The sequence below is a fragment of the Bacteroides sp. CACC 737 genome, from assembly GCF_013874375.1.
In the GTDB taxonomy this organism is placed as follows: Bacteria; Bacteroidota; Bacteroidia; order Bacteroidales; family Bacteroidaceae; genus Bacteroides; species Bacteroides uniformis.
Window position 1 is genome coordinate 576,503 of record NZ_CP059408.1, and the last position, 112,948, is coordinate 689,450.

120 protein-coding genes, 2 tRNA genes and 1 pseudogene (2 of these 123 cut by a window edge) are annotated in these 112,948 nt (G+C 46.5%); 70 read left to right on the forward strand and 53 right to left on the reverse strand.

All coding sequences use genetic code 11. The features are described from left to right. The 18 genes from H1A11_RS02400 to H1A11_RS19680 all read left to right on the forward strand — a co-directional run. A protein-coding gene (locus tag H1A11_RS02400) for a DUF3408 domain-containing protein (RefSeq protein WP_004291503.1) crosses the window boundary here: on the forward strand, positions 1-90 show its end. It extends 351 nt beyond the left edge of the window; 90 of the gene's 441 nt are visible here — the last part of the coding sequence; the start codon falls outside the window, past its left edge; its stop codon occupies positions 88-90. A gap of 2 nt (positions 91-92) precedes the next feature. After that, entirely contained in the window at positions 93-446 is a 354-nt protein-coding gene (locus tag H1A11_RS02405; protein ID WP_004291505.1) for a DUF3408 domain-containing protein, read from the forward strand. A 16-nt stretch (positions 447-462) separates the two neighbouring features. Next, a complete protein-coding gene (locus H1A11_RS02410) occupies positions 463-1,191 on the forward strand; it encodes a hypothetical protein (protein WP_004304280.1) in 729 nt (242 codons plus the stop codon). 201 nt (positions 1,192-1,392) lie between these two features. Beyond that, on the forward strand, positions 1,393-1,710 hold the full coding sequence (locus tag H1A11_RS02415) for a DUF4134 domain-containing protein (protein WP_002560983.1): 318 nt from the start codon (positions 1,393-1,395) through the stop codon (positions 1,708-1,710). A 10-nt stretch (positions 1,711-1,720) separates the two neighbouring features. Continuing rightward, positions 1,721-2,053: a DUF4133 domain-containing protein gene (locus tag H1A11_RS02420; protein WP_004291514.1), complete on the forward strand. Its 333-nt coding sequence runs from the start codon at positions 1,721-1,723 to the stop codon at positions 2,051-2,053. Continuing rightward, positions 2,050-4,554: a TraG family conjugative transposon ATPase gene (locus tag H1A11_RS02425; protein ID WP_004291515.1), complete on the forward strand. Its 2,505-nt coding sequence runs from the start codon at positions 2,050-2,052 to the stop codon at positions 4,552-4,554. Before H1A11_RS02420 ends, H1A11_RS02425 begins: the two co-directional genes overlap by 4 nt. A gap of 40 nt (positions 4,555-4,594) precedes the next feature. After that, complete coding sequence (locus H1A11_RS02430) at positions 4,595-4,975, forward strand: DUF3876 domain-containing protein (RefSeq protein WP_004291516.1); 381 nt, start codon at positions 4,595-4,597, stop codon at positions 4,973-4,975. 23 nt (positions 4,976-4,998) lie between these two features. Next, positions 4,999-5,628 carry a DUF4141 domain-containing protein gene (locus H1A11_RS02435; RefSeq protein WP_004304283.1) on the forward strand — a complete coding sequence of 210 codons (630 nt, stop codon included), beginning with the start codon at positions 4,999-5,001 and terminating at the stop codon, positions 5,626-5,628. Between the two features lie 3 nt (positions 5,629-5,631). After that, positions 5,632-6,636, forward strand: a complete 1,005-nt coding sequence (traJ, locus tag H1A11_RS02440; protein ID WP_004291518.1) for a conjugative transposon protein TraJ — start codon at positions 5,632-5,634, stop codon at positions 6,634-6,636. Between the two features lie 31 nt (positions 6,637-6,667). Next, positions 6,668-7,291 carry a conjugative transposon protein TraK gene (gene traK, locus H1A11_RS02445; RefSeq protein WP_004291519.1) on the forward strand — a complete coding sequence of 208 codons (624 nt, stop codon included), beginning with the start codon at positions 6,668-6,670 and terminating at the stop codon, positions 7,289-7,291. A gap of 6 nt (positions 7,292-7,297) precedes the next feature. Beyond that, positions 7,298-7,606, forward strand: a complete 309-nt coding sequence (locus tag H1A11_RS02450; RefSeq protein ID WP_004291520.1) for a TraL conjugative transposon family protein — start codon at positions 7,298-7,300, stop codon at positions 7,604-7,606. Next, positions 7,587-8,939, forward strand: coding sequence for a conjugative transposon protein TraM (traM, locus tag H1A11_RS02455; RefSeq protein WP_004291521.1), 1,353 nt, complete (start codon positions 7,587-7,589; stop codon positions 8,937-8,939). The genes H1A11_RS02450 and traM overlap by 20 nt, the downstream gene beginning before the upstream one ends. 34 nt (positions 8,940-8,973) lie before the next feature. Continuing rightward, positions 8,974-9,960 (forward strand): conjugative transposon protein TraN, encoded by a 987-nt coding sequence (gene traN, locus H1A11_RS02460; protein WP_004291522.1) that lies wholly within the window; start codon positions 8,974-8,976, stop codon positions 9,958-9,960. A 2-nt stretch (positions 9,961-9,962) separates the two neighbouring features. Further along, positions 9,963-10,538 (forward strand): conjugal transfer protein TraO, encoded by a 576-nt coding sequence (locus H1A11_RS02465; RefSeq protein WP_004291523.1) that lies wholly within the window; start codon positions 9,963-9,965, stop codon positions 10,536-10,538. Between the two features lie 7 nt (positions 10,539-10,545). Next, complete coding sequence (locus H1A11_RS02470; protein ID WP_004291524.1) at positions 10,546-11,448, forward strand: toprim domain-containing protein; 903 nt, start codon at positions 10,546-10,548, stop codon at positions 11,446-11,448. After that, positions 11,445-11,948, forward strand: a complete 504-nt coding sequence (locus H1A11_RS02475; RefSeq protein WP_004291525.1) for a DUF3872 domain-containing protein — start codon at positions 11,445-11,447, stop codon at positions 11,946-11,948. The genes H1A11_RS02470 and H1A11_RS02475 overlap by 4 nt, the downstream gene beginning before the upstream one ends. Beyond that, complete coding sequence (locus H1A11_RS02480; protein ID WP_004291526.1) at positions 11,945-12,472, forward strand: hypothetical protein; 528 nt, start codon at positions 11,945-11,947, stop codon at positions 12,470-12,472. Before H1A11_RS02475 ends, H1A11_RS02480 begins: the two co-directional genes overlap by 4 nt. A 64-nt stretch (positions 12,473-12,536) precedes the next feature. After that, on the forward strand, positions 12,537-12,926 hold the full coding sequence (locus tag H1A11_RS19680; RefSeq protein WP_004291527.1) for a hypothetical protein: 390 nt from the start codon (positions 12,537-12,539) through the stop codon (positions 12,924-12,926). A 33-nt stretch (positions 12,927-12,959) separates the two neighbouring features. On the opposite strand, the gene H1A11_RS02495 is transcribed toward H1A11_RS19680, so the two are convergent. From H1A11_RS02495 to H1A11_RS02535, 9 genes are all read right to left on the reverse strand, one after another. After that, entirely contained in the window at positions 12,960-13,268 is a 309-nt protein-coding gene (locus H1A11_RS02495; RefSeq protein WP_004304290.1) for a hypothetical protein, read from the reverse strand. A 53-nt stretch (positions 13,269-13,321) separates the two neighbouring features. Beyond that, entirely contained in the window at positions 13,322-13,624 is a 303-nt protein-coding gene (locus tag H1A11_RS02500; RefSeq protein ID WP_005783104.1) for a hypothetical protein, read from the reverse strand. After that, the gene (locus H1A11_RS02505) at positions 13,564-13,797 is read right to left on the reverse strand and encodes a DUF3873 domain-containing protein (protein ID WP_004304291.1); all 234 of its coding nucleotides are present in this window, start codon (positions 13,795-13,797) and stop codon (positions 13,564-13,566) included. The genes H1A11_RS02500 and H1A11_RS02505 overlap by 61 nt, the downstream gene beginning before the upstream one ends. A gap of 19 nt (positions 13,798-13,816) precedes the next feature. Further along, entirely contained in the window at positions 13,817-14,074 is a 258-nt protein-coding gene (locus tag H1A11_RS02510) for a hypothetical protein (protein WP_004291531.1), read from the reverse strand. A 24-nt stretch (positions 14,075-14,098) separates the two neighbouring features. Beyond that, positions 14,099-15,430, reverse strand: a complete 1,332-nt coding sequence (locus H1A11_RS02515; protein ID WP_004291532.1) for a PcfJ domain-containing protein — start codon at positions 15,428-15,430, stop codon at positions 14,099-14,101. Then, positions 15,427-15,843, reverse strand: a complete 417-nt coding sequence (locus tag H1A11_RS02520) for a PcfK-like family protein (RefSeq protein WP_004291533.1) — start codon at positions 15,841-15,843, stop codon at positions 15,427-15,429. Before H1A11_RS02520 ends, H1A11_RS02515 begins: the two co-directional genes overlap by 4 nt. 13 nt (positions 15,844-15,856) lie before the next feature. After that, entirely contained in the window at positions 15,857-16,078 is a 222-nt protein-coding gene (locus H1A11_RS02525; protein ID WP_004291534.1) for a hypothetical protein, read from the reverse strand. 11 nt (positions 16,079-16,089) lie between these two features. Next, the gene (locus tag H1A11_RS02530) at positions 16,090-16,305 is read right to left on the reverse strand and encodes a hypothetical protein (protein ID WP_181757666.1); all 216 of its coding nucleotides are present in this window, start codon (positions 16,303-16,305) and stop codon (positions 16,090-16,092) included. A gap of 161 nt (positions 16,306-16,466) precedes the next feature. Further along, positions 16,467-16,877, reverse strand: a complete 411-nt coding sequence (locus H1A11_RS02535; RefSeq protein ID WP_004291538.1) for a hypothetical protein — start codon at positions 16,875-16,877, stop codon at positions 16,467-16,469. A 106-nt stretch (positions 16,878-16,983) separates the two neighbouring features. Here H1A11_RS02535 and H1A11_RS19685 point away from each other — a divergent pair, with 106 nt between their 5' ends. Further along, positions 16,984-17,196 (forward strand): hypothetical protein, encoded by a 213-nt coding sequence (locus H1A11_RS19685; RefSeq protein ID WP_007567577.1) that lies wholly within the window; start codon positions 16,984-16,986, stop codon positions 17,194-17,196. Between the two features lie 367 nt (positions 17,197-17,563). Here the strand turns inward: H1A11_RS19685 and H1A11_RS02540 are convergent, their stop codons facing one another. Next, complete coding sequence (locus tag H1A11_RS02540; RefSeq protein WP_061411457.1) at positions 17,564-19,225, reverse strand: IS1182 family transposase; 1,662 nt, start codon at positions 19,223-19,225, stop codon at positions 17,564-17,566. A gap of 300 nt (positions 19,226-19,525) precedes the next feature. Here H1A11_RS02540 and H1A11_RS02545 point away from each other — a divergent pair, with 300 nt between their 5' ends. From H1A11_RS02545 to H1A11_RS02570, 6 genes are all read left to right on the forward strand, one after another. Next, the gene (locus tag H1A11_RS02545) at positions 19,526-20,788 is read left to right on the forward strand and encodes a DUF3575 domain-containing protein (RefSeq protein WP_119961611.1); all 1,263 of its coding nucleotides are present in this window, start codon (positions 19,526-19,528) and stop codon (positions 20,786-20,788) included. 14 nt (positions 20,789-20,802) lie between these two features. Next, positions 20,803-21,789, forward strand: a complete 987-nt coding sequence (locus tag H1A11_RS02550; RefSeq protein WP_255461508.1) for a DUF5119 domain-containing protein — start codon at positions 20,803-20,805, stop codon at positions 21,787-21,789. Positions 21,790-21,810: 21 nt separating this feature from the next. Further along, the gene (locus H1A11_RS02555) at positions 21,811-23,028 is read left to right on the forward strand and encodes a fimbrillin family protein (protein WP_119961609.1); all 1,218 of its coding nucleotides are present in this window, start codon (positions 21,811-21,813) and stop codon (positions 23,026-23,028) included. 119 nt (positions 23,029-23,147) lie between these two features. Then, positions 23,148-24,110, forward strand: a complete 963-nt coding sequence (locus H1A11_RS02560) for a fimbrillin family protein (RefSeq protein WP_119961608.1) — start codon at positions 23,148-23,150, stop codon at positions 24,108-24,110. Positions 24,111-24,135: 25 nt separating this feature from the next. Continuing rightward, on the forward strand, positions 24,136-25,407 hold the full coding sequence (locus tag H1A11_RS02565; protein ID WP_181757668.1) for a FimB/Mfa2 family fimbrial subunit: 1,272 nt from the start codon (positions 24,136-24,138) through the stop codon (positions 25,405-25,407). Positions 25,408-25,422: 15 nt separating this feature from the next. Next, positions 25,423-28,752 carry a DUF4906 domain-containing protein gene (locus tag H1A11_RS02570; RefSeq protein WP_255461509.1) on the forward strand — a complete coding sequence of 1,110 codons (3,330 nt, stop codon included), beginning with the start codon at positions 25,423-25,425 and terminating at the stop codon, positions 28,750-28,752. A gap of 582 nt (positions 28,753-29,334) precedes the next feature. Here H1A11_RS02570 and H1A11_RS02575 read toward each other — a convergent pair. Next, positions 29,335-29,408 (reverse strand) — tRNA-Ala (locus H1A11_RS02575). 103 nt (positions 29,409-29,511) lie between these two features. Between H1A11_RS02575 and H1A11_RS02580 the strand changes: the two genes are divergently transcribed. From H1A11_RS02580 to H1A11_RS02610, 7 genes are all read left to right on the forward strand, one after another. Beyond that, positions 29,512-29,817 carry a DUF4286 family protein gene (locus tag H1A11_RS02580; RefSeq protein ID WP_005826379.1) on the forward strand — a complete coding sequence of 102 codons (306 nt, stop codon included), beginning with the start codon at positions 29,512-29,514 and terminating at the stop codon, positions 29,815-29,817. Beyond that, the gene (gene ruvC / locus H1A11_RS02585; RefSeq protein ID WP_181757669.1) at positions 29,814-30,383 is read left to right on the forward strand and encodes a crossover junction endodeoxyribonuclease RuvC; all 570 of its coding nucleotides are present in this window, start codon (positions 29,814-29,816) and stop codon (positions 30,381-30,383) included. The genes H1A11_RS02580 and ruvC overlap by 4 nt, the downstream gene beginning before the upstream one ends. Before the next feature lie 34 nt (positions 30,384-30,417). After that, on the forward strand, positions 30,418-32,415 hold the full coding sequence (gene pulA / locus H1A11_RS02590) for a type I pullulanase (RefSeq protein WP_181757670.1): 1,998 nt from the start codon (positions 30,418-30,420) through the stop codon (positions 32,413-32,415). 10 nt (positions 32,416-32,425) lie between these two features. Continuing rightward, on the forward strand, positions 32,426-33,898 hold the full coding sequence (locus H1A11_RS02595) for an ATP-binding cassette domain-containing protein (RefSeq protein ID WP_181758069.1): 1,473 nt from the start codon (positions 32,426-32,428) through the stop codon (positions 33,896-33,898). 102 nt (positions 33,899-34,000) lie between these two features. Beyond that, the gene (fsa, locus tag H1A11_RS02600) at positions 34,001-34,657 is read left to right on the forward strand and encodes a fructose-6-phosphate aldolase (RefSeq protein WP_005826385.1); all 657 of its coding nucleotides are present in this window, start codon (positions 34,001-34,003) and stop codon (positions 34,655-34,657) included. A 115-nt stretch (positions 34,658-34,772) separates the two neighbouring features. Next, on the forward strand, positions 34,773-36,671 hold the full coding sequence (locus tag H1A11_RS02605; protein ID WP_181757671.1) for an LTA synthase family protein: 1,899 nt from the start codon (positions 34,773-34,775) through the stop codon (positions 36,669-36,671). Positions 36,672-36,718: 47 nt separating this feature from the next. Beyond that, positions 36,719-37,405 (forward strand): phosphatase PAP2 family protein, encoded by a 687-nt coding sequence (locus H1A11_RS02610; protein ID WP_117866962.1) that lies wholly within the window; start codon positions 36,719-36,721, stop codon positions 37,403-37,405. Here the strand turns inward: H1A11_RS02610 and H1A11_RS02615 are convergent. Both H1A11_RS02615 and H1A11_RS02620 read right to left on the reverse strand, forming a co-directional pair. Continuing rightward, a complete protein-coding gene (locus tag H1A11_RS02615) occupies positions 37,396-39,933 on the reverse strand; it encodes a carboxypeptidase-like regulatory domain-containing protein (protein ID WP_181757672.1) in 2,538 nt (845 codons plus the stop codon). The two genes, H1A11_RS02610 and H1A11_RS02615, sit on opposite strands and share 10 nt — an antisense overlap. Before the next feature lie 217 nt (positions 39,934-40,150). Further along, on the reverse strand, positions 40,151-41,014 hold the full coding sequence (locus tag H1A11_RS02620; RefSeq protein WP_181757673.1) for a GLPGLI family protein: 864 nt from the start codon (positions 41,012-41,014) through the stop codon (positions 40,151-40,153). A 215-nt stretch (positions 41,015-41,229) separates the two neighbouring features. Between H1A11_RS02620 and H1A11_RS02625 the strand changes: the two genes are divergently transcribed. From H1A11_RS02625 to H1A11_RS02635, 3 genes are read left to right on the forward strand one after another with little or no spacing between them, the layout of a single operon-like run. Then, a complete protein-coding gene (locus H1A11_RS02625) occupies positions 41,230-42,765 on the forward strand; it encodes a sensor histidine kinase KdpD (protein ID WP_016273208.1) in 1,536 nt (511 codons plus the stop codon). A 45-nt stretch (positions 42,766-42,810) separates the two neighbouring features. After that, complete coding sequence (locus H1A11_RS02630) at positions 42,811-43,494, forward strand: response regulator transcription factor (protein ID WP_181757674.1); 684 nt, start codon at positions 42,811-42,813, stop codon at positions 43,492-43,494. 58 nt (positions 43,495-43,552) lie between these two features. Further along, positions 43,553-44,722: a mechanosensitive ion channel family protein gene (locus tag H1A11_RS02635; protein ID WP_016273209.1), complete on the forward strand. Its 1,170-nt coding sequence runs from the start codon at positions 43,553-43,555 to the stop codon at positions 44,720-44,722. On the opposite strand, the gene H1A11_RS02640 is transcribed toward H1A11_RS02635, so the two are convergent. After that, positions 44,719-45,777 (reverse strand): endonuclease/exonuclease/phosphatase family protein, encoded by a 1,059-nt coding sequence (locus tag H1A11_RS02640; protein ID WP_181757675.1) that lies wholly within the window; start codon positions 45,775-45,777, stop codon positions 44,719-44,721. The two genes, H1A11_RS02635 and H1A11_RS02640, sit on opposite strands and share 4 nt — an antisense overlap. Before the next feature lie 39 nt (positions 45,778-45,816). Further along, positions 45,817-47,274 (reverse strand): aminoacyl-histidine dipeptidase, encoded by a 1,458-nt coding sequence (locus H1A11_RS02645; RefSeq protein WP_138344776.1) that lies wholly within the window; start codon positions 47,272-47,274, stop codon positions 45,817-45,819. Between the two features lie 238 nt (positions 47,275-47,512). Here H1A11_RS02645 and H1A11_RS02650 point away from each other — a divergent pair, with 238 nt between their 5' ends. Beyond that, the gene (locus H1A11_RS02650; RefSeq protein ID WP_005835814.1) at positions 47,513-47,746 is read left to right on the forward strand and encodes a hypothetical protein; all 234 of its coding nucleotides are present in this window, start codon (positions 47,513-47,515) and stop codon (positions 47,744-47,746) included. A 25-nt stretch (positions 47,747-47,771) separates the two neighbouring features. Next, on the forward strand, positions 47,772-48,374 hold the full coding sequence (locus H1A11_RS02655) for an OmpH family outer membrane protein (RefSeq protein ID WP_131225953.1): 603 nt from the start codon (positions 47,772-47,774) through the stop codon (positions 48,372-48,374). A 76-nt stretch (positions 48,375-48,450) separates the two neighbouring features. Here H1A11_RS02655 and H1A11_RS02660 read toward each other — a convergent pair whose 3' ends face one another. The 4 genes from H1A11_RS02660 to H1A11_RS02675 form a co-directional block, all read right to left on the reverse strand. Next, positions 48,451-49,221: a copper homeostasis protein CutC gene (locus H1A11_RS02660; protein WP_138344778.1), complete on the reverse strand. Its 771-nt coding sequence runs from the start codon at positions 49,219-49,221 to the stop codon at positions 48,451-48,453. 85 nt (positions 49,222-49,306) lie between these two features. Beyond that, positions 49,307-50,845, reverse strand: a complete 1,539-nt coding sequence (gene rny, locus H1A11_RS02665; protein ID WP_005835816.1) for a ribonuclease Y — start codon at positions 50,843-50,845, stop codon at positions 49,307-49,309. A gap of 125 nt (positions 50,846-50,970) precedes the next feature. After that, a complete protein-coding gene (locus H1A11_RS02670; RefSeq protein ID WP_117600675.1) occupies positions 50,971-51,261 on the reverse strand; it encodes a cell division protein ZapA in 291 nt (96 codons plus the stop codon). A 14-nt stretch (positions 51,262-51,275) separates the two neighbouring features. Next, positions 51,276-51,590 (reverse strand): hypothetical protein, encoded by a 315-nt coding sequence (locus tag H1A11_RS02675; protein ID WP_005835817.1) that lies wholly within the window; start codon positions 51,588-51,590, stop codon positions 51,276-51,278. A 529-nt stretch (positions 51,591-52,119) separates the two neighbouring features. Between H1A11_RS02675 and H1A11_RS02680 the strand changes: the two genes are divergently transcribed. The 4 genes from H1A11_RS02680 (at position 52,120) to H1A11_RS02695 (ending at position 54,135) form a co-directional block, all read left to right on the forward strand. After that, a complete protein-coding gene (locus H1A11_RS02680) occupies positions 52,120-52,494 on the forward strand; it encodes a DUF2141 domain-containing protein (RefSeq protein WP_034525507.1) in 375 nt (124 codons plus the stop codon). A gap of 12 nt (positions 52,495-52,506) precedes the next feature. Next, complete coding sequence (locus H1A11_RS02685) at positions 52,507-53,091, forward strand: hypothetical protein (RefSeq protein ID WP_005826414.1); 585 nt, start codon at positions 52,507-52,509, stop codon at positions 53,089-53,091. A gap of 16 nt (positions 53,092-53,107) precedes the next feature. Continuing rightward, entirely contained in the window at positions 53,108-53,398 is a 291-nt protein-coding gene (locus H1A11_RS02690; RefSeq protein WP_005826416.1) for a transcriptional regulator, read from the forward strand. A gap of 158 nt (positions 53,399-53,556) precedes the next feature. Further along, on the forward strand, positions 53,557-54,135 hold the full coding sequence (locus H1A11_RS02695) for a nucleosidase (RefSeq protein ID WP_119961603.1): 579 nt from the start codon (positions 53,557-53,559) through the stop codon (positions 54,133-54,135). A 109-nt stretch (positions 54,136-54,244) separates the two neighbouring features. Here the strand turns inward: H1A11_RS02695 and H1A11_RS02700 are convergent, their stop codons facing one another. Beyond that, positions 54,245-54,604 (reverse strand): YbaN family protein, encoded by a 360-nt coding sequence (locus H1A11_RS02700; protein WP_005835834.1) that lies wholly within the window; start codon positions 54,602-54,604, stop codon positions 54,245-54,247. Between the two features lie 35 nt (positions 54,605-54,639). Here H1A11_RS02700 and H1A11_RS02705 point away from each other — a divergent pair, with 35 nt between their 5' ends. The 4 genes from H1A11_RS02705 to H1A11_RS02720 all read left to right on the forward strand — a co-directional run bounded on the left by H1A11_RS02705 (position 54,640) and on the right by H1A11_RS02720 (position 57,331). Then, positions 54,640-55,512, forward strand: a complete 873-nt coding sequence (locus H1A11_RS02705) for a pyridoxamine kinase (RefSeq protein ID WP_005826422.1) — start codon at positions 54,640-54,642, stop codon at positions 55,510-55,512. A gap of 15 nt (positions 55,513-55,527) precedes the next feature. Then, positions 55,528-56,361, forward strand: coding sequence for a phosphodiester glycosidase family protein (locus H1A11_RS02710; RefSeq protein ID WP_119961602.1), 834 nt, complete (start codon positions 55,528-55,530; stop codon positions 56,359-56,361). A 105-nt stretch (positions 56,362-56,466) separates the two neighbouring features. Continuing rightward, positions 56,467-56,799: a 6-carboxytetrahydropterin synthase QueD gene (gene queD, locus H1A11_RS02715; RefSeq protein WP_005826426.1), complete on the forward strand. Its 333-nt coding sequence runs from the start codon at positions 56,467-56,469 to the stop codon at positions 56,797-56,799. Next, on the forward strand, positions 56,786-57,331 hold the full coding sequence (locus tag H1A11_RS02720) for a radical SAM protein (RefSeq protein WP_117600677.1): 546 nt from the start codon (positions 56,786-56,788) through the stop codon (positions 57,329-57,331). The genes queD and H1A11_RS02720 overlap by 14 nt, the downstream gene beginning before the upstream one ends. A gap of 57 nt (positions 57,332-57,388) precedes the next feature. Here the strand turns inward: H1A11_RS02720 and H1A11_RS02725 are convergent. The 6 genes and pseudogenes from H1A11_RS02725 to H1A11_RS02755 form a co-directional block, all read right to left on the reverse strand. Beyond that, a tRNA-Trp gene (locus tag H1A11_RS02725) sits at positions 57,389-57,461 on the reverse strand. A gap of 75 nt (positions 57,462-57,536) precedes the next feature. Further along, complete coding sequence (locus H1A11_RS02730; RefSeq protein WP_117600757.1) at positions 57,537-58,112, reverse strand: uracil-DNA glycosylase family protein; 576 nt, start codon at positions 58,110-58,112, stop codon at positions 57,537-57,539. 54 nt (positions 58,113-58,166) lie between these two features. Then, positions 58,167-60,263 carry a KamA family radical SAM protein gene (locus tag H1A11_RS02735; RefSeq protein WP_119961601.1) on the reverse strand — a complete coding sequence of 699 codons (2,097 nt, stop codon included), beginning with the start codon at positions 60,261-60,263 and terminating at the stop codon, positions 58,167-58,169. A gap of 163 nt (positions 60,264-60,426) precedes the next feature. Further along, positions 60,427-61,053 (reverse strand): hypothetical protein, encoded by a 627-nt coding sequence (locus H1A11_RS02740; RefSeq protein ID WP_005826441.1) that lies wholly within the window; start codon positions 61,051-61,053, stop codon positions 60,427-60,429. A gap of 86 nt (positions 61,054-61,139) precedes the next feature. Beyond that, a pseudogene (locus H1A11_RS02745) lies at positions 61,140-61,280 on the reverse strand (sodium:alanine symporter); the annotation flags it as partial. Positions 61,281-61,571: 291 nt separating this feature from the next. Further along, a complete protein-coding gene (locus tag H1A11_RS02755) occupies positions 61,572-62,213 on the reverse strand; it encodes a helix-turn-helix domain-containing protein (RefSeq protein ID WP_119961600.1) in 642 nt (213 codons plus the stop codon). 149 nt (positions 62,214-62,362) lie between these two features. Between H1A11_RS02755 and H1A11_RS02760 the strand changes: the two genes are divergently transcribed. The 3 genes from H1A11_RS02760 to H1A11_RS02770 all read left to right on the forward strand — a co-directional run bounded on the left by H1A11_RS02760 (position 62,363) and on the right by H1A11_RS02770 (position 64,669). Then, entirely contained in the window at positions 62,363-62,539 is a 177-nt protein-coding gene (locus H1A11_RS02760; protein WP_005826447.1) for a histone H1, read from the forward strand. 94 nt (positions 62,540-62,633) lie between these two features. Further along, a complete protein-coding gene (locus tag H1A11_RS02765; protein WP_119961643.1) occupies positions 62,634-63,899 on the forward strand; it encodes a putative DNA modification/repair radical SAM protein in 1,266 nt (421 codons plus the stop codon). After that, positions 63,896-64,669 (forward strand): TIGR03915 family putative DNA repair protein, encoded by a 774-nt coding sequence (locus H1A11_RS02770; protein WP_117966192.1) that lies wholly within the window; start codon positions 63,896-63,898, stop codon positions 64,667-64,669. Before H1A11_RS02765 ends, H1A11_RS02770 begins: the two co-directional genes overlap by 4 nt. An 83-nt stretch (positions 64,670-64,752) precedes the next feature. On the opposite strand, the gene H1A11_RS02775 is transcribed toward H1A11_RS02770, so the two are convergent. The 4 genes from H1A11_RS02775 to H1A11_RS02790 are packed head-to-tail and all read right to left on the reverse strand — an operon-like array spanning position 64,753 to position 68,820. Beyond that, positions 64,753-65,733, reverse strand: coding sequence for a lytic transglycosylase domain-containing protein (locus tag H1A11_RS02775; protein ID WP_119961599.1), 981 nt, complete (start codon positions 65,731-65,733; stop codon positions 64,753-64,755). Between the two features lie 42 nt (positions 65,734-65,775). Next, the gene (locus tag H1A11_RS02780; RefSeq protein ID WP_117966186.1) at positions 65,776-66,501 is read right to left on the reverse strand and encodes an SDR family oxidoreductase; all 726 of its coding nucleotides are present in this window, start codon (positions 66,499-66,501) and stop codon (positions 65,776-65,778) included. A 12-nt stretch (positions 66,502-66,513) separates the two neighbouring features. Further along, a complete protein-coding gene (locus H1A11_RS02785; protein ID WP_117966183.1) occupies positions 66,514-66,924 on the reverse strand; it encodes a secondary thiamine-phosphate synthase enzyme YjbQ in 411 nt (136 codons plus the stop codon). 3 nt (positions 66,925-66,927) lie between these two features. Further along, a complete protein-coding gene (locus tag H1A11_RS02790; RefSeq protein ID WP_119961598.1) occupies positions 66,928-68,820 on the reverse strand; it encodes a PAS domain-containing sensor histidine kinase in 1,893 nt (630 codons plus the stop codon). A gap of 212 nt (positions 68,821-69,032) precedes the next feature. Between H1A11_RS02790 and H1A11_RS02795 the strand changes: the two genes are divergently transcribed. From H1A11_RS02795 to H1A11_RS18985, 3 genes are read left to right on the forward strand one after another with little or no spacing between them, the layout of a single operon-like run. Next, positions 69,033-69,779, forward strand: a complete 747-nt coding sequence (locus H1A11_RS02795) for an SGNH/GDSL hydrolase family protein (RefSeq protein ID WP_117966178.1) — start codon at positions 69,033-69,035, stop codon at positions 69,777-69,779. Positions 69,780-69,801: 22 nt separating this feature from the next. After that, positions 69,802-70,266, forward strand: a complete 465-nt coding sequence (locus H1A11_RS02800) for a MaoC family dehydratase (RefSeq protein ID WP_005826461.1) — start codon at positions 69,802-69,804, stop codon at positions 70,264-70,266. A gap of 2 nt (positions 70,267-70,268) precedes the next feature. Next, positions 70,269-70,475 (forward strand): hypothetical protein, encoded by a 207-nt coding sequence (locus H1A11_RS18985; protein ID WP_009036627.1) that lies wholly within the window; start codon positions 70,269-70,271, stop codon positions 70,473-70,475. Here H1A11_RS18985 and H1A11_RS02805 read toward each other — a convergent pair. Genes H1A11_RS02805 through H1A11_RS02815 form a run of 3 tightly spaced genes read right to left on the reverse strand, consistent with a single transcriptional unit; the run spans position 70,421 to position 71,553 of the window. Next, the gene (locus H1A11_RS02805) at positions 70,421-70,777 is read right to left on the reverse strand and encodes a nitrous oxide-stimulated promoter family protein (RefSeq protein ID WP_117600686.1); all 357 of its coding nucleotides are present in this window, start codon (positions 70,775-70,777) and stop codon (positions 70,421-70,423) included. The genes H1A11_RS18985 and H1A11_RS02805 overlap by 55 nt on opposite strands. Before the next feature lie 2 nt (positions 70,778-70,779). Beyond that, on the reverse strand, positions 70,780-71,058 hold the full coding sequence (locus H1A11_RS02810; protein ID WP_117600687.1) for a zinc ribbon domain-containing protein: 279 nt from the start codon (positions 71,056-71,058) through the stop codon (positions 70,780-70,782). Positions 71,059-71,094: 36 nt separating this feature from the next. Next, a complete protein-coding gene (locus H1A11_RS02815) occupies positions 71,095-71,553 on the reverse strand; it encodes a GNAT family N-acetyltransferase (protein ID WP_005835863.1) in 459 nt (152 codons plus the stop codon). Positions 71,554-71,698: 145 nt separating this feature from the next. On the opposite strand from H1A11_RS02815, the gene H1A11_RS02820 reads away from it, so the two are divergent. The 3 genes from H1A11_RS02820 to nfo are packed head-to-tail and all read left to right on the forward strand — an operon-like array spanning position 71,699 to position 73,404. Next, complete coding sequence (locus H1A11_RS02820; protein WP_005835865.1) at positions 71,699-72,181, forward strand: PepSY-like domain-containing protein; 483 nt, start codon at positions 71,699-71,701, stop codon at positions 72,179-72,181. A gap of 58 nt (positions 72,182-72,239) precedes the next feature. Next, a complete protein-coding gene (locus H1A11_RS02825; protein WP_005826471.1) occupies positions 72,240-72,557 on the forward strand; it encodes an MGMT family protein in 318 nt (105 codons plus the stop codon). A 4-nt stretch (positions 72,558-72,561) separates the two neighbouring features. Then, entirely contained in the window at positions 72,562-73,404 is an 843-nt protein-coding gene (gene nfo / locus H1A11_RS02830) for a deoxyribonuclease IV (protein ID WP_005835868.1), read from the forward strand. A 4-nt stretch (positions 73,405-73,408) separates the two neighbouring features. On the opposite strand, the gene H1A11_RS02835 is transcribed toward nfo, so the two are convergent. The 10 genes from H1A11_RS02835 to H1A11_RS02880 all read right to left on the reverse strand — a co-directional run bounded on the left by H1A11_RS02835 (position 73,409) and on the right by H1A11_RS02880 (position 83,336). Next, the gene (locus H1A11_RS02835; protein WP_117600690.1) at positions 73,409-73,798 is read right to left on the reverse strand and encodes a VOC family protein; all 390 of its coding nucleotides are present in this window, start codon (positions 73,796-73,798) and stop codon (positions 73,409-73,411) included. Positions 73,799-73,869: 71 nt separating this feature from the next. Continuing rightward, entirely contained in the window at positions 73,870-75,498 is a 1,629-nt protein-coding gene (locus tag H1A11_RS02840; protein ID WP_181757676.1) for an RluA family pseudouridine synthase, read from the reverse strand. Positions 75,499-75,569: 71 nt separating this feature from the next. Beyond that, positions 75,570-76,220: a leucyl/phenylalanyl-tRNA--protein transferase gene (gene aat, locus H1A11_RS02845; RefSeq protein ID WP_181757677.1), complete on the reverse strand. Its 651-nt coding sequence runs from the start codon at positions 76,218-76,220 to the stop codon at positions 75,570-75,572. Positions 76,221-76,224: 4 nt separating this feature from the next. Next, positions 76,225-78,465: an AAA family ATPase gene (locus H1A11_RS02850; RefSeq protein ID WP_181757678.1), complete on the reverse strand. Its 2,241-nt coding sequence runs from the start codon at positions 78,463-78,465 to the stop codon at positions 76,225-76,227. A gap of 12 nt (positions 78,466-78,477) precedes the next feature. Beyond that, positions 78,478-78,789: an ATP-dependent Clp protease adaptor ClpS gene (locus H1A11_RS02855; protein WP_181757679.1), complete on the reverse strand. Its 312-nt coding sequence runs from the start codon at positions 78,787-78,789 to the stop codon at positions 78,478-78,480. Between the two features lie 32 nt (positions 78,790-78,821). Beyond that, positions 78,822-79,511, reverse strand: a complete 690-nt coding sequence (locus H1A11_RS02860) for a glycine zipper family protein (protein ID WP_120130300.1) — start codon at positions 79,509-79,511, stop codon at positions 78,822-78,824. 42 nt (positions 79,512-79,553) lie between these two features. Continuing rightward, on the reverse strand, positions 79,554-80,411 hold the full coding sequence (locus H1A11_RS02865) for an SDR family NAD(P)-dependent oxidoreductase (RefSeq protein ID WP_181757680.1): 858 nt from the start codon (positions 80,409-80,411) through the stop codon (positions 79,554-79,556). Between the two features lie 513 nt (positions 80,412-80,924). Beyond that, on the reverse strand, positions 80,925-81,359 hold the full coding sequence (locus tag H1A11_RS02870; RefSeq protein WP_181757681.1) for a DUF6078 family protein: 435 nt from the start codon (positions 81,357-81,359) through the stop codon (positions 80,925-80,927). Between the two features lie 160 nt (positions 81,360-81,519). After that, entirely contained in the window at positions 81,520-81,999 is a 480-nt protein-coding gene (locus H1A11_RS02875) for a copper resistance protein NlpE N-terminal domain-containing protein (protein WP_117600695.1), read from the reverse strand. Between the two features lie 44 nt (positions 82,000-82,043). Beyond that, positions 82,044-83,336, reverse strand: coding sequence for a hemolysin family protein (locus H1A11_RS02880; RefSeq protein WP_117966817.1), 1,293 nt, complete (start codon positions 83,334-83,336; stop codon positions 82,044-82,046). Positions 83,337-83,430: 94 nt separating this feature from the next. Between H1A11_RS02880 and H1A11_RS02885 the strand changes: the two genes are divergently transcribed. Next, positions 83,431-84,243: an alpha/beta hydrolase family protein gene (locus tag H1A11_RS02885; RefSeq protein ID WP_117600697.1), complete on the forward strand. Its 813-nt coding sequence runs from the start codon at positions 83,431-83,433 to the stop codon at positions 84,241-84,243. Between the two features lie 8 nt (positions 84,244-84,251). On the opposite strand, the gene H1A11_RS02890 is transcribed toward H1A11_RS02885, so the two are convergent. Both H1A11_RS02890 and H1A11_RS02895 read right to left on the reverse strand, forming a co-directional pair. After that, a complete protein-coding gene (locus H1A11_RS02890) occupies positions 84,252-85,157 on the reverse strand; it encodes a DUF4595 domain-containing protein (protein ID WP_181757682.1) in 906 nt (301 codons plus the stop codon). Positions 85,158-85,170: 13 nt separating this feature from the next. Further along, on the reverse strand, positions 85,171-86,592 hold the full coding sequence (locus H1A11_RS02895; protein WP_181757683.1) for a S41 family peptidase: 1,422 nt from the start codon (positions 86,590-86,592) through the stop codon (positions 85,171-85,173). Positions 86,593-86,776: 184 nt separating this feature from the next. Here H1A11_RS02895 and H1A11_RS02900 point away from each other — a divergent pair, with 184 nt between their 5' ends. Both H1A11_RS02900 and mnmA read left to right on the forward strand, forming a co-directional pair. Beyond that, entirely contained in the window at positions 86,777-88,063 is a 1,287-nt protein-coding gene (locus H1A11_RS02900) for an O-acetylhomoserine aminocarboxypropyltransferase/cysteine synthase family protein (RefSeq protein ID WP_181757684.1), read from the forward strand. A 14-nt stretch (positions 88,064-88,077) separates the two neighbouring features. Next, positions 88,078-89,142: a tRNA 2-thiouridine(34) synthase MnmA gene (gene mnmA, locus H1A11_RS02905; RefSeq protein ID WP_117966808.1), complete on the forward strand. Its 1,065-nt coding sequence runs from the start codon at positions 88,078-88,080 to the stop codon at positions 89,140-89,142. Here mnmA and H1A11_RS02910 read toward each other — a convergent pair. The 4 genes from H1A11_RS02910 to H1A11_RS02925 all read right to left on the reverse strand — a co-directional run bounded on the left by H1A11_RS02910 (position 89,133) and on the right by H1A11_RS02925 (position 93,323). After that, a complete protein-coding gene (locus H1A11_RS02910; protein ID WP_117600701.1) occupies positions 89,133-89,795 on the reverse strand; it encodes a response regulator transcription factor in 663 nt (220 codons plus the stop codon). The genes mnmA and H1A11_RS02910 overlap by 10 nt on opposite strands. 91 nt (positions 89,796-89,886) lie before the next feature. Beyond that, the gene (locus H1A11_RS02915; protein ID WP_117966805.1) at positions 89,887-90,477 is read right to left on the reverse strand and encodes a DUF4251 domain-containing protein; all 591 of its coding nucleotides are present in this window, start codon (positions 90,475-90,477) and stop codon (positions 89,887-89,889) included. Positions 90,478-90,542: 65 nt separating this feature from the next. Further along, on the reverse strand, positions 90,543-91,979 hold the full coding sequence (gene nhaC / locus H1A11_RS02920; protein ID WP_181757685.1) for a Na+/H+ antiporter NhaC: 1,437 nt from the start codon (positions 91,977-91,979) through the stop codon (positions 90,543-90,545). 168 nt (positions 91,980-92,147) lie between these two features. Further along, positions 92,148-93,323 carry an MFS transporter gene (locus H1A11_RS02925; protein WP_181757686.1) on the reverse strand — a complete coding sequence of 392 codons (1,176 nt, stop codon included), beginning with the start codon at positions 93,321-93,323 and terminating at the stop codon, positions 92,148-92,150. A gap of 823 nt (positions 93,324-94,146) precedes the next feature. On the opposite strand from H1A11_RS02925, the gene H1A11_RS18990 reads away from it, so the two are divergent. Both H1A11_RS18990 and H1A11_RS18995 read left to right on the forward strand, forming a co-directional pair. Next, positions 94,147-94,449 (forward strand): hypothetical protein, encoded by a 303-nt coding sequence (locus H1A11_RS18990; RefSeq protein WP_226791135.1) that lies wholly within the window; start codon positions 94,147-94,149, stop codon positions 94,447-94,449. A gap of 392 nt (positions 94,450-94,841) precedes the next feature. Then, positions 94,842-95,099, forward strand: coding sequence for a helix-turn-helix domain-containing protein (locus tag H1A11_RS18995; RefSeq protein WP_227201704.1), 258 nt, complete (start codon positions 94,842-94,844; stop codon positions 95,097-95,099). Between the two features lie 104 nt (positions 95,100-95,203). Here the strand turns inward: H1A11_RS18995 and H1A11_RS02935 are convergent, their stop codons facing one another. Both H1A11_RS02935 and H1A11_RS02940 read right to left on the reverse strand, forming a co-directional pair. Then, on the reverse strand, positions 95,204-96,865 hold the full coding sequence (locus H1A11_RS02935; RefSeq protein ID WP_061411457.1) for an IS1182 family transposase: 1,662 nt from the start codon (positions 96,863-96,865) through the stop codon (positions 95,204-95,206). 367 nt (positions 96,866-97,232) lie between these two features. Continuing rightward, positions 97,233-98,243 carry a kinase gene (locus H1A11_RS02940; protein ID WP_117966796.1) on the reverse strand — a complete coding sequence of 337 codons (1,011 nt, stop codon included), beginning with the start codon at positions 98,241-98,243 and terminating at the stop codon, positions 97,233-97,235. 943 nt (positions 98,244-99,186) lie between these two features. Between H1A11_RS02940 and H1A11_RS02945 the strand changes: the two genes are divergently transcribed. From H1A11_RS02945 to H1A11_RS02990, 10 genes are all read left to right on the forward strand, one after another. After that, positions 99,187-99,507, forward strand: coding sequence for a helix-turn-helix domain-containing protein (locus tag H1A11_RS02945; RefSeq protein ID WP_181757687.1), 321 nt, complete (start codon positions 99,187-99,189; stop codon positions 99,505-99,507). A 3-nt stretch (positions 99,508-99,510) separates the two neighbouring features. Further along, a complete protein-coding gene (locus tag H1A11_RS02950; protein ID WP_181757688.1) occupies positions 99,511-100,773 on the forward strand; it encodes a type II toxin-antitoxin system HipA family toxin in 1,263 nt (420 codons plus the stop codon). 35 nt (positions 100,774-100,808) lie between these two features. Beyond that, the gene (locus tag H1A11_RS02955) at positions 100,809-101,411 is read left to right on the forward strand and encodes a hypothetical protein (RefSeq protein ID WP_181757689.1); all 603 of its coding nucleotides are present in this window, start codon (positions 100,809-100,811) and stop codon (positions 101,409-101,411) included. A gap of 96 nt (positions 101,412-101,507) precedes the next feature. Next, positions 101,508-102,653: a hypothetical protein gene (locus H1A11_RS02960; protein WP_181757690.1), complete on the forward strand. Its 1,146-nt coding sequence runs from the start codon at positions 101,508-101,510 to the stop codon at positions 102,651-102,653. 341 nt (positions 102,654-102,994) lie between these two features. Further along, on the forward strand, positions 102,995-103,279 hold the full coding sequence (locus H1A11_RS02965) for a helix-turn-helix domain-containing protein (RefSeq protein WP_176934452.1): 285 nt from the start codon (positions 102,995-102,997) through the stop codon (positions 103,277-103,279). Positions 103,280-103,301: 22 nt separating this feature from the next. Then, complete coding sequence (locus tag H1A11_RS02970; RefSeq protein ID WP_181757691.1) at positions 103,302-106,130, forward strand: type I restriction endonuclease subunit R; 2,829 nt, start codon at positions 103,302-103,304, stop codon at positions 106,128-106,130. 2 nt (positions 106,131-106,132) lie between these two features. Then, positions 106,133-107,056, forward strand: a complete 924-nt coding sequence (locus H1A11_RS02975; protein WP_181757692.1) for a DUF5655 domain-containing protein — start codon at positions 106,133-106,135, stop codon at positions 107,054-107,056. A 6-nt stretch (positions 107,057-107,062) separates the two neighbouring features. Further along, positions 107,063-108,616 (forward strand): type I restriction-modification system subunit M, encoded by a 1,554-nt coding sequence (locus H1A11_RS02980; protein WP_181757693.1) that lies wholly within the window; start codon positions 107,063-107,065, stop codon positions 108,614-108,616. A gap of 17 nt (positions 108,617-108,633) precedes the next feature. Beyond that, on the forward strand, positions 108,634-110,049 hold the full coding sequence (rhuM, locus tag H1A11_RS02985; protein ID WP_032572761.1) for a RhuM family protein: 1,416 nt from the start codon (positions 108,634-108,636) through the stop codon (positions 110,047-110,049). Positions 110,050-110,054: 5 nt separating this feature from the next. Next, positions 110,055-111,263: a restriction endonuclease subunit S gene (locus tag H1A11_RS02990; RefSeq protein ID WP_181757694.1), complete on the forward strand. Its 1,209-nt coding sequence runs from the start codon at positions 110,055-110,057 to the stop codon at positions 111,261-111,263. Here the strand turns inward: H1A11_RS02990 and H1A11_RS02995 are convergent. Then, positions 111,256-111,729 (reverse strand): restriction endonuclease subunit S, encoded by a 474-nt coding sequence (locus H1A11_RS02995; RefSeq protein ID WP_249932098.1) that lies wholly within the window; start codon positions 111,727-111,729, stop codon positions 111,256-111,258. The genes H1A11_RS02990 and H1A11_RS02995 overlap by 8 nt on opposite strands. Before the next feature lie 253 nt (positions 111,730-111,982). Between H1A11_RS02995 and H1A11_RS03000 the strand changes: the two genes are divergently transcribed. Further along, positions 111,983-112,549 (forward strand): restriction endonuclease subunit S, encoded by a 567-nt coding sequence (locus H1A11_RS03000; protein WP_275952314.1) that lies wholly within the window; start codon positions 111,983-111,985, stop codon positions 112,547-112,549. Here H1A11_RS03000 and H1A11_RS03005 read toward each other — a convergent pair. Then, on the reverse strand, positions 112,542-112,948 hold the 3' portion of the coding sequence (locus tag H1A11_RS03005) for a restriction endonuclease subunit S (protein ID WP_181757695.1). 673 nt of this gene lie beyond the right edge of the window; the window shows 407 of its 1,080 coding nt (coding positions 674-1,080); the start codon falls outside the window, past its right edge; it ends in the stop codon at positions 112,542-112,544. The two genes, H1A11_RS03000 and H1A11_RS03005, sit on opposite strands and share 8 nt — an antisense overlap.

A 112,948-nucleotide genomic window follows, 5' to 3' on the forward strand; every position in this document is an offset into this window, starting at 1 on the left:
TATGTGGATACCGTGCTGCGCCAGCATCTGGAACAGCACAAGGAGAGAATCAACGAACTGTACAAGAAACAACGTGAAGATCTGATTTGAAAATGGAAAAAGAAATGACACCGAATGAAAAAAGACCACAGCAAGACTGCGGAGGTATGTTTACCCAAGTGCAGGCGAGTGTGGAAATACTGTCGCCTGTCCCGGTAAGCGGCAAATGCAGTGAGAAGGACTATGAACGCCTGTTCATCCGCGACCCGGAAGTAAAGGCACGTGAGGGGAAGATGGCGTATGTGCGCCCGGAGTACCACGAGCGTATCATGCGTATCACCCGTGTAATCGGGCATGACCGGCTTACGCTGTCCGCTTACATCGACCATGTGCTGACGCACCACTTCAACCAGTGCGAAGATGCGATAAAGAGCCTTTATGCCCGAAATTACAATTCAGTATTCTAACCAAAAACGGAAGGATATGAATTACACAATCAGCATGACAGACATTCTGCTGGCGGTATCGGTCGGCTGCAACCTCTGGTTCCTGTTCCTGCTCCTTTACGAGCGCATCATGGACACGCGGATTGTCCGCTTCTTCAAGGGCATTGTCGGATTATGGCGGTCACTGGACGGGAATGAGGCTAAACGCATAGCGGCACACGAGGAAGTCCCTGCGGAAAAGGCGGACATCATCGGCAAGAGCCGTTTCAGGATGGCATCCACCCGGACAACCGCTGCCATACCGACGCAAGAAGCCGCCACTATTGAAAAAGGCATTGAGCTGTCGGAGGAAGAGGCTACTTTTGACGACGGAAAAACGGGAAACGCATCCCGCCCGGCACAAGTCCCGGAGGAAAAACTCGATGAGACCTTCACGAGCATACCGCCGGAGGAACTGGGATACGGGGACGACGAACCGGAAGAGGACGCCTCGGACACGCCACGGGCTTCGGGCAGCAGCTTTGACGAGATTGACGACGCCTGCAAGACCGCCAAAAACCCGGACGCGACACAGGCGGAACGTGAAAAGGCGGCTAAGGTGTTCACCGACATGGAGGGCACGGAGTTGTACGAGAAAATGATGGAAGGCTCTTCGGAGATAGGCATCCGCATCAAGGGGCTTATCGAGATTCGGCTGAAGAAATCTGAAAAGGAGTTCGTCGTGCCGGACAACATCGAGGAGTTCGACATTCGCAACTATGTATGACAACAATAAAAGAAATGAACATGAAAGAATGACATCAACCCACGCGGCGAGGAAACGCAAGGCGCATCCCCATCCGCAACGGACACGCCCACGTCCGTGGAAACAAACGGGCATCCACTAAAACCAAAGTAAAGAAACAAAGTATCAACCGCCCGACAAAGGACCATCCACCCTTTTGACGGCAAAAAACAAGAACAGTTTATGAACAAGAACATCTTGAAAAACAGAAAAGCAATCCTCTCCGCGGCACTTGTCATCGCCGCAACCGCCTCCGCTTTCGCGCAGGGAAACGGCATCGCGGGCATCAACGAAGCCACCTCTATGGTGAGTTCTTATTTCGACCCCGGAACTAAACTGATATACGCCATCGGTGCAGTCGTCGGGCTTATCGGGGGCGTAAAAGTGTACGGCAAGTTTTCATCGGGCGACCCCGACACCAGCAAGACAGCCGCCTCGTGGTTCGGCGCGTGCATCTTCCTGATTGTTGCCGCCACCATCCTGCGCTCATTCTTCCTTTAATAAATAATGTATGGCTGAATACCCAATCAACAAGGGTATCGGCCGTCCGGTAGAGTTCAAGGGCTTGAAGGCACAGTACCTCTTCATCTTCTGCGGAGGTCTGCTGGCTCTCTTCGTCCTGTTCGTCATCCTCTACATGGTCGGTATCGACCAGTGGATATGTATCGGCTTCGGCGCGGCATCGTCCTCCCTCCTTGTATGGCAGACCTTCGCGCTGAACGCCCGGTACGGTGAACACGGGCTGATGAAATTAGGAGCGGCACGGAGCCATCCCCGATACCTTATCAACCGGCGGCGGATAACCCGTCTGTTCAAACGACAACGAAAGGAAGAAAGACAATGAGGAATACATCGAAAATGACAACACTGGAAAACAGGTTCCCACTTTTAGCGGTGGAGCATGGCTGCATCATCTCAAAGGACGCCGACATCACGGTGGCTTTCGAGGTGGAACTACCGGAACTTTACACCGTGACGGGTGCGGAGTACGAGGCGATACACAGTTGCTGGTGCAAGGCTATCAAGGTGCTGCCGGACTACTCCGTCGTCCACAAACAGGACTGGTTCATCAAGGAACGCTACAAACCGGAGCTTCAGAAGGACGACATGAGCTTTTTAAGCCGCTCTTTCGAGCGTCACTTCAACGAGCGTCCGTACCTGAAACACACCTGCTACCTCTACCTGACCAAGACAACAAAGGAGCGTAACCGGATGCAGAGCAATTTCAGCACGCTGTGCCGGGGACATATCATCCCGAAGGAGCTGGACAGGGAAACCACGACCAAGTTCTTGGAAGCCTGCGAACAGTTCGAGCGCATCATGAACGACAGCGGGCTTGTCAGGCTGCGCCGCCTCTCCACCGATGAGATTGTGGGTACTGAGGGAAAGACGGGACTTATTGAACGCTACTTCTCGCTCATGCCGGAAGGTGACACCACCTTGCAGGACATCGAGCTTTCGGCAAGGGAGATGCGCATCGGCGACAACCGCCTGTGTCTGCACACCCTCTCCGACGCGGAAGACCTGCCGGGCAAGGTGGCTACCGACACCCGTTACGAGAAGCTCTCCACCGACCGGAGTGACTGCCGACTGTCATTCGCCTCCCCGGTGGGGCTTCTGCTCTCCTGCAACCATATCTACAACCAGTATGTGCTGATAGACAACAGTGAGGAAACCTTGCAGAAGTTCGAGAAGTCCGCCCGTAACATGCAGTCGCTATCTCGCTATTCAAGGAGCAACAGCATCAACCGCGAGTGGATAGACCAATACCTGAACGAAGCCCATTCCTACGGACTGACCTCGGTACGGGCACACTTCAACGTCATGGCGTGGAGCGACGATGCGGAGGAACTGAAGCATATCAAGAACGACGTGGGCAGCCAGTTGGCAAGCATGGAATGCGTGCCGCGCCACAACACCATCGACTGCCCGACACTCTACTGGGCGGCGATACCCGGCAATGCGGCGGACTTCCCGGCGGAAGAGAGTTTCCACACCTTCATCGAACAGGCGGTGTGCCTGTTCACAGAGGAAACCAACTACCGCAGCTCGCTCTCGCCCTTCGGCATCAAGATGGTGGACAGGCTCACGGGAAAACCGCTGCACCTTGACATCTCCGACCTGCCCATGAAGCGAGGTATCACGACCAACCGCAACAAGTTCGTGCTGGGTCCTTCGGGCAGCGGCAAGTCTTTCTTCATGAACCACCTCGTGCGCCAATATTATGAGCAAGGCGCACATGTGGTATTGGTGGACACGGGAAACTCCTATCAGGGCTTGTGCGGCATGATCCGACGCAAGACAGGCGGAGCGGACGGTGTGTATTTCACCTACACGGAAGATAAGCCCATCAGCTTCAACCCGTTCTACACCGACGATTACATCTTCGACGTGGAGAAGAAGGACAGCATCAAGACCCTGTTGCTGACGCTCTGGAAGTCGGAGGACGACAAGGTGACAAAGACGGAGAGCGGCGAGCTGGGCAGTGCCGTGAGTGCCTATATTGAGCGCATCCAATCCGACCGTAGCATCGTGCCGTCGTTCAACACCTTCTACGAGTATATGCGTGACGACTACCGCAAGGAACTGGCACAGCGTGACATCAAGGTGGAGAAGTCCGACTTCAACATCGACAACATGCTCACCACCATGCGGCAGTATTACCGGGGCGGGCGTTACGATTTCCTGCTCAACTCCACGGAGAACATCGACCTGCTCGGCAAGCGGTTCATCGTCTTCGAGATAGATTCGATTAAAGAAAACCGCGAACTGTTCCCCGTCGTGACCATCATCATCATGGAAGCCTTCATCAACAAGATGCGGCGGCTGAAAGGCGTGCGGAAACAGCTTATCGTGGAAGAGGCTTGGAAGGCCCTCTCATCGGCGAACATGGCTGAATATCTGCGCTATATGTATAAGACGGTCAGAAAATATTACGGCGAGGCAATCGTGGTGACGCAGGAGGTGGACGACATTATCAGTTCTCCGGTGGTCAAAGAGAGCATTATCAACAACTCGGATTGTAAAATCCTGCTTGACCAAAGGAAATATATGAACAAGTTCGACCAGATACAGGCGTTGCTCGGACTGACGGAAAAGGAGAAGTCGCAGATACTCTCCATCAACATGGCGAACAACCCTTCACGGCTCTACAAGGAGGTGTGGATAGGCTTGGGCGGCACGCAGTCGGCGGTCTATGCCACGGAGGTCAGCGCGGAAGAGTATCTGGCGTACACCACCGAGGAAACGGAAAAAGTGGAGGTTTACCGTCTGGCGGAGAAGCTGGGCGACGACATCGAAGCCGCCATCCGGCAGCTTGCCGAAAGGCGGAGAAACAAGGAATAACTAAAAAACAGAATGTATCAACCAAAAAAGAAAAACGCGTATGAATTTACCAAAAGTGAAAATGCTGCAAGTCAGCAAGTGCCTTATCGGATTGGCGGTCATGATGCTGCAATCCTGCGACGTGGCCGACAACCGCCGCGACATGCTGTGCGGGAACTGGGAGAGCGTGGAGGGAAAACCTGACGTGCTTATCTACAAGGAGGGCGAAGCCTACAAAGTGACGGTGTTCCGTCGTAGCGGTCTGCGCCGCAAGCTCAAGCCGGAAACCTATCTCTTGCAGGAGGAGAACGGCAACCTGTTCATGAACACCGGCTTCCGCATCGACGTGTCCTACAACGAGGCCACGGATGTGCTGACTTTCTCGCCAAACGGGGACTATGTGCGGGTGAAGCCGCAGCCGGGACATCCGACCGAAGAATAACAACCACTAAAATCCAAAGTAACATGAGAACAAGAATAACAATGATTATCTGCCTGTGCCTGCTTTTCGCGGGCAGGGCAAGCGCACAGTGGGTCGTAAGCGATCCGGGCAATCTAGCGCAGGGCATCATCAATGCCTCCAAAAACATCATCCATACCTCCAAGACCGCCACGAACATGGTGAGCAACTTTCAGGAGACGGTGAAAATCTATCAGCAGGGCAAGAAGTATTACGATGCCCTCAAATCGGTGAACAATCTGGTCAAGGACGCCCGCAAGGTGCAGCAGACCATCCTGATGGTGGGCGACATCACAGACATCTATGTGAACAGTTTCCAACGGATGCTCCGTGACGGGAATTTCAGACCCGAAGAGCTTTCCGCAATCGCTTTCGGCTACACGAAACTGCTGGAGGAAAGCAACGAAGTGTTGACGGAACTCAGGAACGTGGTGAACATCACCACGCTCTCCATGACCGACAAGGAGCGCATGGACGTGGTGGAACGCTGCCACTCGAAGATGAAGCGTTACCGCAACCTCGTGAGCTACTACACGAACAAGAACATCTCCGTGAGTTACCTGCGTGCGAAAAAGAAGAACGACCTCGACCGCATCATGGGGCTGTACGGGAACATGAACGAAAGATACTGGTAGCCTATGAAGTTCGACAACCTTCATCAGATTTTACGTTCACTTTATGAGCAGATGATGCCGCTGTGTGGGGACATGGCTGGTGTGGCGAAAGGCATCGCCGGGCTGGGTGCGCTGTTCTACGTCGCCTACCGGGTATGGCAGTCGCTGGCGAGAGCTGAACCGATAGACGTATTCCCGATGCTCCGTCCTTTTGCCATCGGTCTGTGCATCATGTTCTTCCCGACTGTGGTGCTGGGCACGATAAACAGCATCCTCTCACCCGTCGTACAGGGCACGGCAAAGATGCTGGAGGCGGAAACGCTGGACATGAACCGATACCGGGAGCAGAAGGACAAACTGGAATACGAGGCGATGGTACGCAACCCCGAAACCGCCTACCTCGTGTCCAACGAGGAATTTGACAAGCAACTGGAGGAACTCGGCTGGTCGCCCTCCGACATGGTGACGATGGCGGGAATGTATATCGACCGGGGAATGTACAACATGAAGAAGAGCATCCGCGACTTCTTCCGCGAGATACTCGAACTGCTGTTCCAAGCCGCCGCCCTCGTGATAGACACCGTCCGCACCTTCTTTCTCGTGGTGCTGGCGATTCTCGGTCCGATAGCCTTCGCCCTGTCGGTATGGGACGGTTTCCAAAACACGCTCACGCAGTGGATATGCCGCTATATACAGGTCTATCTGTGGCTACCGGTATCGGACATGTTCAGCACCATACTGGCGAAGATACAGGTTCTGATGCTGCAAAACGACATCGAGCGGATGCAGGCAGACCCGAACTTCTCGCTGGATTCGAGCGACGGGGTGTATATCGTATTCCTCTGCATCGGCATCATCGGCTACTTTACCATTCCCACCGTTGCGGGCTGGATTATCCAAGCCGGAGGCATGGGCGGTTACGGTCGCAACGTGAACCAGATGGCGGGACGAGCCGGAAGCATGGCGGGCAGCGTGGCGGGTGCAGCCGCAGGAAACGCAGTCGGACGTGTCGGCAAATTGCTGAAATAATCAATGTGCAATCATAAATTGGAAAATATAAATGGAATTCAAATCACTTAGAAACATCGAATCGTCGTTCAGGCAGATACGCCTGTTCGGTATCGTCTTCCTCTCGCTGTGCGCCGTGGTGACGGTGTGGAGCGTGTGGAACTCCTACCGTTTCGCAGAGAAGCAACGGGAGAAAATCTATGTGCTGGACAACGGCAAGAGCCTGATGCTCGCCTTGTCTCAGGATTTGTCGCAGAACCGCCCGGCGGAGGCACGGGAACATGTGCGCCGTTTCCACGAGATGTTCTTCACGCTATCACCTGAAAAAAGCGCGATTGAACACAACGTGAAACGTGCCTTGCTGCTGGCGGACAAGAGCGTGTACCACTATTATTCGGACTTCGCGGAGAAGGGGTACTACAACCGCATCATCGCCGGGAACATCAACCAAGTGCTGAAGGTGGACAGCGTGGTGTGCGACTTCAACGCCTATCCCTACCGTGCCGTGACCTACGCCACACAGAAAATCATCCGGCAGAGCAACGTCACCGAGCGCAGCCTCGTGACCACCTGCCGCCTGCTGAACGCATCGCGGTCGGATGACAACCCGAACGGTTTTACCATCGAGGGTTTCACCATCATTGAGAACAAGGATTTACAGACTATCAAACGGTAACAGGACATGAAAAGTATCAGAAAATCAATGTGGGGCATGTATTGGAAACTCCACGACAAACGGAAACGCTTGGCGGCAAGTCTCAAAGGGTATCTGGACGGCTTGCCGCCGGAAACACGCCGCCGCATCGTGCTGGGGATGTTCGCCGCCTTCGCGGTGCTTGCCCTTTACACCTTCGGCAGAGCCGTCTATGACATCGGCAGGAACGACGGCTCACATATGGAAACGGGACACGCCGGACGGGTGGAACTGCCGACCCCGGCGGAAACAGGCAATCACTTAACACCTTATTTATATGGAACAGACAAAGAATGAACCGACGAAAGAGAACAAAGCTGCTCCCGAAACGGGGAAACCGAAAAAGGAGCGCGAACCGCTGACAGAGGCGCAACGGCTGAAACGGCAGAAGATGATCGTGCTGCCCGCTATGGTGTTGGTGTTCATCGGGGCGATGTGGCTGATATTCGCCCCGTCCTCCGGCAAGGAGCAACCGCCGGGAACGGACGGATACAACACCGAGATGCCCGACGCTGACAAGGCGAACCGGCAGATTATCGGCGACAAGCTGAAAGCCTACGAGCATGGGGAGATGGAAGAGCGTCAGGAGAGCCGCAACCGTGCCATCGGGCAGCTGGGCGACATGTTCGACCGCGAGATAGCGGGAACGGAGAACGGAGTGGACTTCGACCTCGCCAATCCGGGCGGCAAGGAAGAAAGGGCAAAGCCAGCCACGCCGCAGACCATCCAGTCCTCCGCAGCCGCCTACCGTGACCTGAACGCCACGCTCGGAAACTTCTACGACCAGCCGAAAAACGACAATGCGGAGATGGACGAATTGTTGGAGCGCATCGCATCGCTGGAGTCGGAACTGGAAAGCGAGAGGGGCAAGGCTTCCTCTATGGACGAGCAGGTGGCTCTTATGGAGAAGTCCTACGAGCTGGCGGCAAAGTACATGGGCGGTCAGAACGGAGGACAGCCATCGGCGGAACAGAGGGCAGAGCCAACTACCGTGCAGAAAGGGAAGAAGAACAAGGCAATGCCTATCAGACAGGTGGAGCATCAAGTAGTTTCTTCACTCTCACAGCCTATGAGTAACGCGGAGTTTGTCGCCGCCTTATCGCAGGAACGCAACCGGGGTTTCAACACGGCTGTCGGCACGGCGGAGGTATTGGACAGGAACACCATACCGGCGTGCGTGCATGGGGCGCAGAGCGTGACGGACGGGCAGACGGTAAGGCTGCGCCTGCTGGAGCCTATGGCGGTGGCAGGCAGGACAATACCCCGGGGTGCGGTGGTGGTCGGCACGGGCAAGATACAGGGTGAGCGGCTCGACATCGAGATTACCTCGCTGGAATACGACGGCACGATTATCCCCGTGGAGCTTGCGGTCTATGACACGGACGGACAGCCCGGCATCTTCATCCCAAACTCGATGGAGATGAACGCCGTCCGGGAGGTCGCCGCCAACATGGGCGGCTCGCTGGGAAGCAGCATCAACATCTCCACCAATGCCGGGGCGCAGCTCGCCTCCGACTTGGGCAAGGGGCTGATACAAGGCACGAGCCAGTACATCGCCAAAAAGATGCGAACCGTCAAGGTGCATCTGAAAGCCGGGTACAGGGTCATGCTTTACCAAGAAAAATATTGAAAACAATAAAAATTACCACTAAAATCCAAAAGTAATGAGAAAAGTAATCATCATGTTTGCCCTCGCTATGGGCATCATAACTGCCAACGCGCAGGAGAATGTAACCGTTGAAACGACCAACGGAAGTGAACAACCGACCTTGACGAAGGAGGTCTATCCGCAGAAGGAGGCGGACGGCGACCTATATCACGGGCTGTCACGCAAGCTGACCTTCGACCGCATGATACCGCCGCACGGTCTGGAAGTGACCTACGACAAGACCGTCCACGTCATTTTTCCGGCGGAGGTGCGCTATGTCGATTTAGGCTCGCCCGACCTGATTGCCGGGAAAGCCGACGGAGCGGAGAACATCATCCGTGTGAAGGCTACCGTAAGGAATTTTCCCAACGAAACGAATATGTCCGTCATCACGGAGGACGGCAGTTTCTACACCTTCAACGTGAAGTACGCCGCCGAACCGCTGTTGCTCAACGTGGAGATGTGCGACTTCATCCATGACGGCAGCACGGTGAACCGCCCGAACAACGCGCAGGAAATCTATCTGAAAGAGCTGGGCAGCGAAAGCCCGATGCTGGTGCGCCTTATCATGAAGTCCATCCACAAACAGAACAAGCGCGAGGTGAAGCATATCGGCTGCAAGCGTTTCGGCATCCAATACCTGTTGAAAGGCATCTACACGCACAACGGCTTGCTTTATTTCCACACGGAGATAAAGAACCAGAGCAACGTGCCTTTCGATGTGGACTACATCACTTGGAAAATCGTGGACAAGAAGGTTGCGAAGCGTACTGCCGTGCAGGAGCAGATTATTCTGCCGCTCCGCGCGCAGAACTACGCCACCCTCGTGCCGGGCAAAAAGAGCGAGCGCACGGTCTTCACGATGGCGAAGTTCACCATCCCCGATGACAAGTGCCTCGTGGTGGAATTGAACGAGAAGAACGGCGGCCGTCACCAGTCCTTCGTGATTGAGAACGAGGATTTGGTACGCGCGGGTACCATCAACGAACTTCAAGTACGCTGACCATGAGAAAGTACATCGCAATAATCATCGCGTCGCTTGCCCTTTTTACAGGGCAGGCGCACGCCCAGCGGTGTCTGCCGAAGATGCAGGGCATCGAGGTGAGGGCGGACATGGCGGACGGCTTCAATCTCGGCGGCAAGGACGGCGGGTACAGCTTCGGGGCGGCTCTCTCCACCTACACGAAGAAGGGGAACAAGTGGGTGTTCGGTGGCGAATACCTGTTGAAGAACAATCCCTACAAGGACACCAAGATACCCGTGGCGCAGTTCACGGCGGAGGGCGGCTATTACTTCAAGATACTGTCGGACGCCCGAAAGATTGTTTTCGTCTATGCCGGGGCTTCGGCTCTCGCCGGATATGAGGCGGTAAATTGGGGGAAGAAGGTGCTGCATGACGGCTCCACGCTGCACGACCGGGACGCCTTCATCTACGGCGGTGCGCTGACGCTCGATGTGGAGTGTTACGTGGCAGACCGTATCGCCCTGCTTGCCAACCTGCGGGAGCGTTGCCTTTGGGGTGGCGACACACGGAAGTTCCACACGCAGTTCGGGGTCGGTATCAAGTTCATCATCAACTGACACGGGCATGGAAAGGACGGAAATAGATGCTGTCAGAAGGATGCCGCTTGCGGATTTTCTCGCACGGCTGGGGCATGAGCCTGTCAGAAGGAGCGGTAACGAGCTGTGGTATCTTGCCCCGTACAGGGGCGAGCGCACATCCTCTTTCCGTGTGAACGTGGCGAAACAGCTCTGGTACGACTTCGGTTTGGGCAAGGGCGGCGACATCTTCACGCTTGCCGGGGAGTTTCTGCAAAGCGATGACTTCATGAAGCAAGCGAAGTTCATAGCGGAAGCCGCCAATATGACGGTTGCCGGATGGGAAAAGCCCGTCTATCTCTCGAAGCCGACCGAATCCGTTTTTGAGGATGTGGAGGTCGCTCCGCTGCTCCGCTCACTGCTGACGGAGTATTTAGAGGAACGGGGCATCCCTTACGCCATCGCATCCCGTCACTGCTGCCGCTTGAACTACGGTGTGCGTGGGAAACGGTATTTTGCCGTTGGCTTTCCGAACATGGCAGGTGGCTATGAAGTCAGAAGCCGATATTTCAAGGGTTGCATACCTCCGAAGTCTGTATCACTGGTAAAGGCGAATGACATCCCGGCTGACGAGTGCCTCGTGTTCGAGGGCTTCATGGACTTTCTCTCTGCCGTGACGCTTGGTGTAACCGGTAACGCTGACTGTCTTGTGCTGAACTCAGTCGCCAACGTGGAGAAGGCGGCGGGATTGCTGGACGGATACGGGCGCATCGGCTGCTTCCTCGACCGTGACGAAGCCGGACGGCGGACGCTTGCCGCACTTACCATGCGATACGGGGAACGTGTCACCGACCGTTCCTCCCTCTATGACGGTTGCAAGGACTTGAACGAGTACCTGCAACTGACAACGAAAAAACAGAAAAACAACCATCTAAAAATCGAAGAACAATGAACATACTGAACAACAGAAACAAGAGAACATCAATATTCAAGGCAGTGGCGTTATGCCTGATAGCCGCCATGTCATTCACCCTCGTGTCATGTGACGATGACATGGACATCCAGCAGTCCTATCCCTTCACGGTGGAGGTCATGCCCGTGCCGAACAAGGTAGTAAAGGGGCAGACAGTGGAAATCCGCTGTGAACTGAAAAAGGAGGGCGACTTTTCGGGTACGCTCTATACCATCCGCTATTTCCAGTTCGAGGGGGAAGGCTCGCTCAAAATGGATAACGGCATCACCTTCCTGCCTAACGACCGCTACCTGCTGGAGAACGAAAAATTCCGCCTGTACTACACGGCGGCGGGTGATGAGGCGCATAATTTCATCGTGGTGGTGGAGGATAACTTTAGCAACTCCTACGAACTGGAATTTGACTTCAACAACAGGAATGTAAAGGACGACGATCTTACCATCGTTCCCATCGGCAACTTCAGCCCCTTGTTGAAATGATGCGTGTATTCATGACAATGCTCTGTTCACTTCTGACGGTCTGTTCTGTGTCCGCGCAGATCAGCCGCCAAGAGGGAACGGACGGGCAGGCGGCAATCTACCGACTGCCGCTTATGGAACGTGCTTTTTTATGCTGCCGCTACTTTGAAGGCTGGCACTCAGAAAAACACTACCCATACGTCGGTTGGGGTCACAAACTTTTGCCAAACGAGAAGTATTCGGCACGAACCATGACAAAACGGGATGCGGATGAACTTTTGCGGAAAGACCTGCGCAAATTTGTCGCCATGTTCCGTAAATTCGGGGTTGATTCGATTTTGCTTGGCACGTTAGCTTACAATGTGGGACCGGCGAAGCTGTTAGGCAGCAAAACAATCCCCAAAAGCACCTTAATCAAGAAGCTGGAAGCTGGTGACAGGAACATCTACCGTGAGTATATAGCCTTCTGCAACTACAAAGGAAAACGCCACGCCATGCTGCTCAAACGGAGAAAGGCGGAGTTTGCGCTGTTGTATATCCCATAAAAGGACTGACAAAACTGGCAAAAGACGTGCCATATTTAACTTGGCACGTCTTTTGCTCTATCACTTGATAGATTATCGTAGGATTTTCTCGTTAATTGACATCGTTGAGCCATTTTTGCCTATCGGTTTCCAAATAACACTTCAAGTTGTAAGTGTTGTGAGAGCAATACAAAACATAGTTATTAACCATAAAAAGTATAGCGAAATTATGAAGAAAGTATTTAGGAAAATTCAGAAAGGAACAACAAAAATGATTGAACGTATCAAATCGTTGGGGGAAATGGAGACGAAGCAGAAATGTGTAGTTCAACGGTTCGAGATTATCATTCCCCTCCACCAAAAAATAACGACCCAATATATAGCCTCCGCAAGTTTTACTTGCGGATTTTTTAGTTATCGCAGATTGGACAAAGGTTTCTTTGCTACTTTCTTTGTCCGCCATCATGCTCACTGAAAGAAAGTAGGGCGGCTCTCGCCGCCCCGCCACTCAAAAGCGTGTGTAAAGTCCCGTCACCATCGTGAACATTTCCTCCAGCATATCAAAATAGATACCCTCGTGTACGGCAATGTCCTTTGTCTTGCACTCAAAGGTCTTTTTGCTGAACGTCCTGCGGTAGAAGCGCATATTGTAGAGGTCTGCCCCTTCGTCATAGATGATGTCAAGGCGGTTGGCACTTGTTTTGTTCCTTGCAAGGCTCATCCGTAAGCCGTTGCCCATATCTATGAAATCACGGCTACCTGTCATGGCGGTGAAGCGTTTTCCGCCTATCTGCTGTAATATCGTCTTGGCTATCATATCTTTTGTTTTTAGGGTTTTAAGTATTGGCGGTGCGGACACCGCCATCCCGTTCAAAATTCTCGCATTTCGGAAATGGGGGTCTGCCGTTGTAGCCACTCTTTCACACATTCCATATTGTACTCGCTCGTGATGACTGCCGTATGGCTGTCGGTGGCGGTGAAACGTGTGCTTTCGTAATCATCTATCCACCCCTTGAGGGTGTCCGTTCCCCACGCTCCGGTATCGTCAAAGATACCGTCCAATGCCGTGATAGGTTCGCTGAACTTGACTATCAGCGTTTGATAGGTCGTGTTCATAGTCTGTCCTCCTTTCCCTTCTTTGCGTTCAGCCACTTGTCCCGTGCGGCTCGGCACTCGTCCAACGTGGGTTTGACACAAGAGAACAATTCTCTGTCTATGGGGTGGCGGTAGTCGTACTGCACAAGTGTCCGCCTGCGTCTTCCGATACCCGATTGGAAACGCTCGTATTTCTCCGTACCTGCTTCCGCGCAGGTGCTTACTCCGTTGATGGTCATTCGTGTTGTCATAATGTTGCTTTTTAGATGGTTAAAAATGTACTGACAGAACTCTGTTCTTCATCACCATTTCGGGGTTGCTTGTGTAGCGTTGGTGCAGGTAGAAATGGTGTGAGCCGAAGCCGTAAAGGAAAAACTTGTCAAGTTCGTGCTTCTCGGCAAACTCCTTTACGCTCTTTCTCAATTCCCCCTCACTCGTTGTGAGAGTGAGGAGGTTCACAAATTCAAGGAACATCGTGGGGATTGCATCATCCCACACACAAATCATACTTTCAATTCTTACTTCCATATCAATGTTGTTTTAGGGGTTATGCTATGCCGCTTTCATCCGCTCACGGATAAGGTTGGCGTTCTTGTTCACAAGGTCTATGATGCGCTCGTGATATTCGGTGTCCTGGTTGTGCTTGCCGTGGCACTGCACCACTTCGAGGGTTCGCAAGTCCACCTCTACGGTTTCAATAATCTCATCGCCAATCCTTGCCGATAGTATGAGGGTGTCGGCTTTCTTGTAGTATCCACTGCCAAACACGCAGATGCCCTGCGTCTTGCCCTCGTTGTAATACTCGTCTATGCTTTCAAGCACCTTGACGATTATTTCCTCGTCCGTGATTACCAAGCCGAAGAATTTGGATTTGTTGGCGATGAAATCCTCCGCATCTTTCTTTCGTTGGAGTTGTCGCTGTTGCTCACGCTCACGCCTTTCAATCTCCCAACGGCGTTGCTCTGCGGCTCTTTCCTTCTCGTGTATGGCTTCAATTTTTCGGGTTGCGTTGTCGTGTGCCGCCATGAAATCTTCGGGACAGATGTTCTTCGGGTTACGGAGGTCTTGACCGAGTTTTTTGAGCATACGCAGATAGTCGCACCACATTGAGAGGTTGTCTATCTGATACTTGTGACGCTTGGCAATCAGATATGATGCCCAACATTCATCGGCAGTACGGGTATTGAAAAGAAAGTGTTTCATGACCTCAATCTCACCGCCTTTCATAAGGGTTTCAATTCTTGGGTCTGAAAGCAAGGCTTTGAAAAGACGCACGGGGGAGATGCCGTGGAAATCGCCCTTGAAGCCGTTACGTCTGAGTTGGGGCAATATCCTCATCTTTGGATATGCACAGCTTCTTGCCACCACATCATCGTATAGGCTGTTGTGCGGTCTTACCTCCATATCGCTGCCTAATGCCCACACATCGCAATAGCAGAAAAGGAAGCCACGGAGCAACGCCATGTCCGTAACCTTGCCGTCGGGTGAAATCCAACGCTGCACGACCTCGTGGCAGTAGAAACGCATCGGTTCGCCTTTCCTGCTCTCGCATCTGACCTGCGCCACGCGGATTACCTGATACCCTTTGCAGGTGGTTATCACGCTGAAATTCTGCGTTTCCTTGTAGATGCGTCTGCGTGTGTCCTGCACTTTGAGTTCGGCATGGCATTTGGGGCAGGTGCAGCCTTCAAGGGTGTCGCATAGTCCGCTGTCGCTGTGCCACTCGTGACCGCAGTCGGAACAGGTGATGTTCCCTTTCTTGGTGCGGTAGCCGATATGCTCAACGCAGTGGCGGTATGCCCAATCTATTTGTGTCGCTGATATGGGGCGAAGGTTGGCGGAAAGTCTTGCCACCTCTTTCTGTATCTTGGTCTTCGGTTTCATAAGCCTAAATCAAATAATGAGGGTTGGGGTTGGTTTTCTTTTCTCGCTGACGGTCTGTGGCGGTTCTGCAACTTGCGGAGTTCCTCCTCTTGGTATTTGCGGACAGCGTTCTGACGTGCCTCCGCCTTTTCCTCTGCCGTGAGTTTCACAACGTGGTTCACAACCACTTGGCAGTCCATCGGTTTGCCCACCTCTATCTCGTTTTCCTCATAGTAGTGGATGGCTTGCCCGAATATCTCTCCGTCCGTGAAACCGTTGCAACCGCTTTTCTGCACATAGTTCAGAATGTGGGTCACGCACTCGTCCATGTTCTTGGCAGGGTTGCGGTACTTCTTTGCAAATAGCGCATCTTCCTCCGCACGCTGTTCCAAGTACATATATATCGTTCTCTTGAAATGGTCTGTTCCTTTCATATCGCTGTCATTTTTAGATTATCTGTTTCAGTATCTCTCTCCAATAGGTCGGCTCTACCTCGCTGAGAAGGAAGTCCATGAAATCCCTCCGTGCGTCCTTGTTCAGTTCGTGGTACAATCTTCGGAAAGTTTCAAAATTGCCGTTGATGTACGTTTCCACCATATACACGAAGATGTTGTCCACCTCGTAATATCTGCACTGCTGCGCTGCCGTCTTGCTGTTTCTTTTTGCCATGTCGGTAAGGGTTAAAGGGTGAATAACCAAAGGATGAAGCCAAAGAAGGCAATGGTGGAAAGGATAGCCACGATTACACCTATCGCCACTCGGAACACTCCGTTTACAATCTCTCTGATGATGCCCCAAAGGATGCCGAACACCCCGAAGACGGTGCGCATCATCAAGCCGCATATCGCCAACCCGATGTGTTGCGCCATTTGTCTGAAATTTGCCGTTGCCGTCATATCTTCGCTGTTTTTGATTTTTTTGTTTTTAATGCGGATTCAAGAGCTGAGGGAGTTGAGTTTCAAACTATCTTATCTGCCTCTCGTTTATCCGACATTTTTTTTATGCGTCTTTCTGTCGCATCGGTCGTTTTCGTTTCGGGTGCTTGAAAAGGTAGGGATTAGGGAATGCAAGGTTTTTCGGTCAAAATACTACCCGCAGGGCTGGAGATTTTTACCGAAAACAGGAGGCTTGACCTTGCTTTCCCGTCCAATCCCGGAATTACCTTTGCGCCCAGAACGAAAATGACTGACTGATGCGGCTTACTGAAAGGCGCAAAATGGAGGTAAACGAAAACAGAGGCAGATTGTGTAGAAAAAAACTTCAGGGGAAAATCCGTAAAAAAAAGAATCACCAAAAGGAAAAAGACATCACCGGAAGCGTGAAAAGGGCAAACCACAACAAAGGAAGTATGATTGTTTCCGATCCGACGGAACTTGTTCAGCCGGGTGGCAACAATCATTCTTCCCGGTTTGTCCGGCTGTGTGTGGGCGCCTGTTTCATTCATGGGGCAGGCTGACACACTCTGCATTCACTTTCCGCTTCCGGCAAAAGAGACAGCGAAAAAAGAAAAATCATTTGAAAACCCGTAAAAGCACCTCTTGGCATAGGCGCAAAAGAAAGGGGCATTGCTTCATCTGTCTAAACATCGTTTAGGCGTGAGGCAATGCCCTTTTCTCCAGCTATGCGGTAGTCGGCACACGTTTGTTCCAAACTCGTTTTGGGCAATGGTGTGCCGACGGACAATACCGCTTTTACGGAAAATTCTTATGAATGAGGGGATAAAAAACGGGAGTTTATATCAAAATCTCGAATTAAATAGCTACTTTTGCATACGAAGAGTTCTTTGAAGGTTACGCAACGCGCAGAAGGATAATGCAGTAGATAACTAACTAAATCGTAACCTATTACTATCAAGAGCAATTAACCTACGCTCATTTCCAATAAATTACACTCTTTTCGTAACTTCGCAGTGCAAAGATACAAAAAAACTAAAAAATAAAGTAAAAAATAAACTTTTTTTGTAGCTTTCTTATGATTTGTTTCCCAAAATGTTCAACATAGTGTGTAAAATAAAAAACAATCACTCTAATATACACTCCTGAATGGTTTTAGTAATCAGTCAATTACTATTTATGTATTCGGAAGACGTGAGGTTGTGTCAAAACGTTGGCACAACCTCTTTTATATTTTAAGTTCTGCTATATTTTCTTTTGGCTATGCTACTTTTTCCTCATGCATTTGGCAGCAAGTTGCTATATTCCAATTATATCGGGTTATAAATAGTCCCATAAACAAATATTTGGCAACTGTAATGAGCCCCTTTCCTTCTTTTATCAGTTTAGCGCACATTTTTTTGATATTAAAGGCTATAGCAAAGAAAGCAAAGTCCATTGTAACCTTGTCTTCTCCCACATGCCGGAATCTTCTGTATGCCATGTTGTATTTCATTTGTCCAAACACAGCTTCTGGTTCTATACACCTCCTGCCTCTATGCTTGATACCTTCTTCTGAGAGCAACCTTTCCCGTGCCTGCCGTTTGTATTGATTTAATCGGTGGTTGACTTCTATAATACGGTTCCCCCGAGCTTTAAAACAACTGCCACGCAAAGGGCAACCTTCGCATCTTTTTGCTTTATACCGGGCACTTTCGGTGATGTATCCGCTCGCTGTCTTGTCACGTTTGGTTCCTATACGGTTCATGTGCTGTCCCATAGGACAAACGTAATAATCCTCTTGGGCATTGTAATGGAGACTTTCGGCATGGAACGGGTTGGGAGTATAACGGGGACGCTGTTCTTTATGGAAGTAATTGTACTTGATGAAGGCTTCTATCCCATTCTCCTGCATGAACCGGTAATTTTCTTCCGAACCGTAACCGGAGTCTGCCACGCAGATATTCGGTAAACGGTTATAGCGGTACTGGAAAGAGTGGAAAAAAGGTATGAGGGTCAGTGTATCGGTAGGGTTGGGAAACAGACGGAAGTCTGTGATAAATTGGTTTTCAGTACCTATTTGCAGATTATATCCGGGTTTGGTCTGCCCGTTCTTCATGGCATCTTCTTTCATGCGCATGAATGTGGCACCAGGATCGGTCTTGGAATAGGAGTTACGTTCTCCAAGGGTATCAAGGTGATTGTCATATTCTATCAGCTTGTCACGATACCCTTCAAGTTCCCTGACCTGCTTCTTCTTTTTGCGCAGGGCTTTCTTTTCTTCCTTATCCTTTGTTGCAGGCTGGCGTTCCAGGGCTTCTTTAAGTTCATCCACTATGTCAGAGAGCCTGCAGGAAGTAAACTCCACGGATGTGTCTTTTATAGAGTTCTCCTGTGCAATGGTTTCATCCACCTGCTCCAAGAGAATACGGATTTTATCCATTAGTCTCGTACGGTTCCGTTCGACTGTCTTGCGCCAGACAAAAGTATATTTGTTGGCTTTGGATTCAATCTTGGTGCCGTCAATATACTCCACATCAAGGCTGATGAAACCTTTATCGGCAAGGACAAAAATCAACTGGGTAAATACATTATTTATTTCCTCCTTTACACGGTTACGAAAACGGTTGATCGTGATAAAATCCGGATGCTCATTACCGGCAAGCCAAATATAATGAATGTCACGAAGGAGGTGCTTCTCTATTTTACGGCAAGAATAGATATTATTCATGTAGGCGTAGATTATCACCTTAAGCATCATTTTAGGATGATAAGGACAACGGCCCGTTTCCTTATAAAGCTTCTTGAAACTCTCAAGATTGAGGTTGTCAATAACAGCATTCACGATGCGGACCGGGTCGTTCGCAGCTATGTTTTCATCAATTCTTTGTGGAAAAAGAACGGTTTGGTTGGGAATGTAAGGACGAAAATGTAACTTTGCCATAACGAAAAACTTTATGCCTAAAGATACGAAAACTTTGGGTAATAACAAAGCCCGGGCTTGAGAAAGTCTGGGCTTTGCGCATAAAAAAAGGCTGTGTCAGCATTTTGACACAACCTCCTATTTACCATGGAGAATTGGTGGAGTAAATATGCCTAAGTCATGAGAAAACAGCTTGTAAAAAGCGAAGGTGTTTTGGTAAAATGTCATAAGCACTTCAAAGTATATGCCCTCCACAAAATAAACAGTGATGCTTTTCTCCTAGAGGTGTATTGGTAATGTGTACACAAATATGGAATCAATATGAAAGCGAATAAAATCTTACTTGTATTCCTGATATTTTATGTAGGCCATATCCAGGCACAAGAGATACAGGATTCGGTAAAAATCTATTTCAGACAAGGATATTCTGTATTGGAACCATCCCATAGAAACAACAGAGAAGCGTTGGACCGGATAGCAGACAGTCTGCGGACAAGCTATGCGGACTCTGTTTACCAACTGAAACGTATCCAGGTAGTGGGTGGAGCATCACCGGAAGGCAGCATTCTCCTAAACAGACGTTTATCTGTAAAGCGAGCCAATGTGCTGTTTGACTATCTTTCACGTTATGGAGAACTACCCGACTCCTTGAAAACGAACGTGTTCCTCGGGAGAGACTGGAACGGTCTAATCCGTTTGGTGAGTGATGACTGGGAACTACCCTACCGGAAAGAAACGCTACATTTATTGCATGAATTGGCAGAGGATGCGGCAAATGACAATCTTACAAAAGGTGACCATCTGCGACGGATACAGCAACTGCATGGTGGGGCACCCTATCGGTATATGTATAAAAAATATTTTCCGGAGTTGCGCGCCTCTCGGCTATATCTATGGTATGAGAAAGTATGGAATCCTATTGCCCCCATGCCAATGCCTCCCTTCAAACTGCCTATACCCGAACCAAAACCGACAGAACCTCTTCCCCTTGTCCCATACATACCTATGCAGCCACGTAAGCTGTATCTTGCCGTAAAGACAAATATGCTGTACGACGCATTGCTCGTACCGAATATCGGTGTGGAATTTTATCTTGGCAAAGACTGGAGTATGAGTGCTGACTGGATGTATGCCTGGTGGAAAACAGATCGGCGGCACTGGTACTGGAGAACTTATGGCGGCGACATAGCCATTCGGAAATGGTTCGGTAAGACCGCCAAGGAAAAGCCTCTTACGGGACATCATGTGGGACTCTACGGGCAGATTTTTACTTATGATTTTGAAACAGGGGGAAAAGGCTATATGGGTGGAAGACCCGGAGGAACACTCTGGGACAAAATGAATTATTCCACAGGTGTGGAATACGGCTACTCGTTGCCGGTGGCATACAGACTGAATATTGACTTCACTATCGCTGTCGGATATTGGGGAGGAACCTATTATGAATATACCCCCATAGACGACTGCTACGTATGGCAGGCTACCAAGGAACGGCACTGGTTCGGCCCTACTAAGGCGGAAATATCGCTGGTATGGCTGATTGGCAGGGGAAACTTCAACAAAGGGAAAGGAGGCGGACGATGAAAACCGGAATACGAATGACTGTTTACGCACTGCTGACCATGATTCTTTTCTCATGCGAGCACAAGGAGCTCTGTTTCCATCATCCGCATGTGGCTACGGTCAGAGTGGATTTTGACTGGAGGAACGCTCCGCAGGCCAATCCTGAGGGAATGTGTGTGTATTTCTATCCTGAAGAAGGCGGATATCCGGTCCGGTTCGATTTTGCAGGGAAAGACGGAGGACCGGTAGAGATTAAAGTAGGAAGGTACCGGACACTCTGTTACAATAATGACACGGAGTCTTTACTGTTCAGAGGAGTGGAAGGATTTGACACCCATGAGGGATATACGCGGAACGGTAACGTTTTTGAGAGTATTTACGGTAACGGTGCCCATTATGCGCCTCCGGCCAAAGGTTCGGAAGACGAGCGTGTCGTCATCTGCCCTGACATGATGTGGGGAAGTGCCGTCCAAAATGTGGAAATCACCGAATCAGGGCTAAGTTATGAATGTGTTCCCTTTACAGACAAGGACAAGGTCGAATGGATAGAAAGTAGCGAGCATGTCATCACGCTTTATCCTGCCGAACTGATATGTACCTACACCTATGAGGTTCGTAATGTCAAGAACATGGAGTATATGACGCAGGCTTGCGGGTCATTGTCGAGCATGGCTCCCTCCATGCTGTTTGCCAACGAGGAACTGGACAGGGAGTGTGTCACAGTCCCCTTCGAAACAGAACTCCACCCCGAGAGTTCGAAAATGACCGGTAAGTTTTATACGTTCGGTCATCATGAAGAGAATGCCCGTCCGCACAAAATGATGTTTTATGTATGGTATTCCAATAAGGAGAAATTCTATACAACCTTTGATGTGACTGACCAAGTACATAAAGCACCGGACAGGAAGCATGTGCACATCATCATTGATAATGCGGACTTTCCGGAACCGCTTCCGGACGAGGGTGGATTTGATGTGGAGGTTGATGATTGGGTGGAAGTCGAAAACGATATCATTATGTAGTTTTTTATATCTTTTAATGTTATGCAGACGAAATCAATTCTAATGGCACTATTGGCCATGGCATTGGTAACGGCATGTACCAATGATGAAACAATAGAAATGAACCAGGGTGAAGGCATCAGTTTGAGTGCGATAGCAGGAAAAGCTACCCGTGCAGGAAGTGAGGCTACTACAACAAACAATATTGATAACTTCCACGTGTACGCCTTTACCCAAGGAGTTAAATACATGGATCACGATGTCCAGAAACAAGGGAATGTATGGTCGTATGGCGATACCAAATTCTGGCCGGAAACAGATGTGGACTTCTATTCGTATAGTCCAACGGATACGAAGAATGGTAATGTTGACATTACAGTAGATGGCGACAAGAAAATTACCGGCTATGAGGTACCCGGCGATGAGGACCTGCTCTATGCCTTGAACCTGGCTGAAAAGAAAGCCGAACACGAGGGCAAACAACCGGTTTTGGTCAACTTCCGCCACGCCCTATCACAGATTGTATTCAGAATCAAGAACACCAGTTCCAACCTGACAGTGTTCGTAGACGCAGTGAAAGTGGAGGGAATAGAGAAACAGGGTACATTCTCCTGGCCGACTTTGAGCACTACTACCCAATGGCAGGGAACTGAAAAGGATACGGAAACTGACAAGTCATGGGGAACATGGGATATCGCATATAACAAAGAGAACGCAAAACATAACAGCTATGCCGCTGAGATTACTCCGATTATGGAATTAGGCTTTACAGGTTCCGAAGAAGCATCGATACGGGACTTGACTGTTAAAACAGGCAATGACTATAAGGGACTGCTCCTTTTACCGCAGATATTGAATCCCTGGATTACGAAGACCGGTGGAACGGATGAAAATCCGGAGTACAAAATCACGGGGACGGCACGTGTGCTTGTTAAATGCAAGCTGGTAGATACGGTATCTAATGTACAATTGTGGCCAGGCCAGGGTTCACAAACCGCATGGGTGGGCGTCTCCCTGGTAGGAGAACCCAAGGACATAAGTGGAAAAACCGAACAAGTCTGGAAGCAGGGCAAACGCTATGTTTATACTCTTATCTTTGGTGAGGGCGGCGGATTTAACCCTGATCCTGATCCTGATCCCGAAAATCCGGATCCGGAACCAGTATTGGTTCCTATCACATTCAACGTAACTGTGGATAATTTTGTTGAATATCCTCAGGACCTCGATGCCGGCGTTCCTGATTCAAACCCCGGAAAATAAACTGAACCACCGCAAACCAGTCTTTTCCATCCATCAGGTTGCGGAAATATAACAGACCGGGCGGGGTTGAATGTTCCCTTCCCAGTCGCTATTTATTCAAAATAAAAAAATAAATGCCTATGCGACTTAATTTTAAAAAGGATTTCCTTCTTGTCACGGCCATGCTGGTCGCTGCCGGCTGTTCCGATAGCATGACGGAAGCAAATAATCCGGAACAACAGGTGCCGATTGTTTTTGGCACACAAGTTGCCACCCGCGCCGTGGTGGAAAGTGACAAGGAGGGTATGGATAATTTCACACTGTGGGGATGGGTACGGGAAAGCGACGGGCCGAAATTGTTTTTCGATGCCGCTTCGGTTACTCCGTCGGGAAACTATGGCGAGAAACGTTTCTGGGCTGTAGGCAGGCCTTATGACTTTTATGCGGTGCATCCGGAAGAAATGAAAGAGATTGGTGCCGCTACCGAAGTTTCCTGCAACGACAAGGGCGAACTTAGGGTTACGGGTTTTGATTCTTCCGGAATGGGGAAGGATGCCGTGGATTTAATGACGGCAACAAAAACAGATGTGACTTATGAGGGCGGCGGAACGATGCCATCCGTGCTTCTGGCATTCGAACATGAACTGGCACAGGTGAAATTAACTGTCCGTACCGGGGAGAAGCAGGCAGAAGTGTCGGACATCAGACTTTTCGGTGTGGACTATAGGGGTGACTTGCTGTGGACGCCGGAAAACTCGACATGGCAAAGCCGGGTGAACTGTACGGAAGAGGGAACTCCTTTCGTACACAGCGGGAGCGTGCGGATAGAAGCCGGAAGTAACGCTACTGTGCTGGATGGCGTATTGCTGTTGCCACAGCCGGTGACGGATGATGTGGCGGTAACCTTTAAGTATGTCTATGCCGGCAAACCGCTGTCGGAGGCAAAAGAAGCGATGATATATCTGGATGCAGCTCAGACAACGGAATGGATAAAGTCGAACACTTACCATTATAAAATAACACTGCCTGCCGGCGATGCCGACATTACTGTCAAAGTGAGTGTGGACCATTGGGACAGCAAGGATATTTCGGCAGATTGGTAATCTTATAAATAGGAAGGAGCAAGATATGAAAATCCTGAAATACTCATATATATGGATATTTGCCGCAATGGCGGGGATAATGACGGCTTGTGCATCGGACGAACAAGAAGGGATGTTCCCCGAAAAAGGAGAACCGGTGACGGTGAAATTTTCAATCGATACAAGGGCGGCAGAAACGGATGATTTCGACTCGCAGGTGAAGACGCTCAGGGTGTATGCTTTCCAGGATGGCAGCCCGGTGGGGTATTATTATGGCGGGGAGGATGTGCCTGCTCATACTTTTGAATGGAAGTTGCCGAAGGGAGAAGTCTGGTTTTATGCAGTGGCCAACGAGCAGGAGGCCGGAGAACTGCTTTGCGAAAACAAAGGAGACATTTTTGTACTGCCCGGTGAGACAGCTGGGGGAGTACATCCGGTCGAAGGCTTGGAAGTAGTGCCGGATAGACTGGAGTCTTTGACTTTCAGCCGGTTGCCGGAAGCGGAATATGTGTCGGGTGGAACGGAGATAGACAAGGATGAAACGGAAAAAAAATACCGTTCTGCCATTGTGCCGATGACTTGTAAGTATCGTGGAACAGTTACGCACGACAATCAGGAGATAAACCTGGAACTGAAACGTAGCATAGCGAAATTACAACTTTATTTTGCCAAAGCCGACGTGGCGGACGCCGGAGAAGGGCAGCTCTATATGGGGCGCGGGTTGTATCTCTACAATATGCCGAAATACGGGTATTTGTTTCCGAAAGAGAAGTACGAATATACGGGAGATTTCAATTGTCTGGAGGGAGCCGGTGAAAGTTTCGACTCGAAGAATCAGAAGAACGGCAAGGTAATTCTGGGTGCGGGATGGCCGGAGGAACCGGAAACCGCTCCGCAAGAAGGGACGCCGGAATATGAGGAGTATGAAAGGAACTTGAAGGAGAAGAGCCATATCAACGAGATTAAGGCTTTGGCACATGCCGGGAACACAGACACGAAAAAATTTCAGTGGCTGCCAGCCAAACCGGTTTATCTGTTTGCCAATCCCAATGAAATTACAGACCGTTATCCTAAGAATCCGTCAGCAGAGAGTTCAAGGGGATATTATCTGAAAATACTGTCGCATGAGCATAAAATGGGAAGTGACGGTATGGAAGGACATGAGGCTGATATGCAATATGTGGCTTTGCCCGAAGTGGAAGCCAACATGAACCTGCGGTTGTTTTCCGTCATATCCATGCATGCCCACGTCGGAGTTTCCGCCCATTGGATGATTGTCCCCTGGGAGACAGGTGGAGGTGATGTCGAATTTGAGTAGTAAAGATATATAAATATGAACAAGATAATGAAAAGTTCAACCAATCATGTTATTATGGCAGGAATGCTTGCGCTCTTGTCATTCATGTCATGTACGGATGACGTGATCGAGACTCCAGGAACTTTGCAGGGAGTAGACCGGAACAGGCAGGTTGAGGTTACACTGCCTTTCGGTGTAGGACGTGGTATCAGTACCACCATCACTACTCGTGCGGCAGACAAAGGAGAGGTCAATTATGACTCGCAACTTTCCGGTGTGATGGCTTTCGTATACGAAGCGAAAAGTGAGAATCCGGAAGAAAACGAATTGCTCGCCTACCATTTGTTCTCCAATCCGTCCGACAAGCTTTTGGATGGAGCTACCGGCGGATGGATGGAAGACAACGACGACCCAACTTGTGGCGCCATCAAGTTCTATATCCCGGTGGGCGATGTGTACATCTACCTGCTGGGTAATGCGCAAAGTTCGTTCCTCAATTTCTTCCCGGGTGTAAGCGATGGTGACCGGTTGGCTACCCAAGCGGAGTTTTTCAAACAAGCCACCCCGAAATGGAACAAGAACATACACAGCGTGGACGGTTATCTGCCTTTGGTGGGCATGGTGGCCAACCGTACAGGCTTGTGCCACGTGGACGAAAATGGGGCAATCCATTACACGGACAATGACGGAACGAACCATGTCATCACCGGCACACCGCATGATGGGCCTCACGACCCTTACCAATCGTTTATCCTGAAACGCCTGATGAGCAAGGTTACGATGAACATTAAATCGGGCGAGGGAGTGAAGTTCGTGCCGAGAGACTACACCGTGCGTCACATCCCCCATTACGTGTCGCCTACAGCACAGGCGTGGACGGAGGAGGAACGGGCACGGATTCTGGTGGAGGATGCCAAACCGGTGAAGTTCGGCTTGGGAGACTCACTTACGTTTACCGTGTACTTGCCGGAGAACATACGGAAGGTGAAGCTCGGTGTGACCATCGACGACTACAAACAGCGCGACAAGGTAGTGAAGCTCAATGACAAGAATGTAGAAGAAACCGCTCCCGATGATTTCCATGCCGAGAACGCACACAACCACAAGGGACATTACAAGTTTCAGTATGCTCCTCCGGCATCCACATACATCGAGCTGACCGGATGGTTTGAAAACGAAGACAAGTCGGTGGCTGCCGATGTCCGTTATTACATCCATTTGGGCAACTTCGGAAAAGACCTCAGTGACTTCAGTGTGGAGCGCGACCATTACTATACGTACAATGTAACCGTAAAGGGAGTGGATGACATCGTGGTGGAAGTGGAAGATGAAAAAGAAAAGACTCCGGGAGCGGAAGGAGTGGTGTTTAAGCACGAGGCGTTCGTGCATCTTGACTCTCACTTCGACCAGGTGGAGATGAAATTCCGGCGGAGCGATGTCGAGAAGGGGGTGTACCTGTACACCGACACGCCATTTGGCATCATGGGAGTGATGTATTATCCCAAAGGCACTCCCGACGGAGGAACCGACGGACTCTGTATGGGCGTGAGCAACCCCGCCATTACCAAAGAGGTGGCACAGGACTATCTGGCATGGCTGGAGTTTACAAAAGAAACGACAGTCTGCGATTACACATCGGCGGACAAGGAAAGTCCCTACCTTATGGCATTCTATCGTCCCGACGAGGTGAAAAATGTGTTCGATGCGCTCGATGAGTTCTATGCAAGCAGGGAAGACTCTGCCTACTACACCTGCTTTGTGGACGAGAATTTTTATGAACGGCATCCCGACCCACGCATTACCGACCCGGTGCAGCTGAAGGACTTCATCAACTGCAAAGATCGCATCTTCTCACTTGCCACCGACCTCAAGTTCAGCAAGGATGACAAGAGTGCAGTGTCGCAGTCGGTCTACACGTTGAAACAGCGCTCCATAGCTTGCTTCTACGACATGAACGACCCTACGCTCAATAAATTCGGCGTGGAATCGGTGGAGGAAATGGATGCTTTGGTATTCCCTGTGGGTAAAGATGGTGGCGGGGACTGTTGGGACGGACGAAAGAATACATGGGACATTGCGGAAGACGCTCTTGGTCAGGATGATATCCATGTTTCGAATGGTAATGAGCGCATTTTCCAATCCGGTTTTATACTGACGAAAGATGGACGTTTGAAGGAGACCCGTCCTATGTCCGGAATAGAAAACGAATCGAAAATTCTGTTTGTACGTAATCGCGACTTGAATGGAGACGGCTATCTGAACGAGGATGAACTACGCTGGTATGTACCCGCCATAGGCCAGTTGCTTGGTATGTGGTTGGGAGAGCCTGCCATGGAAAAAGAGGCTGCTTTGTGGAAACTTTCTTTCGAAAAGTATATGAATCAACCGGGTAAAACAATGAATGATGAGGGTCTCCATACTTTTTCGGCGAGCACCGGGGGGAGCTATTCTGCACTTTTACCGGAAGCCGGAGGTTATGTTTCTATTGCAGATGACAAACACGTAGTAGCCGTGAGAAGCCTGGGGGCAGGAGAAGTGAAGGGGCGGATGGATAACGAAGTTTCGGAGCCTTATTATAAATACAATAAAGCCGACCGTACGCTGGAAGTATTTTTGGCAGACGAAGCCATGCGCTCATTCAGCCATCGCGAGCTTCAACCCCACAGTGAACGCGAACCGCAGAACCGCCTGTACAGGAAATTCCAGCTGGCACAGCAACCCATGCTGATAGATACAACCATAACCGTTACTTGTAACAACAAAAGACACGGTGCTGCAAATAAAACAGAAACATGGAACGGCAAGGTATTGAAACTGATGGAGATAGACCATGCCAAGCGCGACAAGTTTACCGTGGCACAGGACTATCACGAAGCAGGCGACAAGGTAGTATCTGCCGGAGCGTGGCGTTTGCCCAACGAACGCGAACTGACGCTGATAATGCTGGCATTCGATTTCTTTCAAGATGACAGCAACCTGCCTTTCGCACCTCCGATAACGCCGGGCAGTGCCGATGCCGCAGGCGATGGCTATGGCTGGTATAACCCGTTCAGCCTGAAATGTACCGCAAGCCAGAATGCCAGAAAGCATGAATGGACGCACAAGCTTTGCGCCATGTTCCATTGTCGCACGGCTTATGCTTACAGCCGCTATTATCCGCCCAAGAACGAGTTTACGCCCACCGGCTACATACTGAACTACTGGAAATCCGATTCGGAACTCGGATTAAATAAAGCCCGACGGGTGGATTTGCACATGCTGAATCCGGGAAAAGGCATGGTGGAAGATGAAAAGGAAGAGAATGGTAATGCTCGAGAAAAATACGGAAAAGCCGGTGTGTTCTGTGTGCGTGATGTGAGAGAATAATCCATAGTGGCAACCGGATAGTTTTTCCTCAAAGAATCTATTCGAAAATGCCAGAGATTGTCAATTGCATATTTGATAAAAGACTGTGAGTTTAAGTATGTCGGTGATGAAACATTCCATCACCGGCATGCTTGTTTTTTAAAAGCATACAGATATATTTAAACATGCTAAAACGCTCCTTTATTTCTTCTATTTTTGGTTTACTATCGAATTGTTTAAGTTATCTGCATTAGTCAGAATAGGACTAATATATGCCTTTTGCAATGATTGATTCCATTGCTGGGGATATACTTTGGTGTGAGTAGCAAATTTATATTGTTTGCTTTTGAATCTAATAATAAAAGTTATAACAGACGGGCGCTTGCTTTTAGGTGTTTTCAGATAGAATCTGCCATACAATTCTAGGGGAAAATCAGCTGTTTCATCAGTGTCGAAACTTACCTTGATTTTCAACGACTTAATAAAAACTGGGGTAACAAAAAAGGTAATACACTCTCTAAAATACTATTTTGGAGGTTGTTGCACGCCAAGTTACCTAAAAAAAGAAAGTTGTTAACTATCAAATAGTTAACGACTTGTATGTGGAGCGTATCGGACTCGAACCGATCACCTCGACACTGCCAGTGTCGCGCTCTAGCCAGATGAGCTAACGCCCCGTTGCCAACGTTTGCAGGCTTGCTTTCATTTTTGATGGTGCAAATATAATGCATTATTCTGAAATAATTGCTATGTTTGCGAAAGAATTTGAAAAAATAAGTTATGCTGATATATAATACCACTTATCATGTAGAGGAAGGAGAAGACAAAAACTTCCTGATATGGATGCAGGAACACTATCTTCCTGAGGTAGAGAAGAACGGAACATTGTATGCTCCACGTATAGCCCGTATCTTGAGTCATATTGAGGAAGGAAGCATCTGTTATTCTGTTCAGTTTGAGGTAGAAAACTCTGCCAAACTGCATCGTTGGCATCAAGAGCAAGGAGTGAAACTGAACGAGGAATTACTGAATATCTTTAAGGATAAAGTGATTGGCTTTCCTACATTGATGGAGGTAATAGTGTGATACAACCGGTCAAAGAGAAAATAATATTGGGTATAGATCCTGGTACCACCATTATGGGGTATGGAGTATTGCGTGTGGCAGGTGTCAAGCCGGAAATGATAGCCATGGGAATTATCGACCTCCGCAAATTTGGAGACCACTATCTGAAGTTACGCCATATTCATGAACGGGTACTAAGTATCATAGAGAGTTATTTGCCTGACGAGTTCGCTATTGAGGCCCCTTTCTTCGGAAAGAATGTACAGTCCATGTTGAAGTTGGGGCGTGCGCAAGGCGTAGCAATGGCAGCTGCTTTGAGCAGGGATATTCCCATTACGGAATATGCTCCTTTAAAAATAAAGATGGCCATCACCGGAAACGGACAGGCATCCAAGGAACAGGTGGCGGACATGTTGCAGCGTATGCTGCATTTTCCTAAAGAGGATATGCCTACTTTTATGGATGCAACGGACGGGCTTGCTGCTGCCTATTGTCACTTTCTGCAGATGGGGCGTCCCACAGTGGGGAAAGGTTATCATGGCTGGAAAGACTTTATTGCCAAAAATCCGGATAAGGTGAAGAAGTGATAAGAATTGAAATGTAGAATCTAAAAATAATATCATGAAATTGAATGAACTTGCTATCATTGGAGTAGCTGCAACAACGGTTGTAAGCTGCACTCCCACGAAGACGGAGTATGCTTCGTACGAGCTTTATCCTGTCCGTTCGGGTAGTCTGACAGAGATGGAATATACACCTGCTGCCACGCAATTCACATTGTGGGCACCTACGGCGGATGAAGTTCGCCTGATGTTGTTCGAAGCAGGAGACGGAGGGCATGCCTATGAAACTATTTCAATGGAATCATCTGAAGAAGGGACTTGGAAAGCTAAAGTTGAAAAGGACTTGATAGGTAAATTCTATACATTCAATGTGAAAATCAATGATAAGTGGTTGGGGGACACTCCGGGTATCAATGCCAAAGCTGTAGGGGTGAATGGAAAGCGTGCCGCCATCATCGACATGAAATCCACGGACCCCGAAGGATGGGCAGATGATAAACGTCCGGCATTGGCCTCTCCTGCCGATGTGATTCTTTATGAAATGCACCATCGTGATATGTCCATTGATCCGTCGTCGGGTATTAAGCATAAAGGAAAGTTCCTGGCATTGACAGAACAGGGAACGGTAAGTCCTGATGGGCTGGCAACCGGCATTGGCCATCTGAAAGAATTGGGAGTGACACATGTACATCTCCTTCCGTCTTATGACTATGCCTCCGTTGATGAGACAAAGCTGGACGAGAACAAGTATAATTGGGGATATGATCCGCAGAATTACAATGTGCCTGATGGCTCTTATTCTACCGACCCCTACAAACCGGATGTGCGTATCCGGGAATTCAAGCAGATGGTGCAGGCTTTGCACAAAGCAGGTATCCGTGTTGTTTTGGATGTGGTGTATAACCATACTTTCAATACATCCGACAGTAATTTTGAACGTACAGTGCCGGGATACTTTTACCGTCAGCGACCGGACGGAACGTATGCAGACGGTTCGGCTTGTGGCAATGAAACAGCCAGCAACCGTCCGATGATGCGTAAATACATGATAGAGTCTGTATTACATTGGATTAATGAATATCACATTGACGGATTCCGTTTTGACTTGATGGGTATCCATGACATCGAGACAATGAACGAAATCCGTAAGGCGGCAACGTCTGTAGATCCGACTATATTTATATATGGTGAAGGATGGGCGGCATCGGCTCCACAGATGGCGGAAGATTCTCTGGCAATGAAAGCCAATACTTATAAGATGCCGGGTGTTGCTGCTTTCTCTGACGAAATGCGTGATGCTTTGCGCGGTCCGTTTAATGACAATCATCAAGGTGCTTTCCTTGCCGGATTGCCGGGAGGAGAGGAGAGCATAAAGTTTGGTATTGTAGGAGCCATCAGGCATCCGCAAGTAAATAATGACTCTGTGAATTATAGTAAGGCTCCGTGGGCGGAACAACCTACACAGATGATCAGCTATGTTTCCTGCCATGATGATATGTGCTTGGTGGATAGGCTGAAAGCAAGTATTCCGGGTATTACTCCCGTAGAATTGGCAAAGCTTGACAAACTGGCGCAAACAGCCGTATTCACTTCCCAAGGTGTACCGTTTATTTATGCCGGTGAGGAAGTGATGCGTGACAAGAAGGGAGTACACAATAGTTTTGAGAGTCCCGATTCCATCAATGCGATTGATTGGAGACGAAAGGCGGAGCATGCAGATGTATTTGCTTATTATAAAGGTTTGATACAGCTTCGTAAGAAGCATCCGGCTTTCCGTATGGGTGATGCGGATTTGGTGCGTAAGCATTTGGAATTTCTACCGGTTAACGGCAGCAATGTGGTGGTTTACCGTCTGAAAGAAAATGCCAACGGTGATGCATGGGGAGATATTATAGTAGTCTTGAATGCCCGTAAGGAGCCTGCCAAACTTACCGTACCTGAAGGTAAATATACAGTGGTCTGCAAGGATGGCTTTATCAATGAACAAGGTTTGGGCACACTGTACGGCCCCGAAGTTGTTGTTCCGGCCCAATCGGCACTGATTATGTATAAATGATGATTGGATGATGCAGCAACATACAATACACATAGCGGGGGGCGTAGTACGCAACCCGCTTGTTCGTTTGACAGAGCCTGTCACTCTTGATTTCCTGGCAGGAGAACACATTGCCATTGTAGGACCGAACGGAGCCGGAAAGAGCCTCCTGGTGGATATGCTGACGGGAAAGTATCCTTTGCGTGATGGTGAGCTTACCTATGATTTCTCTCCCTCCCTCACGAAAACTGCCTATGACAATATCAAATACATTGCCTTCCGTGATACTTACGGTTCTGCCGATGCCAATTATTACTATCAACAGCGTTGGAATGCCCACGACCAAGAGGATGCTCCGCTAGTACGCGAAGTGCTGGGAGAGGTAAAAGACGATGCCTTGAGACGGCAGCTATTTGAACTTTTCAGCATAGAGCCGATGCTTGACAAGAAAATCATTCTTCTCAGCAGTGGGGAGCTGCGCAAGTTTCAGTTGACTAAAGCTTTGCTGACTGCTCCCCGAATTCTTATCATGGACAATCCTTTCATAGGGCTGGATGCGCCTACCCGTGAACTGCTTTTTAATTTGCTGGAGCGGCTTACTCGGTTAGGCAAGTTGCAAATTGTTCTTGTGCTTTCTATGTTGGATGACATACCTTCATTTGTTACACACGTTGTGCCGGTAGAGGACATGAAGGTGGGCGAGAAGATGGAACGTGAGGAGTATGTGCAGGCATTCCGTGTGGGCAATCAGATGCGTATTCAAGAAGAGGCCGGATCGTTGGAGGAATTGCAGCGGCGTATTCTCGATTTGCCCTACGAACATGCGAATTTCACTTCGGACGAAGTGGTGAAATTGAACGGGGTTAGCATCCGTTACGATGACCGTACAATTCTGAAGGAGCTGGATTGGGCAGTGATGCGTGGTGAGAAGTGGGCGCTGAGTGGCGAGAACGGTGCCGGCAAGTCTACCTTGCTTAGTTTGGTTTGTGCGGATAATCCGCAGTCATACGCCTGCGATATCAGTCTTTTCGGACGGAAGCGCGGAACGGGGGAGAGTATTTGGGAAATCAAGAAACACATCGGTTATGTCAGTCCGGAAATGCATCGTGCTTATCTGAAGAATCTGCCTGCTATAGAGATTGTCGCTTCCGGTCTGCACGACAGCATCGGATTGTATAAGCGTCCTCATACCGAACAGATGTCGGTATGCGAGTGGTGGATGGATATTTTCGGTATTGCAGCCTTGAAAGACAAGCCTTTTCTGCAACTCTCCAGTGGAGAACAGCGTCTGGCATTATTGGCTCGTGCTTTTGTCAAGGACCCGGAACTGCTGATATTGGATGAACCGCTTCATGGACTCGATACATACAACCGCCGTCGGGTCAAGAAGATTATAGAGGCATTCTGCCATCGTCGGGATAAAACGATGATTATGGTAACCCACTATGAGAATGAATTGCCGCAAACAATTACAAACCGTTTATTCTTGAAGCGAAACCGCTGACCGGATAATATTGCGTCAGGGAAAGATAATAAAGGACTGGCGGGAACCATTTATGGTGTAAATTCGTATATTTGTAATATCAACCATCTAAACATTTATATCATGAAGTTTTTTATTGATACGGCAAATTTGGAACAGATTCGGGAGGCCTATGACTTGGGCGTACTCGACGGAGTTACCACTAATCCTTCGCTTATGGCAAAAGAAGGTATCAAAGGAGTGGAGAACCAGCGTAAGCACTATGTGGACATCTGTAATATTGTGCAAGGCGATGTGAGTGCCGAGGTGATAGCCACCGACTATGAAGGTATGATTAAAGAGGGTGAAGAACTGGCAGCCTTGAATCCGCATATCGTAGTGAAAGTGCCTTGCATTGCAGAAGGTATCAAGGCCGTTAAATACTTCTCGGGCAAAGGTATCCGTACAAATTGTACTCTGGTATTTTCTGTAGGTCAGGCATTGCTGGCAGCCAAAGCAGGTGCAACGTATGTTTCCCCGTTTGTAGGGCGTCTCGATGACATCTGTGAGGATGGCATTGCATTGGTTGCCAAGATTGTAGAGATGTACCGTTATTATGGATATACCACCCAGGTACTTGCCGCCTCTATCCGTCATACGGCACATATCATGCAGTGTATAGAGGTGGGTGCTGATGTGGCTACTTGTCCGCTTTCAGCCATCAAGGGCTTGCTCAATCATCCGTTGACCGATTCCGGTCTGAAGAAGTTCCTTGAAGATTACAAACGCGTGAACGGATAAACTTAAAATATCCTATAAGCCTATCTTTCAATGTAATTATTGACTAATATTGGTGAGAAATCGAATAAAAAGATTTATTTTTGCGCCTTATATTTAGATATACAATAAGGCACCGATGAAAGATAGGCTCATAGGATTTATTAAGACATACTGCTTGTTTGTCTGCATTTTTGTGTTGCAGAAACCACTATTTATGCTGTTTTACGAATCGCTGTACCCGGATGCCTCGTGTGCGGACTGGTTCAGTGTCATGTGGCATGGGTTACCTTTAGACCTATCTCTGGCTGGTTATCTGACAGCTATTCCCGGTTTCCTTTTCATTGCTTCGGTATGGACACTTTCCAAATCCCTTCATCGCATCTGGTGCGGCTACTTCCTCTTCATTTCTGTTCTTCTATCCATTATTTTTACTGTAGATTTAGGATTATACGAGTATTGGGGATTTCGTTTGGATGCCACACCGTTGTTCTATTTCTTTTCTTCTCCTAAAGATGCAGTGGCCAGCGTCAGTATCTGGATGGTGCTGGGGGGAATTGTTGCAATGGCTGTTTATGCTGTCGTGCTGTATGTTGTTTTCTACAGCATCTTGTTGCAGAAGAAACTGTTGCTGCAGATGAAACTGCCTTATCGTCGCCTGAAGGTGTCAGGTATATTGTTGCTGATGACGGGGCTGCTGTTTATTCCTATCCGTGGAGGCTTTACAGTATCTACCATGAATGTGGGGAAAGTCTATTTCAGTGCCGAGCAGCGTCTGAATCATGCAGCTATCAACCCTGCATTCAGTCTGATGGAATCTCTTGCCAAGCAGAAGGACTTTAGCAAGCAATACCGTTTTATGGAAGCTGCGGAGGCCGACCGGCTTTTTAAAGACATGCTTGAACCCGCAGTTGCCGGTGGTCAAACGGAAGAGACGGATTCTGTGCGGCAATCTGCCGATTCGCTGCATACTTTATTCAATACTCAGCGTCCCGATGTACTCTTTGTGATTCTTGAGAGTTTTTCCTCTAGGTTGATGACAGCTTTGGGAGGTGAGCCGAATATTGCCATTCATCTGGATAGCTTGAGTAAGGAAGGGGTGCTCTTTACGAACTTCTACGCCAACAGTTTTCGTACGGACCGTGGACTGGTGGCTATCTTGAGTGGCTATCCTGCCCAGCCCACTACGAGTATTATGAAGTATCCCCGTAAAACGCAGTCCATTCCTGCCATTGCAGGCAGCTTGCGGAAGGCGGGTTATGGTACCAAGTATTATTATGGCGGTGATGCCGACTTTACCAATATGCGTTCCTACCTGATGTCATCGGGCTTTGAAGATATTGTTTCCGACCAGGACTTTCCCGTAACGGAACGTTTAAGTAAGTGGGGGGCGCACGACCATCTCGTATTCAACCGTCTGCTGGAAGACTTGAAAACCGAAGCTGCCGAAGGAACTGCAGAAGAGAAAACTCCTCATTTCCGTGTCTTGCAGACCTCCAGCAGCCACGAGCCTTTTGAAGTACCTTTCCGTCGTCTGGAGAATGACCGGCTGAACGCCTTTGCCTATACGGATAGTTGTGCAGGCGATTTTGTAAGACAGTTCCGTGAGCTCCCCCAGTGGAAGAATACGGTGATTGTGTTTGTTCCAGACCATTTGGGAGCTTATCCCGAACATATCGACAATTTGTCGGTAGAACGCTACCGGATACCTCTGTTGATGGTGGGCGGTGCCGTCCGAGAGCCGAGGCGCATTGACGTCTATGGCTCGCAACATGACATTGCAGCCACGTTGCTGGCCCAATTGGCGCTGCCCCATGAAGAGTTTGTCTTCAGTAAAGATATGCTTAATCCCGCTTCCCCTCATTTCGCGTTCTTTACCGTACCCGATGCTTTCGGTATGGTGACAGCAGACAACCAGGTGATATTCAATTGCCAGGCAGGTGCTGTGGTAGTGGATGAGGGCACGGCAAAGGGAAAGAACTTGCCGTTGGGCAAAGCCTATCTGCAGAAATTGTATGACGATATAGCAAAAAGATAAAGGAAGATAATTAAAGTATAAGAGTATAAAGTATAAGAGTATAAAGTATGACAGCACTTATGGATGTCTTGCAAGGGGCGATAGATATAGACACAAACATATTCCTTTTCATCAATGGGATGCACAACACCTTTTTCGATTACTTTATGAGTGCCTACAGCGGTAAGTGGGTCTGGGTGCCGATGTATGCTGCCATTTGGTATGTGATGCTGCGCAACTTCCATTGGAAAGTGACTTTGTTCTGCATGGTCGGTCTGGCACTCGTAATTACCATTGCCGACCAGACGGGGGCAACATTGATACGCCCGTATGTGGAACGCCTTCGTCCCGCCAATCTGGAAAATCCCATATCCGATATGGTGCATATCGTAAACGGACATCGAGGAGGGCGTTATGGATTCCCCTCCTGTCATGCTGCCAATACTTTTGGCCTGGCATTCTTTGTCTGGTTTCTTTTCCGTAAACGATGGCTCACTGTGTTTATGATGGGATGGGCGTTGCTGACCTGCTATTCACGTATCTACTTGGGAGTGCATTATCCGGGCGATCTCATCGCGGGAACATTGGTTGGATTGATTGCCGCATACATTGTATATCGCCTTTTCTTGAAAGTCAGCGGGTATAAGACCATGAAGAAAGTCCCCCATATTTATGCTCCCATATTGGTGGGCGGATTGACGATAGTTGGGATATTGATATATTCCACGGTGATGATATTGCAGGCTCAGAACTGATGATTTATCGTCACCATTGCTTCCCTCGGACGTATATTTAGTCGTGAAGTGTAGCTTTGCGTGGTGGAATACGTTGTGTAAGCATACTCTTTTTTGTTGAACAGGTTGTTGAGGCTTGCTTCCAATCTCCATTTTTTTCTTTTATAGATAAGGGATGCATCTGCGAACACGGTGTTGAGATGTGCGTCCCCTCCTAAGTCATTCCGGTAATGCTCGCCGGATAGCCGTAGGTCTACCTGCCCGATACTGAATGTGAGATGTAGCCGTTGTACGAAGTCCAGTAACGGGGTGAGACGGGTATCACTTCCTATCTTACTGCCGCCATAGCCTAATGTGGCATGATATTCCGCTTCAAAAACATCTGCGGGAGACCAGATTATTTTAGGCTCTGCTTTCAGATAATCATAACGATAGGTCTGCAGAAGACTTTGCCGGTTACCCTCGCTGTCAGCCAGGCGGGTAAGCTGTTCGCCACTGCTGCGACTGAGTAGTAGGGTGAGTGAGGTTTTCAAATGCCAGTCGTATATACCTTTGGACAAAGTACTGCTGAGATTCCAGCTATCGTTATGGTTCGGTAGTTCACGACGAGTGTAGACAATGGCATTTTCGGAAACACTCTGTTCGAAAAGAGTATTCCGGTTGCTGCGGCTGTAGGTTAGTGCGGCAGTGATGAAAAATTCCTGTACAGTGTTTTTGTACTCTCCGTAGAGATTGTAGGTTTGCGTGAGGCTGGTAGGGAAAAGTCCGTTGCCGTCTCGCCAGGTGCGGTAATCAGTTTGGTAGAGTCCCGGATACAAGTCGGAGAAGTCTCCTGCCGAGCGTTTCAGACTGCCATAAAGGGAGAACGTCCAATGATAATCCAGTTTATAGCGCAAATACATGGACGGATTGAAGAACAGGAACGAACGCTGTTGTGAGAAATACCGATCTGCTTTCAGAGGAAGCGAAAGTGTAGCCAGCCATTTTCCACGTTCCAGCTGGAAGTAGGGGGTAATATACAATGACAGATGCGAAGCATTGAAATCATTGGGCTGTCTTGTCGGAGTATATTTCAGGGTAGCCCGTTCTCCTTGTATTCCTGCCTTATATTGTTGGGTAAATCCATCATACTTTCGTAGATATGCGGCACTGTTATCTGTGTAGAAGTTGTGCTGGTTGAATTTACTTTTTCCTTCTTCGAGTAGTAAGGATGCAGGCTGGTAAGCATACTGTGTCGTCGAACGAAATTCCCAGGTTCCGCTTTCCCGGTTTCGGATAAGATTGAAGTAGTTTCCGGCACTTAGCTGTGACGTTTGCAGAGTTTGTCCCAGTTCCTCCGAACGTCCGCGATTTATTTCTCCGTCTACGGTGAAGCGGTTGGATATATAATTCCGGCTGCTGTTATCTTCATAACGCAGTTCCAGATTAGCGATGTCACTTCTCAGACGATAATGGTAGGTTTCGTCTATTTGTATGGTATCTGTCGGTTGATAATAGATTTGGGTATTTCCCCGTTGCTGTCGGATTAGCTCATGAGTATATCCGGCTTGCAGGCGTAAGCTGCAGTCATCATTCCATTTGTACATACGGTTGCCGTTCAGGGTGTGGGTTTCATTGAATAATAAGCGATTCTTGTCTAATGGTGCGCTGATGCCCGGCTGGGAGAGAAAACCGGAAAGCGGAACTTGTTGCTGGCCATTTCCGGTCAGTTTGGTTTGCTCGTTGCTGAGGTCCTTGCCATTGTTATTCGTCTTGTAATTATAGACACTCTGTTTTCCTTTACCCAGTTGAAGGGCATTCAGTCTGCCTTCCCACAGGATTTTGTTGTTCTCACTCCATCCGGTTCCCAGAGTACCGTTTGCTATCCATTGATCGCGTGCTTTCGGGTCGAGTTTCAGGTTCAATGCCACCTCATCGGAATTGATTTTTCCTTTCAAGGCCTTTACTGACTGATAGTTCTCCATGATTTCCGCACTCTTTACGGCTTTGGCGCTCAGATTGTTGTTGATTTGGTTATAACGTCCGCCTGTCACGTCCATTCCTTCCACAAAGTAGTGGTCGATGGCTTTCCCTTTATACTTAACCTGTCCGTTTTCATCTACATCCACGCCCGGAAGTTTCTTCAATACATCCTTTATGTGCACATCTTTAGATGAAGCAAACTGTGCCAAGTCATATCTCACCGTATCTTTTCGGGTATTGATACGTCCGGGACGTATTTGTACTTCTTTTAATACGATGGCTTCCGGTTGTAGGCTGAGATTCAGGATTCCTGCCGCATTGATATTCCGCATTTCTCTCTTATAGCCTAACAAAGAAATATTGAGTTGCAGCATTCCGCTATGCTTCCACGGCAAAGAAAATTGTCCTTTGGCATCGGTCAATGCATAGTCTATCGTTGTGTGTCCGCGTAATACACTAATCATTACAGCTTCCAGCGGTTGATTGGTTTCTGCATCTGTTATCTTGCCGCTCAACGTCTGGGCGTAGGTAGGTGACAAGAAACTAAAGAGAAACAGGAAAAATAGAATGATAGTTTTTTTATTCATACACTGCAATAATTGATTGTTTGGCAATTGAAGTTTGTTGAAATTTTTATACGATTATGGTGATTTCGTAATTTATTGATTATCAATGCGTAAAAAGAGGATGTTTAAGTATACGACTGAATGGCATTCACTATACGACTGAATAGGGTTCAGTATACGACTGAAATGCATTCAGTATGCGATAGATTTCACGAATGCTTACGGGTGTGGAGAAATATTATCGTTCCAGTGGATTATAAGGAATGTTTTTCGGGTTCTTGGTTGCATTGCCGTGTTCATCACTAACCTTAACGGTGACGTTCGGCATGCTTCCGGTGATAAATCCTACCGGATCGGCATAATAACGTTCGTGCACTTTGTTGTATGCTTTGCGGTTCATCGGTTCGTGCTTCTTTCCGTCGAAAAGTATCGGCCGATATGTGTGGCATTGCTCTACACCTGTGGCAGTGAATGAATAATGCCCTTCACTGTCTTCAGCTTTCAGTATCAGTCCGGGCAGTCCGCAAAGCTTCCATGGACCTTCGCTTATGGGTATTTCTGCAGTAAACCATGCCGTCCATGTACGGCCTTTTAATTGACATTCGGCTTTGCTGCAAAGGTAGGAGAGGACACTATCGTTTTCTGCCAGTATCTTCCACTGCGGACGTTCATCCGTTTCTTCGCAACGCAGGCGGGATATGCCTGCCACTTCATCGAGAGTCGTTACTTTTCCGGCAGGATAACCTCTGAAGGTTCGTTCGCTCAGTTTGCTTGTTCCGTATTGTTTCAGATGTTCATTAATCGTTTCCTGCGAGGCTTTATTGGCGAAGTCTACTGCCAGTACAGAGTCGCAAACATACTTGGTGTAACTGTAGAACTTAGAGAGATTTTTACCGACTTCCAGCATCATGGTTTCTTCCGTAACATTTTCCGGCTTTTCCGTATTACTGATACAGCGCGTTTCATATTGCACAAGGATTTGTGCTTCACCGATGGTATCATTCTGTATTTTCGTTCCATCAGAAACGATGATTTGTGCCTTCGCTTGTGATGCGAACAATATAGCGAGACACAGATTGAGGAAAATAATTCTTGCACTCATAGTTTTTACATTTTTAGAGGTTTTACATATTGCTTCCAGCGATTATTGTACTGCAAAACTATGCGGATTTTGCTTCAGAAGAGGCTGAAAGTTATTACTGAAATATTACTTAATGCATAATATCTGCCTCGCACGTACCTATATTTGCAAGCTAACTTCTACCTTTGTCGGTACTAAATGAAAGTCTTTCTAAGTGAGACTAAAAAAGAACAATTATGGAACAACGGATTAAGATCGTTTGGATATTCTCCATCGCATCGATACTGCTTATTACCTGCGGACAGGTCTACTGGTTGCGTAATCAGTATCAGTATATGAATGATGAACAAATCAATGGTATTTATGATTGCATCTTGCAGACCACCCAACAGTATGACTCTATCCGTACTCCCCAACCCAAAAAGGTGCTTAGCAATACCAATATGTTCTTCTATCACTTGAGCAAATCCATTGATTTGGAAAAGCGGACCACTATCGACGAATTAATTTTGGGTGTTCTGAAAGGGCGGGACTTGGAGAGCTTGGGCCAAAAGAATATAGAAACTCTCAAAATAGAGCAGCAGGACTCTGCCAGTACAGATGATAAAGAGAGAGAAGCAAAGCGTAGGAAATGGGCATTGGCGTTAGACACCCTTTTGCCGGAAGAGCGGCTCATTGCGAAGGATTCATTCAAAATCAATATGTCCGATAAAGATGCTCCTAATTTGAACTCTATTATTAATCTTTATCGTTTGGAGTTGGATGTGCCTTTTGCGTTGCAGCAATTTGATTCCTTGCTTGCCATACGTTTGGACGAACAAACGTTTACTACGCATCTGGTGGTTTCCGAAGATTCCATTTACCAGTGGAATGCGGAACTGAAACGGCAAGGTACATTGTTCAATCCATATATAGAAGTAATGTATCCTTATAATCCCCTGAAACGCCAGTTTGTGCTTGTTTCCGTGAAGGTTTCACCTCATGTGGTACTTGTGCGTATGGGTTGGCAGTTAGTGGGCAGTACATGTCTGATATTTCTGCTGGGGCTTTGTCTGCTGTTTCAGATAAAAACCATCTTGAAGCAACGGCGGATAGACGAACTGCGAAAAAGCTTTGTAAACACTATGATACATGAACTGAAACGTCCCGTCCAGGCTCTGAAAATGTGTATAGCCTTTCTCAATGACAAGTCTATGCGAACAGATGAGAAAGCGATGGATGAAGTGATTCACGATTCCATGTCCGAGCTGGATAACTTGTCGGCCTATCTTTCAAAACTACGTGATATGACGCGTGCCGATGATGAACACACGCAGCTTTCCGTCCGTACATTTGATATAAAGACGAGTTTGGAAAAGCTTGTCCGGCTTTACCATGTTCCTGAGGGTAAGGATGTTGCTATTGAAACCCATTTCAGTTCGGAGACTCTGGTAACGGCAGACCCGGTGCATGTTTCTAATATTATCAGTAATTTGATAGAGAACGCCGTAAAGTATTCGGGCAAGTCTGTGCATATTGTTGTAGATTGCCTTTTGCAGGATCACCAATTGACGATACGGGTGTCTGATGATGGCATCGGCATTCCGGTTTCCGAACAGAACCGTGTATTCGATAAGTTCTATCGGGGCAGTAATCTTCCAGACCGTTCATTGCCCGGCATTGGTCTGGGGTTGAGCTATGTAAAGTTGCTGGTAGAGGCGCATCATGGAAGCATTTCTTTAAATAGTCAGGCAGGCAAGGGAACAATGATTGAAATTAATATTCCCCAATAAGTCCGTGCTAACCCGCATAATCCCTACTCTAAAATAACCAATGATATGAAAGCCTTGAAAATACTTTTTGCCGATGATGATTTGAAATATTCAATGCTGCTGAAGCGCTTTCTTGAGAAGGAAGGCTATGAAGTGACTTATGCCGGAAACGGGAAAATTGCTCTGGAACAATTTCCGCTCATAAAGCCTGATTTGGTATTGCTCGATATCAATATGCCCGGTTACAATGGCTTTGAAGTGGCTGAACGCATCCGCGAGACGGATAAACACGTCCTGATCTTTTTCCTTTCCGACCGTAGCGATAAGGCCGACCGCCTGCAAGGATTCCAACTGAAGGCGAACGATTATCTTGCCAAACCTTTCTATCCGGAAGAGCTGACAGCGCGTATCCGCGAGCGTTTCACTTCGCAGTTGTCCGGCGTGGCGGAGGATGAGATGTATGCTTTCGGCCATTCCGTGTTCAATTACAGTACGAACGAGATTCGTACGGGAAATAGTAAGGTGCTGATTACTTCCCGTCAAGCCGATATCCTTCGCTTGCTGGCGCTGAATGTGAATAAGACTGTCAGTCGCGATACGTTGCTGGATGCTGTGTGGGGCACTGCCTCGTATGCCAACTCCCTTGCCTTGAATGTACAGATGTCCTATCTGCGGCGGTCGCTAAAAAACGACCCGAGCGTGAAGATTGAGTCGTTGATGAAAAAAGGGTATATGCTTGCCGTTCTCTGAAAACATCTTTATCTTTGGATTGTTATACAAACAAGACACTTCAAAAAAAAGAGAGCTTATGATGAGTTTAGGAGGATGGATGAATAAAGTCCTGATAGGTTGGGGGATAGACCCGAAGTTTGCCGATATGTTTGACGAGACGATTATTGCACTGCTGATGGTGGGGCTTTCGATAGGGCTGGACTATTTGTGCCAGGCAATCTTCGTTGGCGGTATGAAGCATTATACCCGGCGCTCTCCCCATCAATGGAATACGTTGCTGATGAAACGCAGGGTGATACACCATTTGATACATATTCTGCCCGGAATCCTCATTTACTACCTGCTGCCCATGGCCTTTGTGCGTGGAAAGGAGATGCTTGAGTTCTCACAAAAGGTGTGTGCTGTCTATATCATTGTGGCGGTGCTGCTTACTATCAATGGCTTGTTGCTGGTGATGCTCGATGTTTATAACATGAAGGACAAGCAGAAGAACCGTCCGCTGAAAGGCTTTGTGCAGGTATTGCAAGTGCTACTGTTTTTTATCGGAGGTATCATAGTGGTTTCAGTGCTGATAGGCAAGTCTCCTATGACCTTGTTTGCCGGTCTGGGCGCATCTGCGGCTGTACTGATGCTGGTATTTAAGGACAGCATTCTGGGGTTTGTGGCCGGCGTGCAGCTCTCTGCCAACGACATGTTGCGGATAGGGGACTGGATAGCGCTGCCGGGTGGCGTTGCCAATGGAGTTGTAGAGGAGATTACGCTGAACACGGTCAAGATACGCAACTGGGATGAAACCATCTCGACCGTACCGCCGTATACCCTGGTGAACAACTCCTTCCAGAACTGGCGCGGCATGCAGGAAAGTGGCGGGCGACGGGTAAACAAGAATATCTTTCTGGATATGACTACCCTGAAGTTCTGCACTCCGGAAATGCTGGATAATATCCGCAAGGAAGTCCCCTTGATGGCCGACTATCAGCCAGCAGAAGGAGAGGTGCCAACCAATGCGCAGCTCTATCGTATCTACATCGAACGCTATTTGTGCAGCCTGCCGGTGGTGAACCAGGAGATGGACTTGATTATCAGCCAGAAGGAACCCACGACGTATGGGGTACCCATCCAGGTATATTTCTTCTCTCGCAACAAGGTATGGAAAGAGTACGAGCGCATTCAGTCCGACATCTTCGACCACTTGCTAGTGATGGTACAGAAGTTTGACTTGAAACTGTATCAGTATTCCGACTAATATATCAACCGGAACTCCGCATATACAGGCAAGTGGTCGCTGTATCCTCCTTGATACTTCATCCCGTAGTAGGTGCGGAAGGGTTGCTGCCCTCCGTATTTCTTGTCTCTTGTCAGTAGGAAGGGCAGGCAGAATACGTCTGTCTTCGCTTCCTCTGTATATAGCGGTGCGTGTTCTTGCAGCAACGTACCTGATACGATGATGTGGTCTAGTAATCCCCATTCTCCTTGATACTTGTAGCTGCCGAAGTGCTTGCGTGTTTTGGCTTTTCCTGCCAGTAGATGGTAAAGTTTTTGTGGACGCAGAGAGTCTTGCAATGTTGACGGTGCTGCTGCCTCCAACACCTCCTTTACCGATTTATTCTCCGGATAATCGTTGAAATCCCCTAAAAGGACAATTTGCGGATGCCGGCGTATCGCGTATAGGCTGTCTATGGCATGCTTCACCTTTCGGGCAGCCAGTAGCCGGTAAGGTTCAGACTCTCTTGCCCCTCCCGAACGGGATGGGAAGTGAGCTACCAGTACATCAAGCGTATCCCGGTTCAGCAACAATCCGCTGACGTGAAGAATGTCCCGTGTGGGACGGCTATTCTTCCGGGGCTTGTCTACGGGGAGGCTCTGATAGGAAAGCAGTTTGAAAAGATTACGTTGATACAACAGCGCTACGTCGATGCCGCGTTCGTCGGGAGATTGTGTCATCACATACCGGTAGTCTGCTTCGCGCAAGGCAGAGTAGCGGGTAAGGTCGCGCATCACACTGTCATTCTCCACCTCACACAAGGCAACAAGGGCGGGCGGCGTCCATCCTCCGGTGGCGATGATGACGCGGGCTATATTATCCAGTTTCTTTCTGTATTTAGAGTAATTCCAATGCCGGGTGGCATCCGGCAGGAACTCGTAGTCATTCTTTAGTGTGTCATGTCGGGAGTCGAATAGGTTTTCTACATTGTAGCTTACTATCCGAAACGTGAGGGTATCTCTTCCTTCTTGCCCGTACAGACTGATGTACGGGCAGAGAAGGAAGAGTATAACTCCTATCTTATGGATAACGTTCATACAAACGATTCCCGTTCCCCTTTAAGGAACGCGGGATATTTATTTCACCGGAATGTGCTTCAGTATATCCAGCAGATGGTCCCAGAACTTCTGTACGGTAGGAATCAGCATCCGTTCGTCGGGAGAGTGCACACCCTGCAGGGTAGGTCCGAAGGAAATCATGTCCAATGCCGGGTATTTGTCAAGGAACAGTCCGCATTCCAGACCTGCATGGATAGCTTTTACCTTGGCATCTACACCGAACAAACGTTTGTAGGACTCAACAGCCACTTCCAGGATTTCTGAATGCGGGTTGGGCTTCCAGCCCGGATATCCGTCGCCGAACGATACGGCTGCTCCACCCATTTCGAATACAGTACGCACCATATTGGCAATGTCTTGTTTGGAGGAGGCGGTAGAGCTGCGCTGGCTGGTCTCGATGCGGATGATATGACCGGGCTTCATCTTTACGGAGGCCAGATTGGTGGAGGTTTCCACCAGCCCCGGAATGTCTTGGCTCATGGCATACACACCGTGGGGTGCGGCATAGATGGTTTGCAGCAAGCGCTTGGCGGTATCTTTGTCAATGGCTTTGGGACGGGCTGCTTCCGATTCGAGTACGAATTGGAGGTCCGGGTCAACGACGGCATATTCTGCCTCCACTTCGGCGGCAAAGACATTCAAGTCTGTGCGCAGGGCATGCTTGTCGGCATCGGGTATGGCAATTACCGCGTGTGCTTCGCGGGCAATGGCGTTGCGCAGGTTACCACCGTCTATTTCGCAAAGGTACATGTCGTACTTCTGGGATGCCTGGCTCAGGAAGCGGTTCAGCAGTTTGTTGGCATTGCCGCGCCCCAGGTGTATGTCGCCGCCGGAGTGTCCGCCTTTCAGCCCCTTTACCTGCACTTTGCAGCAGAAATACCCTGTCGGTACGTCCACTTCCCGGTAGGTGAATTCGGCAACGGAATCTATACCTCCTGCACAGCCGATGAAGAGCTCGCCTTCATCCTCGGAATCGAGGTTCAACAGAATGTCTCCGTTCATGAAGCCTTCTTTCAGGGCGAAGGCACCGGTCAGTCCGGTCTCCTCGTCTACGGTGAAGAGGCATTCGATAGGACCGTGCTCGATGCTGTCGTCGGCAAGGATAGCCAGTTCGGTGGCTACACCGATGCCGTTGTCGGCTCCCAAGGTTGTACCTTTGGCTTTCAGCCATTCACCGTCAATTTCGGTTTCGATAGGGTCGGTCAGGAAGTCGTGCTTCACGTCGTTGTTCTTTTCACATACCATGTCGATGTGCGATTGAAGTACGACAGTCTTGCGGTTTTCCATACCCGGAGTAGCGGGTTTCTTTATCAGAACGTTTCCGGCTTCGTCCACCTTCGTTTCCAACTTATGTTTTTCTCCGAATGCTTTTAAGTAAGCAATGATTTTCTCTTCCTTCTTCGAAGGGCGCGGCACTTGGCAGATTTCCTCAAAATAGTGAAATACACCAGCCGGTTTCAAGTCTTTTTTTTCCATAATTATCTGAATTAGCGGCTGCCTTACATGTGTTTATGCAGCCTTCATTATCAATTGTCAAATATCAATTCTCCATTAAATTAACCACTTATTGCTAAATATGGTTAAATTGATTGACTATTTTATTCCCCTTTCTCTTTTTTTAGAGTAAAAAAGGCGAGTTAGTCCAACCAAAGCCCTATATTTGCACCCACAAAAATAGTAAAAACACTATTTTCATGTAACAAAATTAATGGAAATGCTTGATACAATATTGATAACTCTGTTAATAGTTGCTATTTGCATTGTTTTATTGGGTGTGAAGGTCTTTTTTGTGAAAGGCGGGAGATTCCCTAACGGGCATGTCAGTGGCAATAAGGCAATGCGCGATAGAGGTATCGGTTGCGTGCAGTCGCAGGATAGGGAAGCGCAACGCAAGTCCCGTTTTTCCATTGATGAATTGGAAAAAGCCTTAAACGATAGTATGAACTAATTTTAAAAAACAATATTTATCAATTATGAAGAGATTAAACTACCTCATGAACGGTCTGGCAGCTCTCGCACTGATCGTTTTATTTGCTCAATGTGCCGGCAATACTGATAAACAGACAACAAACGCTCCTGCACAAACCGGCGGATTATCGGAAATGAAAATTGCTTATGTTGAAATAGATACGCTTTTGGCAAAATACAACTATTGCATAGACTTGAATGAGGCTATGGTGAAGAAGGGCGAGAATGTCCGTCTGACATTGAACCAGAAAGCCAGCGAACTGGAGAAGCAGAAGCAGGAATTCCAGACAAAGTATCAGAACAACGCTTATCTTTCTCAGGAGAGAGCGCAGCAGGAATACAACCGCATTGCAAAGTTGGAGCAGGATTTGCAGAACCTGAGCAACAAGCTGCAGTCTGAGCTGATGAGTGAGAATGAAAAGAACAGCCTGCAACTGCGTGATTCTATCAATGCTTTCCTGAAGGAGTACAATAAGACAAAAGGTTACAGCATGATTATCAGCAATACGGGTTTTGACAACCTGCTCTATGCAGACAGTGTCTACAACATCACCCGTGAGATTCTGGATGGTCTGAATGCAAGATACTCTTCTCCGGTGAAGAAATAATATTTATCCTATGATATAAAAAAGGATGTGCTGAAAAGTACATCCTTTTTTTATAGGCCTCTCTCCCGACCCCTCTCTACGGGGGAGGGGCTAGGGGAGAGGCTTTTAATGCTCCGATTGTACGCTTTACCCGCTCCGCAGTAGTGATGGTGTGTGTGTATTCATCAATATGCACCGTTCCTCCCATAGAGACGGCGGAATTATGATAGAGCATGGAACTTTCGATATTTTCCCTGGCGGAGAAATGAAACTCGCGGATACCGGTTTCTCGGGCAATGTGGGCTATGTTGGTTTCATTCACCCCACAGCCTGCCAATAGGATGATTCGGTCTGATGCTTGTTGTTGGAGTTCTTTCAGAAGGGGAATGCCTCGCTCTGCTGTAGGTTGCTGTCCGGAAGTTAGGATGCGGTTGCATCCTAATTCGATAATATCTTCTATCGCTTTTCGTGGATTTCTGCATACATCGAAAGCACGGTGGAAGGTGACGGACATCCCTTGTGAGGCTTCCATAAGCTGCTCCATCAATGGAATGTCTACATCTCCCTCTGCCGTCAAGCAACCGAACACGACTCCGTCAGCGCCTAGACGGCGGGCATTCTCTATGTCTTTCAGCATGATGCGCTGTTCGGTGGAGGAATAAAGAAAATCTCCTCCGCGGGGACGGACAATGATATGCAATTTGGTCTGTTGCAATGCTTCCCGTGCGATGAGGATATCACCGTATGAGGGGGTTGTCCCCCCCTCGGGGATGCCTACGCACAGTTCCACCCGGTCTGCTCCGCCGGCTTGTGCGGCAATACAACTCTCTACGGAGTTGGCGCAAACTTCAAACTGATAATCTTTCATTTTGTAAAGTCATGGTTGTGGTGCAAAAATAAGAAAAGGGTGAATACGAATTCACCCTTTTCTGCATTTATTTTCTTTTCTGATGTTACTTTGCGTAGCTCACTGCACGTGTCTCACGGATAACGGTAATCTTCACCTGACCCGGATAAGTCATTTCGTCCTGAATCTTCTTGGCGATTTCACCGGAAAGGTTCTCCGTCTGCTTGTCGTCAATCTTGTCTGCACCGACAATGACACGCAGCTCACGGCCTGCCTGGATGGCATATGTCTTTGTCACTCCCGGATAGGACATTGCCAGTTGCTCAAGGTCATTCAAGCGCTTGATGTATGCTTCTACAATTTCGCGGCGTGCTCCCGGGCGTGCTCCTGAAATGGCATCGCATACTTGTACGATGGGGGCCAGCAGGCTGGTCATTTCCACTTCGTCGTGGTGGGCACCGATGGCGTTGCAGATGTCTGGCTTTTCCTTGAACTTTTCCGCCAGTTTCATACCATAGAGTGCATGCGGCAATTCCGGTTCCTCATCAGGCACCTTACCTATATCATGCAGCAGTCCGGCACGTTTTGCTTTCTTCGGGTTGAGTCCCAGTTCTGATGCCATCACAGCGCAAAGATTGGCTGTCTCGCGTGCATGCTGCAAAAGGTTCTGGCCGTATGAAGAACGGTATTTCATCTTACCGATAATGCGGATAAGTTCCGGATGCAGGCCGTGGATGCCCAGGTCGATAGTAGTACGTTTACCGGTTTCGATGATTTCCTCTTCTACCTGCTTGCGTACTTTGGCAACTACCTCTTCGATACGTGCCGGGTGGATACGTCCGTCTGTTACCAACTGGTGCAATGCCAGACGTGCAATCTCACGGCGAACCGGGTCGAAAGCTGACAATACGATAGCTTCCGGAGTATCGTCTACCACAATTTCCACACCGGTGGCAGCTTCCAGGGCGCGGATGTTGCGGCCTTCGCGACCGATGATACGTCCCTTGATTTCATCTGATTCGATGTGGAATACGGTTACTGAGTTTTCAATGGCTGTTTCCGTAGCCACACGTTGGATGCTCTGTATCACGATGCGCTTGGCCTCTTTGCTTGCCGTCAGCTTGGCGTCGTCCATGATGTCGTTGATGTAGGACTGGGCTTGCGTTTTGGCTTCTTCCTTCAGGGATTCCACCATGCGCTCTTTGGCTTCTTCGGCAGAAAGTCCGGAAATGGCTTCCAGCTTTTCTATTTCCTGGCGCTGCATGTGCTCCAGTTCTTCTTTCTTCTTGTCTACGATGGACAGTTGGGCTTCCAGATTTTCTTTCACGGCTTCTGCTTCCATCTTCTTGCGCTGGATTTCTTCCTGGCGCTGGTTCAGTACCAATTCACGTTGTTTCAGCTTGTTTTCTGCCTGCTGTATCTTTTGGTTACGTTGGGCCACTTCTTTTTCCAAGTCTGCCTTCTTGTTCAGGAATTTTTCCTTTACTTCCAGCAACTTATTCTTCTTAATCACTTCCGCTTCCGCTTCCGCATCTCTCAGGATACCGTCGTATTTGTTTTTCAGCCCGTGCTTGAAGAACAAGTACGAGGCAAACCCTCCGACAATGAAGCAGGCAATGGATAATACTATTGTAACTACTGTCATTTTATTAATTTGTTTTTAGTATATAAATAAAAAAGCACTGCATAAAAGCTTGCTTTGATGAAGGGCAAACTTTTGTACAGTGCGCGAATTTCTCTCTTTTACCGACCCGACGGAGGGATTGCAGCTTATTGTTCCTTGAAATAGGTCTCCAATACCTCTGTCAGTTCCTTTATTTTGCTGGTATAGGGTTCAGTATCATTACGGTCCTTCAACTGAAGGTTTTCTAAAGCGAACTGATAAGCCACCATGGCTATAATTCTCTCTAGAGACACATTCAGATAATGCTCCCGATACGCATTGAGCCTGATATCTACCTGCTTGGCGGCTTCTCTTACCATTTCCTCGTCCTCACGGTTGATTGTGAGAGGGTAGGAGGCTCCTGCCATCTGCAGGTTTATCTTTATCTTATCGTTCATACATCCTCTTCTCTTTATTCATTCAACAAAGCGATGCATTTATCGACTTCACGCACTAATTTGGACAATCGCAGTTTCGTCTCTTTCACGTCGCTGCCGTTAAGGCTGATTGTCGTAGCTGTTTTTAGGTTCGTGTAGTTAAGTTCCAGTTCCCGGTATTCAGCTTGTACCTTCCCGTATTCCTCCTCTTTGGCTTCAAGAAGTTGCTTTAGCTCAGCATTTTCGCGTTTTAATTCATCGTGCAGATAGATTAAATGCCGCAGTCTGGCTTCAAAGGTACTTAATAGCTTCTTTTCTTCGTCTGTCATCACTACACCAAAATTGTACACAAAAATACAATTTACTTGGAGATTACAAAAACTTTTCGGGGAAAATATGCTGTAGAAGTGCCGAAATAACCGAAGTGGCCTATGAAGTACTGGTTTTGAGGGATTGAAAAAGGGTGGTGGAGGCTGGCTTTTCAAGAGATGTGGATAGGTATGGAACAATTTGCTTTTTAGAAGGATTTTATTTCTTGCTTTTCGAAAGCTTAGTATCTCCGTTACTAAATAGTAATCGTCCGACGCTTGTTTAATTATCGTCCAACAACTGTCGGACGATAATTAAACAGATGTTGGGCGATAATTGAACGGTTGTTGGACGATTACTGTTTAGTAAGGCCGAAATTACTTTTTGCTGTTTTAGGCACTACTCTTTAGGTGCGGTTGGAATAGTATGTAGTAAAGGAAGGAGGAGATGTTAAGAAATAAATAAAATAATTTATATAATAATTTGGTTTATAAAATAAACCTTCTATCTTTGTATCGGAGTTCGAACCCGAAATGTGATTTTGGTATGTATAACTTAAGGAGAATGATTATGAAAACGATTGTTTGTAGAAGTATGGCGGCAGCTCTTCTTTGTGTATTTGCATTGGGGGTGTCTGCGCAAGATGTTCTGAAAGTGAAGGTGATGAACATACCTTCTGCTGTGGGAAAGATAATGATTGCCACTGACAAGGGGCAGTATGGTATGGTAGATGCCAAGGGCACGGAGGCGGTACTGGAACTGAAAGATGTGACAGTGGGTAAATATAAGCTTTATGTCTATCATGATGAAAACAACAATTATCAGTTGGATAGGGAAGACGGAATTCCATCTGAGTATTGCGCGATAGCGGATGTGGAGGTGAGCGCCGACACGAAGCAGGTGGAGATAGCACTTAAGCGGGTATTAAAAGGAAGCAACAAATAAGGCGGCAGGAAAATGGAAGAAAGAAAATTGAATGAGAAAGAGAGTTTAGAACTCATCACTCGGATGATACAGAACACGAAGGACAGAATGGCGGAAAATTCAGGGACACCTTTTTTGCTGTGGGGATATGTAACGGTAATTATCTCGTTGCTGGTTTGGTTTCTATTGAAGGAAACGGGCAATAACAATTGGCAATTCCTATGGTTCCTGCTTCCAGTCATAGCCTTTCCTGCTACGTTGTGGAGTCAGCGGAAGGCTCGGAAAATGTTGAAGACCTACATAGACCGTGTTGTGGATTATGTGTGGACGGTATTTGGACTGGGCGCTTTCTTGGTATCGTGTACCGCCATATTTGTATGGAAGATTCCTATTCTGTTTGTCATTTTGCTGATGATGGGGATGGGAACTGCCCTGACGGGACTGATTGTGAACACGAAAGTGGTTACGATAGGGGGAGTGCTGGGAGCCTTGCTCTCGTTGGGATGTTTCTATATGCCCGGCATAGACCAGATACTGTTTTTTGCATTGGCGTTCGTCTTTATGATGGTGATTCCCGGACATTACATGAACAGTGTGGCGAAGCGTCACAAACAATAAAAGAAGAGGATGATATATGTTTAAAGAACTGAACCCTTTGCTCCATAGCGAACTGCGGCTTGCGGTGATGTCGTTGCTTATTAGTGTCGAGGAGGCGGACTTTGTCTATATCCGCCAGCAGACCAAAGCTACGGCAGGAAACCTGAGCGTGCAGATAGACAAACTCAGCAAGGCGGGATATGTGGAGGTGACAAAGACTTTTAAAGGAAAGATGCCTTGTACGATTTGTAAGATCACTCCGCAAGGAGTAGACGCATTTGAGGAATATGTAGAGTCATTGAAATCTTATCTGGCAGGGAGGTTGTGAGTGTGGGTGACTTTACATTTATGGGGCAAAGATGGAAATCTTCTGAAAAAGGTTTCTATCTTTGCCTTTTTCATGAGAAGGAGGAGGGTGTGTCATCAACCGTTTTGCCACCCTCATGCCGGACAAAATTTAAACAGACTCTAAAAAGATAGAATGATATGAGAATTTTAGTCACTTATGCCGTACAAGGCGAATTTACGGAATTGAAATTTCCCGGACTGATAGGGGAGGAAGAGGTGCAGATAGGCTATCTCCGTACCGGTGTGGGAAAGGTGAAATCGGCTTTTTATCTTTCTGAAGCGATAAGCCATGCGCAACCGGACTTGGTGGTCAATGTAGGTACGGCAGGGACTATCCGTCATCGGGTAGGAGATATTTTCGTATGCCGTTATTTTGTGGACCGTGATATGCAGAAGCTGGTGGAGCTTGGTATGGAGTATGAGATTGATTCAATGGATTTGTTGTCCCAAAAAGGATATTGTTTACACTGGCCGGCAGGCGGTGTATGCAATACGGGGGATACTTTCTTGACAGAACTCTCGGATGTGTCCGGTGATGTTGTGGATATGGAAGCCTATGCCCAGGCTTTGGTATGCCGTGCCAAGAATGTTCCTTTCATTTCGGTGAAGTACGTGACGGATATTATCGGACAGAACTCCGTGAAACATTGGGAAGACAAGCTTGCCGATGCTCGGAAGGGGTTGGGAGAATTCTTCGAAAAATTGGGAGGAGTTTGATTAATGTGCTAATATGCCAATGTGCTAATTGGCTGCGCTATGTGTATATTAGACTCTCACACCGCAGGTCATTGGCACATTAGCACATTAACCACATTAGCACATTCATTTATCTCAACGTCTTGAATGACAGTATATGCCAAGTCACCCCCACAGCGACAAGGAACAATACTGTCTTTATTTCTGTTAGTGGAATCAGGAAGAAGATGCAGTAAACCATTGTTCCCCACATCAGCAGTAGGGAGATGATTTTGGCACGTAGTGGGATGGCTTTGTTCTCGCGGAAGCTGCGGATGTAGGGACCGAGGCATTTGTGGTTCAGCAACCATTGGTACAGTCTGGGTGAGCCTCTGAAGTAGAGTGCTGCCGTGAGCAGCAGGAAAGGCGTAGTGGGCAGCAACGGCAGGAAGATGCCGATGATGCCGAGTGTCAAAGAAACTGTTCCCAAAATGATGCAGACGGTTTTCATGCGGCAAATGTAGGAAAAATAATAATATAGATAATATGTATGCGAATAAAGTAAAGAAGGTTGTTGCCGTCCACGACTTGTCGGGAGTCGGACGGGTGTCTCTGACGGTGGTCATTCCCATCCTTTCGTCTATGGGTTTCCAGGTGTGTCCGTTGCCTACAGCCGTATTGTCGAGCCATACCCAGTATCCGGAGTTCTCTTTTCTGGACTTGACGGATGAAATGCCGAAGATTATTTCCGAGTGGAAGAAGCTGGAAGTACAGTTTGATGCCTTTTATACCGGCTATCTGGGTTCTCCGCGGCAGATACATATTGTTTCTGACTTTATTGATGACTTCCGCCGACCGGACGGTCTGGTTGTGGTAGACCCGGTGTTGGGCGATAACGGACGGCTTTATGCGAACTTCCACGAGTCCATGATTGATGAAATGAAACATCTCATCACCAAGGCCGATGTCGTTACTCCCAATTTGACGGAGCTGTTCTATCTGCTGGGTATTCCTTATAAGGAGATGAATACGGATGAGGAATTGAAGTCATACCTTCGCCAGCTTTCCGATTGTGGTCCCGAAGTGGTGATTATTACCAGTGTGCCCGTACGGGATGATAAGCATAAGACGTCCGTGTATGCCTATAACCGGAACGGTAACCGCTACTGGAAGGTTACGTGTCCTTACCTGCCGGCCCATTATCCCGGAACGGGGGATACGTTTACCAGTGTCATCACCGGGGCACTGTTGCAAGGTGACAGTTTGCCCATTGCCCTGGACCGTGCCACGCAGTTCATTCTGCAAGGTATCCGTGCTACTTTCGGATACGAGTACGACAACCGTGAAGGTATACAGCTTGAAAAGGTGTTGCATAATCTCGACATGCCGATTCAAATCTGTAGCTATGAATTAATTTAAACCAATCCCATCTATATGAAAAAGAAAATATTCCTGGCAGTGTTTCTCTGTTGCGGCATGTTTGCAGCAATGGCGCAGACTGCTGCCGACTCTCTTGCCATCGTTTCTGCCGATTGGCAGACTGAGCCCCTGCAGAAAGGGATGCTTTATAAAAAGGCAGTATTCAGTTCTTTGTATGGAGTTCCTCAGGAAGTGTCTATTTTTGAAATATCCCCGAAGCTCTACCGTTTCGATGTGCTCGTCCACAATCCCAAGGAGGAGACCAGTATAGCCGCCCGGCATGCAGGTGCGGTGGCGGCCATCAATGGCTCCTATTTTGATATGAAAGCCGGAAATTCCGTCTGCTATCTGCGTAAGGACGGGGTGGTGATAGATACTACCTCTACTGGGGTTCTGGCAACAGTGTCCAATGGAGCTGTACTTATAAAGAAGGGCAGGCTGGAACTGATTCCCTGGAGCAAGCAGGAAGAAAAGGCATGTACTTTGAAAAAAGGCACTGTGCTGGCTTCCGGTCCTTTGATGCTGAAGGACGGGCAAGTGTGCGACTTGTCCGGGACTAACCGGAATTTTGTAGATACCAAGCATCCCCGCAGTGCTGTGGCGCTGACAAGAGAAGGAAAAATCCTGCTTATTGTCGTTGACGGACGTCGGAAGGGAAAAGCGGAAGGCATCAATATACCCGAGCTTGCCCATATGATTCGTGTATTGGGTGGGGAGGATGCGTTGAATCTGGACGGTGGCGGTTCTTCTACGCTGTGGAGTGGGGAGTTGCCGGATAAGGGAATAGCCAATACCCCGAGTGGCAGCGCAGAGCGTAAGGTTGCCAATTCTCTTTGTGTGTACGAATAAGTTAGGGAAGTAAATGGATAAATCTTAAGTTTTTTGTAATTTTGCCGTCGCATCGAGGTGACATTAGATGCGGCAACTTATTATATTAATTAGCGTATTAACAATATGTACACAGTCATCAAACGCATGGAAGTGTCGGCTGCCCATAGCCTGAAACTTTCTTATCGCAGCAAGTGTGAGAATCTGCACGGTCACAACTGGATTATCACTGTCTATTGCCGTTCCAAAGAGCTGAATGCGGACGGAATGGTGGTAGACTTCAGTCACATCAAGCAGGTGGTAAAGGAACAGCTGGACCACCATAATCTTAATGAAGTGCTGTCCTTCAATCCCACAGCCGAGAACATAGCCCGTTGGATATGCGACCAGATACCCACTTGCTTCAAGGTAGAGGTGCAGGAGTCGGAATCAAACATTGCCGTCTATGAGGAAGATTAATGAGATATTCTACAGTTTGCAGGGAGAAGGATACCATACGGGTACCCCGGCTGTCTTTATCCGTTTTTCCGGTTGCAACCTGAAGTGCTCCTTCTGTGATACGCAGCATGAGGACGGCATACTGATGTCCGATGAAGATATCGTAACAGAAGTCAGTAAATACCCTGCCGCTACCGTGATATTGACCGGTGGAGAACCCTCCCTTTGGATTGACCGTGAATTTGTGGATTGTCTGCACCAGGCGGGAAAGTATGTCTGCATTGAAACAAACGGTACCCGTCCGCTGCCGGATAATATAGATTGGGTGACCTGTTCTCCCAAGCAGGGGGCAAAGCTGGAAATTACGCGTATGAATGAAGTGAAGGTAGTGTATGAAGGGCAGGATATTACTGTTTATGAGCAGCTGCCCGCCGGGCATTTCTTTCTTCAGCCTTGCTCTTGCAGCAATACGGCCGAAACGGTGGATTGCGTGATGAAGCATCCTAAGTGGAGGCTTAGTTTGCAGACACATAAGCTGATAGATATCCGGTAGGCATTTATAAAACGAATAATGGCTGTAAGCAATACTTACAGCCATTATTCGTTCATGCACGGGAGGAGAGGCTCGAACTCCCGACACCCGGTTTTGGAGACCGGTGCTCTACCAACTGAGCTACTCCCGTGTTTGCGGCTGCAAAGGTAATGCAAACTTTCAAATATGCAAGTAACGGACGTACTTATTTTCTAAAGAAAGTTGCTTACAACATCTGTAAGTCCTGATACATAATGCGATACGCTGCTGCTTTTTTTTCCAGAGCCAGCGGGTAGGCTCTCGAGGAAGAAGGCATCCGGTAGAGGCGCATCGGATGGTTTTCGAAAAGAAACTCCGTGAAGTCGCCTACTTTGGGCTTGTCGATGGAGAACTGCGTGCACAGTGTGTCCGTAGCCTTCTCGCCGGTAGTGACGATAGCCTTGCATTGCGGTATCCGGTGTAGCAGGGCAGGGACGTCCGTGGGTTGCACCACTTCCAGAAACTTATCCGAGGCATTGTCTTGCAGGCGCCGTATGGCAGAGGCTGTGTCGAACAAAGCAACACCCTTTTCCTGCAGGAAACTGATGAGACGTTCTTTGCAGAAAGCCTTCTTCGTTTTGTCTACAAAATAATCCTTGTCATTGAAGAAAAGGAACCCGGTAATCCTCCACATGTCATTGTTCCAGTTGGGGTAGTAAAACTCCATGGACCACCGCTTTTTCTGCGGAGGAAAGCTTCCCAGCATCAGCAGACGGGCGTTGCCGGGAAGGAAGGGTTCTAAAGGGTGTTGTTCTATTTCCATACTTTCCAATTTCATTGTTCTGCCTGCAAAAGTACGGAATATATCTTGGATATGCTATCCTGCAATGTCCTGATTGCTCATTCTGTCGGTGATTTGGAAGGGGAAATCAGGATATTCGTAGAGGCTGAACCGGGATTCCGTCTTGCCTTCCGTATAGTTCCAGATGGTGGCATATTCTTCGGCGTCTTCTCCCATGGCTTGCAGCTGACGGAGGTAGGAGGCTATGGACTTGTTTTCTACGATATATATTTGTCCCAGCTGGTCTATTATAGGGCTGTGGCGCCGGGTGCCGTCATGGTCGAACCGTAGGATGCGCTTGCCTTCGGGGGTGATGCCTACCATGTTGAAGGTCATGCTCTTGCCGATGGCGGGCAGATTGAGTACATTGCGGTCGGTGGCGAGGAAAGGCAGGTGGTGCGTTTTTAGGAAACGCCGGATGCAGGCTGCCGGGTCATGGACGGTTCCAAGCAGTACGGACAGATTATGGGCATCTTCCTTGGTCAGCTTCCCGAAGCGCTTTTCTTCCCGTTGCTCTTGTACGGAACGGCTGTTGGGAGTAAACACGGCATTGTTTTCTTCAAAACCTTTCACGGAGAAGGTGTAGTAGCAAACCACTCCCAACTGATTGAGCACTTGGCGCAGGCGGGTGGTATGCCCCCGGCGGGATGCAGCTACGTTGTATACCAGTTGGTTGTCAATGAGCCAGCCTGCCGCCAGCAGTTTGCGTATTCCTTCGGCAGCTTCCGGAGTGACTTCGAGCGGGGTTTGGAAATGTGTCTGGATAATGAACTGGCGGATGCCGATGGTAGACGCCTTTTCCTTGAATTCCCTTAGAATCTCCACCAGCCCGTCATTGATGCGCATGGGCAGGTAGGCGGGGAGGCGTGAGCCGAGGCGTACGCGTTGCAGCTCTGCATACTTTTCTCCTTCGGGCCGTTCCTGATTGGCTTTCCGCTTGCGGACTGCCATGCGGTAGACGGCATCCAGAATATTGCCCAGCGTCTTGTTTTGGCTCATCAGTGCGTCACCGCCGGTGATGAGAATGTCCCGTAGTTGCGTGTCTTCCTCAAAATAGGCCATCAGCCGGCGCAGCTTCTTTTCCCATGTCTCCTTGGGGCGCAGGGTGTCAAACTCAAAATTGAGCCGTTTGCTTTGAAAGTCGTACATACGCTGACAAGATGCGCAGAGTCCTCCGCAGGCGCGTCCCATGGTGTCGGGGATGAGGATGGCCACTTCCGGATAACGGCGGTGGATGTTATGCCCGTCGGGCAGCAGCCAGCCGGCGGCGTTGGGTTTACCTGGTTCTACGATATCCTCCCGTTCCCAGGCACGTATCTGTCCGTAGGTTTCCACCAGTTGGGGTGAATAGAGTATATAGCTGCGCAGGGCCTCGTCGTCGTATCCGCTGCCGGTGCAGTTCAGCAGTGACAGATAATAGGGGGTGGCGAAGAAAGGCATTCCCTTCTTACGGGCTTTTGAGAGCAGGTACATGGTTTCGGCAGAAAGGGAGTTGCCGAGAAGACGGTTTAGCTCCGTAGGGCTTTTGACGGCCATGGCAAGATGGAAACGGAAGTCATTCCACCATTCGCTGACGAGGTTGAACTTCTCCTCGTAGCTGAGTCCCTCTTCGAAATGGAAGCGGGAAGCCGGGGTCTTGCGGTGCTCAATCTTCTGCACCAGTGCATGCAGGATGCGTTCCTTGTTCTTTGCACGGATATGCTGCACGTCTTCATCCAGTCCGCTGGGCCAGCGTTCGGTCAGGGTTTTGATTTTCTGTGCGGAGGGCAGGGTGGGGGCTGGTTGGTGGAGGCGTTTGAACTGCTGGAACAAGTCGATGAACAGGTCCGTTTCCGTTTCCTCTTCCCATTGTCCCGTGAGGAAGGAATGCAGCATTGATAAAGTTGATATGGGCAGCTGTTCTCCGATGGAGAGCTCGTGTACTTCCTGCCCGTCAAATTCAATCAAGAGTCGAATTTGCTTACCGGCCTCGCTGTCCACTTCCGGATGTCCGGCAATGTACTCCGTCAGGTTGGCCTTGAAGGCTTCCGTATCGTCGCTTTGAACGGCGATGCTGACCAATTCAGGGAGTTCGTGCCGATAAAGTTGTTCCAGTTGTGAGAGAGTGAGTGCAAGCATTTTCTTTTGTTTCATAAGCGGTTGTTTTTTTGAAGTTAATATTTATGATGGTTGACGCGGGGTGCGTCCTTGTGTTCCGTGAGGGGAAAATGATTTCATTTGCTAAAAATAACAAAAAAAAGCGGGAAATTTCTTTCCCGCCTTCTTGTTTCTAAAGTTCTTTAGAATTCTTTTTCTTTTATTTCTCTTCGTTGGCTTTCTGTTTCGGTTCCTTTTTGGCCAGCATCACTACGTTGTAAACGTACTCGGTCATCCATTGTTCCGAATATCCCAGACGCTCTTTGTACTGGCGTACTGCCGCTGCCGTTTTGTGTACATCGTCCTTTTTCCATACGGTTTTTGTACAGACGTCGTGTACGGTTTTTTCGGTCATGCTGCGCAGTGCTCCCTTGAAGATGGAAGGCATGCGGAATTTCCACTGCATCAGGTTTCCCATCAGCATCATCAAGTCATTGGAGAAGCCTTGATACATAAAGAGATAACCTTGTACGTCGTTCTGCGTACGGCAGTGCTTCTTGACGGAAGTATCAATTTCCTTGAAGAAGTTTTCACTGATGCCGTAGTCCTGCATCAGCATCTTGCGCGAAGCGGCCTTTTCCGCTTGTCCCAGGCGGCCTCCCTGCGTGGGGATTTTGAACAGACGCTTGAAGTTGGCTACATCCGGCACAAAGCGGATATTGGTGATGCCCAGGTTGGCGGCTATTACAGACTGGAAGTAGACGCGTGTCAGTGACACGAAGTCTTCCACATTCTTCGAAGATACTTCTCCGGTATTCTTGTTGAATAGTTTGGCAAATAAACTCATATCAAATTACGAATTACTGATTACAAATTACAAGACCGCGGGTCATCCGGCGGTTCCGGCTGCAAAAGTACGAAATAAGTTGGTTATCACCAGCACTCTATGTCTTTTTCTACCTCTTTCAGGCGGTTCTTGGTGAAAACGGGGTCTTTGATACCGGCGCTTTTCTTTGTGCGGTAGTCTTCAAGCAGCCTGAAAGCGTATTTTCCGAGCAGGCTGATGGCAATAAGATATACTTTTCCTTGGCATCGCCTTTCCCGTCTGAGTCACCCAGCAGACGTACCATTTCCTTTATCATCCGGAACTGTACAAAGCGGGTTCTCAACGTAAACCATACGGTGCATCCCAATTTAGTAAAAAACTCACATAAAAAAAGTGCTATCCTCTGTCGTTATTCAAGGCTACCTCTGTCGTTAACAGAGATAGATACCTTGCAAGTTGATGATAACAACGTAGTATGCACTCGCATGCTGCAATTTGTACCATGGACAAATCTGGAAAACCTGACGGAATCTCCTTGCCTATTTCAGCCTGAAGTGAAATTTGTGTCCTTCAAACACCGGTTCCACTATGTCGTAACGAACAAACTTTGCCAGCAGATGTTCGGCGGCGCGTCGGGAAAGATGCGCCAGGCGGCAGTAACGGTTCAGTGAAAGGCGGTCGTTTTCTTCCAGCAGATTGAGCAACAGTTGTTCCCGTTCGGTATATTCTATCAGTTCTCCTTTCGGACTTCCGCTTTGCTGCCAGACGCGCAGATGGACGGGAGTAGCCAGGATGTTTTCATCCTTGATGCGGAGATAAGCCAAGTATTTTCCTGTTTCGTCCTTGGCATATACCGGCTTCCGGTCACTTTCCTCGATTTGTACCACCAGCACACTGCGGCCTTCCACCAGATAGGTCTGCATGGTGTAGCTCACTTCGGGGCTGCAATAAAGTCCGGCAGCCGCTTCTATCATATGTTGTTCTTCGTCCGAACGGACACCGGCAATTTTCCCGTTATCTTTCACTCCGATGAGCAGTTTTCCACCGTCTGTATTGGCAAAGGCTGAAAGGGTTTTGGCTATCTTGCGGGCGTCGGATATTTCGAACTTGAAATCCTGCTGTTGATGCTCTCCTTCGGCTATGAGAGCGTGTATATATTCGGTGTCAGTAAGCGTTTTCATGCTTGCAAAAGTAGATAAAAAACGCGTAAGAGCCCCTTTTTGCGGCGATTTTACCGAATATTTCAAAAAAAATATCGTTTTTCTGCATTTATTTCAAGAAAGAATGTATTTTTGCCAGACATTATTAACGAAGTAATTTGAAAAGGATTATGAAAGAATTAGTTGAAAAAGTAGCTGCATTGTATGCAGACTTCTCAAAAGATGCAAATGCTCAGTTGGAAAACGGTAACAAGGCAGCAGGAACTCGCGCTCGTAAGGCTTCTTTGGAAATCGAAAAAGCTATGAAGGAATTCCGCAAAGCATCTTTGGAAGCTTCTAAGAAGTAAGAAAAAAAGCATATTTGATGCTGCGAAAGACTGCCACTGCTGGCGGTCTTTTTTGTTTTTGAAAAGTATTATTGCTACTTTTGACGCAGGTATTATGAATGAAAACGTTCTCAATAAATTGAAGATACTGGCAGAGTCGGCAAAGTATGACGTCTCTTGTTCCTCCAGTGGTACGGTGCGCTCCGGCAAGGCGGGTATGCTAGGGAACACTGTGGGTGGTTGGGGTATCTGTCACAGCTTTGCCGAGGACGGCCGTTGCATTTCCCTGCTTAAAGTGATGCTTACCAATTATTGCATCTACGACTGCGCCTACTGCATCAACCGCCGCAGCAACGACCTGCCGCGTGCCACGCTGTCGGTGACCGAGCTTGTGAACTTCACCATGGAGTTTTATCGCCGCAACTACATCGAAGGGCTTTTCCTGAGCAGTGGGGTGGTGCGCAATCCCGATTACACGATGGAGCGTCTGGTGCGTGTCGCCAAGGACCTCCGTACTATCCATCGTTTCAACGGATATATCCATCTGAAAAGCATTCCCGGCGCCAGCCGCGAACTGGTGAACGAGGCGGGGCTTTATGCCGACCGTCTCAGCGTCAATGTAGAAATACCGAAAGAGGAGAATCTGAAACTGCTTGCGCCGGAGAAAGACCATAAGAGTGTATATGCGCCGATGCGCTACATCCAGCAAGGGGTGCTGGAAAGTTCGGAAGAACGCAAGAAACACCGCCACGCTCCCCGTTTCGCTCCTGCCGGACAAAGCACACAGATGATAGTAGGCGCTACCGCCGAGACGGACAAGGATATTCTGTATCTTTCGTCAGCTCTCTACAAGGGGCCTACGATGCGGCGTGTCTACTATTCGGGCTATATTTCCGTCAATACTTACGATAAGCGCCTGCCGGCATTGAAACAGCCCCCTTTGGTGCGCGAAAACCGCCTTTACCAAGCTGACTGGCTGATGCGCTTCTATCAGTTCAAGGTGGAGGAAATAGTGGATGATGCCTATCCTGACCTTGATTTGGAGGTTGACCCCAAGCTGTCCTGGGCTTTGCGCCATCCCGAGCAGTTTCCGATTGATGTGAACAAGGCGGATTATGAGATGTTGCTCCGCGTGCCGGGCATCGGCGTGAAGTCTGCACGGCTGATAGTGGCTTCCCGGCGTTTCTCCAAGATAGGTTTCTACCAATTGAAGAAGATAGGGGTGGTGATGAAGAAGGCACAGTATTTCATTACCTGCTGTGAGTTGCCTATGCACACGGTCAACGAACTGACCCCACAGGGGGTACGCAGTCTGCTGCTGCCCAAGCCTGACCGTAAGAAGGTGGATGAGAGACAGTTGGTACTTAATTTTGAGGAATGAATATTTTTCTGTATGACCATACGTTTGAGGGATTGCTGACTTCCGTGTTCGAAGCCTATTCCCGCCGTACCTTTCCCGATGCGCTGCTTCAGGAAGGAGAGCCGCTTCCTTTGTTCTACGACGGGCTGTTTACCGTGGTGACCGATGAGGAGAAGGCTGGTCGTGTCTGGCGGGGATTGCAGAAGAAGCTGTCGTCTACGGCACTTGCTTGTCTGGCCCAGTGCTGGCTGGCCGAGGAGCCGGAAACTCCCATGCTCCTTTTCCGCTATATTCGCAAGGCAATAGATGCTCCTCGTTCCATTGAAACAAACTTTGCCGACCTTGATGTGCTGGAGTTCTCCCGTATGTGGAAGCGGGTGGATTGGGAGCGTATACGCCTGCTTCAGTTTGTCCGTTTCCAGAAAGCTGCAGACGGTACTTTCTTTGCGGCTGTCGAGCCCGAGAAGAATGCCCTTCCCCTGGTGACGGAGCATTTCAAGGACCGTTTTTCCGACCAGCGTTGGCTGATTTATGACATCAAACGCGCCTATGGATACTATTACGACTTGAAGGAGGTGCGCCAAGTGACTTTTGGTGAGGACAGCCGCGAAGGGCATCTTGTCACCGGCATGCTCGACGAAAGTCTGATGGACAAAGACGAACGGCTTTTCCAATCTCTCTGGAAAACCTATTTTAAGGCAATCTGCATCAAGGAACGCCTCAATCCCCGGAAGCACAAGCAGGACATGCCCGTGCGCTATTGGAAATATCTGACGGAGAAACAAGTTTAATGAAGAATAAGGAATGAAGAATGAAGAAATTAGCCGCGCTGTGGTACCGAATGGTAATTCTTCATTCCTCATCCTTCATCCTTTTAGTTGATAACCCAGTGCTTGTCGTGGGGTACTGTTTTCTTGGGGTCGTAATGCATTCCGTCCTGCGTAGGTATCTTCAGTGTATAAGTACGTCCGCTTTTATTCATCAGCGAGGTGGCTCGCAGCCAGGGGTTGGCATCTTTCAGTTGGGCATAGGTGATGCCTTTCCCTTTGGCGAACTGTGCCAGGTTGGCAATGCCCGTTGTGACGGTCACTTCCGTGTAGGGGATGGGCGGATAAAGATGTTCCCGTTTCAACAGAAAACCGTACTGTTGCGGATTGCTGATGACGGCTTTGGCTGCCAGCAGGCGAAACATGTAGCGTGAAGTTTCTTCTACCAGCCATAAGTCGACAGCCTGGTCTACCATTTGCTTCTGTAGCTGTGTGGAGATGCGTCCTTGCCCGGCATTGTAGGCAGCGGCTACGCACAGCCAGTTCCCGTATTTCTGATAGGCATCTTTCAGGTACTTGCAGGCTGCTTTGGTCTCTTTCTCGATATGGTATCGTTCGTCGATGTTGCTGTTCACCTCCAGTCCGAATTCGCGTCCGGTGGCAGGCATGAACTGCCATAGGCCGGCGGCACCCGCAGGCGATTTGGCAAGCGGGTTCAGGTTGCTTTCTATCACAGCGAGGTACTTGAAGTCATCGGGAAGGCCGTTGGCTTTTAGTATAGGCTCTATGACGGGGAAGTAGCGGTTGGCACGCTTCACCATGAACATGGTGGTGGAGTGCATGTAGGTGAAGGACATCAGTTCGCGGTCCATACGTTCGCGGTGGTCGTAGCGAAGCAGGTCAATAGCTTGTCCGGCAAAAGTGATCTTGTCCGGTACGCTGGGGGAGGTTACGCAGTAGGGAACTTCGGATTTCACGGAATCGCGTTCGGGATTCAGCGTACTGCTGCCTGCGAGGAAGGGGAGGCTGGAACCAGCGCACAGTGCAATGGCAGCGGTAAGCACGATATATTTTGAGTTTTTCTTCATGTCTGTATGCCTATTTCTGTTTGGAGACGTGAAGATACGAAATCAATTCGTTATAGGCAACCTTTCCCATAGCCATCGTGGAATCATACGCCAAAAAAACACCACTACCCGGTAGCGTCCGTCAATGACAACTACCCGTCTCTTTTCTCTTAAAGCCTTGATTATGTGCTGTGCTACACGGTCTGCTTTCATCAGCATCGGGTATTTTCCGCTTTTCAGTAAATCGGTGGCAACAAATCCCGGACGGATGTCGGTGAAGTGTATATCAAGATGCTGCATCCGGGCAAGTTGTGCCAGCGCTTCGATATAGGTATTCTGGAAGCGTTTGGTGGCAGAGTAGGCCGGTGCAACGCCCAGTCCTTTGGTACCTGCAATGGAGCTGATGACGGCAATATGCCCGGAGCCTCTTGTCTTGAAATAGTTGAAGGCGGCAGTCACCATGCGGGTAAATCCCTCTACATTGGTACGTGCCGTGTTCAGTTCGATGTCCGGTTGTAAGTCCCGGTTTTGATGTCCCACGCCGGAACTGAGGAAAAACAAGTCCATGCCTCCCAGCTTTTCTATCAGGTTATGGAGGTGTAGGGGCGCGGTCTCTTCCGTAACGTCCAGTTGTTCCGTGACTATCCGGTCGGGTGCGGTGGCTTGCAGAGCATGCAATGCCTCTTTCCTTCTGCCGGCAATGCCTATATGCCAGCCTTGCTGTACAAGTATCCTGGCTACTTCTTGTCCGATGCCTGAAGTGGCACCGATGATGATGGCTTTCTGCATGATGATAGGGGATTATCCGATGACGGTTGCTACAATTCTTCTTCCTCCGCCCCGATTGCGGAACTCGCAGAGATAGATGCCTTGCCAGATACCCATGTTCAGACGCCCATTGGTGATGGGGATGGTGAGGCTGGTTCCGCTGAGGGTTGCCTTGGCATGGGCGGGCATATCGTCATCGCCTTCGCATGTATGTTGGTAATAAGGTTCTCGTTCTTTTACGAGGCGGTTGAAGATGGCTTCCATATCTGTCTGTACGTCAGGGTCTGCATTCTCGTTGATGGTGAGGCCTGCGCTTGTATGCTTGATGAACAGATGCAGGATTCCGGCAGGCGGAAGCGGCGGAAGGTTGCGTATAATCTCCTCTGTCACCAGGTGAAAGCCACGTCGGCGAGGGGTCAGGGTAAATTCTTTCTGTGTGGTCATAAATCATTGTTTTTTGTTTGTTGTTAGGAATGGCCTTGTCCGGCAGGGCAGTTCCACGGTGAATGTGCTTCCCACTCTCATTGTCGAATTTACGGTAATCACTCCGTTCATTTTCTCAACGATGGATTTGCAGATGGAGAGTCCTAATCCGGCACCTTGGGCAAAGGAGTCCACCTTTTCGAACCGTTCGAATATCATTCCCAGTTTGTCGGGGGGAATACCGCATCCAGTATCGGAAACACTGATTCTTATGCCGTCTGTGTCCGTTTCGTAGTACACTTCGATATGTCCCTGCACGGTGTTTTTTAGTGCATTCGATATGAAGTTGTTCAGTATCTGTTTGATGCGCATAGGGTCGTGCTCTATCTGGCCGGGGGCTGTCGGATGCCTGGCAAAGAGTTTCACTTTTGCCGGAACGTTCCGTTCGTACTCGGTAATACTTTCCTCGATGAGTTCTGCCGGATTGAACCATTCGGAATGGAGCTCTATATGTCCGGCCTCTATCTTGGAAAGGTCCAGAACGTCGTTGATTAGTTTGAGCAACAGTTGGTTGTTGTGGTTTATCAAAGAGATGTACTGTTCCCTTTCCTGCTCGTTTTCCACATAGTGCAGCAGGCTGGAGAAACCGATAATCGCATTTAGCGGCGTGCGGATTTCATGGCTCATATTGGCAAGGAAAGCGGATTTCAGCCGGTCTGCCTCTTCGGCCTTTTCCTTGGCTTGTATCAGCATTGCTTCCGTCTTCTTTAATTGGGTGATGTCATAATTGATGCAGATAATCTCTATGATGTTCTGTTCAGGCATGTAGCGTTCTACAATGATGTTGACGTGGGTCCACATGAAAGAACCGTCTTCTTTAAGAACACGTACTTCCCGGCTGAGCTTGTGTGCCAGTCCTCTCTTTACGTTCTGTAGGAAGTCAAGCATGATAGTACGGTCGTCTGGGTGGAGATGATTGTAGGTTCCGATGATTTCGGACAACGGTGTTTCTGTTTTCTCACCCAAGTTCTTGTACCAGCTGCGTTGGGCATAGCCTTGCTCATTAAGAAGGTCATAATTGGCATATCCCACTTTGGCATAGTCACCTATAAGCTCAAAGTGGCTCTCGAACTCTTGTATTTTGTTGTAAGCGACGGTCGTTTCCGTTTTGTCTGCGTTGATTAGCAGATAGTTGGTCAGGTTGTGATTATCGTCGTAAAGGCTTGTGACTTTGGTTACAAGGTCTATGGTGCCCGTCTTCTTCTGTGTCTTGTAGTAATTGCCTATTTTAGAGAAGTCATACCGGAAAGTGAAGTCTGCATTTTCATGTTTTCTTAACTTACTTTTCATCTCTTCCGGGAAAATCGGATTCTCGAAAATATTGATTCCAAGTAGATCTTCTTTCTGTTTGAGATGGAACATTTCCTGCTCTTTGTCATTCATATCTATCAATATTCCCTCTCGGTTATAGAGCTCAATTCCTACCGGAAGATATTTATAAATATTATGGAGGAGACGGTTACGCTCTTGTAAGGCTTGGGATGCCGATGACATGTCGGGACCGTCTTGTGTTTCGGCAATGCCGTAGATTTTGACATTATCGTTTTCGTCGGTTCTCTGTAGGCATACCTTGCTTCTTATCCACGTTGGACCCTCTACTGTGTTGAGCAGATATACAGTCTCTTGTGCCTGCCGGATATTGTTGAAGGAATGTGTGGTAGTATGCCGTTGTTCCTCTTTCAAAATACGTTTGTTGAAATCTTTAAAGCTGATGGTTCCATTCTCATCCAGTCCCAGCAACCGGGAGATATATCCGGAGCAAATGTAGCTTTCGGTCTTTAAATCAGCTTCCCACCATCCCATATTGGCATTGGTCATCATTGCTGACAGTAAGTCATAATCAAATTTAGAATTCATACCGGAATCTTTAATAGTGGTGTTTTTGTTCTGTCACAACAATTAAGATATTGACAAAGATACATTATTTCCAAATTAATATGTGATGAACGGAAATAAAAATAAGGGTTATATGTGTTTTGGGGAAATGGGAAAAAGGTACCCGAGTTTTTGTACTTGCCGGAATAAGACGTATATTTGTTGCAATTTTTACATCTTAACAAGAAAATGCCATGAAGCGTATTGGACTCTTTGTAATAGTTTTTTTCTGCATATCACTCTTACTCCATGCAAGCGGCCCGCGTGTCTTGTTTATCGGAGATTCTATCACGGACGGTAACTGGGGGAATGCCTGTGGGATGCCCAAACCGACTGCGGAGCGAAGTCTTTGGGATATGAACCATATTTATGGTAGCGGCTATATGTATTTGTGTGCAAGTCATTATCAAGGAGATTTCCCGGAAAAGGAATATGCTTTTTTTAATCGTGGCATCAGTGGAAACACTCTCAGGGATTTGGAGAAACGCTGGGAAGAGGATGTCATTGGAATGAAACCGGATGTGCTTTCCGTCTTGGTGGGGACAAACGATGTACATTACTATCTGCAGGGTGACAAAAAAGAGCCTTTTGATTTTGAAGGATGGGAGAAATGTTACCGTTCCTTGCTTGACCGTTCTTTGCAGGTCAATCCGGAATTGAAGATAGTGCTGGGCGCTCCTTTTGTTGCCAATGTCGGCAATATGCGCAAGAGTGGGGATTTTGCAGAACGTGACAGTCTGGTACGTCGCTGTGCCGCCATCGTAGAGAGGATAGCGAAAGACTATCAGACGGTATTTCTTCCTTATAATGCGATGTTCGATGAAATTCTCGGCACTGCTCCGGCTTCTCAAGGCACCTATTGGATTTGGGACGGTATCCACCCCACTCCTGCAGGGCATAAACGAATGGCTGATATGTGGATAAAGCGCGTGAATTTATAATTTATCAATAAAATAGAGAGTAATGGAAAAAGTGATTATCAACTCGTACGAGGATTTTGAAAAGCTGGTAGGCCAGCAAATCGGTGTTTCGGAATATGTAGAGCTTCCTCAGGAGCGTATCAATCTGTTTGCTGATGCGACATTGGACCATCAATGGATACATGTCGATACGGAACGTGCCAAAGTGGAAAGCCCTTTTAAGAGCACCATTGCACATGGGTATCTCACCTTGTCCATGTTGCCATATCTGTGGAATCAGATTATTGAAGTGAACAACCTGAAGATGATGATTAATTATGGTATGGACAAGATGAAGTTCGGTCAGGCGGTATTGTCCGGACAGAGCATCCGTCTGGTTGCCCATTTACAATCTCTGTCGAATCTGCGCGGCGTGGCAAAGGCGGAAATAAAGTTTGCCATCGAGATACAAGGTGAAAAGAAGAAGGCACTGGAAGGGGTAGCTATATTTTTGTATTATTTCAATTGATTATGCGTAAGATGGTATGCCCTCAATGCAAAGTGGGGGCATTTTTTGTGATGAATGGACAAGGTGAGCGCCTGCCGGTCTATATCTCTGACAAAGGCGAGATTGTGCCTAAAGACAGCACCTCTTCATTGGAAGGATACGACCTGGATACGGTTTATTGTTTGTGCTGTTCCTGGCGCGGGACTCCGAAGCGTTTGGTGAGATACTGATGGACATACTCCTGCCACAAATGGCAGAGTGCCGCTACGGGATGATATAACAGCATCCGTGGTCCGGCATACCGCATGACTTCACGCATCCGTTCTTTCATTTTGGGCTTGTAGCAGTGAATGCTGCATTGCCTGCAGGTGGATTTATTCTCACCGAAAGGACAGCGTGAAAGACGAGTGCGGGCATACCCCAGCAGTTCCTCGCATTGGGGACACAATTGCTTGTTACCTTCCTTTTTCCGGCAGTAGAGGCGGACCATCCGTTCTACTGTCCGTTTTTCCTGCTCGATACGGGACGGCATGTTTATTGTTTGGACTGCCAGCGTTTCAAGGTCGGGAAGAATTCTTTCATACCGGCAATGGCTTCCTCTTTAGTGAAATTCATTCCGGAATTCTTGTTGAATTCGTCGGTGAACTGTGCACAGTGTTCTATCATTTCGTCCATAGTGCAGTCTTGTGCAAAATTGCCGTGCTGGTAGCAATAGGTGCAATATTCCTCGTTGAGGCTACCGTCGGCATTGGTTCCGAGTACTTCTGCAGATGACAAGGGCATTCCGCAGCTTTGGCAAAGTTTAGCTTCCATAATGTGTGGAGTTAAGTGATATGCAAATATAGGATATTATTTTGGTTGAAGCGTCCTTTTCAGATAAATCATGTCTTTCAGTTGCTTGCCTCCTTCAAATATGGGGTGGTCGTAATTATCGATAAAGAAATCGGGTACCCGGTGTGAGTATGCAAATCCGCAGCTTTCATAGAAGGGGATGGTTAGCGGACTGTCTCCAGTGCCGACAAGCATAGTATGGCACCGGTCTTTATAATGTTCAAGAACGAATGCTATCAGTTGTCTTCCATATCCCTGGCGCTGGTATTCCGGATAGACAGCTATGCTCTTTATTTCGTAGATTCCTTTATCCTCGCAGGTGATTACACAAGACGCTTTGACTGTATCATTATCGGATAGGATGAACATCTCTCCCCGTTCCAGATAACGGTCAATCATGGACTCTTGTTCGTCGGCAAGCAGCAGCAGGTCAAGATATTGCTTTTTGTTGCCGGATATGGGATGTATTCTTATCATATTTCTGAATTTCTGGTGTGAAGTTAGTCATTTTCTATTGAATTACAATGGATATCTCTTTTTAACTGTTGAATGGTTGAGAGTTGCCGGTGAACAAAATCTGCCATACGCCGTTCTTCTCATAATATGATAATCTGATGAAGTTATGAGTAAGTTGAAATTCTCTTTTCTGGTTTTGATGCTGATGGTATCAGTCTCGGCTTCTGCCGATTGGGCACCTGCTGATGTACAAGCTGCACTGAAGAAAATGTATCCTACGGCAGATGATGTTGCCTGGTCGCATGATGAATCTTATTATGTGGCAGATTTCCTGATGAACGGTTTTGATACGAAAGTCTGGTTTGACGGGCAGGCGCAATGGGTAATGCAACAGACGGACTGGGAGACAATGGACGAAGTGCCCCCTGCCGTTTACAATGCTTTTGCCGCCAGTGAATATTCCGGAGGGATGGTGCAGAATGTCACTTGGGTACAGTTTCCCAAATGGCAGTCCATCGTGGCGGTAGAGGTAGGGATGGCAAATCTCCAGACGAAATATCAGATATTGTTTACCCCGACGGGCGAAATCATCCGTGCCCGTAATGTCACCTATACATACAATCCGCTCGGCGCAGCCACTTTCTTGTAACGTCTGTTCGCATACCTGCTGAATTTATCATATCTTTGCCTTCCCAAACCAGACTTTTATGGACAAAGACACTTTTCAGCAGGAGGTTTATAATGTAGTGGCCGCAATCCCTCCGGGGCGGGTGGTGACGTACGGACAGATAGCCTATCTTGTCGGAAGACCTCAATGTTCGCGCATGGTGGGACATGCTATGCACGATGTGCCCGACGGCATGTGTTTGCCCTGCCATCGGGTAGTGAACAGCCAGGGCAGGCTGGCACCGTGCTGGGCGGAACAGCGGGCTTTGCTGGAGGCAGAGGGCGTGACGTTCAGAAAGAATGGGTGTGTGGACATGAAAAAATGCCAGTGGGAATTCATGAAAGAGCAAATACAATAAGATTATGAAATTTATAGGTGCACATGTATCGGCCAGTGGGGGAGTGGAAGCGGCTCCCGTCAATGCCAGTGAGATAGGGGCAAATGCTTTTGCCTTGTTTACCAAGAACCAGCGTCAGTGGGTGGCAAGGCCGCTGACGGAGGAGAGTATCAGGGTGTTTAAGGAAAATTGCGGGAAGCTTGGCTTCGATTCCCGCTATATCCTGCCTCACGACAGTTATCTGATAAATTTAGGGCATCCCGAAGAAGAAGGGTTACAGAAAAGCCGTGCCGCTTTTCTGGATGAGATGCAGCGCTGCGAACAATTAGGGCTGAAGTTACTGAATTTTCATCCGGGCAGCCATCTGAATAAGATTTCCGTGGAAGAGTGTCTGGACAAGGTCGCTGAATCCATTAATCTTATATTGGGCAAGACGCACGATGTGGTGGCTGTCATAGAGAACACAGCCGGGCAGGGTAGCAATGTGGGAAACGAGTTCTGGCAGCTGGGACATATCATTGACCGGGTGGATGACAAGTCTCGCGTTGGAGTTTGCCTTGATACCTGCCACACGTATACAGCAGGCTATGATATAGTGAATGAGTATGACAAGGTGTTTGAGGAGTTTGACACAGCGGTAGGTTTCGGCTATCTGCGCGGTATACACCTGAATGACTCCAAGAAAGCACTCGGCTCCAGAGTAGACCGTCACGACAGCATCGGCAAGGGGCTGATAGGTATGGATTTCTTCCGGCGCTTTATGCAAGATGTGCGTTTTGACGGTATACCTATTATTTTGGAGACGCCCGATGAATCGCTTTGGGCAGAGGAGATAAAACTGTTGAGAAGCTTTGTCTCCTCTGATTGAGAGACTATGCCCTGAATACACATTCTATACGGTTGCCGTCCGGGTCGAGGACGACACTTTCAAAATATCCGTCGCCGGAGGTACGGGGCTCTCCTGCGATGGTATATCCCGCTGTGCGTAGCCGTTCTGTCTGTCGGAGGACAGCTTTCTGGCTGTCGAAGGCAAAGGCAAAGTGGGTCAGTCCCAGTCTGTTTTCCTCAATAGGGGTATTCTGTATGTCTGTACGGCTCATCAGTTCCAAATCCGTTCCTTCATCGAAGTGAAGGAAATAAGATTCGAATCCTTTTTGGGGGTTGATGTACTTTTCATTGCTGCTCCCGTTGAAGTAACAGGTGTAGAACTCTTTCATCTCTTCCAGTCGGAAGGTCCAGATGGCGATATGATGTATTCTCATGAGTCTGATTATTATGGTTTATAGGATCATCATTTATTGTATTACTTTGCTGATTATAAATCAGCAGACGGTCAGAATTCGGCTTCTTTGGTAATCTTTAGGGTTTCTCCCGTGATAGGATGGGTAAATTCCAAATACTCGGCATGCAGATAAAGCCGTTCTGCTTTCTTCCCGTAAAGTTCATCACCGATGATGGGGCAGTGCAAGCCAAGCGGGTGTGCTGCATGTATACGTAGCTGATGGGTTCTTCCCGTGCGCGGATAGAAAGCGATACGGGTCCGCTTTCCGTCCAGACGTTCCAGAACTTGATAATCGGTGATGGCGGGCTTCCCGTGTTCGGTGTGTACCATTTGCCGTGGGCGGTCAAGTGGATTCAGGCAAAGCGGGAGGTCGACCGTACCTTTGTCCTCTGGGACGATACCTTCGAGCAGTGCGACATAACGTTTCCTGACCAGGCGGTTCTTGAATTGGGCTTGAAGGTTCTGGTGTACGCGCTTGCTCTTGGCAATGAGCATTAAACCGGAAGTGCCCATGTCGAGACGATGTACCGTCAGGGGACCGTCAGCTTCGGGATATTGCCTGCGCATCAGGCTATAGACGGAGACTGCATCTTCCTTGCCGGGAACAGACAGCATTCCTGCTGGTTTGTTGATGACCGAAAGCCATGGGTCCTCATAAACAATCTCCAAATTTTGGGAGGGTACCTGCATTCTTTTCAACATGGGGTTTTCCTCTACTTGTAGACCTTGCAGCATGTGTTGCAGTATAGGTTCGCACTTTCCTTTGCAAGCCGGATAATAGTGGCCGTGATGGCGTATCTCTGTCTTGGGGGAATCACCCCACCAGAACTCGGCCATGGCAATAGGTTTCCATCCGTGCAGATAAGCTTGTTGCAGCAGTTTGGGGGCTGCGCATTCACCCGCACCGGCAGGAGGTGTCTTGTGCACGGTCTGCCCGAATATCTCACAGAGATTCTTGACTTCTCCCCGGTAGTTCAGCATCCCGAACTGTTCGAATAGCTTTTGCTGCAATGCTGCAGAGCGGGTTTTACGTTCAGACTTCAATGCTGAAATCCGTCTTTCCCAGTCTTCTGTCTGCGTTTGTAGTGTGGTAATCCTTGCTTTCCATGAACGTTCCAGACGTTTATATTCCGCCTTTTGGAACTGGCTTTCCCGTATCAGTTCGGCTTCTTCCTGCGCATTGAGTTCTTTTTCTTTTCTGCGCTGTTCTCTGGCTGTTTTGGCTTCTTTCAACTGTGCTTTGGCTGTTGCCAGTATGTCTTCTGCCAACCGGATGGTTCGGGCAAACTCTGCTGATAAGGCAGCATATGCTTTGTCATTTTCCAGTTGCCGGATGTTGCGGTTGATGGAAGATATGTTCTCTTCTTCTATCTTGAAAAAGCCTTGTGGCTGTAGCAAGTCATATACGGGAGGAACAAAAAAGGGGTGTAGGTTCTTTCCGGCCAATATGCCTGAGAATGCGGCTAAATATCCGGTTTCTCCATGCTCGGTCTGTACAATCAGCACCCCGAACATTTTGCCTTGGCGCAGTTCGTCCTTCCATGCAGTTTGTCGGGTAAGATAGCTTTGTACTTCTTTGGCTGCCAATATACATAATGGGTGCGGAGTATAGCAGAAAGGATAGGTGAACCTTTCCGGAAGCGGAATGTCGGTTATGGAAGTAGTAAAACGGTGCAACATGATGTTGCAAAGATACTACTTTTCTCTTATAACGGCCGTTTGTACTGTAAATCTTTCTTTCGTTATTATTTTTAGAAGCGGTAGTCTTGTTCGATGTATGTCATATATTCGTCGTAACTGATGTGCCTGCCTCCCATTGTCTTGAGGTGAGGAGTTTCGAACTGGCAATCTATCATGACGCCTCCATGTTCCCTGAAGAATTGAGCAAGATGGATGAGGGCCAGCTTCGAGGCGCTGGGAACGAGTGAGAACATACTCTCTCCAAAGAAGCAACGTCCCAGGGTCACTCCGTACAGCCCACCGACCAATTGCTCTTCTTCCCACACTTCCACGCTGGCGGCGAAGCCTTGTTCGTGCAGGTGCGTATAGGCTTCCATCATCTTCCTTCCGAGCCAGGCCCCTTCTTGTTCCATCCGCAATTCTCCGCAGGTTTGTATGACGTCTTCGAAAGCTTCGTTAAAGGTGATCTCGTACTTTCCTTTGTTGATGAGCGTACGCATGGAGTGGGAGATATGGATTTCGTCTGGAAAGATGACAAAGCGGTCCATCGGGCACCACCATTGTATCAATTCTTCTCGAAATGCGTACCAGGGGAATATACCGTTGGAGTACGCCAGGATGAGGCGGTCGATAGAGAGGTCACCGCCCACGGCGAGCAACCCGTCGGGATCACCGTAGTGAGGATCGGGGAAAGCAAGTTTATCCGTCAGTTGAAAGACCATATCGTTATTCGGTTGTGGGTTGTAGTTTCAATGCTCCGTTTTCCACTTGTACGGATACTTTTCCTCCCGCCTTCAGTGTGCCGAACAGAATTTCTCGCATCAATAGAGGCTTCAAGTGCGAGGCTATCACGCGGTCCATCTTCCGGGCGCCGTATTCGGGGATAAAGCCCCGTTGGAGCAGCCATTCGTGTGCTTCCTGGCTCAATTCCATTTCCACCTGACGGGAGGACAGTTTGCTGCCCAGTTCTCCGAGTTTCTTGTCAAGGATAAGTGATGCCATCGGGCGGTCCATGTCATGGAAGACCACCGTGGCAGAGAGGCGGTTGATGAATTCGGGCTTAAAGGTTTTCTTGACTTGTTTCAGCATGGCTTCTCCGGCGGTGACCTGACTGTTGAAGCCGATGGACGCTTGGCGGGCATATTGTGCTCCGGCATTGGAGGTCATGATGAGGACCACGTGGCGGCAGTCGGCTTTCCGCCCTTTGTTATCGGTCAGTACGGCATAGTCCATTACTTGCAGCAGGATGTTGAATACGTCGGGATGCGCTTTTTCTATTTCGTCGAGCAGCAACACGCAGTTTGGGGTCTTGCGTATGGCGTCGGTCAGCAGGCCGCCGTCCTCGTAACCCACGTAGCCGGCAGGCGAGCCAATCAGTTTGGCTACGGTATGCTTTTCGGTATATTCACTCATGTCGAAACGTTGCAGGGCGATGCCCAGCTCGGCGGCGAGCACTTTGGCAACCTCGGTCTTTCCTACTCCGGTGGGGCCTACAAAGAGCAGGCTTGCCATCGGTTTGTTTTCGTCCAGCAGCCCGGCTTTGGACATTTGCACAGCTTCCACCACCTGACGGACGGCTTCTTCCTGCCCGTAGATGCGGGAGCTGATGCGTTCGTGCAGGCTTTCCAAGGCGGTGGTGTCCTCCTCTTTCATGGCGAGGGCATTGACTTTGCAGGTACGTGCCAGTATGTCGGTTATCAGTGCCTTGTCCACGGTCTGTTCTCCGGAGTCTGCGGGATGTATTTCCCGGTAAGCTCCTGCTTCGTCCACCAGGTCGATGGCTTTGTCGGGCAGGAAACGGTCGCTGATGTAGCGGGCGCTTGCCTTTACGGCGTAGGGGATGACGTCGGGCTCGTAGGTGACGCCGTGGTAGGTTTCGTATTTCTCTTTCAGGCCTTCTACGATATGTATGGCTTCTTCAATGCTCGGTTCCAGTATGTCTATCTGCTGGAAGCGGCGTACCAGTCCCTTGCTGCGTGCGAAGTAGCGGTTGTACTCGTCGTAGGTGGTGGAACCGATGAAACGTATTGCCCCGGTTTCCAGATAGGGTTTCAGCATGTTGGAGGCATCCATGGAGCCTTCACCCGTGCGTCCGGCGCCTATCAGGTTGTGTATCTCGTCGATGTAGACGATGGCATTTCCCTCACGACCGATGCCTTCCATGATACTTTTCAGCCGCTTCTCGAAATCGCCGCGATATTGTGTGCCTGCCAGTAGACTGCCCAAGTCCAGCTCATAAATGCGGAAGCCGGCAAGCCGTTCGGGGACGTTGCCCGCTTCGATACGGGCGGCAAGCCCATAGGCAAGGGCTGTTTTGCCTACACCGGGTTCGCCCACATGCAACGGGTTGTTCTTTTCTTTGCGGCAGAGCACTTGTATGGTTCGCTCCAACTCCATCTCCCTGCCGATAAGCGGGTTGTGGTCTGCCAGGCGGTCGTTGAGGCAGGTCACGTAGTTACGCCATGGTTCTGTTTTCTCTTGTTCATCGGGGGATTGTACACCGCCTGCTTCTTCTGCCAGCTCCGCTTCTTCGTAGTGGGTAATGAGCAGACTGAGGAATTCGGGCAGGTCGCCGCCGACTGCTTCCTTTAGAAAATGGCATGCCCAGGAATCTTCCAGTTGCAGCAAGCCTTGTATCAGATGGGGAACACCCAGCTCTTCGGCGCTGGAATACTCTGTCACCATATAGGCATGTTGCAGGAGTGAACTGAGCTGGACGGAAAGTCCCAACTCGTATTCCACATTGTCGGGGATAGTTTCCACTTCTTCCGTCAGATAGTTTTCCAGTGAGATGCTGAGCTCCACATAATTGTAGAAGGTATCTTGCAGGGTGTTGATAAAGGGTTCCTGTTCCAGAATGGCGCTCAGCAGATGTTCGGGCATGATGAACTCGTGCCGGTAAGACTCGGCTTTTCTTTGTGCGGAAGCGAATGCTTGGTTTACGAATATCGTATTTTTTATATCCATATTGTTTCTTTCTTATTCTTCTTCCTCCGGGGTGACGGTGAGCCGGAGGGGGAAACCTTCATTGCGTGCCATGCGGGTGGTTTTCTGTACTTTGGAGTGGGCGATGTCGTATGAGTAGATGCCCACTACCGCGGAGTTGCTCTTGTGCACCTGCAGCATCAGTGTTTCCGCTTCTGCCGATGATTTGTAAAAGACGGTGGTGAGTACTTTTACCACAAACTCCATGGTGGTGAAGTCATCATTGTAGATGGTGACTTTGAAGCGTTGGGGTTCCCGTAATTCTATGCGTTCTTTTTCTTTGAAAGAAGATTGCTGTTGTTCCATTTCTTTTTAAAAACTACTGTTAAGACATTGTTCTACCGTTGTGTGGGCAACGAAAACTCCTGCCAGTCATATTCGTCCCCATACTCGTCGGCTATGGCTATGCGTATGGTGACGTTACCCGTCTTTATCCGTTCTCCGGCACTGATGTTGGCGGTGTATTTCACACCGTTGTGCGGAGTTATTTGCTCTATCATGACCGACGGTGATATGTAAATGCGCTTCATGCCCGTGGTTTCCGCCACCACCGGCACTACGTTGTAGGCTGTTTTGTTTCCTTCGTTCATGATTTCAAAAATCACTTTACAGTTTTCGCCCGAATTGATGACGTGGTCGCGGCTGTTGTCAATGAAACGTATATTCCGTATCCTCAAGTGGTCGATGGCCGATGCTTGCGGCTGTCTTCCGGATTGCGGGGGATAGGGCTGTGTCCTTTCTATCCGGTAGCTGTACTCCTCCTGCTTTTGGGGGGCTGTGGCTGCATTGGCAATGGCAGCTCCCGCAATGGTCCCTATGATGGTGCCGATGGCAGAACCCCGGTATCCTCCTCGCCAGCCTCCGTTACTGTCACCTATCAGCCCGCCGATGGCACCGCCTACATTGCTTCCGATGGCAGCTCCTGCAAGCACTGCGTTAGGGTCGCCTGCAGCCATCTGGCTTGTGCCGCATCCGCTGAGGATGATGGTTGCTGCCAGGATTCCTATAAAAGACTTTTTCATGTTCATATCCTATAATTATTATGTTGGGCAGATTGTTTTATAAAAGGGCTATTCCCAGTAAATCATCTTTTTGGTCATGCCTCCGTCAATGGTTATGTTTTCGCCATTGATGAAGTCGTTTTCGTCTTGGCATAGGAATACGCACATACGGGCAATATCTTCCGGTTTGCCAACCCGTCCGGAGGGGTGTTGCGAATGGTCTTCTGCTCGTAATTGTTCATAATCGTGTGTCTGAATCCAGCCCGGAGAGATGGAGTTGACCGTGATGTGCCACTCTGCAAGCGATAAAGCCAACGCATGCGTCAATGAATAGATACCTCCTTTGGAAGCTGCATATCCTTCACTGCCCGGTTCACTCATCAGATAGCGGGTAGAACAGAGATTAATGATTCTTCCGTAGGTATTCGTGCTGTTTTGACTTTTGCGGTGTACTGTCAACGCATGTGAAGTAATGAACACCGGACGTAAATTCACAGACAATATTTTATCGAACGTCTCCACACTTGTTTCTGTGATGGGAGAGAATTCACTAATGCCGGCATTGTTTATAATGATGTCAATATCCCCCCATTCCTTGAAAATATTTTGCAAGCACAGTTCCAATGCTTCTTTGCTGTTTAGGTCGACGGGATAGAATTGTGCTCCGGTGGCTTGGGCGGTTTGCTGCCCTTTCATTTCATTCTTGTCACAAAAGGCTACTTGGTAATTAAGCTTGCAGAAGGCTTCTACAATGGCTTTGCCAATACCCCCGGCACCTCCGGTAACGAAAACTTTCTTTCCGCCTTTTTTGAGGGGAAGTGTCGGCTTATGTAGCGTTTGTACCTTGCCGGATTTTTTCGCTTTCTCCCAAGCTGCTTTGCGTGCCTGGTATTGCTCGTACTGATTTTCAAGATAATTATCGGCCATATATGTTTCCGGTTTTATTGTTTAACTACGGCGTGTGTCACTTCGTACCCGATGACTACTGCCAGTCCGTTCTGTTTCTTCATGTCATTTTTATTTTATCGGGTTTTCTGATACAAAGGTAGGGAAAGTATTGGATATGTTATTCTATTTTTCCTAACTTCTTCAGTTGGAAGAGGATAGAGCCAGTGTTTCTTCGTCACACAATGCATTGTTTCCTTCTGCACCCTCTTCGACCTCATTCTATGTATCTGCAATATCCTCTCGAACGCGTTTAAGTGGTTTTCCTAAGGAGAACTGTTTGTTTCAATATGGAGAACAGTTTGTTCCATTATGGCAAACAGTTTGTTCCGTTAAAGAAAACAGTTCGTTTTATTGAGTGCGAACATTCTGTTTTATAGTATGTGAACACTTTGTTTCTTACTGTTGTAACAAAGTGTTCACCGTTGTGAACTAAAGTGTTATCTATATTTTCAGTGATAAAATGACATGAAAAGGGGGCTGAAGATTACCTTTCTACCATTTGTATTCCTCGCTGTAAGAGTCGAAAGCCGGTTCTCCCGGAATGTTGTATTGGTGGAAAGTTCTGCGGATATAGTTCTGGTCTTCGGGGGAAAGGTAAGATTCTTCCCGGTAGAAGCGGTAGTATTTTCCGCGGCCGAAATGGGCTATCAACCGGCTTTTCAGAGGTTGGAGATTCTTGTAGGGAACTTCATCGAGCAAGTGGCTGATTCCCCATGCAACATGTATCTTTTGTGTCGATTGGAAATAGGCGCATTGACTGCTCTCCTCTGGAATGCACAGTGGATTGATGATGCGGATGGACGGGTACTCGGGGGTATCGCGAAGGGCAGCTAAGCGATGCAGGCAGTTGTCGGCTTTCGGGCATTGGTTGTTGAAACAGCGTGAGTAGTTGGCAGGTGCTAAAGGTTTTTCGGAAGAATGTTTCATGTTTATATATACTTTGATGAAGCTACAAAGATAATACTAACTTTTTGATATAGCCTTCTGTTCTCTTGTTTGAAATGCCTCTTCATTGAAAAAACAGTAGCCGGAACCACTGAATCCAGTAATTCCGGCTATACCGTTCTTTCTTATAAGCAAGGATGGACTATTTCACCTGGATGATGTCATAATTCAAGTCACTCACCGCCTCTTGCAGGCTGTCGTTGACAAGGCGCAAGGTAGTGTCGTTCACTACTACGAAGTACACCGGAGTGTCGCCGTCGTCTGGAGTCAGTTTAATGGCTGTTTTCTTCTTGTTATTGACGTCTTTCTGGATAACTTCTTTCTTTCCTTTGGAAGTAAAGCTTTTGTTCTTTCCGGGGCCTTCGGCATCCAAATAAGTTGTTACCAACGTATAACCGCTTTCTCCATCAGGACCTACGCTGTCCACGCTCAATACATACTGGATGCCCGGACCGTCGGCAGCAGGAAGAATTCCCTCGTATACGGCTACGGCAGACGAGTCATTGCCGGCAACTGCCATTACCCCTTCGTCCACGGCAACAGCATCATTGTTCTGGGTTCCTTTTGATTGGCAGGATACCAATGCAGCGGCAAAGGCTGCAATCATCATTACTTTTTTCATTGCTTTAATGGTTTAAATTAATTATAAAGACGCAATAGCGTTCGTTATTCATCTTCTTCTTTCTTGATGACAAGCAGTTTGTCCACTCGTCCGCGGTCCATATCCACTACTTCGAAGTCCAGGTTTTTGTAGCTGAACAAGTCTCCGGCTTTCGGCACCCGTCCTATCAAGAACATGGCAAGACCGCTCAAGGTGGTGAAGTCTTCTTCTTTCAGGTCATCATAGTTCATAATGTCCATTGCCTCCATAAAGTCATCCAGATTCATGGAAGCCTCCACCAGCATGGAACCGTCTTGACGGACAACGATTTCCTCTTCTTCCGTTTCATTCTCTTCGAGGATGTCTCCGAAGATACTTTCCGTCAAATCGTGCAGGGTGATAATCCCTTCTGTATTTCCATACTCGTCTACAACAACTCCGAACTTGTTTTTGTTCTTCTTAAACAGCTCTAAAACTTTCTTTGCATACAAACTTTCCGGAATAAATAGGGCAGGGCGGGCAATATTGCGTAAGTTGAAGGGTTGTTCGCCGCCCATCATCAAGATGATGTCCTTTACGGAAACCACGCCGATAATCTCATCTTTCCCCCGTTCCACCAGAAGATATTTGCTGAAGTGTTCTTCATGGATGATACGCAGCACCTCTTCCGGTGTGTCTGTGGGGTGGAGCACAACGATGTCGCGGCGATAGGTCATCAGGTCATTCGCTCTTTTGTCCGAGAAGCGGAACACGTCACGCAACATTTCTGTCTCGTCTTTGTCGATGACGCCTTGTTCCGAGCTTTGGTGGAGGATCATCTTCAGTTCGTCTTGTGTCATTTGGCGTTCCTCGCCGCTGTTCAGTCCGATGAGTTTGTTCATCAGTTTGGTGGAAGCGCTCAGCAGGCATACAAACGGATAGGAGATCTTGGTCAGCACAATCATGAAAGGGCTGAGCATGGTGGCCCATCGTTCTGGGTTATTCAAGGCGATGGATTTGGGTACCAGTTCACCTATGATGAGTGACAGATAGGTGATGATGGCTACTACGGTAATCATGGCAAGAGTCTTGGCATAGGCGGCTGCTCCCGGAATGATGGCGAACAGCGGTTCTACGTCATCAGCGATGGTGGCACCGCCATAGGCACCGGATACGATACCGATAAGAGTAATACCGATTTGGATGGTGGAGAGGAACTTTTCGGGTTCTTCCAGTTGTTTCAATACTCCTTTGGCTCTTTTGTTCCCTTTTCCGACAAGAGTTTCAAGGCGTGCTTTACTTGAGGAGACTAAGGCGATTTCATACATGGCAAAAATACCGTTCAGGATAAGTAAAAGTAGAATGATAATAAATTCCATAGTGGATTTTGAATAGTTTGTGAGGCAAAGATAATGATTTTTCAGTATTTATTGTTAATATTGCCATCCGTTAGAAAAAATAAACAATAAATAGATGAAAAAAAGAATTACTGCCTTGGGGCTTTTGTGGTGTCTGTCTGCCGTGATGTTGCAGGCGGCACGTGTAGACACGGTGCTGGTGAGAAGTGTAGCCATGAATAAGGATGTAAAAGTTGTGTATGTATTGCCTGATAAGGCTATCGGCAAGCAGGCTTGTCCGGTGGTTTATCTGTTGCACGGTTATGGCGGCAATGCGCGGAGCTGGATGCAGCTGAAGCCGGAATTGCCGCAGATGGCGGATGAGAAAGGAATCATATTTGTATGTCCGGACGGCAAGAACAGTTGGTATTGGGACAGTCCGGAGAATCCTGCCTACCGTTATGAGACTTTTGTCACCTCGGAATTGGTGAAGTATACAGACGGGAACTATGCTACCATTCCCGATAGAAAGGCGCGTGCCATCAGTGGATTGAGTATGGGCGGTCACGGTGCTTTGTGGAGTGCTATCCGCCATAAGGATGTGTTCGGTGCGGCGGGCAGTATGAGTGGAGGAGTGGATATACGGCCGTTCCCCCAGAATTGGGAAATGAGCAAGCAGTTGGGAGAGTTTGCTGCCAACAAGGCATCTTGGGATGCACATACGGTGGTCAATCAGTTGGATAAGATTGTAAATGGAGACTTGGCGCTAATCATCGACTGCGGTGAGGCCGATTTCTTTCTTGAAGTGAACAAGGACCTGCACAACCGGCTGCTGGCAAGGAAGATAGACCATGACTTTATCACCCGTCCCGGTGGACATACCGGAACGTATTGGAACAACTCCATAGACTATCACGTCCTTTTCTTCGACAAGTTCTTTAAGAAGTAAGTAACTTGTTATTCGATGGTATAGTTCACGGTGCGTGTGTAGTCCTGCTCGTAGCCGTTCCTTATATGCCTGACGACTGCATGGCAGGAAGTGACGATACCCCGGTTATCCAACGTATAAGTATAGGTGGTGGTCTCTTCACTTTCTCCGTTGCTGTCCGGGATGAGTTGGGTAATCAGGTAGTTTGCAGGTTCTCCCAATATCTTCCCGTATATGGCAACCGCATGCATGGAAAGCGGATACATGTCCGTAATGAATAGGCTTGGTATTTCGGAGATATTTGCAATTTCATCGCCTGAGGGTGTGGTAGCCGTACTGTTGTGCTCAAAAGCATCTACCTTTTGCTGTATGCGTAATGCCCGGAAGTTGTTGTAGTCTATTGTAATGGATGAGTATTCTTTTCCGTTGTCCAGCCTTTCTGTGATGTTTTCCAGATAGTATTTGTCTTCGGTGTTGATGAGGTAGGAGAAGGTGTAAGTACGGGTATTTCCTGCCATATCCTGACTGGTACAAGTGGTGGCATAACCTTTGTCATTCAGCGTGTAGGTTGATATTGTACCTGCTTCGTCGGTTATCACGGCTTGATGGTCCTTGTATTCGACGGTAGTGGTATTCTCTATCTCGAAGAGTTCGTCTCCTGCCGTAAAGCTCTGTTTGCCGGTGTAGCCGGTCAGCCTGCCTGCACTGTTGTAAAGGTAGGTGTGGGTGGCAGTAACCGGTTGCGCATCGCTCTCTATCACTTCTTTGAGTTCGATTTTGGAGAAAGGAGTGGTGGGGTAGGTTGACGGCTCCGGTTCTGGCGTATCATTGCCATTGTTATCATCGCTGCAAGCTGCCAGTCCGCCGAGCAACAGCAGGCTGAACATGATTCCCGAAAATCGGGTGATGATTGTAACTCTTCTGTTTAGTTTCATCCTATTTGTCTTTTTATTTGATGCGTACGGCATGGCTTGCCCGGCGTTCAATGGAGTTTGCGAGAGTGGTCACTCTTAAAGAACGGGTATCTTCTTGTGTGGGCGGTTGTATGCTTCCGTCGATGGCGCCGAGTGCAGTGCTCAATAAGGCTTCGTTGGTATCTCCAAAGGGCAGGAAGCGTGACATGTCGCTCATCTCATTCACTACATATCCCGAGTAGGCCGGTTGGAATCCGGATTCATAATCAGATTTCCCTTCCGAATTGTATATCTTGCAGACGATGGGATTCATCGTTATCATCAGTTCGGGGCTGGAGAAATTTCTGGAGCCTACATTCTTGCCTACGGTAGTGCCGCCGATGATGACGACATCCATATACGGGTCGAGACAGTTAATCACCATTTCGGAGGCGGAGGCAGTCTGGCTGCTGGTAAGTACGTAGAGAGTGTTCAGGTTCAGGTTTGCTCCGTTTCCGATGAGTCCGGAGTTCAGGGTGAACGGTACTATCTGCGGGTTGAAGCGGTTGCTGAATTCCAGGTATCCCAACTCTTGCCCCAAGGCGGAGGAAGGTGCGAGCATGGTACACAGCAATTCTGCGCAACTCAATAATCCACCGTTGTTGTAGCGCAAGTCAAGGATGAATTCGTTGACTTGCTGTGATGCGAAATATTGGAATGCGCTGCGCAGGTCGTTGTCATATTCATTGCTGTTGTCCGTGGGGCCGGAACTGAAATGGTTGTAGACCAGATAACCTATTTTCTTGCTGCCCGATGTATATACATTCTTATAGTGTACCGGGTTGTCGTTGACGGGACGCGCCGATGCTATCTGCCTGGGTTTGTCGTAAGCAACAATGGCATTTTTCTCCACGTCGTAATAACCTACTGTCAGCTCCATGGCACTACTTCCATACAGTTTCTTATAATTCTGTTCGGTAATAAAGTTCCCGTCCATCTTTATAATCCAGTCACCCCGTTTCAGCCCGATTTCTGAGGCCGGGCTTCCGTCGGCAACGTAAAGAATCTGTGCAACAATGGCATTATCTTCTCCTTCTACTTCTATCTGATTGGTAGTGAACTGGAATCCGTAGCTGTAATCCGTATAGGGGATGCTGCGGGTAGTGGTGACGCTGACCAGACTGTCGATGGTGGAGAATTTGTCCTCTTCGGATTTGAGCGAGGCAAAGAAAGTGAAAGGGGCCTGGAAATAGTTCAGGTCGTTGGTATGGGGAATGGCGTCTACCCAATAGTACCACACACGCATGGTATCGTCAATCCAGCGGTCTGTCTGGGTCTGTCCGGCATACTCCTTCCAGCGGTCCACCCCGCAGGAAGTCAGATAGATGGGAAGAATAAAGATTCCCAATATGAGTATCAGTATATTTCTTGCTTTCATGGGGGCAAAGATAGTGCAAATTGAGTGCAGAACTTTCATGCTTGCATGAAAAAGTTTTGCCGAAATGCAGTCTATCTTATCTAAAGATAGAAAATAGCTTGCTTATCTACCACAATTGTGGTATAAAATTCCCTAATCTGTGTCATTGTCTGCCCCGGCTTATCGCTCTATCTTTGCAACATCCGAATGAGAAACGGTTTATTCACTTAAAATACAAACGACAATGGAAACAAAGAAATTGCACTTTGAGACTCTACAACTTCACGTTGGACAAGAACAACCCGACCCGGCAACTGATGCCCGCGCCGTACCTATCTATCAGACAACTTCGTATGTATTCCGTAATTCGGCCCATGCGGCAGCCCGCTTTGGCTTGCAGGACCCGGGGAATATTTACGGGCGGTTGACGAATTCCACCCAGGATGTGTTCGAGAAACGTGTGGCGGCTCTGGAAGGCGGTGTTGCCGGATTGGCCGTAGCCTCGGGTGCGGCAGCCATCACTTATGCCTTTGAGAATATCACCCGTGTAGGAGACCATATCGTGGCGGCTAAGACCATCTACGGCGGAACGTATAATCTGCTGGCCCACACATTGCCTGCCTATGGGGTTACCACTACTTTTGTAGACCCGGACCATCCTGACAATTTCGAGAAAGCGATTCAGGAGAATACCAAGGCGGTATTCATTGAAACGCTGGGCAATCCGAATTGCAACATCATTGACATCGATGCCGTTGCTGAAATAGCACACCGTCATCGGATTCCTCTGATTATAGATAATACCTTCGGTACTCCTTACCTGATTCGTCCTATAGAGCATGGGGCAGACATTGTAGTCCATTCGGCAACGAAGTTTATCGGAGGGCATGGTACGTCCTTGGGGGGGATTATTGTAGATAGCGGCAAGTTCGACTGGGTGGCTTCGGGGAAGTTTCCTCAACTGACGGAACCGGACCCGAGTTATCATGGAGTACGTTTTGTCGACGCTGCCGGTCCTGCTGCCTATGCCATCCGTATCCGTGCCGTATTGTTGCGTGATACCGGTGCTGCAATCAGTCCTTTCAATGCTTTTATTCTGTTGCAAGGGCTTGAGACGTTGTCACTTCGTGTGGAACGTCATGTGGAGAATGCTTTGAAAGTGGTTGAATTTCTGCAGAAGCATCCCAAAGTGGCTGCCGTGAATCACCCGTCTCTGCCCGAGCATCCTGACCATGCACTTTACGGGAAATATTTCCCGAACGGAGGTGGTTCTATCTTTACGTTTGAGGTGCGGGGCGGTGTGAAGGAAGCGCAGACGTTTATTGACAGTTTGCAGATATTTTCGTTACTTGCCAATGTGGCTGATGTGAAATCTCTGGTTATTCATCCTGCCACCACTACCCACTCCCAATTAAGTGCACGGGAATTGGAGGAACAAGGCATCAAACCAGGTACGGTCCGTCTCTCCATCGGGACAGAACATATCGATGATTTGCTGGAGGACTTGTCTCAGGCGTTTGACAGAATTTAAAAGGATAACATTAAATGAATATTGCCGTATTACTGTCGGGAGGTGTGGATAGTTCCGTTGTCGTGCATCTCCTTTGTGAACAAGGTTATCGTCCTTCTCTTTTTTACATCAAGATAGGGAGGGATGATGCCGATTATATGGACTGCTCTGCGGAAGAGGATATGGAGATGGCTTCTGCCATTGCCCGTCGCTATGGATTGTCATTGGAAGTAGTGGACCTGCACCGGGAGTATTGGGACCGGGTGGTGGCTTATGCCATTGATAAAATAAAACGTGGCTTGACTCCCAATCCGGATGTGATGTGCAACAAGCTGATAAAGTTCGGATGCTTCGAGCAACGTGTGGGAAAGGGGTTTGATTTTACGGCAACTGGGCACTATGCCACTACGGTGTTGAAGGATGGAAGGACATGGCTCGGTACCGCCGCCGATTCCGTGAAAGACCAGACCGACTTTCTGGCACAAATAGATTATCTGCAAGTTTCCAAACTGATGTTTCCATTGGGCGGGCTGATGAAGCATGAGGTTCGTGACATAGCCCTGCGTGCCGGATTGCCCAGTGCCAAACGTCGTGACAGTCAGGGTATATGCTTTTTGGGGAAGATTGATTATAATGATTTTGTACGTCGTTTTCTTGGCGAAAGGGAAGGGGATATTGTGGAGTTGGAAACGGGCAGGAAGTTGGGCAGGCATCGGGGCTATTGGTTTCATACCATTGGCCAGCGCAAAGGATTGGGATTGAGTGGAGGACCGTGGTTTGTTGTTCGCAAGGATATTGAAGGGAATGTGATTTATGTATCACGAGGATACCATACGGCGTTGCAATACGGCAATGAATTCCATATGCACGATTTCCATTTCATCACGGATAACCCCTGGAAGGAAGCAGAGAGAGAGGCGGAGGTGACTTTCAAGATACGCCATACGCCGGAGTTCGTCAAAGGCAGGCTGCAAAAGAAGGCGGAGGGCTACTGCATAATATCGGAAGAGAAGCTGCAAGGCATTGCTCCGGGCCAGTTCGGAGTGGTGTATGATGCCGCTGCCCGGTTGTGTATCGGGAGTGGGGAGATTTATATATAATATTCCACCAAGTCCACGATGCCTGCCTTCATGGCATATTTGGTAGCCTCGTGCGCATTGTTTACACCCAGTTTCCGGAAGATATTCTTTCTGTGGCTGTTTACCGTATGGAAGCTGAGGTTTCTTTCGGCGGCTATTTCTTTGGTTGTTTTCCCCAGGGCTATCTCTTTCAGGATGCTCCGTTCGGCAGTAGTCAGTAAATCGTCTTTGATGGCAGGATGGGTGGGGGAGGAGGAACCGTTGCCCGCAAGTAGCAGGTTGCTGACGTGATTACAGATGAATCGTTCTTTGCGTGAAGCGCATTGTAGTGCGGTCAGTATCTCTTCTTTGGAATTATCCTTCAGCACTACGCCGAATGCCATGCTGCTGAACAATACCTGGCGCAGGAACGGTAGGCTCAATTCGTCGGAAAAGAGTAACCAATCGGCTTCCTTGAAGCGTTCGTGAAGTACCATTAGCTCTTCGGCTCCCGAAAAATCAAAAAGGGTATAGTCCAGAATGACAACGGCGGTGGGATGCAGGCGTAGTTGCTGTATCAGTTCTGCCTTGTTGTCGGCTTCCAGCAGCAGGGAGGTGTCTTTCTGTCTGCCCAATAGGAACATCATGCCTGCTTTGGTGATATCTTGATTGTCTGCAATGATAAATTCTCTCATGACATTTGGTATATAAAAAACTCCGCTACAAATGTACACTTTTTAGTGTGATTTGTGGCGGAGTGGGAATATATATATTTATATAAGGGTTTTACCAGGAACGTCCCTTGAATATGTTGGATTGTTCCAGCGGAACCAGGTTCCCGCTCAAAGTCATGGTGTTGGAGTTGAAGTTCGGGCTGATGGTTACAGTTGCGTTGTTCCCGCCATTGGTCAGCGTAAGGAATATCTGGGCGGAAATGCCGATACCCTGGATGCTGAAGTTGCAATTCACGTTGCCCCGTTTGTCGGTAGTCATCTGGATGTCTGATACAGTTCCGTCCACTGTTACACCGCCAATGCCATTAGGACCCGGGTATGCGGTGTTGAAGGCTACCTGCACGGTGCCGCGTCCTTGGTTTACCAATACGAAGTTGGTGTTGGAGTTTACAAATGCGGTCTGTCCGTTGCGGAACATCACCTGGTCTGCCTCCATTACGAACTGGTGAGCTTTCAAGGCCGCCATTGCGTCATCATATGAAATGGCATCCTGTGCTTGTTCTTCAGCTTTCAGGCGTGCACGTTCTGCGTCTCTCTGGGCTTTACGGTCTGCGCGCTTTTCAGCTCTACTCTCTTGTGCATACATGGTCGTTGCTGCCATGCTTACCAATACTACTGCTGCTAATGCAATAAACTTTTTCATAATCGAATTTTTTTTGTTTAGGTTTAAATAAATTGTTCGTTATAAGTTTATTGCAAGAACAATGCCTATCCAGGATTGTTCACCGGTTTTTTAATTATTTTATATCCGATAGCAGCAATAAAGATACTCATTACCGGACTGATAAGGTTGAAGAAGCAATAGGGAAGGTAGGTCAGTGTGGGTACACTCAAAATGGTAGCTTGCGTCATGCCGCAGGTGTTCCATGGGATAAGCGGGGAGGTAACGGTAACGGCATCTTCCGTGGTACGGCTAAGTAGCCGGCTTTCGTAGCCTTTCTTTGCGTAAACGTTGCTGAACATGTTTCCGGTGAGGATAATGCTGATGTACTGGTCTGCCGTGGCAAGGTTCAGGAACAATCCGGAACATACGGTGGATGCTACCATGCTGGCTGTATTCTTCATGAAGCGGACGAATAGGGAAGTGATGCTTCCCAGCATGCCGCTTGCCGTCATGGCTCCGCCGAAACACATGGCGCAGATGATGAGCCAGATGGTATTCATCATTCCTGCCATACCTCGTGTGGCAATCAATTCTGTCAACATGTCACTGTCAGTTTGTAGACTGGTACTGCCATAGAATGTCATCATTATCCCTTTGAACATATTTCCACCTTCCGCTATCTCATTCAGTAGTCCCGGTTGGAAGATGAAGGCGAATATCCCTGCCAGCAGAGTGGAGAGAAAGAGTGTGATGATGGAAGGCACTCTCCGGGCAATCAGTATTCCCGTAATCACGGGAACAGTCAGTAACCAGAAAGTAATGTGGAATTTGGCGTCCAGTGTTGCCGTAAATTCCGCGATCTGTTGTGTATTGTTTGTTTCGTGTGTGAGCCCCATTACTGTAAAGATGACAAGGGTGATAAGGAGAGAAGGGACGGTGGTAATCATCATATAGCGGATATGGCTGAATAGCGGTGTGTCCGTTACGGATGAGGCAAGGACTGTGGTATCCGATAACGGTGAAATTTTGTCTCCGAAATAAGCTCCTGAAATGATGGCACCGGCTATCCATCCCTCTTCAAAACCTTGTGCCTTACCTATGCCCAAAAGGGCGATACCGATGGTGGCGATAGTGGTCCATGAACTTCCCGTCATTACTGATACCAATGCACAAATAATGCAGGTAGAAGCAAGGAAGAAATTCGGATGGATAATTTGCATACCATAATATATAAGGGTAGGTACCACCCCACTTATCATCCATGTGCCGCTCAAAGCACCGATAATCAATAGAATAATGATAGCTGTGGCAACACCTGAAATGTTGTTGGTGATGGCAAGTTCATAATCTTTCCAAGGGATGCGGTAGAAAGCCATGCCGATAAAGACACACATGCCAGTGGTGGCAAGCAGGGAAATCTGGCTTCCTCCACTCAAGGCGTCACTTCCGAAAGTATGGATGGTGGCAAACAGCATTCCTACGAGAAAAGCGATGGGAAATAGAGAAACGAGTGGAGAGGGTATTTTCTTTGCTGAATTCATTGGGTTGTTTTTGACTATGCTTGGTTGACAAATCTATTATCAATCTGCCGTTTATAGTTTGATGCGGCAAAGGTATAACAATTCTGTTTAATATCTTTCTTATCCTCTGTATGACAAATAAAAATTATCAAATCTTTGCGTTTGCTTGGAAAAATGATAGTATCCTTGTTATTTCTTGCTGTAAAGGGTGATGGACAACGATATTATTGTCAAAATAACGCCGGTGCCGACCACGCCACTCCATCCCCAAGTCTGCCAACTACTTCCTGCAAGGAAGGTACCCAAAGAGCCGCCGATAAAGTAAGTGGTCATGAAAATCGTATTTACCCGATTGGAGGCAGATGGGCAGATGTCGAAAATACTGGTCTGGTTGCTGAGTTGGATACATTGCATGCCTATGTCTATAAGAATGACACCGGTAATGATACCTGCATAGTTGTTTCCGCAGAAAAAGAGCGAGCCCCATGCAAGCAGAATCATTCCGCAACCGATAAAGTTGAAATTGCGTATGCCTACCTTTTTTACATATTTTCCTACAAAAGATGCGGTTAAGGCTCCGGCAATACCGCAGAGCCCTAGTATGCCGATGACGTCGCTGGATGCATGGAACGGGGCTTCTCCCATTTTGAATGCAAGGCAGGACCACATGGCAAGGAATGAGCCAAAGGCCAGTCCCGCACGTATCGAGTAGATTCGTAGAGAGGGGTATTCTCTTACTAATGAGAAAAGAGACTTCATCAGCCCGGAATATTTGCCTTGGAAAGTCGGTTGTATGTCTGGTAGTACCTTTAATACAATGATGGCGCATAGTAACATCATTCCGGCGGCGATGAAGTACATTTCACGCCAGCCAAGCACTTCACCCACAAATCCGCTGACAACACGTGATGCAAGTATTCCAGTCAGTAATCCTGAGATGACGACACCTACATTCCGTCCCTTGTTTTCGGGGCGTGAGAATTGCGAGGCAATCGGTACAAATATTTGGGGTATCATGGAGCAGATGCCGGTGATGAGTGATGCTGCCCAGATGATGTAGATGTTCGGTGCCAGGGCAATGGCTAGAAGGGAAAATATGAGTAGGAAGAAATTCGTCAGGATGATATTCTTGCGTCTATAGAGGTCTCCTAATGGAACGATGAACAATAATCCCAGCGCATATCCGATTTGTGTAACCATGGCAATGAGGTTCGTTTTGAATTCAGAAACTCTCAATTCATGCCGCATGATATTAAGCAGGGGTTGGTTGTAATATAAGTTGGCTACGGACACGCCAGCTACGATGGCAAGTGTCCAGAGTATATGTGCCGGTAATCCTCCGTTTTCTTTCAAGTCTCGTTTCATGCTGCAAAGATAATGTCTTTCTGTTTCATGGGCAAGATATGTGAGTATGATAAGAATATGTGTGAAGTGGTATCATCTTTTTAATCTTTCCGTTTGTTATACTATTATTTTGTTTGAAAATAATTGATTGGGGTTATCTTGGATAAGCAGAATATTGTATTGGTACTTAAAAATACGTTGGGTATGGAAAATGAATGGTTTAGAGAGTTGCTGGGTATGAAATGCAGGTGGACGGAATGTAGGCTCTGCTAGCAAACGAGGGTTGGTAAGGTGAATTTGATGATTCAAGGAGCCTGCCGTTCCCCCATTAGACCGCCTCCTGATGACATACTTGGGATTATCCTGCTATTGACTGAAAACTCGGGTATATATTAGTAGGAATCATTATTACTTAAATTTATAATAGTATGAAACATTTATCGATAATAATAATAGTAGTGTCATTATTCATTTTCCTGCTGTCCATCGGCGTATATCATAAGGTTCCCTGGTCTGTTCTGCCAATAGTGGCTAGTGGAATCTGTATATTATGTTGGCTTTTGTTCCATTTGCTCTGTATCAGTGAAGAAAGAGATTTACTGAAAGAGGGAAATCAGTATTTCATTGATACCTTTCAAAACATACGTAATCCCATTTCTTTGATTAAGACACCGTTAGGGGCAGTTACGAAGGAGACTGTCCGGAAGACATAAAGAAGGAACTGGCTGTTGCACTTCATCATATAGGCGGGTTGGAGCAGCACTTGATAGCGTTAATGGAGTTGAAACGACTATTTGGCAATTCTAGTAGCCTGGTAGTTGCAGAACATGAAATCGGCGCATTTATGAGGAAGAAAGTGTCTTTTTTACAGTCTCATGTGGCCGGGTTGCAGATGAAGCTGGATTTGGTTCCGGATTTTGACTATGCAAGCGCTTGGTTTGATCCGGGAAAGATATCTCCGGTTGACCGGTTTGTATTGAGTGCCATCGAGTGTTCTCTGCCGGAAACGCACCTCTCGATGCAGGTTTTGTTGAAGGGGGATTACTGGGCAATCAAGATTAAGGACACAGGCAACAAGCGATTTTTGAAATGTTGCAGATGGTACTCGTCGCGGCTTCCTATTCTGCGACCTCTGCATGGCAAGTAGTATGGCATGGGCGGTGTGTTTTTTGACAAGTTGATGAATATGTGTGACGGGAAAATACTGACTTTGGAAAAGGAGGCTCTGTTTCGATTTCCCATAAGATGTTCGTGTGCGGTTTCGGGGGGTGTATACATTCTTAAATATTCCGGACACTTTTCAGGTGAATGAGTCGGAAATGGTTTTCCATGGTTTCTCGAAGAAAAAAATATGGATTAGACCTTTAGTGATACTTGCGGATAATGACAAGGGATTCAGGGATTATCTTGAGAAACGTTTATCGGAATGTTTTGTAGTGAGGAGCTTTGATGACGGTCAGGAAGCATTGGAGGTAATATGTGAAGAGTATCCGGATTTGGTGATTTTTGAATGAAGTGAAGCTTTACATTATGGAGAATATGGATAAAGAGGATTTGACAGTAGATGATATTGCCTCCAGGATGTGCATGAGCCGGATAACCTTTTATAATAAGTGGAAGTTGTTGATGGGAGAAGCACCCAAATATTTGATTTCGAGAATCAGGATGGAGAAGGCACGGGAACTTTTGGAAAGCGGAAAATTTTCTGTGACCGTGGTTGCTGAAATGGTGGGTATGCGAAATCTGAAAAACTTCAGTATAAGGAGTATTTTGGAAAAACACCGAAGGAGTTTATGAAAAAAGTATGATATTTACTTGAAAAAAACTTTCATAGAAGAGGTTGTGTCAAAACGTTGGCACAACCTCTTTTATATTTTAAGTTCTGCTATATTTTCTTTTGGCTATGCTACTTTTTCCTCATGCATTTGGCAGCAAGTTGCTATATTCCAATTATATCGGGTTATAAATAGTCCCATAAACAAATATTTGGCAACTGTAATGAGCCCCTTTCCTTCTTTTATCAGTTTAGCGCACATTTTTTTGATATTAAAGGCTATAGCAAAGAAAGCAAAGTCCATTGTAACCTTGTCTTCTCCCACATGCCGGAATCTTCTGTATGCCATGTTGTATTTCATTTGTCCAAACACAGCTTCTGGTTCTATACACCTCCTGCCTCTATGCTTGATACCTTCTTCTGAGAGCAACCTTTCCCGTGCCTGCCGTTTGTATTGATTTAATCGGTGGTTGACTTCTATAATACGGTTCCCCCGAGCTTTAAAACAACTGCCACGCAAAGGGCAACCTTCGCATCTTTTTGCTTTATACCGGGCACTTTCGGTGATGTATCCGCTCGCTGTCTTGTCACGTTTGGTTCCTATACGGTTCATGTGCTGTCCCATAGGACAAACGTAATAATCCTCTTGGGCATTGTAATGGAGACTTTCGGCATGGAACGGGTTGGGAGTATAACGGGGACGCTGTTCTTTATGGAAGTAATTGTACTTGATGAAGGCTTCTATCCCATTCTCCTGCATGAACCGGTAATTTTCTTCCGAACCGTAACCGGAGTCTGCCACGCAGATATTCGGTAAACGGTTATAGCGGTACTGGAAAGAGTGGAAAAAAGGTATGAGGGTCAGTGTATCGGTAGGGTTGGGAAACAGACGGAAGTCTGTGATAAATTGGTTTTCAGTACCTATTTGCAGATTATATCCGGGTTTGGTCTGCCCGTTCTTCATGGCATCTTCTTTCATGCGCATGAATGTGGCACCAGGATCGGTCTTGGAATAGGAGTTACGTTCTCCAAGGGTATCAAGGTGATTGTCATATTCTATCAGCTTGTCACGATACCCTTCAAGTTCCCTGACCTGCTTCTTCTTTTTGCGCAGGGCTTTCTTTTCTTCCTTATCCTTTGTTGCAGGCTGGCGTTCCAGGGCTTCTTTAAGTTCATCCACTATGTCAGAGAGCCTGCAGGAAGTAAACTCCACGGATGTGTCTTTTATAGAGTTCTCCTGTGCAATGGTTTCATCCACCTGCTCCAAGAGAATACGGATTTTATCCATTAGTCTCGTACGGTTCCGTTCGACTGTCTTGCGCCAGACAAAAGTATATTTGTTGGCTTTGGATTCAATCTTGGTGCCGTCAATATACTCCACATCAAGGCTGATGAAACCTTTATCGGCAAGGACAAAAATCAACTGGGTAAATACATTATTTATTTCCTCCTTTACACGGTTACGAAAACGGTTGATCGTGATAAAATCCGGATGCTCATTACCGGCAAGCCAAATATAATGAATGTCACGAAGGAGGTGCTTCTCTATTTTACGGCAAGAATAGATATTATTCATGTAGGCGTAGATTATCACCTTAAGCATCATTTTAGGATGATAAGGACAACGGCCCGTTTCCTTATAAAGCTTCTTGAAACTCTCAAGATTGAGGTTGTCAATAACAGCATTCACGATGCGGACCGGGTCGTTCGCAGCTATGTTTTCATCAATTCTTTGTGGAAAAAGAACGGTTTGGTTGGGAATGTAAGGACGAAAATGTAACTTTGCCATAACGAAAAACTTTATGCCTAAAGATACGAAAACTTTGGGTAATAACAAAGCCCGGGCTTGAGAAAGTCTGGGCTTTGCGCATAAAAAAAGGCTGTGTCAGCATTTTGACACAACCTCTTGTTTTGAAATGGGAGATAGGAAAACTGAACATCCTAAGCTAGCTATAAAGGAAAATCTCTCATCGTTTTCGCTTTGGGGATAACTGGGTATATATGATTAGCTTTACTTGCTGATGCAAAATTTGAAAATTAAATAGTCATATTGTTGTATGATAGATAGTTATTACATAAAATACACTCTTTTAAGCAACAAACAAGCAACAAAACTTCTCTAAATTGCATAGATGATATTTTGTTTCTGAAGATATTCATTGCCTTCTCAATCTTTTATCAACTAAAGCCAGATATTTTAACCCCGTTTGATCTATTATATTTTCAGGTTTTTCAATTTTACATGCTGAATGGATAGCATTTAGGAAGCCGGGGATACCTAAAACAGGACTGGCTAGTAATCCTATTCCTGCGGAAATAGTTCCACATATTGTTCCAAAAATGATATCACCTATATGGCTTTCATTCATCCTTGCGGATAGTTCTTCTTTAGCCATTTTCATATCCTCAAGAGTTATTTTGAATAATGGTGATTCCGGAGTAATTGTTGGATTTAGAACTAATAGTTCTACTTTGTTACTGAATGCTTTTAATAAATCACGGTACTTATCTTTAAATTTTCTAAGATTGATCAAATCTATTTGTTTAGGATATGGTATCAGATTCTTGAGTATCAAATCTCTCTTATATTGTCTTGTTCGTAATTCAATATCTTGGTTTCGTATGTATGTTGTAGCGAAGCTATAGTCAATTTTGTCTGTAGTTGGCTGGAAATCAATTTTATTGGCAATTACTGAGGTCAAAAAAGTCATAAGTTCATTGGCAGTTTTCTTTTCTACATTATACCAATTGTTATCTATCCTTTCTGCCAATCCCATTTGAGTGAGCTCATGAAAAATCTCAAAATCAAACTTATCTACGTGTAATTTATTACCATTTTTTTTCAATGAAAATTTCTCAGGATGAATATGGCTAGTCCCGAATTTGTTATGTGAAAATCTTCGTCTTTGTATGATATCTCGGTTCTGAGTTAAATATTCCATAAACATTTTTGAAACTTCCCAAGGATGTTCAAGAACATCCATAGGATTAATTGGGTGGATTAGTTCATTTTGAATTACCTCCCGCATAAAAGGCTCATATTGTTCTGGTTCATAGAAATATTGAGTCGGTACTATAGAACTAATATTGTCATAGTAAAGCAGAGCTCGTATAGCCCAATCAGTGTTAGGCAGATTTATGTATGGATAGTATAACAGATTGTTCATGGTTTTCAGAATTATTTATGTACAAATATAACAAAATATGATAATTAGTTTACTTTTTTACAATGCGATTACATTTGTTTTGTTGCTCAAATATTTCTAAGTAACAAAATAAGATTGTATATTATTGTTGTTTGGCGTTAATTAGTCGATTTATACCTATTTATACTCCTGGATGGTTTTGATTTTAAAAGGTGTAAGTGGTCGATTGTTAGTGTATTATGTAGCTTATTTACCGATGCTACATATTAGACTGATTGACTACCAATAGTTTGAAACTTAAACGGTAGGAAAGTCTGATTTTGCTCTTTATTCTTCGCTGAACTTTTGCAAAGATAATGCGTTTTTCCGGTACAAGGAAAACAAATGAAAAGACTTTGATAAAAAAGGTGGTTTTTGGGTGCAAATTTGCCAGCCGTGCTATGAGGTTTACGGAAGATTTTGCATAGCATTTCATCTGATGTTATGCCTGTGTCTATATTGCTAGTTGCTCCTCCAAGATTGAACACGGAGTGACTGATATTGATTGCTGGCGAAAAGAAAATAATACCAGTAAGTAAGCTAATTTTCTTCTCTCCCTCTATTTGACTTAACTTTATTGCCCGTGTATATAATAACGGTCATTAAAGTCAAGTTAAGCGTGGAGTCATATCTTTTTCTTTTGGTAAGCAAAATAGTTCTTTGATATGATGAGTGTATGATGAACAATTTGCATTGTTTGTTGATAGGTGTACATGATGCTTACAAACAACATTATAGCATTTAGTTTTTGGAAGTTTTTGCTCAAAATAGATTAGGTATATGGTTAATTATGCCAAGATGTGCATTTTTCTATGTGTAATACATCATTAAATAAATAAAAAGTATTACTTTTGTATATTATATGATAGGTTGAATATAGTGAAGTCATCGGTATAGTCGCTTTGCACCTTAAATTGATGTAGTAATGACAAAGAATACAATGGGAACCAAGCTTCCCCGAAAATTGGAGCAGAAGATGCAAATTGTAGGTGAGCAGATTAAGTTAGCTCGCTTGCGTCGGAATCTGAGTGTGGCTCAGGTGGCAGAACGGGCAACCTGTTCATCGCTTACTGTGTCCCGAATAGAAAAAGGGATTCCTACTGTTGCAATAGGGATCTATCTACGTGTTTTGTATGCATTGCAACTTGACGATGATATTTTATTGCTTGCCAAAGAAGATAAAATGGGAAAAGCTTTGCAAGATTTGAGTTTGAAAACAAGAGAACGTGCATCCAAGAAAGAATAATCTATGAAAAAGTTGTATGTATATGCCGATTTCGATTGGCTCAAAGAAGTGGAACTCATAGGCGAATTGGGCTATGAGTCTCTTCGTGGTGCGGACAGCTATAGTTTTACGTTCAATAATGAATGGTTAAGGCAGCACAGCGATCTGTTTTTGAGCGACGACCTAAATAATTACCCGGGACAACAATATACACAACCGGACAAGGATATATTCGGATGTTTTTCCGATGCTTTGCCGGATCGTTGGGGACGTACTTTGTTGTTGCGTCGTGAGCAAATTACAGCGGCGGAAGAACAACGACCGGTACGGAGATTATCATCTTTCGATTTCTTAACTGGTATCGATGATTTCTCCCGAATGGGTGGATTCCGTTTTAAGGAAGATCCCGATGGTGAATTTATCAATGTGAGTGAATCGTTGAAAATTCCACCTCTGACAGATATTCGGGAGTTGATTTCAGCCAGTGCTGAGATTGAGAAAAGCGAAGAAAACAATATGCTCCCCGATAAGAAATGGATTGCACAACTTGTGCAACCTGGGACATCATTAGGAGGTGCAAGACCTAAAGCCAATGTGATTGATACAGATAAAACCCTTTACGTGGCAAAGTTCCCGTCTCGCAAGGATGACTATAATGTAGGACTTTGGGAGCATTTCAGTCACTTGCTTGCTACAAAAGCAGGAGTAAACGTAGCAAAAACCAAAGTGCTGGCAACTGGAGAAAAATATCATACATTGCTGTCACAACGTTTCGATAGAACAAACGATAGCAAACGTATTCATTTTGCATCTGCTATGACCTTATTGGGATTAAGTGATGGAGATAATGCAACTACCGGGCATGGTTATCTGGATATAGTCGACTTTATTATTCAGAGCTGTACCGATGTAGAGCGAAACCTGCAGGAACTATACCGTCGTGTGGCTTTCAATATTTGTATCGGCAATACTGATGACCATTTCCGCAATCACGGTTTTCTTTTGACTGCAAAAGGATGGACATTGTCGCCGGCATACGATATGAATCCAACGCTGAATGAATATCAAAGTCTGCTCATCTCATCAACTTCCAACAAGGCAGATTTAATTATCTTGCTTGATGCCTGCGAGGATTATATGCTTAATCGAAACACTGCGGAGAAAATTATTTTAGAGGTGATTGAAGCGATAAAAGGATGGCGCGAATTGGCAACACGATTAGGAATTTCCAAGAGAGAAATGGATATGTTTTCAGGAGTGTTTGATAAACAATATGATTGTATTTAATTTCTTAATTCACATTTGATAAAGAAGAAATAACCATGAGTGGCGGATATTTTGATAGGAGCACATATGCAATGTGTGAGATTGCAGATACTATTGAGCGTGATATAGCAAGAGCCTTACAGCCAAAGCCGGAAAAGGTTTATGAAAACTATTGGACTATTTACGAGAAAGATAGCTTTGGCTCATACCATAGCTATAAGGACTACATAAGTTTTGCCAGTTATGAAGATGCGGAATCTTTTCTTCTAAGAGATACAACTATCGTTAAGGCAGAACAAAAATATGTAGACCGACAATTCTTTGGTGATGGGGTGATATTCCAATCAACAACGCGATATATGTCTGACACTTCTGACGGCGAACAGATTCCGGTGTTATACTCAATCCATCATTGTTATTATGACCGCTATCCCGATGAAGCTGATGTGTTGGAACTGTCAGTTGAGACGATAGATGCAATGACAGAGGCTTATCGGCAAATTCGTATAGCAGAAATATATGCAACTCGCGTAGATCGGATGATGAGTGGCGATGACAGCGAAGAGAGTTTCCGTGAACGAATTAAGGAAGACTTGGCAGAGTTTGAAAAGGAATATGCTTCCAAAGATTGGACTTTTCTTGATGAAGATGATGAATAAAGCAATAGCCTGTCATAAAATTAACAAAAATTGTTGTACACATTGTATGATGGTCTGAATAAAAGGGTAAAATATAGTTTAACAGAAGATGTTTATATGATAGCTCAAACTCAATTGAAAAAGCCAAGCAATTGGCAAGATTTTGAAAAACTCTGCAAATTATTGTGGGGAGAGATATGGATATGTGAGGATACTATAAAACGGCATGGTCGTCAGGGACAGAATCAATATGGAGTTGATGTATTTTCGTATGTTGAGAAATATAGTGGTTACTGTGGCATCCAGTGCAAAGGTAAGGATGACTATACAAATGCACAGTTAACAGAAGCAGAAATTGATAATGAAATAACAAAAGCTTTAGATTTTGAGCCTAATTTAAAATTGCTAGTATTTGCTACTACAGCGAATAAAGATGTCAAGATAGAAGGATACATTAGAAAGAAAGATATAGAGAATAGGGCTAAAGGTCTCTTTGCTATCGATATTGCGTCGTGGGAGGATATAGTTGATCAATTGGAGCGATATAGGACGACCTATAACTGGTACGTGAACAATTGTCAGTTTAAGGATACCACAGATGTACTTGTAACTTTTCACGGAAAGGATGAAATCACAATATACCCAGAATATGTAAAGACTATCAAGCATTATGAGTATAGGAAATTGACAGAAATTGAACAGGATGTGATGAGATTAAGTTTGGGCAATTTAGAAGTGCCAAATATCGGCATTCCAAGGTTCTCGTTCAATCCTCCAAAGAAGATAGATAAAAGATGGTGCAAACTTCGTATAAGAATTGAGAATACAGGTAAAACAGTCATAAGAACTCCAAAACTAATTGTCTCTTTTAGATCAGAGGATATTGTGGAAATTGATGACAACTTTTACTACTTTAATGCATTTGGCATAGATGAAGCGGCAAAAGCACAGATTAATGCAAGTAGGGATGCAAAAAGAGAAGTTTATCAGACATATAAAAATCAATTAGAGTACAGACCTAAAAACTCGGTTTTTGTTCAGAAAGATTGTCGTGATTTCTATATGAGTGTCATTCCAGTTGATGGTATAAAAAAGTTTTCATTAATCTGGAAATTTCTATGTGAGGATTACCAAAAAAATGGTGTCTTAACAATCTATGTAGAACCTCAAATAGAGGAACATATAAAGACAATCGAGGTTCATGATGAATCAGAACTGAAACCGGATGAAGCAAGTCTTGCTCCAAAAGTCGTTGAAGTATAGAATGTTATGCAAGAGTTTGTTTTGAGGATAAAAGGGGAAAATATAAGGCACCAAGGGATTTTACCGTCAATAATGTAAACTGTCCTCTATATGATTATTTCAGATATATTCATGCGGAATGTTGCTATAATAATTTAATCTGGATAATGAAGTACATACCAACATTTTATGGTACACATTGTCATTGAGAGAAAATAAGAACATCTTTGACAAAGAGCACAATAACAATGAATACTATGTTGCTCCGAAAATGTTATCAAACAACTTGAAAGTTGTGTTATCTCAATTATTTATAGTACCTTTGCCTACAAAATAGGACAAAGGTATTTTTGATTCATACAATGGCTGAAGAAAAGATAGACAACACTTTAGGAGAAGTAAAGAATATAATGGAAAACAAAAGAGAAGATTGGGTTTGCCATTCGCAGGCTATAGCTGCAGCTATGTCGAATCGAATGGAGCTGCTCGGTATGACTCAAAAGGCGTTGGCTATGAAGATGAATTGTTCGCAGCAGTATATTTCCAAAGTTCTAAAAGGACGGGAGAATATGTCATTGGAAACTCTGTGCAAGATTGAAAAAGCATTGGATGTCAAGATACTGAATAGCAATATAAAAGTAAAGTAACCACTCATAATAAGGCAAGAATATGTCAACACAAAGCGAAGCGGCATTGGAAGCCGGACTGATAGCCACACTCCGACAAATGGACTACGAGTATGTTCAGATTGTCGAGGAAGATAATCTTTATGCCAATTTCAAGCGGCAGTTGGAGATTCACAACCGCAAACGATTGGAAGAGCACGGACGTACTGAGTTTACGGCAGAAGAGTTTGAGAAGATTCTAATATACCTTGAAGGTGGTACTCGCTTTGAAAAGGCAAAGAAACTTCGTGACTTATATCCGCTTGATACGGCTGATGGACAGCGTATATGGGTGGAATTTCTAAATAGGCAGCAGTGGTGTCAGAATGAATTTCAGGTTTCCAACCAGATTACGGTGGAAGGACGTAAAAAATGCCGCTATGATGTGACGATTCTAATCAATGGTTTGCCACTTGTGCAGATTGAATTGAAACGTCGTGGCGTGGAACTTAAACAGGCATACAACCAAATACAGCGTTATCACAAGACTTCGTTTCATGGATTGTTTGATTATATCCAACTGTTTGTCATATCCAACGGTGTTAATACTCGCTATTTTGCCAATAATCCAAATAGTGGGTATAAGTTCACATTCACCTGGACAGATGCTGCCAATCATCCGTTCAATGAATTGGATAAGTTTGCCGTATTCTTCTTGGAAAAATGTACGCTTGGCAAAATCATAGGAAAGTATATTGTGCTTCATGAGGGCGACAAATGCTTGATGGTACTTCGTCCTTACCAATTCTATGCGGTAGAGAAAATTTTGGATCGTGTACAAAACTCCAATGATAATGGTTATATCTGGCATACAACAGGTGCCGGAAAAACATTGACCTCATTCAAGGCTGCACAACTTGTATCAGAATTGGATGATGTGGATAAGGTGATGTTTGTTGTTGACCGACATGATCTTGATACCCAGACTCAATCGGAATATGAAGCATTTGAACCAGGGGCTGTAGATAGTACTGATAATACGGATGAACTAGTGAAACGGCTTCAAAGCAACTCCAAGATTATTATCACTACTATTCAAAAACTTAATGCGGCAGTTAGTAAGACGTGGTATAGCAGCAAGATTGATGCTATACGTCACTCACGTATCGTGATGATATTTGATGAGTGCCATCGCAGTCATTTTGGGGATAGTCATAAGAAGATAATGAAGTTCTTTGACAATGCCCAAATATTCGGTTTTACTGGAACACCTATTTTCACCGAGAATGCTGTTGATGGACATACCACGAAGGAAATATTTGGAAACTGTCTCCATAAACATCTTATTAAAGATGCAATAGCGGATGAAAACGTACTTGGCTTCCTTGTGGAGTATTATCACGGCAACGAAGTGGTTGACAACGACAATCAAGCTCGTATGGAGGAAATCGCCAAATTTATCCTTAACAATTTTAACAAATCTACATTCGACGGAGAGTTTGACGCATTGTTCGCCGTGCAGTCTGTTTCTATGCTTATACGCTATTACAAGATTTTCAAATCGTTGAATCCTAAAATCCGTATAGGTGCAGTATTTACATACGCAGCCAATAATAGTCAGGATGATGAACAGACCGGCATGGGTACAGGGCAGTATGCAAAAGAGAGTGTGGGTGAAGCGGATGAACTGCAAGCCATTATGAACGATTATAATGAAAACTTCGGCACATCTTTTACCACGGAGAACTTCCGTGCTTACTATGATGACATCAATCTGCGCATGAAAAAGAAGAAGGCGGATATGAAATCGCTTGATCTTTGTCTTGTTGTGGGTATGTTCCTTACAGGCTTTGACAGTAAAAAGCTGAATACGCTCTATGTGGACAAGAACATGGAATATCATGGTTTGCTGCAAGCGTTCAGCCGAACCAATCGAGTATTGAACGAGAAGAAACGTTTTGGTAAAATAGTTTGTTTCAGAGATTTGAAAAACAATGTTGATACGGCTATTAAATTGTTCAGCAACTCTGATAATCCTGAAGATATAGTACGTCCTCCGTTTGAGAAAGTAAAGCAGGAGTACGAGAGTTTGGCAACTGATTTTCTGCAAAAATATCCAACACCAAGTAGTATAGACTTCCTGCAAAGTGAAAATGACAAGAAGAATTTTGTGCTTGCATTTCGAGACATTATCCGTAAACATGCAGAAATACAGATATACGAAGATTACAGCGAGGATGCTGAAGACCTCGGCATGACTGAACAGCAGTTTAACGATTATAAGAGTAAATATCTTGATATTACAGTCGGGTTTATTGATCCACCTGCTGCACCGTCAACTGTTGCGGAAGATCCTGTTCCATACGGGAATAACCAAGGATTGGAAGATATTGATTTCTGTCTTGAACTCTTACATAGTGACATTATTAATGTGGCGTATATTCTGGAACTCATTGCGGAACTAGACCCATATAGTGATGATTATTCAGAAAAACGGAAGCATATCCTTGATACAATGATTAAGGATGCCGGAATGCGAGGCAAAGCAAAACTCATTGACGGCTTTATTCAAAAGAATGTAGATGAAGACAAGGAAAACTTCATGAATGGGCGCAATAGAGCCGATGGAACAAATGAATTAGAGGAACGTCTGAACCAATATATTGTGTCAGAACGTAATAAGGCAGTGACTGATTTGGCTGCTGAAGAACAGATTTCAGCTGAGGTGCTTAATCATTACATGAAGGAGTATGACTATTTACAAAAAGAGCAGCCGGAGATTATACAAAAGGTATTGAAAGAGAAACATCTTGGTCTTATCAAAACCCGAAAGGCTTTGACGAGAATAATGGAAAGACTGCGTAGTATTATAAAAACGTTTAATTGGGAATAAGGATGTCAACATACAAAATAAATAATGAGCAACTAACGCTTATAAAAGAGAAGCCATTTAAGTTGGAGAAGGAAATTCAAAACATCGTTGAAAGGAATCTACAGACGTTGCTTGGGCTTGATTTCATCAAGGCGGAATTTTCTATTGGTTCTTTCCGTATAGACTCTTTGGCTTTTGATTCAGAGAAAAAATCCTTTGTTATATTAGAATATAAAAGAGATAAGAATTTTAGTGTAATAGACCAAGGTTATGCTTATCTATCCCTGATGTTAAATAACAAGGCTGAATTTATTTTAGAGTACAACGAGTCTAAATCGGGAGTACTCAAACGAAACGATGTGGATTGGTCTCAGTCAAAGGTATTGTTTGTTTCACCTAATTTTACAACTTATCAAAAAGAAGCTATCAATTTCAAAGATTTGCCTATAGAACTATGGGAAATTAAACGTTTTACAAATGATATGCTTTCCTTTGAACAGATAGTAAACCGTTCAAGTAAGGAAAGTATTAAAACGGTCTCTAATAGTGAGACAATAACAACGGTAAGCAAAGAAATTAAAGTATATAGCGAACAGGATCATTTAGAGAACATTGAAGATGATTTTCTCAACATCTATACGGAAATCAAAGAGTTTTTGCTATCATACGGAGAGGATATTACAATATATCCAAAAAAGAAAACTATAGGTTTCAAAATAGGAGGAAAGGTATTTTGTGATATAGTTATGCAAAACAAGGGAATAAGACTGTTTCTCAATGCTAAGAAAGGAACACTCAAAGACCCAGAAGGTATTACTCGTGATGTGTCAGAAGTTGGACATTGGGGAAATGGGGCATATGAAGTTCGTTTCCCATTGAAAAACGATGCAGAAATAGATTATGTTTTTAACTTGTTGCGTCAAACAATAAATAAGAATAAGGAATAAGATAATATGAGCGAAGAATTACAACAGAAACTCCGTGACCAGCTTTGGGAGGTCGCAAACCGTTTGCGAGGTAATATGTCGGCAAGCGACTTTATGTATTTTACATTAGGTTTCATCTTCTATAAATACTTGTCAGAGAAAATAGAAAAATACGCCAACAATGCTTTGGCAGATGATGATATAACCTTTAAGGAATTGTGGGAAATGGAGGATGCTGATGCTGTGGAACTACAGGAGGAAGCACAAAACCAATGCCTGGAGAATATCGGTTATTTCATTGAGCCCAAATTTTTGTTTTCGTCAGTAATTGAAGCTATCAAGCGAAAAGAAAACATTTTACCTATGCTTGAACGCTCATTGAAGCGTATCGAGGACAGTACTTTGGGACAGGACAGCGAAGATGATTTTGGCGGTTTGTTCTCAGATATTGACTTGGCTTCGCCCAAATTGGGCAAGACAGCTGATGATAAAAATACGCTCGTTAGTAATGTGCTTCTTGCATTAGACGATATAGATTTTGGATTAGAGGCATCGCAAGAGATTGATATATTGGGTGATGCTTACGAATATATGATTTCACAGTTTGCTGCAGGAGCCGGAAAGAAAGCCGGAGAATTCTATACTCCGCAGGAAGTCAGCCGTATCTTGGCAGAAATCGTCTCTATAGGACATCAGCGTTTGCGCAATGTCTATGACCCTACTTGCGGTAGCGGCTCGTTGTTGCTTCGTGCTGCAAGTATTGGCAATGCAGTAGATATTTACGGACAGGAAAAGAATCCGACAACCTACAATCTTGCTCGAATGAATATGTTGCTTCACGGCATTAAGTTCAGTAATTTCAAGATAGAAAACGGTGATACACTTGAATGGGATGCCTTTGGCGACACCCAATTTGATGCTGTTGTAGCAAATCCTCCGTTCTCTGCCGAATGGAGTGCTGCCGACAAATTCAATACCGATGACCGTTTCAGTAAGGCAGGAAGACTTGCACCACGCAAGACAGCCGACTATGCTTTTATCCTGCACATGATTTACCACTTGAACGAAGGTGGTACGATGGCTTGTGTTGCTCCGCATGGTGTACTATTCCGAGGAAATGCAGAGGGAGTGATCCGTCGTTTTCTCATAGAAAAGAAAAACTATGTGGATGCCATTATCGGTTTGCCTGCCAATATTTTCTATGGTACGAGCATCCCGACCTGTATTCTTGTATTCAAGAAATGTCGCAAGGAGGATGATAATATCCTTTTCATTGATGCCAGCAAAGAGTTTGAAAAGGTCAAGACACAAAACAAGCTTAGGGAACAGCATATTCAAAAGATTGTTGAGACCTATCGTGACCGTAAGGAAATAGAAAAGTATAGTCATCTTGCCTCTCTTCAAGAAATAGCCGAGAATGATTACAATTTGAATATTCCTCGTTATGTTGATACCTTTGAAGAGGAAGAACCTATTGATATTAAAGCTGTAATGGCAGAAATAAAGGAATTGGAAGCCAAACGTGCTGAACTCGATAAAGAGATTGAAGTGTACCTGAAAGAATTAGGCATTGTAGAATAGTTCAGAAAGTAATAGCAATGGGTGAAAATGACAACATATCTCAGATGACACCTTCATTTGAGAATATATGCCGCAAGGATGAAAACGGGAACAAATACTGGAGTTCCCGTGACCTTTGTGGTGCAATGGGCTATTCTGCTTATTGGAAATTCCAACGGGTCATAGACAAAGCCATCAAGGTAGCCGGAGAGAAAGGAATGAATGTGGACGAGCATTTCAACCAAGCGGTTGATATGGTAAGGATTGGAAACGGTTCATTCCGCAAGGTGAATATATTCCGTCTTTCTCGTATGGCATGTATAATTATTGCGGAAAATGCTGATGGCAAAAAGTTGCTTGTTCAACAGGCACGAGACTTTTTCTCGCAATCTGTCTCAATGGCAGAATTTATGCATAATTCGCTAAGTTCTAATATATTATTGTATAAAACAGCCCAAGGAGAAGCACGGGTAGAAGTCATTTTCAACAGCGAAACATTCTGGATGTCACAAAAAAGAATGGCGGATTTGTTTGGGGTTGATGTAAGAACCATAAATTATCATCTCGGACAAATTTACGAAACAGGAGAACTTTCCAAAGAGGCAACTATCCGAAAAATTGGGATAGTTCAAACAGAAGGAGACCGGGAAGTGGAGCGTATGCCGCTATTCTACAACCTCGATGCTATTGTAGCGGTGGGGTATCGAGTAAACAGCTATCAAGCTACTCAATTCCGCATTTGGGCAACTTCAGTGCTGAAAGAGTTTATCATTAAAGGATATGCCCTTGATGACGAGAGGCTGAAACAAGGCAAACATTTCGGAAAGGACTATTTTGACGATTTGCTTGAGCGTATTCGTGAGATACGTACTTCAGAGCGCAGATATTACCAAAAGATAACTGACATTTATGCAGAATGTAGTGCAGATTACGACCCGAAATCTGAAGATACAAAGTTGTTCTTCAAGATGGTACAGAATATGATGCACCTTGCTGTTACCCATCATACAGCTGCGGAAATTATCTATCAGCGGGCCGATTCTGAGCAACCTTATATGGGACTTACCACATGGAAGAAAGCCCCTGACGGAAGAGTGCAAAAGTCTGATACCATCGTCGCGAAAAATTACTTGTCAGATTCTGAATTGTCCCAGCTGAATCTTATTACAACAGCCTTTCTTGATATGGCAGAATCACGTGCTTCACGTCATATTGTTTCAACTATGGATGATTGGAAAAAGTTCCTTCAACAATATCTTGCAACGATGGATTACGAGCTGTGCGATACAGCCGGGAAAGTGACACAAGAAGAAGCAAGAGATAAGGCTTATAGAGAATACGAAAAATATAAACTGATTCAAGATAAATCATACATATCTGATTTTGATCGTTTTAATGAGGGTAATGATGAAACTCCATTGCTTCCATTTGATTTGAATCCTACAAAAGAATGATAACTATGGCAATAGATAATAAAGATAAAAAGGTCCTCAAATCTTCGATTGAGCGAGAGCAGAACGAGGTTGCTTGCTCTGCCGAGTGTGAGAAGATAAAAGGTTCGAAGAACCTTAATGTTCCCCATTTGAGATTTCCAGAGTTCAGTGGGGAGTGGAAGAAATGTATAATTCAAGATTATGGAGAAGTGATTACAGGGAACACTCCGCCAACAAACAATGCAGAGTACTACAACAATGGTTCATACTTATGGGCTTCTCCTGCTGATTTGGGAACGGGTAAGAAGATAAATGACACCAAAACAAAATTGTCAGAGAGTGGATTTAAGAAAACGAGAATTATTCCCAAAGGAAGCATTTTGGTGACTTGTATTGGTTCTACAATAGGAAAAATGGGAATGGCAGTAGAAACTATGTCATCTAATCAACAAATTAATTCGATTATAGTAAATGAAAAAAGCAATAATGATTTTGTTTACTACGCAATTAGTCGTGCATTCCCTCGCTATCTGTCAGAAGTAGGAGTGCAGGCTGTTCCTATACTGTCAAAATCGAATTTTGAAAAGTTGCCTAATTATACAACAAGTATTGAGGAACAAGATAAAACAGGTTACTTTCTAAATCTTTTAGATGAGCGTATCGCTACCCAAAACAAAATCATTGACAAGTTGCAGTCCTTAATCAGGGGAATTGCACAGAATATTGCTCGCAACAACCAGCCAAATGTTCTTTTATCAGAATGCTTAGAATGTAGTTCATCCACTCTGCAAGAAAGTGATATCTGTGAAAATGGAACCTATCCTGTATACGGTGCAAATGGCATCGTTGGCTATTTCGATGATTATAGTACAGAAGATGAAGCTGTCTACATTATTAAAGATGGTTCGGGTGTAGGAACAGTCTCTTATGTTACTGGCAAGTGTTCTGCAACAGGGACATTGAACACTTTACAAGCTAAAGATGGCTATTTGCTTCAATACCTATACTATATGCTAAAAGTATTCAACTTTGAACCTTATAAAACAGGCATGGCTATACCTCACATATATTTCAAGGATTATGGCAAAGCCAAAATATTTTGCCCATCATATACGGAACAACTCAAATATGTGGAATTACTGTCAGCAATAGATAACAAACTATCAGTAGAACAGAGAATTTTGACCAATCTTAGTTTGCAGAAGCAATACTTGCTTCGTCAGATGTTTATATAAGCATCTGGCGGAGCAGATACTGCTTTTGAGAATTATATAAGTCAAGCAGACTCTTCTCTGTTTCTGTTTTACTTTCTATATGACTCAATATGGAATATATTCGTTTTTGGTTTTCCAAAGAGGGCAGTTTGATACTTGCCTTTTCAAAGTCTGCCTTACAAAGGTTGAACCTTGTGCTTCCTTGTGCATAAGGATAGATAAATTTACGAAAAGGAGTTGAAGATACATAGTAAGATAGATATGGAGAATAAACCACTTCTGTATTTGTAATATGGATACCAAAACAAAAGCTATTCAGATAGACTTTTTCCTTACCAAGATATACAGAACCTATACCAACTTCTTCAGGTGTTTCCGATGACAGCGTGAATAATACATCACCATATTCAACAACATTCTGTTTCTCATTATCTCTGATTGCCACAAATTGGAAATCTTTTTCATTGATGACATTGTTAGAATACACATTCAAGTAAGTTATGAATGGTTTTCCAGAACCAAAGTCTTGTGCTGATTTACCCGATAAACCAGAGTACGAAGAGCCGAGATTTGCAAAAGAGGTTTTAACCTCATTACCATATTGAGCATATAAAGAGTCATTTATTCCCCTGATTAAGGATTGTTCGGCTTATAGGTCTGCGATTATTGAAAAACTTTTTTGCAGTCCAAAAAATAAGCAACCAGAAGTAAGGTTACATGGCTTTTCCGATAATTGGCAAATTATACGTCTTTCCGAAATTTGCCATAGAATCCGTTGTAAAAACACAGAAGAGCAATGTAAGCGAGTTTTGACGATAGCAGCTCAATATGGACTTGTAAGTCAAGAAGAATTTTTCAACAAGAATGTTGCTAGTGAAAATTTGTCAGGATATTACCTTTTACAAAATGGAGATTTTGCTTATAATAAAAGTTATTCGGGCGATTATGTTTGGGGTACGGTAAAACGCTTGGACAATTATGAACAAGGTGTATTATCTCCTTTATATATTTGTTTCCGTCCAGATTCTGCTAAAGTGGATTCTGATTTTCTCGTCTATTATTTTGAGTCAAAGAAATGGCATAAAGCTGTTGCAGATATAGCAGGTGAGGGTGCAAGAAATCATGGTTTGCTTAATATCTCTGTTATAGATTACTTTAATACCATTCATTGTATTCCATCTATGGATGAACAGAAACAAGTAGCTCAGATTATGAGCACATTGTTATCAAAGATAGCACGAGAACAGCGCATATTGAATTGTTACACTACACAACGGCAATACCTACTTCGTCAGATGTTCATATAAACATCTGACGAAGTAAATACGCTTTTTGTTTATCGAGCAATTGAAGATAGGACTTCTCAACTCTTATCTTTTCATCTAATGAAATCAAGCAGTTGGCCATCTTATTTTGTTCTTCCAAAGAAGGTAACAATAGTCTGGCTTTTTCAATGTCAGTATAATGCAAATGAATTATGGTGCTGCCCTTTGCAAATTTTGCCAATTGTCTTTTGGCGATATGATTGAAGTAGTAACTTAAATATTGGGCATTAAAGTTAGTACTGATGTGAATTCCAAACATATCACCACCCAATATAACCCCATCTACGTTAATTACAGATGGAGCAATTAAGGATATTGCATCAACTGTTGTTGAAGTAGGAAACAACAAATCCCCTTTCTTACTCAATGTCATGCCTTCTT

What these genes read in the sequence shown, in the direction of transcription:
- H1A11_RS02610 (WP_117866962.1), top strand. Translation starts at nt 36,719, where the DNA reads ATGACAGCACTTATGGATGTCTTGCAAGGGGCGATAGATATAGACACA.
- H1A11_RS02710 (WP_119961602.1), top strand. Translation starts at nt 55,528, where the DNA reads ATGAAAAAGAAAATATTCCTGGCAGTGTTTCTCTGTTGCGGCATGTTT.
- H1A11_RS02950 (WP_181757688.1), top strand. Translation starts at nt 99,511, where the DNA reads ATGAAAAAGTTGTATGTATATGCCGATTTCGATTGGCTCAAAGAAGTG.
- H1A11_RS02680 (WP_034525507.1), top strand. Translation starts at nt 52,120, where the DNA reads ATGAAAACGATTGTTTGTAGAAGTATGGCGGCAGCTCTTCTTTGTGTA.
- H1A11_RS02810 (WP_117600687.1), bottom strand. Translation starts at nt 71,058, where the DNA reads ATGGAAGCTAAACTTTGCCAAAGCTGCGGAATGCCCTTGTCATCTGCA.
- fsa (WP_005826385.1), top strand. Translation starts at nt 34,001, where the DNA reads ATGAAGTTTTTTATTGATACGGCAAATTTGGAACAGATTCGGGAGGCC.
- H1A11_RS02620 (WP_181757673.1), bottom strand. Translation starts at nt 41,014, where the DNA reads ATGAGTGCAAGAATTATTTTCCTCAATCTGTGTCTCGCTATATTGTTC.
- H1A11_RS02780 (WP_117966186.1), bottom strand. Translation starts at nt 66,501, where the DNA reads ATGCAGAAAGCCATCATCATCGGTGCCACTTCAGGCATCGGACAAGAA.
- H1A11_RS02840 (WP_181757676.1), bottom strand. Translation starts at nt 75,498, where the DNA reads ATGTTGCACCGTTTTACTACTTCCATAACCGACATTCCGCTTCCGGAA.
- H1A11_RS02520 (WP_004291533.1), bottom strand. Translation starts at nt 15,843, where the DNA reads ATGAAAGGAACAGACCATTTCAAGAGAACGATATATATGTACTTGGAA.
- H1A11_RS02700 (WP_005835834.1), bottom strand. Translation starts at nt 54,604, where the DNA reads ATGAAAACCGTCTGCATCATTTTGGGAACAGTTTCTTTGACACTCGGC.
- H1A11_RS02495 (WP_004304290.1), bottom strand. Translation starts at nt 13,268, where the DNA reads ATGATAGCCAAGACGATATTACAGCAGATAGGCGGAAAACGCTTCACC.
- H1A11_RS02965 (WP_176934452.1), top strand. Translation starts at nt 102,995, where the DNA reads ATGGCTGAAGAAAAGATAGACAACACTTTAGGAGAAGTAAAGAATATA.
- H1A11_RS02860 (WP_120130300.1), bottom strand. Translation starts at nt 79,511, where the DNA reads ATGAACATGAAAAAGTCTTTTATAGGAATCCTGGCAGCAACCATCATC.
- H1A11_RS02770 (WP_117966192.1), top strand. Translation starts at nt 63,896, where the DNA reads ATGAATATTTTTCTGTATGACCATACGTTTGAGGGATTGCTGACTTCC.
- H1A11_RS02645 (WP_138344776.1), bottom strand. Translation starts at nt 47,274, where the DNA reads ATGGAAAAAAAAGACTTGAAACCGGCTGGTGTATTTCACTATTTTGAG.
- H1A11_RS02695 (WP_119961603.1), top strand. Translation starts at nt 53,557, where the DNA reads ATGAGAATTTTAGTCACTTATGCCGTACAAGGCGAATTTACGGAATTG.
- H1A11_RS02550 (WP_255461508.1), top strand. Translation starts at nt 20,803, where the DNA reads ATGACTGTTTACGCACTGCTGACCATGATTCTTTTCTCATGCGAGCAC.
- H1A11_RS02530 (WP_181757666.1), bottom strand. Translation starts at nt 16,305, where the DNA reads ATGACGGCAACGGCAAATTTCAGACAAATGGCGCAACACATCGGGTTG.
- H1A11_RS02415 (WP_002560983.1), top strand. Translation starts at nt 1,393, where the DNA reads ATGAACAAGAACATCTTGAAAAACAGAAAAGCAATCCTCTCCGCGGCA.
- H1A11_RS02510 (WP_004291531.1), bottom strand. Translation starts at nt 14,074, where the DNA reads ATGGAAGTAAGAATTGAAAGTATGATTTGTGTGTGGGATGATGCAATC.
- traK (WP_004291519.1), top strand. Translation starts at nt 6,668, where the DNA reads ATGGAATTCAAATCACTTAGAAACATCGAATCGTCGTTCAGGCAGATA.
- H1A11_RS02765 (WP_119961643.1), top strand. Translation starts at nt 62,634, where the DNA reads ATGAATGAAAACGTTCTCAATAAATTGAAGATACTGGCAGAGTCGGCA.
- H1A11_RS02895 (WP_181757683.1), bottom strand. Translation starts at nt 86,592, where the DNA reads ATGAAAGTTCTGCACTCAATTTGCACTATCTTTGCCCCCATGAAAGCA.
- H1A11_RS02640 (WP_181757675.1), bottom strand. Translation starts at nt 45,777, where the DNA reads ATGAACGTTATCCATAAGATAGGAGTTATACTCTTCCTTCTCTGCCCG.
- queD (WP_005826426.1), top strand. Translation starts at nt 56,467, where the DNA reads ATGTACACAGTCATCAAACGCATGGAAGTGTCGGCTGCCCATAGCCTG.
- H1A11_RS02730 (WP_117600757.1), bottom strand. Translation starts at nt 58,112, where the DNA reads ATGGAAATAGAACAACACCCTTTAGAACCCTTCCTTCCCGGCAACGCC.
- H1A11_RS02420 (WP_004291514.1), top strand. Translation starts at nt 1,721, where the DNA reads ATGGCTGAATACCCAATCAACAAGGGTATCGGCCGTCCGGTAGAGTTC.
- H1A11_RS02525 (WP_004291534.1), bottom strand. Translation starts at nt 16,078, where the DNA reads ATGGCAAAAAGAAACAGCAAGACGGCAGCGCAGCAGTGCAGATATTAC.
- H1A11_RS02515 (WP_004291532.1), bottom strand. Translation starts at nt 15,430, where the DNA reads ATGAAACCGAAGACCAAGATACAGAAAGAGGTGGCAAGACTTTCCGCC.
- H1A11_RS02960 (WP_181757690.1), top strand. Translation starts at nt 101,508, where the DNA reads ATGATAGCTCAAACTCAATTGAAAAAGCCAAGCAATTGGCAAGATTTT.
- H1A11_RS02635 (WP_016273209.1), top strand. Translation starts at nt 43,553, where the DNA reads ATGATGAGTTTAGGAGGATGGATGAATAAAGTCCTGATAGGTTGGGGG.
- H1A11_RS02545 (WP_119961611.1), top strand. Translation starts at nt 19,526, where the DNA reads ATGAAAGCGAATAAAATCTTACTTGTATTCCTGATATTTTATGTAGGC.
- H1A11_RS02540 (WP_061411457.1), bottom strand. Translation starts at nt 19,225, where the DNA reads ATGGCAAAGTTACATTTTCGTCCTTACATTCCCAACCAAACCGTTCTT.
- H1A11_RS02405 (WP_004291505.1), top strand. Translation starts at nt 93, where the DNA reads ATGGAAAAAGAAATGACACCGAATGAAAAAAGACCACAGCAAGACTGC.
- H1A11_RS02945 (WP_181757687.1), top strand. Translation starts at nt 99,187, where the DNA reads ATGACAAAGAATACAATGGGAACCAAGCTTCCCCGAAAATTGGAGCAG.
- H1A11_RS02820 (WP_005835865.1), top strand. Translation starts at nt 71,699, where the DNA reads ATGAGTAAGTTGAAATTCTCTTTTCTGGTTTTGATGCTGATGGTATCA.
- H1A11_RS02885 (WP_117600697.1), top strand. Translation starts at nt 83,431, where the DNA reads ATGAAAAAAAGAATTACTGCCTTGGGGCTTTTGTGGTGTCTGTCTGCC.
- H1A11_RS02580 (WP_005826379.1), top strand. Translation starts at nt 29,512, where the DNA reads ATGCTGATATATAATACCACTTATCATGTAGAGGAAGGAGAAGACAAA.
- H1A11_RS02775 (WP_119961599.1), bottom strand. Translation starts at nt 65,733, where the DNA reads ATGAAGAAAAACTCAAAATATATCGTGCTTACCGCTGCCATTGCACTG.
- H1A11_RS02565 (WP_181757668.1), top strand. Translation starts at nt 24,136, where the DNA reads ATGAAAATCCTGAAATACTCATATATATGGATATTTGCCGCAATGGCG.
- traN (WP_004291522.1), top strand. Translation starts at nt 8,974, where the DNA reads ATGAGAAAAGTAATCATCATGTTTGCCCTCGCTATGGGCATCATAACT.
- nhaC (WP_181757685.1), bottom strand. Translation starts at nt 91,979, where the DNA reads ATGAATTCAGCAAAGAAAATACCCTCTCCACTCGTTTCTCTATTTCCC.
- H1A11_RS02570 (WP_255461509.1), top strand. Translation starts at nt 25,423, where the DNA reads ATGAACAAGATAATGAAAAGTTCAACCAATCATGTTATTATGGCAGGA.
- H1A11_RS02990 (WP_181757694.1), top strand. Translation starts at nt 110,055, where the DNA reads ATGGCAATAGATAATAAAGATAAAAAGGTCCTCAAATCTTCGATTGAG.
- H1A11_RS02740 (WP_005826441.1), bottom strand. Translation starts at nt 61,053, where the DNA reads ATGAGTTTATTTGCCAAACTATTCAACAAGAATACCGGAGAAGTATCT.
- H1A11_RS02815 (WP_005835863.1), bottom strand. Translation starts at nt 71,553, where the DNA reads ATGATAAGAATACATCCCATATCCGGCAACAAAAAGCAATATCTTGAC.
- H1A11_RS02595 (WP_181758069.1), top strand. Translation starts at nt 32,426, where the DNA reads ATGCAGCAACATACAATACACATAGCGGGGGGCGTAGTACGCAACCCG.
- H1A11_RS02505 (WP_004304291.1), bottom strand. Translation starts at nt 13,797, where the DNA reads ATGACAACACGAATGACCATCAACGGAGTAAGCACCTGCGCGGAAGCA.
- traM (WP_004291521.1), top strand. Translation starts at nt 7,587, where the DNA reads ATGGAACAGACAAAGAATGAACCGACGAAAGAGAACAAAGCTGCTCCC.
- H1A11_RS02975 (WP_181757692.1), top strand. Translation starts at nt 106,133, where the DNA reads ATGTCAACATACAAAATAAATAATGAGCAACTAACGCTTATAAAAGAG.
- H1A11_RS02430 (WP_004291516.1), top strand. Translation starts at nt 4,595, where the DNA reads ATGAATTTACCAAAAGTGAAAATGCTGCAAGTCAGCAAGTGCCTTATC.
- H1A11_RS02735 (WP_119961601.1), bottom strand. Translation starts at nt 60,263, where the DNA reads ATGAAACAAAAGAAAATGCTTGCACTCACTCTCTCACAACTGGAACAA.
- H1A11_RS02760 (WP_005826447.1), top strand. Translation starts at nt 62,363, where the DNA reads ATGAAAGAATTAGTTGAAAAAGTAGCTGCATTGTATGCAGACTTCTCA.
- H1A11_RS02690 (WP_005826416.1), top strand. Translation starts at nt 53,108, where the DNA reads ATGTTTAAAGAACTGAACCCTTTGCTCCATAGCGAACTGCGGCTTGCG.
- H1A11_RS02450 (WP_004291520.1), top strand. Translation starts at nt 7,298, where the DNA reads ATGAAAAGTATCAGAAAATCAATGTGGGGCATGTATTGGAAACTCCAC.
- nfo (WP_005835868.1), top strand. Translation starts at nt 72,562, where the DNA reads ATGAAATTTATAGGTGCACATGTATCGGCCAGTGGGGGAGTGGAAGCG.
- H1A11_RS02650 (WP_005835814.1), top strand. Translation starts at nt 47,513, where the DNA reads ATGCTTGATACAATATTGATAACTCTGTTAATAGTTGCTATTTGCATT.
- H1A11_RS02870 (WP_181757681.1), bottom strand. Translation starts at nt 81,359, where the DNA reads ATGAAACATTCTTCCGAAAAACCTTTAGCACCTGCCAACTACTCACGC.
- H1A11_RS02825 (WP_005826471.1), top strand. Translation starts at nt 72,240, where the DNA reads ATGGACAAAGACACTTTTCAGCAGGAGGTTTATAATGTAGTGGCCGCA.
- H1A11_RS02410 (WP_004304280.1), top strand. Translation starts at nt 463, where the DNA reads ATGAATTACACAATCAGCATGACAGACATTCTGCTGGCGGTATCGGTC.
- H1A11_RS02900 (WP_181757684.1), top strand. Translation starts at nt 86,777, where the DNA reads ATGGAAACAAAGAAATTGCACTTTGAGACTCTACAACTTCACGTTGGA.
- H1A11_RS02685 (WP_005826414.1), top strand. Translation starts at nt 52,507, where the DNA reads ATGGAAGAAAGAAAATTGAATGAGAAAGAGAGTTTAGAACTCATCACT.
- H1A11_RS02670 (WP_117600675.1), bottom strand. Translation starts at nt 51,261, where the DNA reads ATGAACGATAAGATAAAGATAAACCTGCAGATGGCAGGAGCCTCCTAC.
- mnmA (WP_117966808.1), top strand. Translation starts at nt 88,078, where the DNA reads ATGAATATTGCCGTATTACTGTCGGGAGGTGTGGATAGTTCCGTTGTC.
- H1A11_RS02435 (WP_004304283.1), top strand. Translation starts at nt 4,999, where the DNA reads ATGAGAACAAGAATAACAATGATTATCTGCCTGTGCCTGCTTTTCGCG.
- H1A11_RS02850 (WP_181757678.1), bottom strand. Translation starts at nt 78,465, where the DNA reads ATGGATATAAAAAATACGATATTCGTAAACCAAGCATTCGCTTCCGCA.
- H1A11_RS02875 (WP_117600695.1), bottom strand. Translation starts at nt 81,999, where the DNA reads ATGAAAAAAGTAATGATGATTGCAGCCTTTGCCGCTGCATTGGTATCC.
- H1A11_RS02605 (WP_181757671.1), top strand. Translation starts at nt 34,773, where the DNA reads ATGAAAGATAGGCTCATAGGATTTATTAAGACATACTGCTTGTTTGTC.
- H1A11_RS18985 (WP_009036627.1), top strand. Translation starts at nt 70,269, where the DNA reads ATGCGTAAGATGGTATGCCCTCAATGCAAAGTGGGGGCATTTTTTGTG.
- H1A11_RS02915 (WP_117966805.1), bottom strand. Translation starts at nt 90,477, where the DNA reads ATGAAAAAGTTTATTGCATTAGCAGCAGTAGTATTGGTAAGCATGGCA.
- rny (WP_005835816.1), bottom strand. Translation starts at nt 50,845, where the DNA reads ATGACAGTAGTTACAATAGTATTATCCATTGCCTGCTTCATTGTCGGA.
- H1A11_RS02805 (WP_117600686.1), bottom strand. Translation starts at nt 70,777, where the DNA reads ATGCCGTCCCGTATCGAGCAGGAAAAACGGACAGTAGAACGGATGGTC.
- H1A11_RS02480 (WP_004291526.1), top strand. Translation starts at nt 11,945, where the DNA reads ATGATGCGTGTATTCATGACAATGCTCTGTTCACTTCTGACGGTCTGT.
- H1A11_RS02660 (WP_138344778.1), bottom strand. Translation starts at nt 49,221, where the DNA reads ATGAAAGATTATCAGTTTGAAGTTTGCGCCAACTCCGTAGAGAGTTGT.
- H1A11_RS02865 (WP_181757680.1), bottom strand. Translation starts at nt 80,411, where the DNA reads ATGGCCGATAATTATCTTGAAAATCAGTACGAGCAATACCAGGCACGC.
- traJ (WP_004291518.1), top strand. Translation starts at nt 5,632, where the DNA reads ATGAAGTTCGACAACCTTCATCAGATTTTACGTTCACTTTATGAGCAG.
- aat (WP_181757677.1), bottom strand. Translation starts at nt 76,220, where the DNA reads ATGGTCTTTCAACTGACGGATAAACTTGCTTTCCCCGATCCTCACTAC.
- H1A11_RS02535 (WP_004291538.1), bottom strand. Translation starts at nt 16,877, where the DNA reads ATGCAGAGTGTGTCAGCCTGCCCCATGAATGAAACAGGCGCCCACACA.
- H1A11_RS02790 (WP_119961598.1), bottom strand. Translation starts at nt 68,820, where the DNA reads ATGAATTCTAAATTTGATTATGACTTACTGTCAGCAATGATGACCAAT.
- pulA (WP_181757670.1), top strand. Translation starts at nt 30,418, where the DNA reads ATGAAATTGAATGAACTTGCTATCATTGGAGTAGCTGCAACAACGGTT.
- H1A11_RS02855 (WP_181757679.1), bottom strand. Translation starts at nt 78,789, where the DNA reads ATGGAACAACAGCAATCTTCTTTCAAAGAAAAAGAACGCATAGAATTA.
- H1A11_RS02940 (WP_117966796.1), bottom strand. Translation starts at nt 98,243, where the DNA reads ATGAACAATCTGTTATACTATCCATACATAAATCTGCCTAACACTGAT.
- rhuM (WP_032572761.1), top strand. Translation starts at nt 108,634, where the DNA reads ATGGGTGAAAATGACAACATATCTCAGATGACACCTTCATTTGAGAAT.
- H1A11_RS18995 (WP_227201704.1), top strand. Translation starts at nt 94,842, where the DNA reads ATGGATAAAGAGGATTTGACAGTAGATGATATTGCCTCCAGGATGTGC.
- H1A11_RS02475 (WP_004291525.1), top strand. Translation starts at nt 11,445, where the DNA reads ATGAACATACTGAACAACAGAAACAAGAGAACATCAATATTCAAGGCA.
- H1A11_RS02785 (WP_117966183.1), bottom strand. Translation starts at nt 66,924, where the DNA reads ATGACCACACAGAAAGAATTTACCCTGACCCCTCGCCGACGTGGCTTT.
- H1A11_RS02800 (WP_005826461.1), top strand. Translation starts at nt 69,802, where the DNA reads ATGGAAAAAGTGATTATCAACTCGTACGAGGATTTTGAAAAGCTGGTA.
- H1A11_RS02555 (WP_119961609.1), top strand. Translation starts at nt 21,811, where the DNA reads ATGCAGACGAAATCAATTCTAATGGCACTATTGGCCATGGCATTGGTA.
- H1A11_RS02955 (WP_181757689.1), top strand. Translation starts at nt 100,809, where the DNA reads ATGAGTGGCGGATATTTTGATAGGAGCACATATGCAATGTGTGAGATT.
- H1A11_RS02655 (WP_131225953.1), top strand. Translation starts at nt 47,772, where the DNA reads ATGAAGAGATTAAACTACCTCATGAACGGTCTGGCAGCTCTCGCACTG.
- H1A11_RS18990 (WP_226791135.1), top strand. Translation starts at nt 94,147, where the DNA reads ATGAGGAAGAAAGTGTCTTTTTTACAGTCTCATGTGGCCGGGTTGCAG.
- H1A11_RS02560 (WP_119961608.1), top strand. Translation starts at nt 23,148, where the DNA reads ATGCGACTTAATTTTAAAAAGGATTTCCTTCTTGTCACGGCCATGCTG.
- H1A11_RS02625 (WP_016273208.1), top strand. Translation starts at nt 41,230, where the DNA reads ATGGAACAACGGATTAAGATCGTTTGGATATTCTCCATCGCATCGATA.
- H1A11_RS02465 (WP_004291523.1), top strand. Translation starts at nt 9,963, where the DNA reads ATGAGAAAGTACATCGCAATAATCATCGCGTCGCTTGCCCTTTTTACA.
- H1A11_RS02755 (WP_119961600.1), bottom strand. Translation starts at nt 62,213, where the DNA reads ATGAAAACGCTTACTGACACCGAATATATACACGCTCTCATAGCCGAA.
- H1A11_RS02470 (WP_004291524.1), top strand. Translation starts at nt 10,546, where the DNA reads ATGGAAAGGACGGAAATAGATGCTGTCAGAAGGATGCCGCTTGCGGAT.
- H1A11_RS02630 (WP_181757674.1), top strand. Translation starts at nt 42,811, where the DNA reads ATGAAAGCCTTGAAAATACTTTTTGCCGATGATGATTTGAAATATTCA.
- H1A11_RS02615 (WP_181757672.1), bottom strand. Translation starts at nt 39,933, where the DNA reads ATGAATAAAAAAACTATCATTCTATTTTTCCTGTTTCTCTTTAGTTTC.
- H1A11_RS02795 (WP_117966178.1), top strand. Translation starts at nt 69,033, where the DNA reads ATGAAGCGTATTGGACTCTTTGTAATAGTTTTTTTCTGCATATCACTC.
- H1A11_RS02980 (WP_181757693.1), top strand. Translation starts at nt 107,063, where the DNA reads ATGAGCGAAGAATTACAACAGAAACTCCGTGACCAGCTTTGGGAGGTC.
- H1A11_RS02970 (WP_181757691.1), top strand. Translation starts at nt 103,302, where the DNA reads ATGTCAACACAAAGCGAAGCGGCATTGGAAGCCGGACTGATAGCCACA.
- H1A11_RS02720 (WP_117600677.1), top strand. Translation starts at nt 56,786, where the DNA reads ATGAGGAAGATTAATGAGATATTCTACAGTTTGCAGGGAGAAGGATAC.
- H1A11_RS02925 (WP_181757686.1), bottom strand. Translation starts at nt 93,323, where the DNA reads ATGAAACGAGACTTGAAAGAAAACGGAGGATTACCGGCACATATACTC.
- H1A11_RS02935 (WP_061411457.1), bottom strand. Translation starts at nt 96,865, where the DNA reads ATGGCAAAGTTACATTTTCGTCCTTACATTCCCAACCAAACCGTTCTT.
- H1A11_RS02910 (WP_117600701.1), bottom strand. Translation starts at nt 89,795, where the DNA reads ATGAGAGAATTTATCATTGCAGACAATCAAGATATCACCAAAGCAGGC.
- H1A11_RS02835 (WP_117600690.1), bottom strand. Translation starts at nt 73,798, where the DNA reads ATGAGAATACATCATATCGCCATCTGGACCTTCCGACTGGAAGAGATG.
- H1A11_RS02425 (WP_004291515.1), top strand. Translation starts at nt 2,050, where the DNA reads ATGAGGAATACATCGAAAATGACAACACTGGAAAACAGGTTCCCACTT.
- H1A11_RS02705 (WP_005826422.1), top strand. Translation starts at nt 54,640, where the DNA reads ATGTATGCGAATAAAGTAAAGAAGGTTGTTGCCGTCCACGACTTGTCG.
- H1A11_RS02880 (WP_117966817.1), bottom strand. Translation starts at nt 83,336, where the DNA reads ATGGAATTTATTATCATTCTACTTTTACTTATCCTGAACGGTATTTTT.
- H1A11_RS02890 (WP_181757682.1), bottom strand. Translation starts at nt 85,157, where the DNA reads ATGAAACTAAACAGAAGAGTTACAATCATCACCCGATTTTCGGGAATC.